This window comes from Pontibacillus chungwhensis BH030062, assembly GCF_000770675.1.
GTDB lineage: Bacteria > Bacillota > Bacilli > Bacillales > BH030062 > Pontibacillus > Pontibacillus chungwhensis.
Genome location: NZ_AVBG01000004.1, coordinates 115,344 through 230,686, shown reverse-complemented (window position 1 = coordinate 230,686; position 115,343 = coordinate 115,344). Strand labels below are relative to the sequence as shown.

The following is a 115,343-nucleotide window of genomic DNA, read 5'->3' as shown; positions in this document are numbered from 1 at the left end:
TGCTCTTGTTGTTTGGTCATGGTTTCTTGCTGCATAAACAGGACATCCTCATGAAATTGTTTTAAGAAAAGGTCTTCTTGTGCTTGAACAAATAAGCGGTCAGATAGTGTAATCGTTAAACTAATGATGATCCCAAAAATACATAAAGAGACCATCATTTCGATTAGTGTAAAGCCTTGCTCGTTCTTATTCATTAAGAGTTGGGGTAACAGTCCCATCTGTATTTAGAGTAAGTGTTTCTCCTCCAGGGCAAGTTTCTTGCTCTAAATACCCTTCTGTTACGAGCGTAGCGAGGTCAGTTGGCATGCTCTTTTTTTCGATTTTATAAGCTTGTACTTGTGTTTCTGCTAGCTTGACCATAGCCTCGCACCCTTTAGCTTCCACCATGGAGTTATTTGAGGCTAGGTTTGGTATGGTGACAAGCAGAAGGGTTGCAATGATCATAAGCACAATTAACATTTCAATTAAGGTAAATCCTTTTTGGTTGTTCATAGAGTACATCCTTTCTACATATTTTTCATCCATTCAAAGATGGGCATCATAATGGATGAGTATATAAACAAAATGCTAAAACCAAGCAATAGGAACATGACGGGCTGAATGAAAGACAGAAATTTACCTGCTTTTTGTTCAATCTCGTCTATTGTCCATTCGGAATAGACGAGTAAATCATCAGAAAGTTTTCCTTCGTTTTGACTTTGGTGGACTAGTGTTGCGAGGTCTTCCTTTAGAAAAGAACATTTTCTTATGCCGGATGCTAAAGTAGTACCGGCTTCTAGTTCTTCGTAAAGGTATTTAGCTTGTAAGTGGAGGATCGGAAAGTGATGAGAAGTTGATAAAAGAGAGAGGCTCTTTTGAACAGAAACACCTGATTGGAGCAAGCATCCGAAGTGGTAAGTGAACAAAAATGTTGTCTGCATTGTGATGAACCCTCTTATTAAAGGTATTCGTTCATATAGAGAGGCTAATTGTTGAGAGGTGAAACGATTTTTTGTAGAAATCCATACTACAATCATGGCTCCTGTTATAGGTAGGGACCAAAGTAGGATGCTTGAAACAATATCTAACCCTTTAATGAGTTGGGTGACCTTTGTAGATTCATAATTCATAGAAGCATACAGTTGCAAAAAAGTTGGCAAAAGAAACTGCTTGGTGAACATGATGATTCCGATAAATAAGCAAAATAAAACAAGTGGATAGCGGATAAGGGTAACGAACTTTTTTTGATACGTTTGTTGTTTATGAAGGAGGTTACTTCCTTTGATTAAGGCGTCTTCAATTCGATTATCCATTTTAGAAACATGTAAGAAAGAAACAACATACTTAGAGAATCCTAACGCCTCAAGTGTGTCTTCAAGAGATTCTCCATCTAATAAATGATACTTTAACTGCTTAATGGTTGGCTTTAAGTTTGAATCGAAGGATAAAATCTCGAGAGCGTTTTGAAGCGAATATCCTCTGGTAAGGAGATGGGAAAGACGTTGTAAAAACCGAACTTGTATCTTTGTAGGAATGGACGAAGCGCGATATACCAAGAATTGCTTAGGAAAGTTACGTAATGAACCCAAGGGCATAGGCTTTCCTCCTTAAATTAGCAAATGAAGGGTACGATGGTGATTTGTAAGGGGAGTGCCCAGCCAGCGCTGCTTGTAATTCATGTCCCTCTAACATTTCAAGAATGGCGGTTCGCTTTTGTTTAAGGGGATTTGGGCAAACAATGGGAAGTAACTGTTGAGAGGCAATCGCGATTAACGTTTGTTCGAGATCCGTTTTAGATATTCCCATCTCGAGTAAGCGATAAATCGTTCCATAAGCATTTTTGGCGTGAAGGGTAGAGAGCACCAAATGGCCTGTATGCGCGGCGTGAAAGGCAAATTGAGCGGTCTTTTCATCCCTGATCTCGCCGAGCATCAAGATATCTGGGTCATGCCGAAGGGCCGCCTTAAGACCGGCGTAATAATCCATACCTGCTTTCTCATTTACTTGTACTTGGAGAATATCATGGAGCCTTTGTTCAATAGGATCTTCTAATGTAATGGTTTGGTATGACTGTTCTTTTAATAATGTTTGGAGCAGAGCATAAAGTGTGGTGGTTTTACCGCTTCCGGTAGGGCCAGTAAAGAGAATAATCCCGGTATGTCGGCCGATCCACTTTCTGAGTTGAGTCGTTTGAGATGGGAATAAGAAAAGGGATTCAAGTGGAAGGTCTTCTTTCTGAGGGAGAATACGAATGGCGAGGCTTTCGGTTTCTTCAAGAGGCAAGGTTGAAAGGCGTAAATCAAACGAGTGGGTTCCGCTCACATACTGAGACTTCCCGTCTTGTGGCGTTAGGGTTTCTCCAATGTCCATACCTGATGTGAACTTAAAGTAAGAAAGAAGCGGTGTGTACTGCTGGCGTGTGAGGGAGGAAGAAAAGGTGCGGTAGCCATCGATTCGAAAGTAAATATGAACCGAATCACCTTCTGGACAAAAGTGAATATCAGAGGAACGTTGTGTGGTGGCTTTAGATAAAATGTCTTCAGACTGCTGGGTGACAAAATTCAATCCATGAAACACCTCCTATAGTGGTTTGGTTAAGGTTTCGACAAGTTAAGGGGAATTCCTTCTTTTTTCCTAATTATTTTTTTTAGATCTGTTAATGTCAACATTAATGGTGGAACGAATTGCAAGGTTGCCACATACTGCATGTTTTCGTTTCACCAAATATGGCAGAGGTGGTTCGGGAAATTGCGAGACTCCTGTGGCAGTAGGAGCCTCCCCAAAAGAAAGGTGAAGTTCGACTAAGGTCGTCACGTCCTGTGACTACGTCGAACAACCCCACGTCGTGTGGGGCCGCGGAAAGCGAGTGATTTCACGAACCACCTTACGCTCGATTAAAGCAAACGGAAACATTCTCTCAATTTCAAGACACGATGGGACGATGAACCTGTCCCCGTGGCTCTCATGGCTCTTGCTGTGATAAGATGAATAAAACGGCAAAAGGAGTGGATGATTTTGGATCGAGAAGTTTTGCATGAACGAGTGTATGCACTAAAGTTTGCATTGGAGCAAGGTGGCGTTGATCTTGGGGATGCTCAACATGAAATCTTAAAAGACCTTATGCAAGTGAAAACAGAGAAAGACGGCATGGTTGACCCTGATTCTGTGTCTCCAAGACTAATGACATTGATTCAGGCCACGTTAGACCAGCCTCTACACTAAGGAGGTACGGGATTGAAAAACATCTATTTGATTGGATTTATGGGAAGTGGTAAATCCAGCGTCGGAAAACAATTGGCTGAACGACTTCAAAAGCCTTTTATTGATTTAGATCAGTTCATTGAGGAAAAGAATGAAAAAAGCATACCAGATATTTTTGCTGAAGGTGGAGAAGCGTCGTTCCGTGAGTATGAAGCAGAAGCGTTAAACTCAGTGAAAAATAAAGGTGCTGTTATAGCTACTGGTGGAGGAATCATTGAAACGACTGGTAATCAGGTTGTAATGGAGAGTTCTGGTAAAATTATATATTTACATACTGATTTCGATTCGATTATAGAACGTCTTCAAGATGATCCGAATCGACCGCTTTGGAATCAAGATCATAAAAAAAGGCATGCTTTGTTTGAAAAGCGACTGCCTACTTATAAAGAATGGGCTGATGTGACGGTTAACACGACTGATCGGACTGTGGATGAAATAGTTGTTCAAGTAGTCGACGTTATAAAATAAGCGATCTCTGGACATACTACTCATGTACACCTAATGTGAGGTGAGGATCTATGTCTGGAAATGACTATGTGAAATTTATGACGCAAGAAATTGTGAAGTATATGGATCTACCTGAAGATGAACGAAAGAAACGAAAAGAACAAAAGAAACAGCAGGAAGCTATAAGTTCTAGATGGTTTGGTATGTTGCCTTTTGCTTTGAAGTTTATGTTCAAAAAGCATGTGAAATAAGAACCATTCCATACTGTAAGTCGTATGCTCTTTAGAGATCATACGACTTTTTTGTGGTTTGAAGATCTCCCACCTTTAAGTGAAGGGAGTTGAAATTCCATCTTAATAAGCGCTCGAACATAAGTAAAGAAAAGCAGCGTCTATCTATCTAGACGCTGCTTGTTTAAGCTTTTAGATGGTCTGCAATCATTTTAGAAGAGGTGGACTGGCTGATATATATCATTCCGGAATTAATGACATCCACTTCAATTTTGGGTTCGTACCGTTGTTGAAGTGCACTTTTTTCTCTTTCAAGTCTTTCCACAGCCTCGGCTTTTAGCTCAACAGCTTCTTCATCTTCATCATCTTCAGTTTGAACATCGTTTTTATAAAAGTGCTCTAATAATTGTTTTTCTTCTTCTAGCAACCGTAATGCATCTTCGCCCCAAGAAAGGTCCTGCTTCGCAACGTTTCCACGTAAATAAGCTTCAATCCGTTTTAATGCACTTGGCAGCTTAATAATGGGTGTTAGAGTAAAGCAGTAATCTGGAATTTTAGGGGAAAGGGAAATAGAGCCTAAGCGGTCCATAAATTGCGGGATCATACTTCCGTTAATCAACTGAAGCCCTAATGAGACAATCTCCTGTCGTTTTTGTGTCCCTTTAAAATTGATTGAAACATTCAAGATAAGCCAAGGGGTAAGACTTGTTTGTTGATTCGTTTCCACTTGTTCATATTGCCTTGTGATTTGACCTTTTTTTCGTAGCATCTGAAACATCTGGTGAACGCGAGGGGAGCCGAAGTGTAACCATTCGCCCTTCTCTTCACGACGGTTTGGGTTGGTAATAAAGGTTACTTGCATAGGAATTCCTTTGCCGTTGACCCTTTTGACGTAATTCCAATAAAACGGTCGGTTCATCAGTACCTCATCTTGCTCTTCTGTTAACTGAACTTTCATAACGCCATCACGGTCTTCTAAAATCGAGCATTCATTAGCTGTGAAGTAGCGGTGCAAGAAACTATGAAGCGCCTGTTGTTCCATCCATTTCTACCTCCTGATCTTGTTCCATCGCGTACGAAATAACGGAAGATAAGTTATTAAGCTTTACTTTCATTTCCCCATCTGAAGCAGACTCTGTAAAAATCGATTGTATTTCATCTTCTAAATTATCAAGCTCAAGTTTTTGCAAGATGGCATCTAAATTCCCGACGACCCTTTGGAAAAGGTGGATTTTCTCATAAAGAAGGGAAAGGACGTGTTCTTCAATCGTGTCTCGAATGGCAAAGTTGTAAATGTTAACGTCTTCTTTCTGACCAAACCGGTGAATACGCCCGATGCGTTGTTCGAGGCGCATTGGATTCCAAGGTAAGTCATAGTTAATCATATTGTTACAGAACTGCAAGTTAATTCCTTCCCCACCAGCTTCTGTAGCAATTAGAACCTGGGCGTGGTTTTGGAAAAGTTGCTTCATCCAATCCTTCTTACTTCGCTTGAAGCCACCCCTAAATGGAACGGATGTAATGCCGTGCTGTTGCAAATACCACTGTAGATAATATTGAGAAGCTCGATATTCTGTGAAAATAATGAATTTTTGATCCGTCTTCGAGATTAAGTCAACCACTTTTTGCGCTTTAGCGTGATGAGGCATTTTCTCGATATACCCAATCATCTCTTGTAGTTGTTCAGCTCTTGAAGGATGAATCTCCTCATTCTTCAACATACTCTCAATAGAAAGGAAACACGCTTCGCGGCTCGAACATAATTCTCGCAAAAGGACGATGTTGGAAAAAGCCATCCCGCCGCTTGTAACTTCAGATAGCTTTTCGTAAGCATTCTTTTCTTCTTCTGTGAAGTCTATGTAGACGGTTTCTACATTTCGCTTTGTCCAGTCCACACCTGTTTCATCGCGTCGGTTACGGACCATCACTTTTTTGACTAATTCTTTTAGATGTTCATCATTTGAGAGCTGGTTTCGGTTTCTTCCAAAGCGTTTTGTAAAGTCTTCATAGTTTCCTAAGTGACCTGGTTTTAAAATGGATACTAAATTAAAAATATCAACCAAGTGGTTCTGCACCGGAGTAGCCGTAAGAAGAAGGCAATACTTTTTCTTTAGTGATCTTACGAAGGCGTAGTTTTTTGTTTTATGATTTTTTAATTTGTGAGCCTCATCAATGATAATGAGGTCGTATTCTGTTTCTAAGAGTTTTTCTCGGTGAGGAGGTCGCTTAGCTGTATCAATAGAGGATACGACAACATCATAGTCCCATATAGCAGACTTCCTTTGAGCTGCTGCAGGGATATAGAACTTCTGATTCATCTCTTGTACCCACTGATTGACGAGAGAGGCAGGGGCTAGTATGAGTACTTTTTTGACAAGTCCGCGAATCATGTATTCTTTTAATATTAATCCTGCTTCTATCGTTTTACCAAGTCCCACTTCGTCTGCTAGGATTGCTCGTCCGTTCATCTCTTCAACCACTTGTTCAGCACAATTTAATTGGTGAGGAAGAAAATCGACATGGGGCAAGTACTTGGGCGATTGTAACCCCTTAAACTCAGGGGTGGCAACGTGCTTTGATGTCTCATAAGCCATCTGGAACAATTCCCATGAAGCAAAAGGGCCTTCTGACTGTATGTTCGTTGCTACTATTGGATCAATAGAAGTATCGATCTGTATAGATGGATTCATGCGTAAACCTACCTTTACAAGCAATAAATTTTTGTGCACAGTGCAAAAACCGTGTGATATAATGACAGTGAATTTGTAAACTAGTGTTTACTATTCCGTAACGTTTATGAATTAGTATGAACCATTTATGAAAATATTATGATCGCGAATGATTACAAGAGGAGAGACCGCAGAAACTTGGCGGCGCCGAAGGAGCAAACAGTGATGTGAATCTCTCAGGCAAAAAGACTCTTGTAGGACGCACCTCTGGAGAGTGCCTGCGTAGGGCCACCCAAGAAGAAAGCAGCAAAAAAACTGCGAAACTTTCTGGTTAACGGACAGGGAATGACACGTAAATAGTGGCTTCTCTGTTTTTTTATGTTGAATTTTCAGAAAAATAGCGCAAGTTCGAACGATTATGTACATAGGGGGATATTAAAAATGGCTGATTTAAAACGTACACCTCTTCACCCTCATTACGGGGACTGGGGAGCAAAAACAGTTGACTTTGGAGGATGGGATCTTCCTGTTCAATTTACATCTATTAAAGAAGAACATCATGCAACACGTAATAGCGCAGGTTTATTTGATGTCTCTCATATGGGAGAAATTTTAGTAGAGGGACCAGAAAGTGAAGCTTATCTGCAAAAGATGCTCACGAATGATGTGACTAAATTAATACCTAACCGGGCGCAATACACATTTCTTTGTTATGAAGACGGTGGGACGGTTGATGATCTGATTGTCTATAAATTGCAGGAGCAGTCTTATTTGCTTGTGGTGAATGCAGCGAATACAGACAAGGATTTCAATTGGCTAAAGGAAAATTTAACAGAAAACGCAACGCTTCATAACGTCTCCGACCAGTATGTCCAACTTGCTATTCAAGGACCGAAGGCTGAAGCAGTTTTACAACGTTTAACGGATCAAGATCTTTCTGAAATCAAATTCTTCCGATTCTTGCAAGATGTCTCCTTTAGTGGAGTTGAACATGCAGCGCTTGTTTCTCGTACTGGTTATACAGGAGAAGATGGATTTGAGATTTATATTCATCCTGATGCTGGGGGAGCTCTTTGGAGAGCCATTCTTGCTGAAGGCGAAAAGGACGGGGTACTTCCTGTTGGTCTTGGAGCAAGGGACACGCTTCGTTTTGAAGCAAAGCTTCCTTTATATGGGCAGGAACTGAGTGCAGATATTACGCCGATTGAAGCTGGACTTGGATTTGCTGTCAAAGTGGATAAAGAAGGTGACTTTATTGGCAAGGCTGTTCTTAAGAAGCAAAAAGAAGAAGGGACAGACCGAAAACTGGTAGGTCTTGAAATGATCGATAAAGGGATTCCGCGCCACGGTTATAAAGTATTTGATGGCGATAAGGAAATAGGTTTTGTTACCACAGGTACACAGTCTCCGACATTAGAGAAAAATATAGGCCTTGCCGTTGTTCCTAAACAATATACGGAGCCTGATACAGAGCTTGTTGTTCAGGTTCGCAAACGATTCTTAAAAGCAAAAGTAATACCAACACCATTTTATAAGCGCTAAAGATAAGGGAGAGGGAGGTTTTACAATGACATTTCGTTATTTACCTATGACAGATCATGATAAACGTTCTATGTTAGACAGTATTGGTGTTGAATCAACAGATGTTTTATTTAGTGATATCCCTGAAAAAGTTCGGTTTAAAGGAGATTTAAATATAAAACCAGCTGCTAGTGAGCCTGAATTAATGAAAGAACTATCTCAACTAGCAGGGGAGAACATCAATACGAAAGACTATACATCTTTTCTAGGGGCAGGGGTTTATGATCATTACATCCCTTCCATTGTAGATCATGTACTGTCTCGTTCAGAATTCTATACAGCTTACACACCTTATCAGCCAGAAATCTCTCAAGGAGAGCTACAAGCAATCTTTGAATTCCAAACGATGATATCTGAGCTAACAGGGATGGAAGTATCTAACTCTTCTATGTACGACGGGGGCACCTCACTTGCAGAGGCGGTGACATTAAGCGCCGGTCAAACCAAAAAGAAAAAAGTTCTTGTATCTAAAGCCATTCACCCTCACTCATTAGAAGTTATTCATTCTTACGCAATGGGACAAAACATTGAAGTAGTTGAGATCGAAGCAAGAGATGGTTTGACAAACTTATCCATGCTAGCTGACGAGTTAGATGAAGAAACTGCAGGCGTCGTCATTCAATATCCGAACTTCTTCGGACAAATTGAGCCTTTAGAAGACGTACAAGAGATCTTAAAAGATTCAAAAGCAATGTTTATAGTTTCAAGTAATCCTCTAGCTCTCGGGTACCTCACACCACCTGGTGAATTTGGAGCGGATATTGTTGTCGGGGATACTCAAGTGTTCGGTATTCCTGCACAGTTTGGTGGACCGCACTGTGGATATTTTGCTACGACGAAGAAATTAATGAGAAAAGTTCCAGGGCGTCTTGTAGGCCAAACCCAAGATGAAGAAGGGCGAAGGGGATTTGTGCTAACGTTGCAAGCTCGTGAACAACACATCAGAAGGGATAAAGCAACATCTAACATTTGTTCTAACCAGGCTTTAAACGCTCTAGGCACATCTGTAGCCCTTAGTGCGCTTGGAAAGAAAGGCATTAAAGAAATGGCTTATCAAAATATGCAAAAAGCGCGCTATGCTAAGAAACAATTCGAAGAGGCGGGCTTCCAAGTGTTGTATTCAAATGCTTTCTTTAATGAATTTGTTCTGCAAGTTCAAGGGTCTGTAACGACACTTAATGAAAAGCTTCAAGAAAAAGGGATGATTGGTGGTCTTGACCTAGAAAGAATTCATTCTGATTTAGGTGGCCATATGCTTGTAGCCGTGACCGAAATGCGTACAAAGGAAGAGATCGATCGATTTGTGAAGGAATTGGGGGATGTATATGCGTAACGAAGATTTTCCGCTCATCTTTGAACATAGCCAAGAAGGACGCGTAGGGTTTAGTTTGCCTGATTTAGATGTACCAGAGGTAGACTTAAACGTTGAAGTTCCATACGTCAGAAACATCGATGCTAATTTACCAGAAGTGAGTGAACTGCAGATTATGCGTCACTACACCGCTCTCTCCAAACGAAACCATGGTGTAGATTCTGGATTTTATCCGCTAGGGTCATGTACGATGAAATACAACCCTAAAATGAATGAAGATGTAGCTCGTATGCCTGGATTTAGTCACATTCATCCCTTACAAGCTCCAGAATCAGTTCAAGGAGCACTAGGTTTAATGTATGATCTTCAGACATCTCTTGAAGCGATTACAGGTATGGATCAAGTTACGCTGCAACCGGCTGCAGGAGCTCATGGTGAGTGGACAGGACTTATGATGATTCGGGCCTACCACGAAGCGAATGGGGACTATAATCGTACGAAAGTAATTGTCCCTGACTCTGCACATGGAACGAACCCTGCCTCTGCAACGGTAGCAGGTTTTGAAGCGGTAACGGTAAAATCAAATGAAAAAGGACTTGTTGATTTAGAGGACTTAAAACGTGTGGTTGATGAAAACACAGCTGCTCTTATGCTAACCAACCCAAATACGCTTGGTTTGTTCGAAGAGGAAATCTTAGACATGGCCGAGATCATCCATGAAGCAGGCGGTAAACTGTATTATGACGGTGCTAATTTAAATGCCATTCTAGGATACGCTCGTCCAGGAGATATGGGATTTGATGTTGTGCACTTGAACTTACACAAAACATTCACCGGCCCCCATGGTGGTGGTGGCCCTGGTTCTGGTCCAGTTGGAGTGAAGAGTGATTTAGCTCCATATCTGCCAAAGCCAATTGTAACAAAAGTACAAGAACGTTATGTTTTCGATGATAATCGTCCAGACTCAATCGGTCGCGTTAAACCGTATTTTGGAAACTTCGGCATTAATGTCCGTGCTTATACGTACATTCGTACAATGGGAGCTAACGGGTTAAAGCAAGTAAGTGAGTACGCCGTATTGAATGCGAACTATATGATGAGAGAACTTGAGAAAGACTTTGATCTCCCGTTCTCACAGCATTGTAAACACGAGTTTGTACTATCAGGAAAACGTCAGAAGAAACTTGGTGTCAGAACGCTTGATATGGCCAAGCGACTTCTTGATTTCGGCTATCATCCGCCTACGATTTACTTCCCGTTAAATGTGGAAGAAGCGATGATGGTAGAACCAACGGAGACAGAAGCGAAAGAGACGCTAGATGAGTTTATTGGAGCAATGAGACAAATTCATAAGGAAGCAAGTGACAACCCTGAAATTGTTCAAGAAGCCCCTCATACGACGATTGTTGGGCGTATGGATGAAACCACAGCTGCCCGTAAACCTGTTCTACGTTACCAGAAATAAATTAAACAAAGAAAAGACTCCTCAATTTTTGAGGAGTCTTTTCTAGTTTAGGAAATTGTAAATCGTTTTTGCTCTTAACTTGATTTAACTTTTCCATCCCATTTCTTAAATCCGCCCTGAAGCTGATTTAAGTCGCTATAGCCCTTCTTGTGAAGGAGAGAAGCGGCACGCGCAGCGCGCGATCCGTTCTGGCAGTATAAATAAACGGGTTTGTCAGGACGAACTTCTTGTAAGCGTTGCTTCAATTGAGTAACGGGTATATTACGGGCCCCTAAAATGTGGCCTGATTTAAATTCGTTTGGTTCACGCACATCAATTAATTGAGCTTTACGGTAACCTTGTCTGAATTGTTCAGAGGTTAATGTTTTCAAATAACGACGTTGAGCCATATACTTAATGACACCATAGCCGATAATAACAACAAGTAAGCCAAGTAGTATCCATAATCCGGTCATTAATCTTCCCCCTATAGTTCTATCTTCTTTCTCTATTATAGATTGCTTTATAGCAAGATTCAAAGTTTTTTTCTAAAGCTAGAAAGCGTAGTGCATTTTAGAATTTCACACTGTCAGTATAACGTGTATGTCAAGCTCTTACTGGATGAAGTTTTGGTGGGGACTACTATCTATATGAACAGCCAATAGAACCTTAAATGACTCAAATGAAGAGTAATGAATAATGAGAGTGAAAAGATATTGGGTTCATAGGAGGAAAATCATATCGCTTTAATGATTCGACATTTCTCATAATAACTAAGGTTTTGAAGATGAAGGGCAGTGCTAAGGAGATGAGGGATAAATTTTGTAAGTGATCATCCTATATATAGGGAGGCAGTAAACAGGTGGAGAAGGGCAATCTCGAAAAAAATACGTTCCATCTATAAATTCAACTTTTCTCTTTATATTTCTTCTATTTGCTTCAAATCTTGGCGAATTTTGCGATTGACAAAATTTCTACCTCTTGTTCAAAAAACACAATATATGGGTGGGTTTGAAATGTCGAACACAATATATTGTTTGGTTGATCATTTTTGTGGTATGTTATATGTATTAGTTGAACGACGGGCTTTTAAGAGTTATCATCAAGATTATGTCGAGTTCAACCGACACTTTTTATGGTAGAGGAGAGGTATGCTCATGCAAACCGCGAATGAAACAATGAATCAAATCAACATAGAACAACTTAATAAAGACATCGGTTTATTCTCTCAGGTACATCCGGTAACTGAGGATATGAACATCACACATGCTGGTGTATCCCGTTTGGTGATGCTAGACCGTTATGCTTTTAAAGATACTGAGAAAGTTACGCTTACTAAAGGGGACTTTGTCGTACTCACGGTTAAAGACGACCCTAAATTCCCAGCTAGGGGATTGGGGTATATCGTCTCAATCGATTGGCAGCAGGCTAAAGCTGAAGTGAAAGTAGAGCCAGAATTCAGAAGCGTACTTGATAAGCCAGAAGAAGTGGAAACAGGCATTATAAATCGTAAACTAGACGTTATTGATAAGCCTCTTGAGGTCTTCTATGAGCAGATCGCTAAGCGTAACGCAACTGGACTAGCTGCTGTTGAAACTGATGAAACGAAAAGACAAGAATCGTTCCAGCAGTTTTACAATGAACTATCTAACCTAAACTTCATCCCAGCAGGCCGTGTTTTATACGGAGCCGGTTCTGAAACGGATGTAACGTACTTCAACTGTTACGTCATGCCATTTATTCAAGACTCCCGTGAAGGCATTTCCGATCACCGCAAGCAGGTTATGGAGATTATGAGTCGTGGTGGCGGTGTTGGAACAAATGGTTCAACACTACGTCCTCGTAACGCACTTGCAAGAGGCGTAAACGGGAAATCATCAGGTTCTGTTTCTTGGTTAGATGATATTGCAAAACTGACCCACCTTGTCGAACAGGGCGGATCAAGACGTGGTAAATCAGCATAAGTGCCTCGTCTATAAATAAACCTCGTGAATTGCTGGGAACTCTTAATAAGTGTAGTAACTTGTAAACCACAACGTAACTGGAAACGGTAAGCGTGAAGGTTAGAAAATTATAAGTTATATAAGACAATCAGCAGCCAAGCTCCTACACTAATGATATGGAGAAGGTTCAACGACCATCGAAAGTACACCGATTGTGGAAACGAGTAGAGTAGGGATCAAGCGATTCCGAAGCGCGAGGGCACTTGAAACAGTGTAAGATATGGTCTGAACTCTAAGGTGACTTAGAGAGTTGATGTAGCGAATCAACGTAACGAATTGGCTCAAATGATTATGTTAGCAGACTGGCATCCTGATATTGTGGAGTTCATCATCTCGAAGATGCAAAACCCACGTATCCTTCGCTTCTTGATTGAGAATGTAGATGATGAAGTCATCAAACAACAAGCGAAAGCCAAATTGAAATTTACTCCTCTATCCGCAACAGAGCGTGACATGTATCAAAGTATCGTTAATTATAAAAACGTTGAAGGAAGAGGTGGCTTTACAGATGCAGCCATCGCTGATGCACAAGAAAAACTAGATCTCGGTGGAAATTATGATGTACACAACTCTGAGTTCCTGACAGGTGCGAATATTTCGGTTTGTTTAACAAACGACTTCATGGACGCTGTTGAGAATGATGAAATGTATGATCTTCGCTTCCCTGATGTTGAGAGTTATACAGAAGAAGAAATGAAAGCTTACAATAAAGAATGGCATGAATCTGGTGACGTTCGCGAATGGGCGGATAAGGGATATAAAGTACGTACGTATCGCCGTATGAAAGCGAAAGACCTATGGAACTTAATTAATATCTGTGCTACCTATTCAGCAGAACCAGGCATCTTCTTTATTGACAATGCCAACGATAAAACAAACGCAACAAGTTATGGACACAAGGTAGTAGCGACGAATCCTTGTGGAGAACAACCTCTTGCACCATATTCTGTCTGTAACCTTGCAGCCGTTAACCTTGCTTCTGTAGCCGATAAGGAAGCGAAAGTGGTAGACTTTGAAAAGTTAAAAAACACGGTTCAAACAGGCGTGCGCATGCAAGACAACGTGATCGATGCTACTCCTTATTTCCTTGAAGAAAACAAGAAGCAGGCTCTAGGTGAGCGCCGTATAGGCCTTGGAGTAATGGGACTGCACGATTTATTAATCTACACAGAAACAGCTTACGGCTCTGAAGAAGGGAATAAAGTAGTGGACGAGATCTTTGAAACGATCGCCACAACTGCTTATCGCACTTCCATTGAACTCGCGAAAGAAAAAGGAAGTTTCCCGTTCTTAGAAGGGCAAACAGAAGAAGAAACAAAAGAGCTTCGTATGAAGTTCATTAATACCGGATACATGCAAGGCATGCCTGAAGACATTCGCCAAGGTATATTAGAGTACGGAATCCGTAACTCACACCTCTTAACGGTAGCTCCAACAGGATCTACAGGTACCATGGTAGGCGTTTCTACAGGACTTGAACCATACTTCTCCTTCTCTTATTACCGAAGCGGCCGCCTAGGTAAGTTTATTGAAGTGAAAGCTGAGATCTTAGAGCAGTATCTGCGTGAACACCCTGAACAAGATCCAAACAATTTACCTGATTGGTTCGTAACAGCAATGGAATTAGAACCAGAAGCGCATGCTGACGTACAATGTGTCATTCAACGATGGGTGGATAGTTCGATCTCGAAAACAGTGAATGCACCTAAAGGTTATTCTGTTGAGCAAGTAGAACAAGTCTATCAGCGCCTATACCGTGGTGGAGCAAAAGGTGGAACGGTTTATGTAGACGGAAGCCGTGACGCTCAGGTTCTTACGCTTAAAGCAGAGGATAACTCATTTGAGGAACAACAAGAACTATTTGAAGATGACCGTAAAGTCGTTTTAATGGATACTGTTCATGAACTAGATAAGACTGATGTAACCATCGGTTCTGAAGTCGGCAACACATGCCCAGTTTGTCGAGAAGGTAAAATTCAAGACGCTGGTGGCTGTAACACATGTACAAACTGTGGCGCTCAGCTGAAGTGTGGACTATAAGTAAGAAATATCAAAAAGCGCGTGAGAGTATCCAACTCTCACGCGTTTTTTATCTAGATCTCTGTTAATGAGGGGAGTTGAGGTATTTTAGCTAGAAGGGACCGTTATGTTTGATGAGTGCTTGGGCTTGCTCGGGGCCGGGCTTTGCCGGGTGAGGAGGCTCACCAGCTCCCCACAGGAAAGCGAGTGGTTTCCAGGCCCACCTTACACTCGATTAAAGCAAACGGAAACATTCTCTAAGTTTGGAGTCTTCAAAACTCCTGCCCTATTCTTGAACAATTATTTGTAATAACAACATTAAACAAAGTCATTTAAGATACATTCATTACCAGCAATACCTCACAAGAGTTGGTGATACTAAGGCATAAAGGAGTGAACTGTATGAAACCATTTATGCCGAAACTTGTATATGTGGAACCACGAGCGATGGAGTATAAGTTAGCACAAGATCTCTATCAGAAGTTCAAGGATCAAGGGATTGAGATAAGGGAAACGACTTCCCATAATCAAGTACGTGGAATACCAGGAGACAATGATTTAAGGCAGTATGCTAATGCTAAAAATACGTTTGTCCTAGGTGTTAGAAAGACACTAAAATTTGATACATCAAAACCTTCAGCTGAATATGCCATTCCGTTAGCCACAGGTTGTATGGGGCACTGTCATTACTGTTATTTACAAACCACTCTTGGCAAAAAGCCCTATATAAGAACGTACGTTAACTTAGAAGAGATCTTTGATCAGGCTCATCAATACATCTTAGAGCGTGATGAACCAACCCGATTTGAAGCAGCGTGTACGTCCGATATTGTAGGGATCGATCACCTGACTCACTCGTTAAAGAAGACGATTGAATTTATGGGGGATCAGAAAAAGGGGCGTCTTCGTTTTGTAACGAAATATCACCATGTAGACCACTTGTTGGATGCTGAGCACAACGGTCATACACGCTTTCGTTTCAGCATTAATGCAGATTACGTTATAAAAAACTTTGAACCAGGGACATCACCCTTGGATAAAAGGCTAGAAGCTGCGAGGAAGGTAGCTGATGCAGGGTATCCGCTAGGGTTTATTGTAGCCCCAATCTATTTATATGATGATACGTGGAAAGAAGGATATCACAAAATGTTTGCACATCTCCATGAACAGTTGAAAGGATCTTCAGTGGATGAGGAAGATTTAACATTTGAACTCATTCAGCATCGTTTCACAAAGCCAGCTAAACGCGTCATCCTCCAGCGTTATCCAAAGTCTAAGCTTGAAATGGATGAAGAAGAGCGAAAATATAAATGGGGACGGTACGGGATTGGCAAATACGTCTATCCAACCGAAACTCAAGAGGATATAAAAAAGACGATGGAAGCCTACATCAACGAGTATTTTCCAAATAGTAAGATCAGTTATTTCACTTAAGACAATCTTGTCATGGAAAGGAATCTAGTGTATCATTTTTAACAGTAGGCTGAGGCAGAATTGGAGGATTTTTATGCCAACACCAAGTATGGAAGATTATATTGAACAAATATATATGCTAATAGAGGATAAAGGCTATGCACGAGTTTCAGATATCGCTGAAAATCTTCAAGTCCATCCATCATCTGTTACGAAAATGGTACAAAAGCTAGACCGAGATCAGTATCTGAACTACGAAAAATATAGAGGACTTGTGTTAACCTCTAAAGGGAAAAAAGTTGGCAAACGGCTAGTGTACCGTCACGAGTTATTAGAGCAATTCTTACAAATTATCGGCGTTAATAAAGAAAACATATACGAAGATGTAGAGGGAATTGAACACCATATGAGTTGGAATTCCATAGATCGTATCGGTGATCTTGTTCAATTCTTTGAAGAAAATCCAAAATGTATCGAACAATTACGACTCGTTCAACAACTAAATGAGGAACAAGCGAAAGAAGACTAAACACCTGACTATTCAGGTGTTTTTTTTATGACTTATTAGTCTGCTTATTAGATTTGCACAAGACTGTTCAAGCAGGCGTCGTAATGTCGTAAAACGTTCATGACGTGCTCAAAGCCAATAAGGGCTGTCATAAAGCCTGGAAGGAATGACTAAAAAAAACTTAGGTATGACAAAGTTGAACGAGCAGTGACGTAAAAGGTCATCTGCATGTTGAAAGCCGGTTCACGATGACCGAAAAGAACCATGATACGACTAAAAACGTGGGAGAAGTGACGCTACCAATCTTCAAAATGTCAAAAGCGACAAACAGGGCTCAAATCTTAAGCGGGATTTCATTACCACCTATATGAGATCCACCCATGTCACAAATGAGTGCGTTTATGCTACTGTTTCTGGTCTAGGACACGCTCTTTCAGATTATAGATAATCATAAAGGGGGAAGGAGGGGCGTCTTATGAAAATTGATGGCGTTTTCTCAGGTGGGGGTGTAAAAGCTATTGCTTTTATAGGTGCGATTGAAGTTGTTGAACAGAAAGGGTATCAATTTGAACGAGTAGCGGGGACATCTGCTGGTGCTATTATGGCTTCGTTTCTTGCAGCTGGTTATAAAAGTAAGCAAATTCATCACTTATTCCGGGAGCTGCACCTCAAGAAATTATTAGATCCTCCTAAGATAGGAACTTGGTTTCCTTTTTCCAATTGGCTCTTTTTATATTTTCGAATGGGTTTATATAAAGGGAAGAAACTTGAAGAATGGATTTATGAAGTGCTGGGAAAAAAAGGGGTGTATACGTTTCGAGATCTTCCAGAAGGGTCTTTGAAAGTGATTGCCTCAGACTTAACCTTAGGAAGAATTGTAGTTATTCCGGATGATTTAGAAAGAGTGTACGGAATTTCTCCTAATGAATTTACTGTAGCGAAAGCAGTGCGAATGAGTGCAGGGCTTCCTTATTTTTTTATACCTGAACCGATGTTCGGAAAAGATCATAAAAAAAGTCTTATTGTGGATGGAGGGCTTTTAAGTAATTTTCCGATATGGGTGTTTACCTCGAATTTAGAGAGACGGAAGAGGCCAATTCTTGGTATGAAACTGAGTAATGGGAATGATCAACTTCCTGCTCGTAAGATTAAAAACGCTATAGAGATGTTTCAAGCGTTGTTTGTAACCATGAAACAAGCACATGATGCGCGATATATTCATAAAGCGGATGCAGTAGATATCATCTTTATTCCTGTTGAAGATGTAGAGACGACAGATTTTGATTTAAGTGAGGCTTCTATTAACAAGCTAATTTCTCTTGGAGAAAAACATGCAGCGACTTTCTTACGAAATTGGAGTGGATAAGAAAAAATCGAGCTTCTATTAGAAGGAAGCTCGATTTTTCTTTTTACTTTTATTACCCTCGATCACACGAAGGTGAGGGGCTTCTTTTCTTTGCTTTTGTTTCTTGCTAGCTACTTTTGATTTAATAGTAGAAGGTTTCATTTTTTTCGCGATGGTAGAAGAGGTCGTCGGTTGTTTGTATTTCTGTTTCGATTGTCGGGCTGCCTTTCGGTACTGCTTCATTTCATTTGAAGTCCCACCATTACGCCTTGAGAAAATAAAGTAAACAATTCCGATGATGACTGCTGCAAATAAGACTGTGACGAGAATATCCATTAAAAAGCTAGTTGTATCCGTAAATAATCGAACACCTATGCCAATTAAAGCTAACGCCATAATAAAATAAGTAAGAGGTTTAATAATTTTGTGAGCCAACTTTTTTTCCTCCCTTCAGCATTCCATCTTAATTATGAGATGACCTTACTACCTTGTATACCACTTTTAGAAGCGTTTTTATCATTCTCTAGAACTTTTTTAAAAGAATGAATCGCAACGTCAACTTGATCATCTTTAGGTTCTTTTGTTGTTAACAGCTGTAACCATAAACCAGGGTACCCAAGAACTTTAAGTCCAGGAACGTTTCGTACTTTGTTTGTTAGCTGCAATACTTCAAATGATACGCCGATGACAAATGGTAATAAAAGAATGCGGTTTACCATGCGCCACCACATTGGTTCTGTAGCTATGAATGGTAGTAGATAAAACAGAATCCCTATAAATACCGTGAACAATATGAAACTAGATCCACATCGATAGTGAAGGCGGGATTGATTTTGGACGTTTTCGATAGTTAACTCTTTCCCGTTTTCGTAAGCATTAATCACCTTATGCTCAGCTCCATGATATTCGAAGACTCGCTTAATCATAGGAGTGAGGGAGATAAGATAAATATATGCGAGTAGAAAGATAAATTTGATTAACCCTTCTAATAGAACTTGTCCGGTTTTGCCAGGGATAGCGAAACGGAATAACTCAGCTACTAGCGCAGGAGTTAAAGTGAAAATCAATTTTCCAAATAAGAATGATAAGACACCTACAGCTCCAACTCCAAGTACCATTGCCAGTTTAGAAGAATCCTCTTCCTTCTGAATGGTCTCATCGTCTTTTGGATCTACATCGTAACGTTCACTAGAGAAGTTTAAGTGTTTCGTTCCATTCGCACTTGCTTGAACTAACGCAACAAGACCTCGGATAAATGGAATTTTCTTTAAACGCTTCTCTATTTTAGATTCTTTCCGTTCTAGCTCAAAATATTCAATTGATTCGTCTTTTCGGCGAATAGCCGTGACATAACTCGTTTGACCAGCAAACATAACGCCTTCCATAACGGCTTGACCTCCGTAAGCTGGTTTAGTTTTTTCGCTCATTGCCACACCATCCTCTTGATGATCTATTTCCTTCATTTTACTAGAAAATAGCGCTCACCTCTAGTCTTCTTAAATAAAAGCATGGAAATATTCAATTTTGGTCATGCTAAGCTGTGAGGTGATTGAGATGTCTGAACAAGAACATAAAGAACAAGAACAACAAAATCAGGAAGAAAAGCAAAATCCTGAATTAGAGCAAAACCAAAAAGAACAGCCCATGTCTGTGATTAGCAAGGCCTTAGTTACAGGTTTCGTGGGTGGAGTATTATGGAGTTTTGTTGGTACAATTGCATACTTCTTTAATTTCTCTTCAGTTTCAGCAGGAAGCTTTGTAATTCGCTCTTTTGTACAAAATGAATGGAGCAGCAAGTGGCTAGGGGAACTAATCGCCATATTAGCTGTAGGTCTCGTATCGCTTTTAATCGCTATCCTCTATTTTGGTCTACTCAAAAACACGAAAGGACTCTGGCCATCAATGGCATTTGGTGTAGGGCTTTGGTTTATTGTGTTTTTTTTATTCCAGCCTATCTTTTCAGCAGTCCCGCAGATTGGTGAATTAGATAGTGATACGATTGTAACTAGCTTATGCTTATTTATTTTATATGGAACGTTTATTGGGTATTCCATTTCTTATGATTATCAGCAAAACAACCAACCCAGCTAAATCGCTCCCAATTGTTGCAGCGTCTATGTTATCCTAAAAAGAGTCGGAATATTTCCCTTAATTAATCAGGAAGGGAGATCACTAGATGAAAAAAATTCTTTTATTAAATGGACCGAATTTAAACCTATTAGGAAAAAGGGAGCCAGGAGTGTATGGGAAAGGTACACTTCAAGACATCGAAACATCCATTAAAGATATGGTAGAGGCAAATGGATGGGCGTTTGAAGCTTTCCAGTCAAATCAGGAAGGGGAACTGATCGACAAGATTCATAAGTTCATCGGTCAAGATGTAGGGATTATCTTTAACCCCGGAGCTTATACGCACACAAGCATAGCACTTAGAGATGCTATTGCAGGAGTTGACCTCCCTGTAATTGAAGTACATATATCAAATGTTCATAAACGGGAGGAATTTCGTCACACATCTCTGCTTGCCCCTGTATGCTATGGCCAGATTGTAGGTCTTGGTTCATTCGGTTACAAGCTAGCAGCGCAAACATTTATAGAACAATTTTAGGGGGAGGATTACACATGGATACACTAAAACGCTTAAGAAGTAGCATAGAAGAACAAGGGTTAGACGGTTTGCTCATTACGAGTGATCGAAATCGTCGTTATGTGACTGGGTTTACAGGAACTTCTGGGGTGGTACTCGTTACACCGAATGAAGCGATGTTTATTACGGACTTTCGTTATACAGAACAAGCAGCTGAAGAAACGACTGGGTTCGCGATTGTGGAGCATAAGGCGCCCATTCATGAAGAAGTAGCGAAGCAAGCGAAAGAGCTTGGTGTAAGTAAGCTTGGTTTTGAAAAACAGCACATGACTTATAGCGTGTTTGAACAATATCAATCTGTAGTAGAAGCGGAATTTGTCCCGACATCAAGTATCGTAGAAAAATTACGCTTGATTAAGACTGATGATGAGATTAAGATATTAAAGGAAGCAACTAAGATAGCAGATGCAGCATTTGAGCATATCCTGTCCTACATAAAGCCAGGAGTTAAAGAAATCGACGTATCCAATGAACTAGAGTTCTTTATGCGCAGACAAGGCGCGACTTCTTCTTCATTTGATATTATTGTAGCCTCAGGTTATCGATCTGCTTTACCACACGGTGTGGCTTCTGAGAAAGAGATTCAATCCGGCGAATTAGTCACGTTAGATTTTGGTGCTCTATATAAAGGATATTGTTCTGATATTACACGAACAGTTGCTGTTGGTGAGATTAGTGATGAGCTGAAGAAGATTTATGATACAGTTTTACAAGCGCAACTGCGTGGAATGGATGGAATTAAAGCCGGCATTACTGGTAAAGAAGCCGACGATTTAACTCGTGATTATATTAAAGAACAAGGGTATGGACAATACTTCGGCCATTCTACCGGTCACGGAATTGGACTAGATGTTCACGAAGGTCCTGGTTTATCATTCCGAAACGACAAGCAAAAGCTTGAGCCAGGAATGGTTGTAACAGTAGAGCCTGGCATTTATGTTCCAAATGTGGGTGGCTGTAGAATTGAAGATGATACAGTTGTAACCGAAACAGGTAATGAGCGTTTATCTCATTCTACAAAAGAGTTAATTACGCTTTAAGCTTATTTAGGGAGGAAATTCAATTATGATTTCAGTTAACGATTTTAAGACAGGTCTTACAGTTGAAGTAGATAATGGGATCTGGCAAGTGATAGACTTCCAACACGTAAAACCAGGTAAGGGAGCAGCATTCGTGCGCTCTAAACTTCGTAACTTACGTACTGGAGCGATCCAAGAGAAAACGTTCCGCGCAGGTGAGAAAGTACAAAAAGCACACATCGAAAACCGTAAAATGCAATACCTTTACTCTGCGGATAATGTTCATACATTTATGGACACTGATACGTACGACCAAGTTGAACTTCAAACGAAACAAATTGAGAACGAGTTGAACTACCTGAAAGAAAACATGGAGATTCAAGTTCGTTTCTATCAAGGCGAAACAATCGGTGTTGAATTACCGAAAAACGTTGACCTACAGGTTACAGAAACAGAACCTGGTATCAAAGGTGACACAGCAAGCGGTGGTACAAAGCCAGCAACGCTTGAAACAGGCCTAAGTGTACAAGTTCCATTCTTCATTAATGAAGGTGACGTTCTTACAATTAGCACAGATGAGGGGAAATACGTTTCCCGTTCAAATAACTAGGAATTTCTCTGAAGCTCTCTGACACCGTCAGGGAGCTTTTTTTTTGGCTTTGCTCAAGCTCCATTCCTCCGTATAAGGAAACAGCCTATATTAAGGTAAACGCCTAAGGTTCCAGCCCTTAGGCGTTTTTATATTAGATATCTAAGCAGGCTTGCAAAGGCCAGTGCGGAACGTTTCTACTATTTTAAAGTAAAAAACAGAGTTGATAGAGCTCTCTCTCATTTTTCTATCTCTGGTCATAAATCAGGGGGACACGCATAAATTTACAGTAAACAAGTGCAAAGATTGTGAGGGAGATCTATGAAAGAGATTTTGCGACTTTTCCCGTCTTATATTCAATCAGAGCTGCAGCAAATCTCAGAAGATGACTGGGGGCGCCTTCAGGAAATTCGGTTTCGAATTACCAAGCCATTAGAGCTCATCTATGATGATACAAGCACTTTGGTGCCGGCTATTATTCCGAGTGAGCAAGATGGGAACTACTTATTAAATCAACTTGGAGAATATTCGATTTATCGATTAGAGGACGAGCTTCGTGAGGGATATATTACGATCCCTGGGGGCCATCGTGTGGGTTTAGCGGGGAAAGTCAATACGGAAAAAGGGATTGTAAAAGCAATTCGTCATATTGCTTCATTTAATATTCGAATCGCTAAAGAAAAAATAGGGGTCGCTCAATCACTAGTAGAAGATCTCTATGATGGTGAGTACACAAATACTCTTTTGATCGGTCCCCCTCAAACAGGCAAAACGACGCTCCTAAGGGATATGGCTCGGATTATGAGTCAGGGAACAGGTTCGATTCCTTCTAAGAAGGTTGGAATCATAGATGAGCGTTCTGAAATTGCAGGGAGCATTCACGGAGTGCCCCAGCATCATTTGGGGCTGCGAACAGACGTTATGGATGCCTGTCCAAAAGCGGAAGGCATGATGATGATGATCCGTTCTATGTCCCCGGAGATTCTAATTGTAGATGAGATTGGGAGTGAGGCAGATGTAAAGGCGCTTCTAGAAGCATTATATGCAGGCGTTACTGTCATCTCCACGGTCCACGGGGATCGGTTTGATTCTGTGCAAAAGAGGCCATCCCTCACTCCGTTATTTGAACAAGAGGTTTTTGAGAGATTTGTAGTCCTTGAGAAGAAGCGACAACCTGGGTTTGTAAGGACACTTCTCGATCAAAATGGTCAGCTACTCTCATTAAAAAAGAGGGGTGTTTCATATGAAATGGATCGGAGCACTTATCCTGCTGTGCGCTACAACGTGGGGAGGGTTTGAATTTGCAAGAAGGCTCACGGAAAGGCCTAAGCAAATTCGTCAACTGAAGAATGCGTTACAAGTATTAGAGGCTGAGATCCTTTATGGACACTCTCCTGTTATAGAAGCATGCGAGAAAGTGGCGCGGCAGATTCCTGAGCCAATGGCATGGTTTTTCTATGAGTTTAGCGAGCAACTTAAAGAAAGCAGTGCTTCTCTCTATGACGTATGGGAACAACGAATACAGTCGTTCTGGCCCTTGAGTGCCCTTGGCGAGGGAGAGAAGGAAATCATGAAGCAGTTTGGTCAAACTCTAGGGCAGCATGATTTCACGGGCCAGCAGAAACATATCCGTCTTGCTATCTCCCACTTGGAACGAGAATTAAAAGAGGCGGAAGAGCAGCAGTACAAATATAGCAAAATGGTAAAAAGCCTTGGCTTTTTGACAGGTTTATTAATTATTTTGCTTTTCATGTAAAAGTGAAGGGAGTTAAAGACATGATCGGAGAGGCCTATATATTATTCCAGATTGCCGGGGTAGGAATCGTGGTGGCGATGATCCATACCGTTTTAAAACAAATGGGAAAAGAGGACATTGCCCACTGGGCAACTTTAGTGGGGTTTATCATCGTGTTATTTATCGTTATGGATGGCCTGCAAGAATTGTTTCAACAAATAAAATCTGTCTTTTTATTCCAGGGATGAGGCAGGTGAAGACATGGAAATTATCCAGATCGTTTCCTTTGCCCTAGTAGCAAGTGTGCTAACGATCATTGTAAAAGAGCAGAAATCATCTATTGCATTCTTTCTCATTTTATTTACAGGAATTATTATATTTCTCATTCTAATTCGTGAGATCGCAGAGGTATTTACATTACTTGAATACATTGCTCAAAAGGCAAATGTGAACGGCATGTACGTAGAGACGATTTTAAAAATTATCGGGATTGCTTACGTTGCGGAGTTCGGAGCTCAAATTACACGAGATGCTGGACTTGGGTCCGTTGCTTCTAAGATTGAGTTGGCAGGAAAAGTTTTTATTTTAGTGTTAGCTATACCCATTTTGACCGCTGTTATTGAAACGATTTTAGGCTTTCTTCCCGCTTAATTTTTAAGGAGGTGGCTTGTACATCTAATGAAGCTCATACACCAGATGATTATTGTCGTGATACTCGCTTTTAGTATTGTCTTGTTCCTATCAGAGCCCGTACAAGCTCAGACCTCTCCGGCTGAGGAGACAAGCCCAACTATTGATCCAATTACGTTTACAGAGATTCAATCTTATTGGAATCAGGTGGTAGATGAATATGGTGGTTATTTGCCTGGTATTCGGAAGGGCAGCTTCGTCGAATTTATGGAAAATCGCGATTCACTTTCCGTTAAAGATTGGATATTAGGCCTTTTAAAATATCTATTCTATGAATTTCTTATTAATGGAAAGCTATTAGGGACACTTATCTTTTTGACCCTGTTCTGTATGATTCTTCAGTCTTTACAAAACGCCTTTGAAAATCAAACAGTCAGTAAAGTAGCGTATGCAGTCGTTTATCTTGTGCTTATTGTGCTAGCGCTGAACAGTTTTCATTTAGCGGTTTCCTATGCGAAAGATGCAGTTGAAATGATGAGTAGTTTTATGATCGCACTCTTACCTTTAATGCTTGGCTTAATGGCGACATTCGGTAACTTATTATCCGTATCTTTCTTTCATCCTGTTATCGTTTTCCTTATTCATACCAGTGGGTTACTCGTTTCAAATGTTGTGTTGCCGCTATTATTTTTATCAGCTTTATTAATGATTGTAAGTACCATCAATGATCAGTACAAAGTTACTCAGCTCGCTCAACTATTACGTAATACAAGTTTAGGTCTACTTGGAGCGTTTCTTACCATCTTCTTAGGTGTCATTTCCGTTCAGGGTGCTACATCGGCTATACAAGACGGGGTTGCGATGAAAACAGCGAAATTCGTTACAGGAAATTTCGTACCCGTTGTAGGGCGTATGTTTACAGATGCAACGGATACCGTATTGAGCGCTTCACTCTTACTCAAAAATACGGTTGGGATTGTAGGTGTACTCATTATCTTGGCTCTTGCGTTATTTCCAGCTGTAAAGGTATTAGCTGTGGCGCTTATTTATAAGTTGGCTGCTGCAATACTGCAGCCTATCGGTGGTGGTCCTGTCATAGCTTCTATGGAAACAATCAGTAAACATATCCTCTTTGTTTTTGCAGCTCTACTAGTTGTAACGTTTATGTTCTTCCTAGCAATTGTCATATTGGTGGCCGCCAGTAACTTAACGATGATGGTTCGATAGGAGGTGGATCGGTGGCGTTTATTACCGAATGGGTTACTCAAATTATCCTCTTTTTACTGCTGGCACTTGTAACCGACCTTTTACTCCCTGCATCTTCCTTTCGAAAATACATCAAGCTTGTTGTAGGGTTACTTCTTATCCTTGTATTTTTGCAGCCTGTCTTTAAGCTTTTCGATATCGATATGGACAAGTTTTTCACCCAAGAAATGAACCGGTGGAGTGACCAGGTAGAGGTAGAATCTATGAAAAATTCAATTGAAGAGAAGAAAAAAGAAATACAAGCCTCACAACGTGCATATATTTTAGAACAGATGGCTGTCCAGCTAGAAAACGAAGTGAAGGAGGAGCTGATGAATGACCATAACGTAGAGATTCAAAACTTTTCCTTCCAATTTAAAAAAGATGCAGAAGTGAATCTAGAGGGGTTGAAATCGCTCACGGTCACTATGGAAGAAAGCAGTGATCAGAAAGCAGATCCTGATGAGGTTGAGGAAATTGTTATTGACCTTAATCAGCAGCCAGAGAATCAGGAAGATAAAAAATCACTAAATGCAGTTAAGTCTTACTTATCAACGGCATGGGACATTCCTGAAGATCAGCTTATCTTACAGTGGGAAGGAGGGGTTCAATGAAGAAAAATCCGTTAAACAACATCTTTTCATTGCTTAAGCTTAAGACGGAAGATGGAGAAAAGCCTACTAAACTAGCTTATGTCGTTCTGGTTGGTTTGCTAGGGTTACTCATTCTGTTAGTAGGAGACTTCTTCACAGGTGATGACGCTGTTAGTGAAGGCGTTTCGCCTCCTATCCAAACAAAGAGTGTTCAACCTAGTGAACAAGAAACGTTTGGGCAAAAAAAGGACGAGGCAGAAATGTTGATGTCAGATGTGGAGACTTATTACGAGAAGGAGCTAAAAGAGCTCCTCGAGAAAATTCAAGGTGTTTCCGAAGTTGAGGTCATGGTGAATTTAGATTCAACAGAAGCAAAAGTATATGAAAAGAATACAACCATTAGCAAACAACACACCACAGAAACTGATAAGAGTGGTGGGGAACGAAAAATTGAAGATTTTACTGAAGATGAGCAAATTGTGGTTACAAGACAAGGCGATCAAGAAGCTCCTTTACTGATCAGGACCGATAAACCTTCCGTTAGAGGGGTCGGGGTGGTAGCCAAGGGCGCTGATCACATGAAAGTGAAAGAATGGATTGTTGAAACAGTTTCACGAACATTAGATGTTCCTACACATCGCATTTCGGTAATGCCGAAAAAATAAGGAGGAATGAAAGAATGATGTTAAAAAAGCAAACGGTATGGTTACTAACGATGTTGAGTTTGATGATTGTGTTAAGTGTGTATTATATGACCTCCCCACCAGAAGGTGAGCTTGCTTACATGGGTGATGAAGAAAATGCCGATCAACAAACAGCAGGAACACCAAGTGAGGGTGATGCAACAGCTCAAGAAGGTGAAGCAGGAACAGAGGGTGAAGGAACTGCAACATCAAGCCTTTCTTCAGATCAATATTTCTCTTCCATGCAATTAGATATTATGGATACCCGTTCAAAGAAAATTGAAGAATTAGAGAACATTATGGCTTCTAGTGAAGTATCCGCTGAAGAAGTAAACGATGCTAAAAATGAAATTGATAAGATTCGTGAGCTAAGTACAAAAGAATCGGTTACTCAACAATCGATTGCAGCAAAGGCGGACTATCCAGATGTATTTGTTCGAGCAGAAGACGACAAAGTATTAGTAAAGGTTAAAGCAGAAGAAATGTCCAAACAAGATGTCAGTCAAATTCACCAAATTGTATATGATGAATTTGGACCAGTACCAGTAGTGGTTGAATACATTCCTAACGAGAAGTAAGCGGTCAGCTTTCGCACTCCTATGCGTGCGAAAGCTGATTTTTTTATTCTTAAATTTTTATTTAAAGTAGAGGAAAACCCCTTTCTAATCGAGAAAAGAGTTAGTAAGCGCTTTCTAGTAGGTTGAAGTTTTACTACTCTTTGTCGTAAAATATTAAGAGGTGTTATTAGTACCAGTTAATAATATGCATTTCAAATATAGAAGGGGTGCGCAAAAATATGTTAAAAGTACAAGAAATCCGTGAACTCATTAAATTAATCGATGAATCATCAATCGATGAGTTTACATATGAAAGCAATGGAACAACCGTATCAATGAAGAAGAATACAGGAGAGGTAATCGAGCGCCCGGCAGCACCAGCTCAACCAGCTGTGGCCCAGCAGCCAGCACAGCCTGCGCCAGAACCACAGCAAACTCCAGCAGCTCAGGAGCCAAAACCTGAACCTCAAGAAGAAACAAAAGTAGATTATGATCATGAGATCGTTTCTCCTATGGTAGGAACGTTCTATGAAGCATCTTCACCAGACGCTGATGCTTTCGTTAAAAACGGAGACGTTGTAACAAAGGACTCTGTTGTGTGTATCGTAGAGGCGATGAAGCTCTTTAACGAGATTGAAGCTGAAGTAAATGGTAAAATAGTAGAAGTACTCGTTGAAAATGGTCAGCTTGTTGAATATGGCCAACCATTATTCCGAGTGAAATCCGAATAAGGGGATGGAACTGTGATCAAGAAAATCTTAATCGCGAACCGTGGAGAGATCGCCGTTCGGATTATTCGAGCTTGTAAAGAGATGGACATTGAAACAGTGGCCGTCTATTCTGAAGCGGACAAAGAATCTCTACACGTTCAACTAGCAGATGAAGCGTATTGTATTGGACCAACTTTAAGTAGTGAGAGCTACTTGAACTTCACAAATATTATGAGCGTAGCGACTTTAACAGAATCAGATGCGATTCACCCGGGCTACGGATTTTTATCCGAAAACCCTGATTTCGCTGAGATCTGTGATGAATGCAATATCACATTCATTGGTCCAAGCGCTCAAGCCATTCGTAAAATGGGTACAAAAGACGTTGCCCGTGAAACGATGAAAGAAGCAGGCGTACCAGTTGTACCCGGGTCAGATGGCTTGATTCGTGATGAAGAACATGGCCTTCAGGTTGCTGAACAAATCGGATATCCGGTCATCATTAAAGCAACAGCTGGTGGCGGCGGAAAAGGAATCCGTGTCGCTCGAAATGAAGAAGATCTGAAGAAAGGCATCCGCGTCACACAAAACGAAGCGGAAAAAGCCTTCGGGAATCCAGGTGTCTATTTAGAGAAATTTATTGAAGATTTCCGTCACGTGGAAATTCAGATTATGGCTGATAATCATGGAAACGTCATTCACCTTGGTGAGCGTGATTGTTCTGTTCAACGTCGCTTACAAAAATTAATTGAAGAAACACCTTCCCCAGCACTAGGTCCAGACCTTCGTGCTGAAATGGGAGAAGCAGCAATTAAAGCAGCTTTAGCCGTTAATTATTCTGGTGCGGGTACTGTAGAATTTATCTTCGACCAGAAGAACAACAGCTTTTACTTTATGGAAATGAACACTCGTATTCAGGTAGAGCACCCTGTTACTGAAATGGTTACAGGTGTTGACTTGATTAAGGAAATGATTCGAGTAGGGAACAATGAATCGCTCCAATTCACTCAGGATCAGATTGAATTCGAGGGTCATTCCATTGAATGTCGTATTAATGCGGAGAACCCGTTCAAAAACTTCATGCCATCACCAGGTCGAATTGAAATGTATCTTCCTCCAGGTGGTTTCGGTGTCCGTGTTGACTCCGCAGCGTATCCAGGTTGGATGATTCCTCCTTATTATGATTCAATGATTGCGAAGTTGATCACTTACGGTAACACACGCGAAGAAGCGATGGATCGTATGAAGCGTGCCCTTGATGAGTTTGTGATTGAAGGTGTTCATACTACGATTCCATTCCATCGTCGCATGATGGAACACGAAGTCTTCCGCGGAGGAGATTTTAATACGAAATTCCTTGAAACTTATACTATAATGGAAGAGGAATAACACAAAGGAGTGACCAGAATGAGTGAAAATCATTTATTAAATGTTGGAGATGACTCCAGCTTAGGTAAAGTGGAAATTGCTCCAGAGGTTATTGAAGTCATTGCCGGTATCGCAGCATCAGAAGTTGAAGGCGTTGCATCCATGCGAGGTAACTTCGCAAGTGGTGTAGCTGAACGACTTGGCGGAAAGAAAAATCACGGAAAAGGGATTAAGGTAGAATTATCCGACGAAGGTATCGTAATCGATATTTATGTTGTAATGGACTTTGGAATCTCTATTCCGCAAACCGCCCAAAAGATTCAAGACAGCACACGCCAGGCACTTAAAAATATGACAGCCCTCGAAATTAAAGAAATTAACGTTCACATCGTTGGCATCCAAATGGAACCAACGAAAGAAGAAGAGGAACAAGAAGAAGAAGAAATCCCAGGCGTATAAGCGGGATTCTATGAACCACAAAGGAGACAGAGTCTTCTTTGTGGTTTTTTTGTTTGAGAGCAAGTTCTGGGAGGAGCAGTTACTAAAGAAGGAATAGAAGTAACTAAAGAGAGAATGAAGTTCTTAAAAAGCCAGTGGATTTACCAAACTGGCTAGCGAAGTTACGAATGGGAAAGGAGTAGTTACGAAAAAGGGGAGAGCAGTTACCAAAGAAGGGATAGAAGTAACTAAAGAGAGAATGAAGTTCTTAAAAAGCCAGTGGATTTACCAAACTGGCTAGCGAAGTTACGAATGGGAAAGGAGTAGTTACGAAAAAGGGGAGAGCAGTTACCAAAGAAGGGATAGAAGTAACTAAAGAGAGAATGAAGTTCTTAAAAAGCCAGTGGATTTACCAAACTGGCTAGCGAAGTTACGAATGGGAAAGGAGTAGTTACGAAAAAGGGGAGAGCAGTTACCAAAGAAGGGATAGAAGTAACTAAAGAGAGAATGAAGTTCTTAAAAAGCCAGTGGATTTACCAAACTGGCTAGCGAAGTTACGAATGGGAAAGGAGTAGTTACTAAAAAAGCCAGAGCAGTTACCAAAAAAGGCGTAGAAGTAACTAAAGAAAGAATGAAGTTCTTAAAAACCAACCGAACTTACCAAACTGTGTAGCGGAATTCTCCACATAGCATCTCCTCAGATAAACAATAAAAAATTTTTAGAAGGAAAAGACTAAATAAAAGGAAATCAGGTCGTTCAGCCGAATTATGTAGACAAGGAACTTGTAATTTAAAAGTCATGTAAGGGAGAGTGAGAAATGATTGTTAAGCAAAGAACCATTCCTCTAATAATTAGACAAGAGGAAGTGTTAGAAAGAAGATTGCCCAAGAGCCATCCCAAACGGCCATCCATTACAAAAAGTCTTAAAATGAGAAAGGCTGGATTTTGGGGGGAGCAAGAGTTAGATTACCCACTAAGCTTCTTGCCTCAAGATCAATATCGTATTTTCCATGATGTGAGGTTGATTGAGGCGAATAAAGCCTTTCAAATCGATACTTTGATTTTGACAGCCAACCTGGCAATCATATTGGAAGTGAAGAATATATCAGGTATAATCAAATTTGATTCAACTTTTGATCAGCTCATACGAAAGTTAGAAGGGCGAGAAGAGCGTTTACCTAATCCTCTAGCTCAAATAGGAAGGCAACGAAGGCAATTAGCTAATTGGTTTTCTTCAAATAATTTTCTTATGCCTATTAAATGCTTCGTTGTCATGACCCATCCCTCTTGTGTACTAAAAGCTTCTGAAATAAACCCTCATCAACACACAATCACTCATGTAGAAAACCTCCAAGAGAAGATTATTAAATTAAAAGCAGAAAATATTTCTGAAAATACGTTACCTTCGAATATCAACAATATTATATTTAAACTCTAACACCCCTTTAGGCCCTATAGATGTTTTAAATAAGTATGGGATTCATTATGAGGATCTAAATAAAGGAGTAGAATGTCCAAGGTGCTTCATGTCTCCGATGAAGTGGATGAGAAGAAGATGGAGGTGTTCTAGTTGTTACTTTTTCTCCTCAGATGCTCATTTAAGAACCATATCAGACTATTTTTTACTCGGGTATAAGACAATTAATAATGCTGCGTTCAGAGAACTCATCCAACATAATGACCAAGCAGTATCTAAATACTTCCTCAGCAAAATGAACCTCCAAACTTCCGGACACAAAAGATCTCTCCTTTATCACTCCCCGCACACCCTATAACACCCACGGTTACCTCTCTATAGTTTTGGGTATGCTGTTCCTATAAAATCCCCCGAACGCCGGAAAGATTATGATAGTGCTTTTAATCGCTGCCGTTCTATTATTTATAGCATTTATGATTATTACGTGTTATCATTCTTAACGGAAAGAAACATAAAGGAGAATGAATGATGAATCGTCATACAGCAAGAGAAAAGGCATTTCAGGCGCTTTTTCAAATGGACATAAATGAAATGGATGCAAACGAAGCGATTGAAAACATTTTAGAGGAAGAAGATGGACAAGTTCATGACGCTTTTCTAGATCAACTTGTTTTTGGTGTGAAAGAAAACCAAGCTGCGATCGATGAGCAGATCTCAGGCCATCTTGAAAAGTGGTCATTTAATCGCATTGCATCTGTTGAGAAAACAATTATGCGTATTGCCGTTTATGAGATGAAATATCAAGAGGATATTCCTGAAAAAGTCTCCATTAATGAAGCAATTGAGCTAGCTAAAACATTTGGCGATGACAAGTCAGGTAGTTTCGTGAACGGTGTATTAAAGAAAATGATTGACTAAATGTGAGAGGGTGGATTCCATGTCAGCAGAAATTATTTATGGACGAGAATTAGCAGAGGATATTAGAGAGCGAATGACGAAGGAGGTAGCCGATCTCCGTGAACTAGGAGTAGTTCCGGGGCTAGCTGTCGTCATTGTTGGAAACGATCCCGCATCTTTATCCTACGTAAGAGGTAAAGACAAAGCTTCAAAAAAAGTTGGCCTTGAGTCAAATCTAATTGAGCTTCCTGAAGAGGTTTCACAAGAAGAATTGTTAGATTTGGTGGATCGTCTTAATCACGATTCTAATGTGCATGGAATTCTTGTACAGCTACCTTTACCAGATCACATTAATGAAGATGAGGTCATTGAAGCCATTTCTCCAAGTAAAGACGTTGATGGATTCCATCCTGTAAGCATTGGTCGCATGATGGCAGGCAAAGAAACCTTCTTACCTTGTACACCACTTGGCATTTTAACGATGTTCAAAGAAAAAGAAATCAGCTTAGAAGGAAAGCATGTAGTCGTACTTGGTCGTAGCCGTATTGTGGGTAAACCTATTGGGCAGATGCTACTTAATGAAAATGCGACCGTTACATATTGTCATTCTCGTACGAAAAACCTCAAAGATTTCACTCAAAATGCAGATATTCTTATTGTGGCTGTAGGTAAGCCCGGCTTTATATCAGGAGATGACATTAAAGATGGTGCTGTAGTAATCGATGTAGGTGTAAACCGGATCGAAGATGGAAGTCTTACTGGTGATGTTGATTTTGAATCAGCGCTAGAAAAAGCATCTTACATTACACCAGTACCACGTGGTGTAGGGCCTATGACGATTACAATGTTGCTTCACAATACAATACAAGCAGCAAAACAGCTTAATCAGATTCCTCAAAGGAGTTCTTAACCGTGCAAGACAATTATTTGACGGTGTCCGCCTTAACTAAATACATTAAGCGTAAATTCGAAACGGACCCCCATTTAACCGATATCTGGTTAAAGGGGGAGATTTCTAACTTTAAGCACCACAGCCGTGGCCACATGTATTTAACCATAAAGGATAACAAATCTAGGGTAAATGCAGTGATGTTTGCTGGAAACAATCGGCGCTTGAAGTTTAAGCCTGAAGATGGGATGAATGTCTTAATCAAAGGGGAAATCGGTGTATATGAACCCCATGGGCAGTATCAGTTATATATCCAACATATGGAGCCTGACGGTTTAGGTGCTCTTTATCTTGCTTATGAAGAGTTAAAGAAAAAGTTGTCTACAGAAGGTCTTTTCGAAGATTCCAGAAAGTTATCTCTCCCGCCCTATCCTGAGTCCATAGCAGTCATTACTTCCCCTACAGGTGCTGCAGTTCGTGATATCTTAACCACTATTAAAAGACGTTATCCACTTGTAAATGTAACGGTATTCCCTGTACTCGTGCAGGGTAAAAACGCTGCTACGTCTATTTCCCAGGCAATTAGAAAAGTAAATGAACTCGGTAGTTTTGACGTTATCATTGCTGGGCGAGGTGGAGGTTCAATTGAAGAATTGTGGGCTTTTAATGAGGAGATTGTTGCAAGAGCTATTGCCGACTCAACTGTTCCTATAATATCAGCTGTCGGACACGAAACGGACTATACAATCAGTGACTTTGTAGCTGATCACAGAGCCCCTACACCCACAGGAGCAGCGGAGATAGCCGTTCCTTCTCAGACAGAGGTGCTAGAGCGCATTCATTCCATGCAAAACAGACTAACAAGAGCGTTGCATGTACAACATCGTCAAGGCGTTGAACGTCTGAATCGATTGCAGAAGTCATATGCATTCCGATATCCGGAACAACTCATGAGACAAAAGGAACAAGATTTAGATCGTCTCTCTGAGCGGTTGAAGAAGTCATCTTCCTTAACTCAGGAACAAAAGAAGCGAGAATTTGAAGTTGTAATGAATCGTTTGCGTCAGCAACATCCAGAGCGCTCTTTAGACGGAGCTAAACAAACTTTTATGCAATTAACAAAACGTATGAATCGAGCGATGGATCAAGAAAAACGGTTGAAAGTTAATAGGTACACACAAGTGTTAAACAAACTATCCTTGCTAAATCCACTAGAAATCATGAAAAGAGGCTATGCTATCCCTTTTGATCAAGAGGGTAGTGTTGTGAAGACAGTTTCAGATGTCCAACCAGGAGATCCCATACAAGTTAAAGTGCGCGATGGTGTTTTAGATTGCCAAGTTTGGGGTATGGAAAAGGAGGAAGAACATGAGTGAAAAAGACCAAGTGCAACAAGAAGAAATGAGTTTTGAAGAAGCTATGAAGCAGCTTGAGCAAATCGTGGAGAAGTTAGAAGAGGGAGATGTCCCGCTAGAGCAAGCTATCACTTACTATCAGGATGGCATGAAGCTCTCTAAGGTTTGTAATGACAAACTCAATAATGTTGAAAAGCAGATGCAACAAATTATGAACGATCAGGGTGAATTTGAGTCTTTCTCAGTTGAGGAGGAAGAATAAGGTGAATCAAACGTTAGGATCCTTCTTAGAAGACAAACGTTCAATGTTGAACCAGCAAATGGAACAACAAATATACTCTATGCAAATCCCTGAAACGTTAAGAGAATCCATTATGTACTCCATCGAAGCTGGTGGGAAGAGAATTAGGCCTGTTTTATTATTAGCTGCAAATGAAGCTTTTGGTGGAGAGGAAAATCGAGCTATTGCTCCTGCTTGTGCGGTTGAAATGGTTCATACGTATTCTCTCATTCATGATGATTTACCAGCGATGGACGATGATGATGTAAGAAGAGGGAAGCCCACAAATCATGTTCAATTTGATGAAGCAACAGCCATATTAGCGGGCGATGGTTTACTCACGGCTGCTTTTCATGTTGTGACATCCAATGACCACCTTTCTGATCGCGAGAAAGTGTTTTTAACACGTGAACTGTCTAAAGCAAGTGGGGCTGAGGGAATGGTCGCAGGTCAAATGCTTGATATGGAAGCGGAAGGCCAGACGCTTACTCTTGAAGGCCTTGAAGCCATTCATCGTCATAAAACGGGTGAATTAATTCGTTTCTCAGCTGTAGCTGGTGCATTTATTGGTGGTGCCAATCCGTCTCAGTTACATCATATCGAAACATATTCAAAATATATCGGTTTACTTTTCCAAGTCCAAGACGATATTTTAGATGTGGTTGGAGAAGAAGGTGAAATCGGGAAGCCCGTTGGAAGTGATGTGTCAAACAATAAAAGTACATATCCACAATTGTTAGGCTTAGAAGGTGCCATAGAGCATAAGAACCAATATGCTGAACGAGCAAGAATGGCTCTGAAAGAAGCAGGCGTCGAAAGCACCCTCTTGGAAGACCTGATTGACTTCATCAGCGATAGAAAGAATTAATTGTCAGCACATGTGGATTGAGAGATTTTAACGAGTGTGATATATTAGTATTACAAACAGGATGGTGCAGTATTCTAGTCGGCCCTCCGTTCCTGAAGGCGGGCCTAAAAATCCGCCAAAGGGCACATCGATGAAGTTCCTTGTGTTGGCTTGAGGCGCCCAGCCTTGGGTCGATGCTGGGAGTTAAGGTTGCGGGGCGATCCACAATGGCATGTGGGCGTTGACCCTGCTTCCGCGGAGGCCCATATTTGTAGGAGGCTGTTCTCAAACGTCTGCTATGAAATGGGGTATGAACCTGTGAGATTGTTTTGGGAAGAACGGTCCACAGCGTAGCCTGCCTTGAGTGGCTCTGAGGGGATTATGGCTTTTGAGCGAGAGATAGATGGCCACTATTCGATCGCTTACCCGACCATATGAAATCAGCGCTGCAAAAGAGGCTAAGGAACGGCTAAAGGCTGCTGAGGAAATCTCCTAGACTGTTCCATGACACCTAAAAGGGATTATAGTGCGGACTAAGTGGCAATCCAGTCTAGTAACCGGTGACGGTGCTAAGGCGAGTTTAAAGGGGAACCGCCGATGTGGCAACACATGGTATTCGCTTGGGAAAACCTACTGGACCTAAGCCGCAGTTTTTATCTTTTAGGTGACCATCCTGACTTTCATACATATACAATGAATGAACTTAAAATATAGAGGTTAATCCATGAAGACACAACTAAAAAATTCTTTAAAATTTAGCTTGGGGATCGCCGTTATCACTTTTGTGTTAGCGGCTATTTTTACAGTTATCTCTAATTATATATTAGATGACGTTTACTATCTGTTAGGGATCATTATCGTTTTCGTTATTGTATCAATTGGGGTATTCTTTGATATGCTAGGCATAGCGGCAACAGCTGCAGACGAAGTCCCTTTTCACGCAATGGCAGCTGAAAAAGTAAACGGTTCCAAAGAGGCGATTATTATTGTTCGAAACGCTGATCGTTTTGCCAGCTTTTGTAATGATGTAATCGGAGATATTGCTGGGGTTATAAGTGGTACAGCTGCAACGATGGTTGTTTTGCGTCTAACGTTTATCCTTGGTCATTCAGAAGACTCAACTACCAATTTGGTCATCTCAGTGATTTTTACAAGCATTGTTGCGGCAGTGACAGTTGGAGGCAAGGCGCTTGGTAAGTACTTTGCGATCCATGCTTCAACCGATATTATTTTCTTTGCGGCGCGGGTCATTTCACTTGTGGAAAGAAAATTAAATATTACCATTTTACCAAGAGGTAAAAAATCCTCTAGAAAATCATGATGAAGGCGAGTGATCCCGAATGGATCTTAATACTATCAAGGACCCATCCTTCTTAAAAGAATATTCGAATGAAGATCTTGAAAAATTAGCGGCTTCAGTACGCAATTTTTTAATTGAAAAACTATCTGTTACCGGAGGTCATTTAGGTGCAAACTTAGGTGTTGTAGAGCTAACTCTTGCCCTGCATAAACTGTATGACAGTCCTAAAGATAAAATCCTGTTTGACGTTGGTCATCAGTCCTATATTCATAAAATCCTTACAGGTCGTACAGACCAATTTGATACATTACGTCAATATCAAGGGTTATGCGGTTTTCCAAAACGCTGTGAAAGTGAGCATGATGTTTGGGAAACAGGGCATAGCTCTACTTCTCTTTCAGCGGCAATGGGGATGGCTATTGCTCGTGATTTAAAGGGAGAAGATCATTCTATCCTCCCAATTATTGGTGATGGAGCACTTACTGGTGGAATGGCACTTGAAGCTTTAAACCATATCGGTGATGAGAAGAAAAATGTAACCGTAATTCTAAATGATAATGAAATGTCCATTGCTCAGAATGTTGGTGCGCTTCACAATGTGCTTGGTCGCATGAGAAGTGCTCGTAAATATCACTGGGTGAAAGACGAAATGGAATGGGTATTGAAGCGCATTCCGGCAGTTGGTGGAAAGCTTGCTAATGCAGCAGAGCGTTTGAAAGATAGCATGAAATACTTCATGCTCCCTGGAATGTTCTTTGAAGAACTTGGATTCACTTATTATGGGCCAGTTGACGGCCATAGCTTTGAGGATCTTATGGAGAATTTACAGTATGCTAAAAAGACAGAAGGCCCCGTAATTGTGCACGTTATGACTCAGAAGGGGAAAGGTTATCACCCTGCCGAGAATGATCAGAAGGATAAGTGGCACGGGGTTGGACCATATAAGATTGAATCAGGGGAAAAGATCAAACCTACAGATGCTCCTCCAGCATGGAGTGAAGTGATTAGTGAGGCCCTTCGCAAGAAAGCGCGAACAGATCACCGTATAGCAGCGATCACCCCAGCCATGATTCTTGGATCGAAATTAGAGAAATTTGGGGAAGAGTTTCCTGATCGTTTATTCGATGTAGGAATTGCAGAACAGCACGCTACCACGGTATCAGCTGGTTTAGCGACACAAGGCATGAAGCCATTTCTTTCCATATATTCTACATTCATGCAACGTGGTTATGACCAATTAGTACATGATGTATGTCGTCAGAACTTAAATGTAACATTCGGTATAGATCGTGCAGGATTGGTAGGAGCAGATGGCGAGACACATCAGGGCGTATTTGATATCGCTTTTTTACGTCACCTTCCAAATATGACGATTATGATGCCGAAAGATGAGAATGAAGGACAACATATGGTTAACACAGCCTTTGAATATAACGATGGGCCTATTGCTCTCCGCTATCCTAGAGGTAATGGACTTGGTGTGGAAATGGACGAGCAACTCAAGACACTACCGATTGGATCTTGGGAAGTACTGCAAGAAGGTGCTGATGTAGCGATCCTTACATTTGGAACAACTATTCCAATGGCTTTAAAAGCAAGTGAAGTACTAAAGAAACAAGGTGTTTCTGTAAAAGTTGTAAACGCCCGGTTTATTAAGCCAATGGATGAAGCTATGTTACATGATTTAATGAAGCAATCGATGCCACTTCTAACTATTGAAGAAGCTGTTTTAAAAGGTGGCTTTGGTAGTGGTGTTTTAGAGTTTGCAGAAGAAAACCAATATTATAATCAGGTAATCCATCGTATGGGAGTTCCGGATCGTTTCATTGAGCACGGTAGTGTGAAAGAGCTCTATAAAGAAATCGGACTTACATCAGACAATATTGTATCTAAGATTAAAAAAATACTACCAGAACAACAGCAAAGGGCTTGAAGCAATGAGCAAAAAAGTTAGACTTGATACACTTCTTGTAGAACGAGGTTTAGTCGAAACAAGAGAGAAAGCAAAGCGTACAATTATGGCAGGCTTAGTGTTCTCTGAAACAATAAAGTTGGATAAACCTGGAGTGAAAGTGGATGAATCCATTTCGATTCAGGTAAAAGGAAAAGCCATTCCTTATGTTAGTAGGGGAGGGCTTAAGCTAGAAAAGGCTTTGCAAAACTTTAATCTTACTGTGAAAGATAAAATCCTTATAGATATTGGTTCATCTACTGGTGGCTTTACGGATTGTGCCCTGCAAAATGGAGCAACACAAAGTTATGCTATTGATGTAGGGTATAATCAGTTGGCCTGGTCCTTACGTAATGATGAGCGGGTTGAGGTAATGGAGCGTACAAACTTTCGCTACGTGACACCGGAGGATTTAACAAAGGGGATCCCGAACTTTGCTTCAATTGACGTATCTTTTATCTCACTTAAATTGATTTTACCTGTTCTTGGGACTTTAATTGAGAGTGATGGAGATGTAGTTGCTCTCATCAAGCCTCAGTTTGAGGCAGGTAGAGAGCAAGTTGGAAAAAAAGGCATCGTACGTGATCCTAAGGTTCATAAAATGGTACTCTCAGACATGTTGCAGTTTTCAGCTGAAACAGGTTACATCGTAGAAGAAGTTACCTATTCTCCGATTACAGGGGGAGATGGTAACATTGAGTTTTTAGCTCACTTACGATGGAAGGGTAATAATGAGGGTAGAATTCAACCGAATGTTGATGTAGAACAGATTGTACGTGAAGCCCACGATGCCCATTAATTTGTGAATAGATTAAACGAATGGGGCTACGTTTTGTGGTCCCATTTTTTAAACGTTTTAAAGGTGCTCTAATGATTATTTATACCACGTATGAATTGGAGATTGATCCTTCCTGAAACAGGGAAAGAAGAGAGGGAGATAAAATGAATAAGGGGCAACGACATATAAAGATCAGGGAACTAATTGCTGAGAATGATATAGAAACACAAGATGATCTCGTTGATCGTTTAAAGAGCTTGGGGTATAACGTGACTCAAGCAACCGTATCAAGAGATATCAAAGAATTACACTTAGTAAAAGTGCCTATGGTTGATGGACGTTATAAATATAGTTTGCCTGCTGATCAGCGCTTTAATCCGTTGGAGAAATTAAAGAGACTGATGATTGATGCGTTTGTACGTATTGATACTGCAGGTCACTTTATAGTGATGAAGACATTACCAGGTAATGCAAATGCGGTAGGAGCGCTTGTTGACAACTTGGATTGGGATGAGATTTTAGGAACAATCTGTGGAGATGATACATGTCTAATTATCTGCCGCTCGGAAGAAGAATCTAAACAGATTCGAGATCGTTTTCTTGATATGCTTTAATCATTTTGGAAAAGTTGAGGTGCTAGCTTGTGTTAGCTGAATTATCCATTAAAGATTTTGCTATAATTGATGAAGTTTCCGTTCAATTTAGAGAAGGTTTAACCGTCTTGACTGGAGAGACAGGCGCAGGGAAGTCCATCATTATTGATGCGATCCAGTTGCTTACGGGTGGGCGTGGATCAGCAGAATTTGTGCGTTACGGAACAAAGAAGGCAGAAATTGAAGGTTTATTCTATGTTGATCATGATCGTCATCAAGCTTTCCAAAAGGCAGAAATGTTTGGTGTAGATATAGCAGACGACGGAATGCTTGTATTAAATCGAACCATCAGTGCCAACGGGAAGAGCATCTGTCGTGTGAACGGGAAGCTTGTAACGCTGGCTATTTTGCGTGAATTTGGTCAAACCCTAATTGATATACATACACAGCACGAGACCCAATCCCTTATGGATGTGGATCGACATATAGAATTACTGGATTTATTTGATCGTAATCAAATAGGTCAAGCAAAATCCGACTACTTAGACTTATACAAAGAATTTGACGCTTTAAAAAAACGGTATAAGGAATTGAGTGAAAACGAACAAGAAATGGCGCAACGTCTTGATCTCCTAGAGTTTCAATACAATGAATTAGATCAGGCTAATTTAAAACCAGGAGAAGACGATGAACTTGAGGAACAGCGTAATAAGTTAATGAACCATGAGAAGATATATAAGGGACTTCATGATGGATACAATGCTTTATATGGCGAACAAAAAGCGATGGATTGGTTGTCTCTTGCTTTATCCTCTCTTGAGAATGCCCGAGATTATGATGATGAAATTGCGAAAAAGGCTGAAGAATTAGCGAACCACTATTACATGGTGGAAGAGTTAGCGCATGGAGTGCGCAATCAGCTTGATGGTTTGGAATTTAGTGAAGAAGAGCTTGATTCAATTGAATCAAGATTAAACGAAATTAACCGCCTTAAGAAAAAGTATGGTCAAAGTGTAAATGATATTTTAGAATACGCTGCTTCAGTAGAAGAGGAAATTGATCAAATTAAAAATAAAGATACCCACGTTTCAAAATTGGAACAATCTATCCATGAAAAAGCTGAAGACGTTGCTCTAGAAGCAAAACAACTGCATGAAGTACGTAAAGAAGCTTCCATCCAGTTAACGAATGCAATTCACGAAGAGTTGAAAGATCTATACCTCGAAAAAGCGGCTTTTGGAGTGGATTTTTCGAGCTCTGAAGGATCTGCTCAGGACCCAGTTATAGATGGGAAATCAGTTAAAATTGGACCGAATGGATATGATCTCGTTAAGTTTATGATTACGACTAACCCAGGTGAACCTTTGAAAGATATTCATAAGGTGGCCAGTGGCGGGGAATTATCTCGTATTATGCTTGCTCTAAAGCGTATATTTTCGAAGCACCAGGGTGTTACTAGTGTGATTTTTGATGAGGTTGATACTGGTGTGAGCGGTCGTGTAGCGCAGTCGATTGCTGAGAAGATACACGGCATTTCAGCTGCATCACAAGTGTTATGTATTTCTCATTTGCCTCAAGTTGCAGCGATGGCAGACACGCACTTGTATATACGTAAAGAGGTTGAAAATGACCGGACAACAACAGTAGTTGAAGAATTAGATATGACGAATAAAGTAGAAGAACTGAGCCGCATGATAAGTGGAGCAGAAATGACGGAAACTACAAAAGATCACGCTACCGAGTTGCTTGATCTTGCTGACAAATTTAAAAAGCAACATGCATAAAACTGTCGATTCGGCAGTTTTTCTTTTTTATTTTTTCGCGAATAATAAACAAAAGCATCATACGTATAACTTAAGTGGATTTGTCGAATTCTATACATATAACTGTAATGAAATGCAGGAAAGAATGCCTTGTTTTTCTCATGTTTGCAGGGTTTAAAACGGAGCCTTGAAGGCCACATTATAAGTACAGAAATAAAATGAAAAGCAATGGGTTGGGAGCAAGGAGAGTGAACTATTTGAAGGTAACTGAAATTTTTCGCAAGACACTTGGTATCCTGCTCCTTGTCGCTATTGTTAGCGTACCGTTTTTCAAACCTGTTCAAACGTATTTTTCGATCCCCGATCAGGTAACCATCTTTAAGGATCAACATCCAGGAACCATTCCAACACTTGCATCAGCACAAACAAAAATTAAAGCAGGCGATACTGTTGTCAGTCAAGATGGTAACGCGCTAATTGGAAATGAAGTCGGCGAAAGTTCTGTCCTTTATGAAGTGTCAGGGCTACCGATTAAGAAAGTAAATGTGAATGTTCTGGATGATTTCAAAGTGATCCCTGGTGGTCAGTCAATTGGTGTAAAATTACACACTCTTGGAGTGTTAATTGTAGGTCATCATTTAGTGGAGACTTCATCAGGTAAAGTTTCTCCCGGAGAAGATGCCAATGTAAAAGTAGGAGATATCTTACTTAAAATAAATGGTAAAGACATTAAGCAAATGAGCGATGTTGCTCCATTTGTTAAAAAAGCCGGAGAAGAAAAAGAAGCGTTAAAGCTTACGATGAAACGAAACGATGAGACATTCGAAACCAATTTGACACCTAAATATGATCAAAAAGATTCTAAATACCGTATAGGTTTGTATATAAGGGATTCAGCTGCAGGAATAGGGACGATGACGTTTTACCATCCAGATTCGAAAAAGTATGGCGCTTTAGGTCATGTGATTTCAGATATGGATACAAGAAAGCCAATTGAAATTCACGAAGGAACTATTGTACGTTCCAATGTTACCTCTATAGATAAAGGAAGCAACGGGGTACCAGGAGAAAAGCATGCACGATTCTCTGCTAAAGAAAATCGGATTGGGTCTATTACAAGAAATAGTCCTTTTGGGATATTTGGTGAATTAGACAAGCAGGTGGACAATGGTTTGCGCGACAAACCGATGCCAATCGCTTTATCACATCAAGTAAAAGAAGGTCCAGCTAAGATCTTAACGGTCTTAGAAGGAGAAAAAGTAGAAGAATTTGATGTTGAAATTGTAAGTACTGTACCTCAAAAGTTTCCTGCAACGAAAGGGATGATTGTTAAGATTACGGATCCTAAGTTGCTTAAGGTTACCGGAGGTATTGTGCAAGGAATGAGTGGTAGCCCTATTATTCAAGATGGAAAAGTAGTTGGAGCTGTAACCCACGTATTTGTGAACGATCCGACATCAGGTTACGGGGTGCATATTGAATGGATGCTCCACGAAGCCGGAATCGATATTTATAAATCTAAACCAAAAGAAAAAGCGAGTTAAAGACAGGGAACGATTATATCCTGTCTTTTTTTTTCTGAAATTACATATAAGAGGCTTTTTTGCAGTGATTTCATCAAAAGAACAGCTATTCACTATGAATTATGTGGAAGTTGTATACTTATTTCATATATCAGTAAGCATTGCCATTTTAAGGGACGGTGTTATAATTAAGTATAAAGATAATTCGACAAATGGAAACCATCTCTGCTAAGAATGCGGAATTATATCGAATAGGGGAGTATATTGAAGGAAATTAAAGAAAATCGAAAAAAAGATTATATTTCTCATGAGAAAAAGAGGATATTTCCAGCTAGTGTCGAAATTTTACTGTAGGAAAAGCGGGAGCAATAGAAATTGAGGAGGAAATTTCGTGGAAAAAATTAAAGTTTGCTTAGCTGATGACAACAGGGAACTCTTGAATATGCTGGAAGACTATTTTGATGAACAGTCTGATATTGAGGTCATTGGTACAGCTTATAATGGCCAAGAATGTTTAGAGATGCTAGAGGATATGGATCCTGATGTTCTCGTTTTAGATATTATTATGCCTCACGTTGATGGTTTAGCTGTTCTTCGCCGGATGAAAGAATTAGGGAAACAGAAACTTCCTAATGTAATTATGCTAACAGCATTTGGCCAAGAAGAGACAACTAAAAAAGCCGTTGATTTAGGTGCTTCTTACTTTATCTTGAAACCATTTGATCTAGACAATCTTCGTGACCACATACGCCAAGTGTATGGTCTTGCGCCGAATTTTGAAAGTTCTGGTCGCTCTGGTCGTGAAAGAAAGCCAGAGAAGAAATTAAATCTTGACGCTAGTATAACCAATATTATTCATGAGATTGGTGTACCTGCCCACATTAAGGGATATATGTATTTACGTGAGGCCATTTCCATGGTGTATAACGATATCGAATTACTTGGATCCATTACGAAAGTACTCTACCCGGATATTGCAAAAAAGTATAATACGACAGCATCTCGTGTAGAGCGCGCTATTCGTCACGCCATTGAAGTTGCATGGAGCCGTGGTAACATTGATTCCATTTCCTCCTTATTCGGCTACACAGTTTCCATGACGAAAGCAAAACCTACAAACAGTGAATTTATTGCGATGGTTGCCGATAAATTACGTTTAGAGCATATGGCAGTTTAGGTTGCAGTCTTTATTATAATTTTTATATGGTATATTAAGCGTCTCTTCTCCTTTTGAGAAGAGCGTTTTTATTTTGTTTTTTGTTCTTTGAGAGTTATTACATAGGCGACGCGTATTACATTTGCTTTAACCCTTTACAGCATTATTGCGATAATAAATTAAAAAAATATGAAAATAATCTTACGTCTTCCTTATATTCGTGATAAGATTAAAAATTATATAAAAATTTAAGCTCTATTCACGATTATGGTTTATGTAAGGTAAGAATGACGTATGATTTTACTTCTCTATAATGATCACGTTGCAAGACGGTCATTCAATACATAAAAGTGTTCACTAGAGCCAAAAAGAAAAAGAAGTGGTGAAGCGAAATGAAAGTAGCAAAATTTGGAGGTAGTTCTGTCTCAAGTGCAGAACAGTTAAAAAAAGTAGCATCAATTATTACATCAGACCCACAACGAAAATGTATTGTTGTTTCAGCTCCAGGGAAACGCCATTCAGAAGATACTAAAGTCACTGACCTTCTTATCCAATTAGGTGAAAGAAGTTATAACGGTGATGAGTATGAAACCGTTCTTTCTTTAGTTTTAGATCGTTTTGGTGAGATTTTAACAGACCTTGGTTTGTCTAAGTCATTATTAAATGAGGTAGAAGATCAACTACGCTCAATAGTATCAGGGGAAACTGTATATACTCACCGTATGGATGCTTTAAAAGCAATGGGTGAGGACACCTTAGCGAAAGTACTTAGCCAATATTTAACAACTCTGGGGTATGACTCTTCTTACGTTCATCCGAAAGAAGCTGGTATTATTGTAAGTAATGAACCAGGACGTGCCCAGGTATTAGACGAGAGTTATAAGCGGTTGTATGAACTAAGGAAACGTGATGAAATTTTAGTTATTCCAGGCTTCTTTGGATATACGAAAGATGATCAATTAATGGCCTTCCCGCGTGGAGGTTCAGATATAACGGGTTCTATTGTTGCTGCCGGAGTGAAGGCATCTTTATATGAAAACTTTACGGATGTGGATTCGGTTTATTGTGTAAACCCAACCATTGTACCGAACCCAAAAGAAATTGTAGAATTAACGTATAAAGAGATGCGTGAACTTTCTTATGCTGGATTTTCTGTGTTTCATGATGAAGCTCTTATTCCAGCATTTAAAGCTCGTATACCTGTAAGCATAAAGAATACGAATTACCCTGATCGTAAGGGGACGATGATTTCTGCTGAACGCTCGACCACTAAAGGGCAACCGGTTGTAGGAATTGCTAGTGATGAAGGGTTCTTAAGTTTATATGTAAGTAAGTATTTAATGAACCGTGAGAAGGGATTCGGGCGTCATCTACTTCAAATTTTGGAAGAAGAAGATATTTCCTTTGAACATGCGCCATCTGGAATAGATGATATGTCTGTCATTATGCGTAGTGATCAATTAACTCCTGAGAAAGAAGCGGTTATTGTAAAACGGATTGAAGATGAACTAAGTGTGGATACCGTTACAATAGAACGGAATCTTGCGATGATCATGATTGTAGGAGAAGGAATGGATAGTACCATCGGTGTTTCTAGTAAAGCTGCTCGTGCTTTCGCTTCAGCATCTGTAAACATAGAAATGATTAATCAGGGATCATCTGAAGTTTCAATGATGTTTGGCATTAAGGCTGATCGTCTTAATGATGCAGTTCAATCCTTATATCAAGCATTCTTTGTAGAGGGTTAATAAGAGTGGATGTAGCCTCTAAAAGGATATAAATAGCAAAACAAAAAGAGCTTGGGAATCCAAGCTCTTTTTTATGCAGGTGGAATATTAAAATAAAATGAGTGTTAGCTTTGTATCCAATGGATAGCATCTTCAACAGTCTTGATACCGTAAGAGTGAATATCATGAAGAATTTGTTGGAAGAGTTCGGCTGTCATAATAGCGTCATTTAAGGCGTGATGTCTTTCGAGTTGTGTAATTCCAAAAGATGCAATCATGGAATCAAGCTGGTATTTATGATTTGGATACATTTTCTTCACCAATTTTTGAGCATCAATGGAGGGTGGAGTGTCAATAGGGAGCTTCCACCTTTTTAGTAAAGTTTGCAGGAATTTCATATCGAAAGCTGCTGGGTAGGCGACAAGAATAGTGTCTTTACTAAATTCCATAAAATCATCATAAGCTTCGAGAAACGTTTGGCCTCTTTGGAGATCCTTGCGAGTCATGCCAGTGAGATTAAGGGTGCGCTGGTGTACGGGTCGTATTGGCCGAACGTATTGATGGAATCGTTTGTAGGAAACGTGGTTAGTCCCTTGTATTCGAATCGCTCCTATTGAGATAATTTCATGTCCTAATTCAGGAAGTAATCCGGTGGTTTCCAAGTCAAATATAGTAAATGGGGCTTCCTGTATATTCATCTTTAGTAAATCTTCGTTGTGTTCTTGGGTAGAGAGTTTTTCGTGTAACTCATGATATTTATTAGTCTTTAAGTAAGGTCTTAATTTATATGCGTACATATGCCTCTCAAAAAAGATGTATTTTAATATCTCTAAATCAATCGGTAGCACGTTAAACCACCCGATTTCGGTTGTAACTTAACTCAAGTACTTGTTGAAGGCGTTTGGCAATTAGGAGAGATTCACGCAATATTTTCTTCTCCTCTTTAGATAAAGACATTACACTAATATCGTTGTTCAGCGTTTCTTGGAGCTGAATTTGTTGTAAATTTCGTTTTAAACGGAAACTCAGTAATCGATGCAAAGCCAGTTTTGCATTCTCTGTGTCCCTTGGGTGGAATCGTTCGTGTTTACGAAGGGTATCCAATCGTTTGATTGTATTAACGTCATCAATTCCATATTTAATCGTGTAAATACGGACGGCATTTACAATCTGCATAATAGCACCTTTTTTTAAATTCAATACTTTAGAGCGTCCTGTTCCATGTATGCGGCCGAACGGCTGAACAGGAACACGAAATCGTAAAGTATCCTTCATAAGGAGTTGTTGCAACGTTAAAGAACGTTTGATTTTTTGTGTGACAAATTCTCTGAGGTCATATGCGAGAGAAAAATCCCCAACAATTGGTCTGAAATCCATAAATATGGTGAAGTCTCTGATTTCTTCAGCGTCCATTTTATCTAACCATTCCTGTATAGAAGTATGCCATTGTTGTAATGATTTACGCCATTTTTGTTCCTTGGCCATAATCCCACCACTGCATAAAGGAAATCCGCAGGTTTCTAGCATATAGTTCACTTTTTCCGTGAAGATTTTGAAGAAGGTATCGATTTCGTCCTTATTTTCAAGGTGTTCATAATCATCTAAAATCATTCCATTGTCCTGGTCTGTGCTGAAAGCTTGCTCTTTTCTTCCTTCGCTCCCCATAACGATAAAACAATAGTTAATTGGAGGAGTGCCATATCCTTCCTCAACCATGTCTTCTTCAGCTAAGTGTAAGATTTGTTTATGCAATTCATCATTGTAGCTTGAGATTAGTTCGCAAATATCATAAGCGAACATGTTGTCATCTAGCAATTGAGCTACGAACTGTTGAAAGGCTCTGTTATACCGTGGTGATAAGCTAGTCAGCTCTTCTAGTGAATTTGCTTTCCCGATCTGATAGCGTAAATCAAAGTAGATAGAGTTTTGCATTTTTAAGAATGATGTTTGCCTTAACAATCCAACCACTTGCTGTTTGTGTAGTACGGGGATAATTGCAGCAGGATTATGCTTTAAGTAAGATAATGCGTCGTAAATAAAGTCTTGATCGTTAACGGCATAGGGCTCTTCATTTAGGTATTCTTCAATTCGTCCATTAAAATCTTGCTGCAAATAGGCGAGGATTAAGTCTTGATAATTAAAAACGCCAATCAATTCTTGGTCATCCCCGCAAACAATAAGTCCTCCTGCTTTTTCATCTTTCATCTTTTTAACTGCTTCTGTGACAGAAGCATTATGATGGATTGTAGTAGGTGTTTCAGAATAAGACACAACACGTTGCTTAAATAAATCACGATCGTAGCTTGAGTCATCCAACTCGCTCGTTTTATATTTAACTTCATGGTATAGGCTCTTCATTAGATTGCTTATACCTTCTAACACAATGTTTGAGAAGGCCTGGTTCTCAGACATAATTTCAACAAATCGCTCACGTTTGAAACGAATAGCTTTTGTTTCTTCGAGTGCTTGTACAGAAAATTTCATTTCTCCACTTGTTAGCATTATCATAATTCCAACAAGATCCCCGGGGTAGTAATAACGGATGGAAAGCTGTTTGCCGTTTGAGCGGTGAAGGATGTTTTTCGCTAAGCCGTTAAGAACAAAGTAGATATCACTTTCTTCCTCTTTCTCGTCTTCGTGAAAGATAAATTGATTTTTCTTATATGATTTTACAGTAGCATCAGTGAAAACACGGTCATACTGTGATTCCGTGAGCATTGTAAAAGGATATTGTTGTTTAAATACTTCAACATATTTCTCCAATCTATTCCCTCCATAATAAATTTTTCCCTCATTAGAGTATACCAAATTGTTAACATCTTGTAGAATATCACGTGTTATGTGAGGAAAGTTAACATACCTTCGTTGCATTAAAGGTGTGCGACGTGTAGAATAGATGTCATCTCCTTAGGTTGAATACTTAAGTTTTCAGCCTGAGTGAGTGGGTCCATTAAAAAAAGACCCCCAACTACTGGGTGGTCTTCATAGGTTGTTGCTGTTCTTTAGACTTTAAAGCGCCCTTTAGTCTTTCCGGATTTCTTATCACGGTAAAGAATGAATCCTCCAATGAAGGCTAGTCCCCCCAAGAATAAGAGGAGCCCGAAAGCGAATTGAATCCATACCTGGAATAAAAGAGGTTGTACGATTCCGAATAAGCTATCACGCATTAGTTTGAACCCTAAAACAGCTAGTGCTCCAGGGACAAATAAAATCAACATTGCCATAAAACGAGCCATTTGTTTGTTCTCCCCTTTTTGCTCTTCCAATTGTAGTATATCAAAGAAAATTAGGTCTTCCTAGTCTCGTTACGCTTGCTAAAATGTGCACATTCACCTAATATAAAAGTATGCAAATAATTGCAAGGTGTGGATGCGGATGAAGAGAGTTTTAGTAGTAGGTGCTGGTAAAGGGGGAACGGCTCTTTTGACCCTTTTAGGCAGCACGGAGATGATGGAAATTGTTGCTGTCGTTGATACAGAAGAGATGGCGCCGGGTATGCAATTGGCCAGAAATAAGAATATACCAACAGGTACAGATTGGAAAGAATATTTGGATCAGGGTATTGATATTGTCATTGAAGCAACAGGAGATGAAGAGGTATTTGAAGAGTTGCTTCAGGCGAGATCGAAGAAAACGGTCGTAATTCCTGGTTCTGTTGCTTACATAACATCAGAACTGCTAGAAGAGAAAAACGAATTATTGTCAGAGCTGAAGAGGCAGACTCAGAAACAAGAACTAATTCTGAGTGCTATTCACGACGGCATGATTGTTATTGATCGTTCGGAGACTGTAACATTTATGAATAGGAGTGCAGAGCGGATCCTCGGAACGACTAGAAAAGAAGCGATGGACAAGCCTATACAAGAAATCATTCCAACCTCAAGATTGTCGCACATTTTGCGTGTTCGTCGTAAAGAGGTTAACCAAAAACTTGAGCTCGAAAATGGGCGTAAGATTATCACAACAAGAATACCTATTATCGGATCTCATCAAGAAGTTTTAGGTGCTTTCGCGGTATTTAATGATATTACAGAAGTTGTTGATTTGGCTGAAGAAGTTACAGATTTAAAAGAAGTTAAGACGATGTTAGAAGCCATTATACAATCTTCTGAAGAAGCAATTTCTGTGGTAGATGAAAATGGGATGGGGATTATGATTAACCCGGCTTATACACGGATCACGGGATTGTCTGAAAAAGATATTGTAGGAAAGCCCGCGACGGCTGATATATCTGAAGGAGAAAGTATGCACATGCGTGTCCTTCAGACGAGGCGTGCTGTTCGTGGTGTCCGTATGAGTGTCGGTCCATCGAATAAAGAAGTTCTCGTAAATGTTGCTCCTGTTATTGTGGATGGAAAGTTAAAAGGAAGTGTTGGTGTTCTTCATGACGTTTCGGAAATTCGTTCATTAACAAGTGAGCTTAGAAAAGCCCGGCAAATTATACGTAGTCTTGAAGCTAAATATACCTTTGATGATATTATTGGAGATTCGCCGGAAATGACCCTTGCGCTTGAACAAGCGAAGGTAGGGGCTAAAACCCCTGCAACGGTGTTGTTGAGGGGGGAGTCTGGTACGGGCAAAGAGTTGTTTGCTCATGCCATTCATAATGAAAGTAACCGTCGGCATAATAAATTTATTCGTGTGAATTGTGCGGCGATAGCAGAATCCATACTCGAAAGTGAGTTGTTTGGCTACGAAGAAGGTGCTTTCTCGGGCGCTAAACGCGGAGGTAAGCGTGGTTACTTCGAAGAAGCTAATCATGGGAGTATATTCCTTGATGAAATTGGTGAGTTGTCCTTGCCTATGCAAGCCAAGTTGTTGAGGGTCCTTCAGGAAAATGAGATCGTCCGTGTAGGTGGTACAAAGCCGATCTCTATTGATGTTCGAGTGATTGCGGCTACCAACGTGAAGATGGAAAAAGCTATTATGGATAAGAGTTTTAGGGAGGATTTATATTACCGTCTTAATCGATTGCCCATATTCATTCCACCACTTCGAGAAAGAAATGTTGATATATCCTCTTTGGTTTACCATTTAATTCATAAAATCAACCAAGATTACGGCCGTAATGTAAATGATATTTCGGGAGATGCTTTGCGTTATTTAGAACAATATAATTGGCCTGGTAATGTTCGCGAGCTTGAGAATATTATTGGGAGAGCTATGATTTACATGAATATGAATGAAGAGGAAGTGAAGCTATCTCACTTACCTGAGCTTTTTGAACACCCTAAAAACCCTGTGCGAAAAACAGATCCTTCAACAGAATGGGAAGGGCAAACGTTGCAACAATCGCTTGAAGATTTCGAGAAAAAAGTTATAAAAGATGCATTTCGGTCTTGTGGAGGTAATAAAACCAAGACAGCTAAGGCTCTGGGAGTCTCTATCCGAAACTTGTATTATAAGCTTGATAAATTCGGTATTGATAAAAACAGCATGCAAGATCTTTCGTAGTGCGCAAGGTATTGCACGTTTTTGTGTTATCAAAAAAGCGTTTTCAAAGCACTGAAGTTGGCATGGTTTTTGCATAAGTAGTAATGTGAGAGTTATGGGAAGGTGATTGTTTATGAAGTTGCAAGACATACTCGGAAAAGTTGATCAAAAATCAAAAAAAAGAGTAGCTGTTGCCCAAGCGGCTGATAGGGAAGTAGTAACGGCAGTAAAACATGCATTAGAATATGATCTTGCCAATTTCTTTCTTGTGGGTGACGAAAGTGAAATTCAACAGATAGCTGAAGTTGTTGGATTAGACCTTTCTGATGAAAGGATAGAATTAAAGCACGTCCCAGATCAGACTTTAACGGCAACTGAAGCAGTTAAATCTGTGTCAGAGGGCTACTCAGACGTGGTCATGAAGGGTCAAATTGATACAAAAATAGTATTGAAAGCCGTCCTTAACAAAGAGTATGGCTTAAGAGCAGGGAAGGTATTATCCCACGTTGCGGTTTTTGAAGTACCAAATCGTGACAAATTTGTTCTTTTAACTGACTCAGGAATGAATATAACGCCAACACTAGAAGAGAAAGCTCAAATCATATCAAACGCTGTACATGTAGCTAAAGGTATTGGTATTCAAATGCCTAAAGTAGCACCACTTGCCGCAGTGGAGGTTGTAAACCCAACTATGCCTGCCACTGTTGACGCTGCAGCCTTAACTCAAATGCAAAAAAGAGGGCAAATTAAAGATTGTATTGTAGATGGGCCCCTAGCTTTTGATAATGCGGTGTCATTCGAAGCGGCGGGTCAAAAAGGTATTCAGTCAGATGTAGCAGGTCAAGCAGATATTTTACTCGTCCCTGCTATTGAAGTCGCCAATGCTTTGTATAAATCATTTGTCTACTTCGCTGGAGCGAAAGTGGCCGGGGTCATTAGCGGGGCTAAAGCACCAATTGTCCTCACGTCACGTTCAGATACAGCTGAAAGTAAATTATATTCATTAGCGCTTGCACTACTAACTTCTGAAGAAAAATAGAGGGGGAAATGAACTATGGAAATTTTTAAGTATATGAAAGAATACGACTACGAGCAACTAGTATTTTGTCAAGATGAAGCATCAGGACTAAAGGCGATTATAGCTATTCACGATACTACACTAGGGCCTGCCCTTGGTGGTACACGTATGTGGTCATATGATACGGAAGAAGAAGCGATTGAAGATGCTCTTCGCTTAGCGAAAGGGATGACGTACAAGAGCGCTGCAGCAGGCTTAGGCCTTGGTGGTGGTAAAGCGGTTATTATCGGAGACGCTAAAAAAGATAAAAATGAAGAAATGTTCCGTGCCTTTGGTCGTTATATTCAAGGGTTAAATGGCCGTTATATTACAGCAGAAGATGTCGGCACAACTGTACATGATATGGATACAATCCACGAGGAAACAGACTATGTTACTGGAATCTCTCCTGCATTCGGTTCTTCCGGTGACCCATCTCCTGTAACAGCATACGGAATTTATCGTGGTATGCAAGCAGCTGCAATGGAAGCTTATGGATCTCCATCTCTTGAAGGAAAAGTCATTGCTGTTCAAGGTGTTGGGAACGTATCGTATAACCTTTGTAAGCACCTACACGAAGCAGGTGCGCAGCTAATCGTAACGGATATCAACAAAGAATCTGTTGCTCGCGCAGTTGAAGATTTCGGAGCAAAAGCTGTAGAGCCGGATGAAATCTACAGTGTTGACTGTGACATTTACTCTCCTTGTGCGCTTGGAGCAACAATCAATGACGATACGATTCCTCAATTGAAAGCAAAAGTGATTGCAGGTGCAGCCAATAACCAGTTGAAAGAAGAGCGTCACGGAGATCAAATTCACGAAATGGGCATTGTCTATGCACCGGACTATGTAATTAACGCTGGTGGGGTTATTAACGTAGCAGATGAGTTATACGGATATAACCAAGAACGTGCCATGAAGAAAGTAGAAGGTCTTTACGACAATGTTATGGAAGTTTTCAATATTGCACGTCGCGATAACATTCCAACATACAAAGCAGCTGACCGAATGGCTGAAGAGCGTATTGAAAAACGTCGTAGAACACAAAGCAAATTCTTACAGAACGGTCACAATATATTAAGCCGTCGTTAATGAAATGAAGTATGGAGTGGAGGGGAAACATCTTGCAACAATCGTATCGCGTTCTAGTCATCAATCCAGGGTCAACATCAACAAAGATCGGAGTATTTAATGATGACCAGTGTATTTTTGAAGAAACGATTCGTCATACATCTGAAGAAACCTCTCAATTCCCACGCATCATCGATCAATTTGAATTTCGAAAGAAAACCATACTCGATGCCCTTCACCATGAGGGCATCAGTAGTTCAAAATTAGATGCTGTATGTGGAAGAGGAGGCCTGCTTCGACCGATCGAAGGAGGTACGTATAAAGTTAATGAAGAAATGTTAGATGATTTAAAAATGGGCTATAACGGAGAGCACGCTTCAAATCTTGGTGGGATTATCGCCCACGAGATTGCAGAGAGTTTAAATATACCTGCTTTTATTGTCGATCCAGTTGTAGTAGATGAAATGGCAGAAGTTGCGCGAATTTCAGGAGTTCCTGAGATTCCTAGAAAGAGTATCTTTCATGCTTTAAACCAAAAAGCTGTTGCACGTCGCGTAGCATCTGAACTGAATCAACCATATGAAGAGCTTAATATCATTGTGACTCACATGGGTGGTGGAATTACAGTTGGCGCCCATGAGCGTGGAAGAGTTATCGATGTGAACAATGGTTTGCATGGTGACGGGCCTTTCTCACCCGAACGAGCGGGTACCGTTCCGGCTGGTGACCTTGTATCCTTATGTTTCTCTGGCGAGTACTATCGCGAAGAAGTCATGAAGAAACTAGTAGGACAAGGTGGTATTATGGCTTATCTCGAAACAAACGATGCTCGTGATGTAGAGAAGCGTATTGAAGAAGGAGACGAAAAGGCTCGTCAAATTTTTGATGCAATGGCTTATCAGGTAGCCAAGGAGATCGGTTCAATGAGTGCGGTTTTAGGCGGGAAAGTTGATGCAATTGCGTTAACTGGAGGCCTTGCCTATGGGAAATCATTTGTTTCTATGATTACTGAACGTGTGAACTGGATTGCTGACTGCTTAATCTATCCTGGAGAAAATGAATTGCAGGCTCTCAATGAAGGGACACTTCGTGTGTTACGCCAAGAAGAGCAACCGAAACACTACCCAAACCCAATTGGATGAAAGGGGAGATTTCATTGGCTAATGAATATGATTTAGTTGTACTTGGAGGAGGAACAGGTGGTTATGTAGCTGCTGTTCGTGCTTCTCAGCTAGGGTTAAAAACAGCTATTGTTGAAAGTGGGAAATTAGGAGGCACTTGTCTTCATAAAGGCTGTATTCCTTCAAAAGCATTGCTTCGAAGTGCGGAAGTGTTCGAACAAACGAAGAAAGCGGATACATTTGGGATTGAGACAGAACCTCCTACTCTTAATTTCTTTAAAGTACAAGAACGTAAACAATCCATTATTGATACGTTACATACAGGGGTACAAGGGTTAATGAAAAAAGGGAAAATTGACGTTTACGAAGGATTTGGTCGCATTTTAGGTCCAAGCATCTTCTCTCCTTCTGCAGGAACCATCTCTGTTGAAATGAATAATGGAGATGAAAACCAAATGCTCATACCGAAAAACGTCTTGATTGCAACAGGCTCTAGCCCTCGGACATTACCAGGACTTGAAGTGGATGAAGATTATGTTATGACATCTGATGAAGCTTTAAGTATGAAAGAACTTCCAGAATCGATTGTCATTGTTGGCGGAGGCGTCATTGGAATTGAATGGGCTTCCATGCTAACTGATTTTGGTGTGCAAGTTACGGTACTAGAGTATACCGATCGTATTCTACCTACTGAAGATAAAGACATCTCAAAAGAAATGACTCGTCTTATGAAGAAGAAGGGTGTAAAGATCGTGACAGGTGCTAAAGTTCTTGGTGAAACATTAAAGAAAGAAGCGGGCGTAGAGATCCAAGCTGAACATAAAGGTGAAACTAAGACTTATTCTGCTGATCGTATGCTTGTATCTGTAGGACGCTCTCCGAATGTGAATAATATTGGTCTTGAAAACACCGACATAGTTGTTGAAAACGGATCCATTCAAACAAACAAATTCTATCAGACAAAGGAATCACACATCTATGCGATAGGGGATGTTATTGGTGGTATGCAGTTAGCACATGTTGCTTCACATGAAGGCATCACAGCAGTTGAGCATATGGCAGACCAAGACCCTATGCCTTTGAATATGGAGCAAGTTCCATCTTGTATCTATTCCAACCCAGAAGCAGCTAGTGTTGGGTTAACAGAGGATCAAGCGAAGGATAAGGGTTACAACGTAAAAGTCGGCAAGTTTCCTTTTAAAGCTGTTGGGAAAGCACTTGTGTACGGAAATTCAGATGGATTTGTAAAAATCGTAGCCGACGAGGAAACAGATGATCTTCTTGGTGTTCATATGATTGGTCCTCATGTCACAGATATGATCTCAGAGGCTGGTCTTGCCAAAGTATTAGATGCAACACCTTGGGAAGTTGCTCATAGTATTCACCCGCATCCTACCCTTTCTGAGGTGATGGGGGAAGCGGCTTTAGCCGTTGACGGAAAACAAATTCACGGATAATGAGGAGGAATTTTTGTGACTGAGAATCGTCACCAAAAACTAGGCCTTTCAGATGAAGAAGTATTAGATATGTATCGTACGATGCTCCTTGCTCGACGCATCGATGAAAGAATGTGGTTGTTAAATCGTTCAGGAAAAATCCCGTTTGTTATTTCTTGTCAGGGACAAGAAGCCGCACAGGTGGGAGCCTCTTATGCATTAGATCGAGAACAAGACTATGTAGCTCCGTATTATCGCGATATGGGTGTTGTTTTATCTTTTGGTATGACAGCTAAAGATTTAATGTTATCTGGATTCGCAAAAGCAGAAGATCCAAACTCTGGCGGTCGTCAAATGCCTGGTCACTTCGGGCAAAAGAGTAATCGCATTATAACAGGTTCTTCTCCGGTGACAACACAGGTTCCTCATGCTGTAGGATTTGCACTTGCAGCTAAAATGGAAAAGAAAAACTTTGTTTCCTTAGTAACTTTAGGGGAAGGTTCATCCAACCAAGGTGACTTCCATGAAGGCCTTAACTTTGCAGGAGTTCATAAGTTACCGGTTATTGTAATGGTAGAGAACAATAAATATGCTATCTCGGTACCATTAGAAAAGCAGTTAGCTTGTGAGAAGGTATCCGATCGTGCCGTTGGGTATGGCATGCCTGGATATACTGTAGACGGGAATGATCCCCTTGCAGTATATGAAGCGGTAAAAGGCGCTGCTGATCGTGCGCGTAGTGGAGAAGGCCCAACGCTTATTGAAACCGTATCTTACCGTTTGACTCCACACTCAAGTGATGATGATGATCGTACGTACCGTGAGCGTGAAGAAGTAGAAGAAGCAAAGAAGAAAGACGCTCTTGTCACATTCAAAGCATACTTACAAGAAGTAGGTGTGTTAACAGAAGAGAAAGATAAAGAGTTAGAAGAAGAAATGAAATCTCTCATCAATGAAGCTACTGATTACGCAGAGGAAGCACCATATGCTGAAGCTGAGAGCGCATTGAAATACGTTTACGCTGAGGACGAGTAAGGAGGGGGAACGAATATGCCAGTAATGTCTTATATTCAAGCAGTTACACAAGCGTTACATGAAGAAATGGAACGCGACGAGAAAGTATTTGTGTTAGGAGAAGATGTAGGGAAACGCGGAGGCGTATTCCGTGCTACGGACGGTCTTTACGATAAGTTTGGAGAAGCACGCGTAATTGATACACCTCTCGCAGAGTCTGCAATCGCTGGTGTCGGAATTGGTGCAGCTATGTATGGGATGCGTCCTGTCGCTGAAATGCAGTTCGCTGATTTCATTATGCCTGCTGTTAACCAAATTATCTCAGAGGCAGCAAAAACACGCTATCGCTCAAATAATGATTGGAATGTACCAATGACGATTCGCGCTCCTTATGGAGGCGGTGTTCATGGAGCGCTTTACCATTCCCAGTCTGTTGAAGCAGTATTTGCAAACCAACCTGGTTTAAAAATTGTCATGCCATCCACACCGTATGATGTAAAAGGACTATTGAAAGCAGCTATTCGAGATGATGATCCAGTTCTATTTTTTGAACATAAACGAGCGTATCGTTTAATTAAAGGTGAAGTTCCTGAAGATGATTACACACTACCGATAGGAAAAGCTGATGTGAAACGAGAAGGTTCAGATATCACTGTCATCACATATGGTCTATGTGTACATTTTGCCCTTCAAGCCGCAGAGAAATTGGCTGAAGAAGGAATCGATGCTCATATTTTAGATCTTCGTACGGTTTATCCGTTAGATCAGGAAGCCATTATCGAAGCAGCGAAGAAGACCGGGAAAGTGCTTCTTATTACAGAAGATAATAAAGAAGGAAGCATTATCGGTGAGGTATCTGCTATTGTATCAGAGAATTGCTTGTTTGATCTTGATGCGCCGGTAAAACGTCTGGCTGGTCCGGATGTTCCGTCCATGCCATACTCACCGCCAATGGAAAAGTATTTCATGATGAATCCGGATAAAGTTGAAAAAGCAATGCGTGATCTTGCTGAATTCTAGGAATGAAGGAGGGGCTAGCAGTTGGCTAAAGAAAAGATTAACATGCCTCAGCTCGGGGAGAGTGTCACAGAGGGGACGATTAGTTCATGGCTCGTTTCCGTTGGAGACACAGTAGAGAAGTATGATCCAATAGCTGAAGTCATGACGGATAAAGTAAATGCAGAAGTACCATCTTCTTTTAGTGGCAAAATTGTCGAGCTCGTTGCAGAAGAAGGAGAAACGATTGAAGTAGGGAACTTAATCTGCTATATCGAAACAGAGGGTTCTAGCGAGGCAACGGAGGAAGCAAGTGCTTCTGAAAAACCAGAGACACCAGTTGAAAAAGATGGTGTAGGATCATCTGATGATGAAGATCAGCCGATGAAAAAGCGTTATTCTCCGGCCGTCATGCGAATGGCGCAAGAAAATGATATTGATCTGAATCAAGTTCAAGGCTCAGGTCGCGGTGGACGTATTACTCGAAAAGATATTGAAAAAATCATTGCTTCAGGTGACCTTCCAAAAGCAGATGAGGCGCCTAAGCCAAAAGAGCAAGTTCAAGAAACTCAACCTGCAAAAGAAACGAAAGAAGTTCCAGCACCACAAGCTGCTAAACAAACTAGTGGTCCTCAACCAACAGCCAATGAAGGGGATATTGAGATTCCGGTTACTGGTGTACGTAAGGCGATCGCTCAAAATATGGTGAAATCAAAAACTGAAATCCCTCATGCATGGATGATGGTGGAAGTGGATGTAACGAACCTTGTAGAGTATCGAAACTCTGTCAAAGAAGATTTCAAGCAAAAAGAAGGCTTTAGCCTTACTTTCTTCTCATTCTTCGTAAAGGCAGTAGCTCAGGCACTGAAGGAATATCCTCAGCTAAACAGCACATGGGCAGGCGATAAGATCATCCAACGCAAAGCGATTAACCTAAATATCGCTGTAGCGAAAGAAAATGAACTGTTTGTTCCTGTAATTAAAGATGCGGATGATAAAAGCATAAAAGGACTTGCAAAGGACATCACAGACCTTGCTACAAAAGCTCGTAACGGCAAATTAACCAATGATGACATGCAAGGTGGTACCTTCACAGTGAATAACACAGGTTCATTTGGATCCGTGCAGTCTATGGGAGTTATTAATCACCCGCAGGCAGCCATTCTTCAAGTGGAATCGATTGTGAAGAAGCCAGTCTATATGAACGGTATGTTCGCAGCGCGTGATATGGTCAACCTATGCTTGTCTCTAGACCACCGTGTTCTAGATGGTCTAGTAGCTGGTAATTTCCTTGCTCGCGTGAAAGAGATCCTAGAAACCATGACAAAAGAGAACACTTCTGTGTACTAAATAGTAAACCCTCTGAGTGTTAAACTCAGAGGGTTTTTTTTGGTTCTGTAAATGTTTAGGGTTGTTATTGGTTTTAAAACGATTGTTCAAGACTCGAAGTTAAGAAAATGTCTCCGTATGCTTTAATTGAGTATAAGGTGGGCCTGGAAACCACTCGCTTCCCAGCTCCCCGCAGGAAAGCGAGTTGTCCCCGAGCAAGCCCAACCACTCATCAAACATAACGGCCCCTTCCTGATAAAATATCTCAACTTAGAGTTTTTCCATATCAAGGATCTTATATGGGACTATTAAAATTCACACTATAAAGCCTATTCTTCAAGGAATATAAAGTAAACTTTACTTTTTCAACAAAGCCCTACTCAAAGGAAAGATTCCAAGACTCTGCACTATGAGAGAGATCAGAACGACTGAAAAGGAAAGTGACAAGAGGATGTCCGTTCCTTCAGCGCTGCTTTCTGCTTGTAATGTAAGAATAAGGACAACAGACATGGTCCCTTTAATACCTGACCAACTTATAAGAGCAATCTCTCTACCACTAAGTTCTCTCCGCCAGGCAGGAAATAGTTTAATTGTTCCAATCATAACGATATAACGGATGAGAAGAGAGGCTAAAAAGATTAGTATAGATAAATACCAATAGTCAAAGACCAAATAACCAGAAGCCTCAATCCCTATAAGTAAGAATACGAGCGAAAGAATGGTAGGTTCTACAATATCCCAAAAACCATCTAAAGATTCTCGGTAGTGATCTTCCTTATTTGTGTGTCCGAACTCCCAGCTCAACATAATCCCTGCGCTTACTGTAGCTAGAACACCTGATACACCGATGTGCTCAGCGATAAGAAAAATGCCGTAAGCTAATATAATACTGAGCATAACCTGGTATTCTTTGTGGTGAGTGAAGTGAACGGCTTTACTGACAGCCCAGCCACAAAAGATTCCAAGAACTATTCCGCCAAGAGAAACAAGAAGAAATTCATTTATAAAAGATGTAAGCGAAAGGTTCTTGTCATGAATGAACATGCCAGATAAGAATGTGAATAAGACGACACTCGTTCCATCATTAATCATAGATTCTCCCTCAACAACATCGGCAATCTTTGGATTATCAGCAGATTGCTTCAAAATGGATACAACTGAAACTGGATCCGTAGGCGTGAGGATAGAAGCCACAATCATAGCACCAAGGAAGGTAATAGGTACAACGATCCCACCAATAAAAAAGGTAATCACACCAAATAAAATGGCAGTAAAAAGTAAACCGATTGTACTTAATACAGCGATTAGTCCTGCGTGCTCCTTAAGAGATTTGGGCGAATAGCGGTAAGCAGAGATGAAGAGCAAAGCAGGTAGAAATATATCGTAGAGAATTGTTTCTGTTAGGTCGACAGAATTGAAAAAGGGTATGAAAGAAAGTCCAATACCAATGATCACTAAAACCGGCGGAACAGGAATGTTTTCTTGTTTTTTATCTAAACTAAAAACGAGATAACCTACAAATAATAAAAGAATTAATTGGGTTGGATTCATAAGTACACCTCCTGATTTACGCATTTCCCCCATCCCGAAATTTTAAATCCTTCAAGATGGGTAAAATCTTCTAGTTTACGCTAGTTCTATAGGGGAATGGGTAAAAGTCGAATCCTTTACGTAGGAGAAGTGAACAATGAGCCAGTTTTTAACTTTTGGATTATTTATTGTATCAGCTATTTTAGCTTATTTTGTAGCCAGTAGATTAGCAATGTTTGGGGACGGGTTAAGTGAGAAGAATAAAACCTCCTCCTCATTTATGGGGATTCTGATTGGGGCAGCTATTTCCCTTCCTGAACTAACAGCAAGTGTCACAGCCATTTCGATCGACAGTCCTGATCTAGCAATAGGGAACTTGCTAGGGAGTAATCTATTTAATTTATTAGCGTTGGCAATATTAGATATCATTTACCGTAAAACACAAATTATGGGCAAAGCCGATGTAGGTAGTAAGCTCTATAGTTACCTTGTTATACTGATGACATTAATTGTAGTAGCAGGGTTAATGATTGATGTGCCAGCTCAGATTTATCATATTGGCCTTTTCTCAATCATCCTAGTACTCGTGTACATTATTGGAGTACGTTGGGTTAATCGGAAAACAGAAGAAAAGGTGAAACGTAGAAGTCGGAAAAATGAGAAGTATGCAGATTATACGTATAAGCAAATTGTATTACGCTTCACATTGTGTGCAGTAGCGATTATGATTGTTGGGTCCGTATTAACGATAACGGCTGATGAGATCGCTTCTATTACAGGTTTAGGCTCTTCTTTCGTAGGGTCCTTTTTAGTGGGCGCGAGCACTTCCTTACCAGATGCTGTCAGTGTTATTACAGCCTTAAAGTTGAGGAACTATAGTATGGGGGTTAGCTCATTGCTTGGCAGTAACGCATTTAATATTATGCTGCTGTCCTTTACAGATGCTATTTACTTAAAAAATAATCTGTTAGCCCATGCGAGCCCTTCTAATATTGTCACTAGTGTTTCTTCCATTATCGTTGTTTTTGTTATTCTATACAGTATTACACGAAAGAAAGAGCGCTCAACCCTCCTTTATGTCATACCACCTTTATTAATCGTATGTTTATATATTGTAGCGACGCTAGCTGTTTATCAGATGAAATAACAAAAGGTCTACTCATGTTGAGTAGACCTTTTTTATGGCTTAAATGGCAATTTTCTGCCCACATCCTGATAATGTTCTACCAAAACGGATACGTCCACATTGAAGTTAGCCTTAGTAAAGAACTGATTCCAATCGTCTTTAATCTTGTACCATTCTTTTGTATAGTTTATTCGGAAAGGTTCCATGAGTTCATAATAATCAACTTTGTGCTCTTTCTGAGCTTTCTCGATAGAGTTAACAACTATTGATTGTATTCTTTCTTCTATTGCTTTTTCTTGTTTTTCTACATATTCCTGGTTGAATTGGTCTGAATCATAGCTCCAGTCTTCACCCAGCTTGCCTTGAAAGGATAAGTGGATATCATAAGTCAGTATGTCATTTTGATAATTTGGGGTAACCTTACTACTCATTTTTTTGATTTCGAAAGTGAAAGGGTGTTGTTGACCTTCATCCACACCAAATACCTCAATGACTCCTCCTTGGGATCGTTCGTTTATCCAATTAAACGCTCTTGTTTCGTCTTTTGATAGAACACCAACCACTTTTTTTGAATCGGCATTAACAATGACTCCTCCATTAATATATATCGCGTTTTCTTTAAGGGAAGCGAATGGTATGATAAAACTTTTCTGATGTGAGAAGTATTTAGATATATCACCTAGGGATATAGTTGGAGCCATTTCAGCAGTCTTCGTAGTGTAATTATGAGTGATCTTGTCTAAGTATATGGAAGGGACTTTATCTTCTTCTGGTGCAATGTTGAATAAAGTTTCAGCCTCTTCCTCTGAAATGAATACTTGAACACTTCTTCTAATTTCATGGTCTCTGTTAAAAAAATAGGTCAACTTCAAAAGGTCTGTGGTTTCTGCGAGCTCTTTACTAATAACAACAGTTTTCAAATGGTAATAGTAAGGGGGGCGGCTAACGAACTTAGATTGCTCTCGAATGGTTTGCAAAATGGATGGCGCTGTGACTGTTTCGTTAACGTAGGGCTTACTACCTGAAGTACCGCTCTTAACTTGTGAAGAAATAGACTGAGGCAACACGTATTGGTTTGTTACAGTGAGCATGTGGGATTGAGCTGAATCTTCAGGCTTATCGATAGCCACTCCGGTAATAATACCAAGCTCCTCAATCTCTCGGTGATCCCAGCAACCTGTAAGTACGAATACAGCGACAATCAAAATACAAATGGCCCTCATTGCCTTTGCCCCCTTACAAGAGAGACTAATAAAAGGGTGAGTGGAATAGCAATTCCAATAACTATCATGCTATAACCAACCCAAACCCCCATCGTAAACATCTCGTTAATGTTCTTTGGCGTCATCGCTATGATGTAAATAAGCGGAATGATTGAAAAGACGGCTGTCTCTTTCTTTACTTTAAAGATGGTCTTAATCCCGAGAGCAGCCAAATAAAAGACAACTGCTAACGTGGTAAATATCGATAAAATCCAAAGAGGTATAAAAAACGTTTCAAACCGCTCAAAAAAGAAGTTCCGTATCTCAATCGACTTGGCCAACTCCATTAGTGGATAGACTAGAGTCATTGTTTCTCCAACGCCCATAATCCCTCCTACCATAATGACAATAATGGCATATAGTAATGTTGGAATAGCTACTCCATAAACAGCTGCTTTCTTAACGCGTTGTGGATTTCTCATATGCGCCTGAATAAATAAAATAATTTCAATACCGACAAAGGATAAGATCGTAGCACTCATCCCCTTCATAATAGGAGTGAATCCTTCAAAGAATGGTCGGATGTGATTTATTTCAAATTGGTTGGCGCTTAAAATCATAATTAGTAAAGTGAAGGTAATAATAGCTGGGAAATACAGCTCAAATAATCGGAAAATGGCTGAATACCCACCAAGGACCAAATAGACAGTCGTCCCTATAAAGATCAGCATAGTGAAGGATACTGGCGTACGGTCTAAAATGAACATTTGAATAAGTTCAGCCATAGCCCGGGTCTCAAACGCAGCGAAAGTTATATAGTAAGCAGTAGTAATGAGGGTTAAAAATCCACCGATCCATGACCCTACAATTAAGCGATTATATTGGAAATAGGACAACCCTGGATAACGATTGTTCAGAGTGATTAACAAGAACATTACCCCAATTGCTAAGCCACCTGTTAGAAGAACGCTCACCCATCCAGAAGCAATACCTGCAGCTGTGAATACTTCTCGGGGGAGGGTAATCATGCCAACTCCGAGAACGGTCAGACTAATACCGATGGTAACTTGATTTTGAGTGAGTCTGGTTGTATCCAAAGCTGACTTCATTTCTTGTTCCTCCCTTAATTTTTTGAGCGCATTCGTTTTTCATCTTGTGGATTGAGCATATCCGGTCTTGATTTAAGACGTTTAGTTTGGGTACGTATAAACATGTCCTTCCACCCTTTAGGGCTGTAAGGAACAAGCGGTTCTAGATAGTACACGCCAAAACTTTTTAAGCGGACAAGGTGAACAGATAACAAGATAAGAGCAATGACGATCCCGTACAACCCTAGTAGTGCAGCTGATATCATAAAAGGGAATCGCAAAATGCGCAAAGAAACCCCTACATAATACTGAGGTAAAGCAAAGGAAGAGATTGCTGTTAGTGCTACAACGATAACCATCATTGGGCTTACGAGGCCTGCTGACACAGCTGACTCCCCAATGACAAGACCTCCAACAATTCCAACGGCCTGACCTACCGGATTGGGTAAACGAATACCTGCTTCTCTTAGGATCTCAATAGTGACTTCCATTAAAAGTGCTTCAACAATTGATGGAAATGGAACACCTTCTCGACTTCCCGCCAAGGAAATAACTAGGTCAGTAGGAATAAGCCCCTGGTGGTACGAGATTAAAGCTACATAAATAGACGGTAGGCATAAAGCGATTAGCGCTGCTCCGATTCGTAATATACGAATAAGAGAAGAGTAGACCCACCGCTCATAGTAGTCTTCAGCACTCTGATAAAACGAATTAATGGTAAGTGGTGCAATCAGCACAAAGGGGGTGTGGTCCACTATAATAGCAACTCTCCCTTCTGCCAGAGAACCTGCAACAGTGTCCGGTCTTTCTGTTACTTGAACCTGAGGAAAGGGGGACAGAGAATTTTCTTCAATTAATTGCTCGATAACACCCGACTCTTGGACGCTATCGATGTCGATTTTACTTAGCCTGTTTTTTACTTCCTGAACAATTTTAGGATTTGTTAAACCATTTATAGACATAACAACAACATCAGTCTTAGAACGCTCCCCAACTTTGAAGTAGTCTAACTGTAAGTCGGGGTCCTTCAAACGTTTACGGACGAGACCAATATTAAGGAGGAGGGTTTCCACGAATCCATCTCTTGGACCTCGTACAACAGATTCTGATGATGGAGCTTGTATACTGCGCTGAGGCATCTTCCTGGAATTAAGAATAATCCCGTCTTTAAATGTATTAGAAAGAATGAGTGCATTCCCTTGTAATAAATGAGAAGTACACTGATGAAGAGTGTCGACGATAGAAGATTCACTAATCGTCAGCACATCTTTCCGCAGGGTTTCAGGAGTTAAGTCGGATAGGTACGTGGTTTCACTTAAGCTTCTGATCGCTCTAAGCTGTTCATGTACAACCGCAGTATCTGTTAATTCCTCAATAAATAAAAAAGCCCCGGTATACGTATATGGGTCGGAAGTGAATTTTACAATTTTGAGGTCGAAGCTGTTCCCGAGAAGGGCTTTTAGTGTTTGAATGTCATCCTGGAGCTTCCCTGTAAGTCTTTCTTGTTGAAGGGGAGGAGTCTCAATATGTTTGGGTGTATGTTCTAATTTTTTTTGTGCATGTTGAAAGAGTAATCGATTCAGAAACTTTTTCATAGAAGACTCCTTTTACTCTTTTTGTAGCCAAAGGACAAATTGCCTGATCCCAAATGGAACCGCCCAGGCGAATAAAGCTCCTACTAAAACGGGAATACTTGGTAAATGATCAACAATGATTTTCATCTTTATCACCTATTGTTTATTATGAGATATTTTGGTGATAGATTATGCATTCATTTATAAACTCATCGTTTAAAAAGGAGAGAAACAAATGGATATTGTTATGGATTCCGTGAAGGTAATTGGGAGGATCGTTACCATCTTGCCTTTAATGCTAGCTATTGGGCTATTTATGGGGAAACGTTCTATTGGAGAACTCCCTGTTATTGATTTTCTGACCGTACTTGTACTTGGTTCTGTTGTAGGAGCGGATATTGCTGATCCAAACATTCACCATATACATACGGTAGTTGCTATAATTGTCATCGCAATACTTCAAAAAGCGATCGTCTTGTTAAAGCTGAAGCAGCAAACGATTGGGAAATGGTTAACGTTTGAGCCTACGATCGTGATTTATAAAGGTGAATGGAAACGCTCCAACTTGAAACGCATTCAATACTCTGTTGATAATGTATTACAAATGCTCAGGGAACAAGGTGTTTTTCATACGACGGATGTTGAAATGGCGGTAGTGGAACCTAATGGACGCTTGTCGGTAAAACGAAGGCCTGATGTTGAACCAGTAGTACGTGCAGATTTACATATTCACAAACCAGGAAATAACTATGAGATTCCCATTATTTTAGATGGGATCATTCAAAAGGATGTATTGAGGAGAATGGGGAAGGAAGAGAGCTGGGTAAGAGAACAGATGAATCATCAAGATATCCCGGATGAAAGTCGAGTTTTCTATGGAGCCCTTACCTCAACAGGAGTTTGTACATTTTCCTTAAAAGAAGCAACGATAGATAATCTTCCTCCGATTGAACATTAACGTTTGAAAATTAAAAAAGGTGAACCTCCAGATGGGTTCACCTTTTTTCATAAGAATAACACAATAAATAGTTGTAAATAGATTTGTACCATAAAATAAAATGCAATGGCATATTTGTAATTAAATAGCAGACCATTCTTAATAATACTCAATCGATTGACGGAACTTAATATAATCGACGGAAGAATAAGTGGCGAGAGCATAATGGATATGACACTTCCGGATGTTATTCCAAGCACCACAATTTCCGGAGGATACGGTAAGTCGACACCTTGTAAAATTCCTGATACAAGGACAATAACAGTTAGAGGACCGAGTCCAATAAATCCAAGGGTAATGACTACAAACGGCAGTACCCATAAGAAGTTTAGGAAAGGTACGGCATCTGTTAGGTAGAAGATCCCATCAACAATGTATTTCCCATACCCGGATTGATTAACAGAGTTAATAAGAAAACCTGCTGCGAGAAGAATAGAGAACTGCTGACCTTTATTAGGAATATCCTTACGTATATAAGTCTTCGCATTTGTAATAATAGAAGACAGCTTAGTGCGTATAAGGAAATATAGAAGGACCCAAAATACAATCACAATAGGGATAATAAGTAGTAGTTCTGCAGACCATAACGCATTTAGTAGGAAAATTGAACCGAATAGAGATATAAATAATAATGCAAATTCATAAACATCTCGATTTCCCTTCGTTTCATCTTTCTTCACTTCTGCTATCTTCCTCAATTCTTCCTGAATTCCTTCAGTTAGGTCTACGCCATAATGGCGTTCTTGGTAATAAGAGAAGAGAACAGATAACATAATGCCCGCAAGCGAAATGACAAACCCTTGTAAAATGGATAAAGACAAGGAAGCTCCTAAAGCATCAACAGCAAAGATGAAGCTTGGAATACTTACTACCCACATTGTTGTAAGGGAGAAAGCTCGTAACATGGCAGTCCCTTTATAATTTTCCCAAGCCTCTCCTTTTTGATTGCTTAGGAAATCATTTACCATACCGTACACCATTGGGATAGACCCAAATAGAAGGAAATAAGAAATGATTTGGGTGATGACCATCATTCCAAAGTAAAATTTCCGACTCGTGTTAAGGAGATTCTGGGCGAAGTTAATGACAGATTCAATATAAGGCTTTTCTTCTAAAACCCAACTAATCATAGGTACAATGAGCAATAGCGCGATAAGGCCACTCATGACACCGAATCCTGATACAATTCCGTCTATGAGAGAGGTCCCGGCTGTAAAGTGAATAATTAGTGCGATAACAATTAGGAGTAGTGAAATCGATGCCTGCTTAACAGGCAAGAAGAAATACCCCAACAAAAACGCGACCAGTCCAAATATAGATAAAACGGTGGATGAGGTCTCGCTTCCTGCGAAATAAACAAAAAAATGCATAATAGCATATAAGCTAATAAAGAGGGTATAGCCTCTTTTAGCAAAACGGATCATGATGAAAGCTCCAATCTTATCTCTGAAGTTCTAGCGTAGCTTTCATATCGTAACACAAGGTACACAAATTATCCCCTTAAGTGCATTATAAAGGCTTTCACAATCCATTGTGCTTCAGATTTAGTGCATTAAAGAAGAACAGCGTGCCAGACACCCTGCACTGCTTTAGTGCATTGAATGGTGTCAGGCACGCTGTTGGTCTTTAAAGGGATAAAGCTTCACATATAGAGGTTGGCAAGGAAGATGCCTAGTGCTTCTTGATAGATTTCTTCGAACTGGGTAAGGGGAAGAGGGCTTATGCCTTTGCCAAGTTCAATGGTATAGCCTGGTCTTTGGTATTCTTGAATATACCAGTCCCTGTAACCTGCGAAGCTGTCTACTTCCCGAATTGGACGGTACCCACTTACACGTGCAAATTCATTTACGATAACTTCAGCTTCAGGAGGCTCTAAGTTTTCAAATCCCCAAAAAATTACCTCGCCTTGTGTATGGAAGGTAAGAATACGAGCAAAATCCCGTGCGTAGGTTAATTCAGCCATCGCAATGGACTCCGGCTCTGATAATGGGAAAGGCCCTGGATAATTAAATGGAGCGGGTTGTTGTTCTTTACGTTCTGCTTCTATTTCCCATTTCGCAGGGTAGTTATTATTTAAATCCACACCTTTAATATTGGCCTTCCAAGAGGAAAAGTCGGTACTTCCTTCATTAATTTCTAAGACGTTAGTTCGGTAGGGTTCTTCTTCAGGTAATCCTTCAATAACTAAATCTACTCCATCAGGATCAACCATCGGAACGGTAGACAATAGAACCAGGTCATAGAATGGAAGCATGCTAATTCCTCGTATTTGACCTTGGTTGGTTAAAGCCACTAGGAATTCATTAAGGAAGCGCATAATAATAGGTGTCGTTATCCACTCGTTTGCATGAAATGATCCATTCATATGAAGACGCTTAGAACCTCTGCCAATTCTTAGTTCTGGCAGCGTTTTTCCCATAACCGAATTCCCTATTGATTCATTGATCATAAATGGATAAATGGCAGTGAGTTGTCTAATGTCATCGATCATCTTTTCATAGGTGTAATTCTCTTTTCCGTTTACAACTCGCCATGTAACTCGAACGGGTACCTGAATAAGTTGCCCGATTTGTAGTGTGTTTGGGTTGATGTTTGGATTGGTTACTAAGATTGCATCAACAGGGAGACCTCTTTGGTTTGCAATTGACCATAACGAATCACCTGCAGTAATACGTACATTAGTGGTGACAAATCCGGGGATTTGAACGGACTGACCTATAAAAAGCTGATTAGGGTTACTATTACGGTTAGAATCCACGATCAGCTGGAACGGAAGACCAAACAATTGACTGTAGTACCAAAGTGAATCACCTTGACGTACAGTTACATCCATTCTGAAAACCTCCTTAGGCGAGCATCATTATAGTATATGAAGGTATAGCAGCTATAAGAATCGTGAGTTATTTGGAAGGGATGTGGAAAACGCTCTCGAACTATAAAAGGTGAGGAGGGATTTTTTGAATACACCTTTAACTGAATCGTGCAGAGATGTCTTTAGAGCTTTTAAGGAACAAGCCGCGAACATGAATCTTGATTACATGAAGCAGGTTCTTTCAGAGAATTTGCAGGCGTGGGAAATTCGGGAAACAGAGGTGGAGACGTTTGGATATGCTGGAGCAGTTGAAGGCTGGAGTCAAGCGTTTGAACACTTTAGAGGTCGAGATATGGAGTGGGTGTACACAGAAGAGAAAGTTATACCAACAGCAGAAGATAAGTTTGTTGCCGTATTTTGGATTTCCCTTATTATTGAAGGTAAAAGAACAACAACTGCACACTTGTATTGCACAACTTTTGCGAAAGAGGAAGAAGAATGGAAAATTGTGCGTGAATACATAGAGGCAGATCAGCCCAACCCATTGTTACAAACAGGATAGAAAATTAACCGATTAAAACTCTATACATTCCAATTAAAAGCGCCAAGCAGAGCTTGGCGCTTTTTCTATATTCTTTATACAAGCACTTGTACACGCCTTACACTGATCATGCTTTAAACCAAGGAGGAGGGAGAATGCTCGATAAGAGAAAGAACGAACTTTAATTAATTAAAATTTTCAGATAAATATGTTGACAGTTATCTATTTTAACTGTATGTTTGTTGTAAATAGTATTACAGAAGTTTTTGTTAACGATAAAAATTCGTCATATAATCAAATGTAAATATTTGATTTTTTATTAAAGTTAAATTGTAAGCGCTTTATTAAATTCGTTTTCCATTTATGCTATGTGTGCTTAACAGGGTGAAGGAAGTGCTTTTAGCTATCTGTAACGAAAAAAGGAGGATCTTAAATGACGACAATGACAGCTTTTGAACGTCTCTCGGATGAAGAAAAGCATAATCACTTCATGCAGAGGATTGAAGCGGGTGAGAAGATTGAAGCAGAAGATTGGATGCCGGAAGAATACCGCATGACACTAATTAAATTGATTTCTATGCATGGCATTAGTGAGATCATGGGCGCTTTGCCTGAGAAAGAATGGGTGCCAAAGGCTCCAACATTAAGAAGGAAGCTAGGAATTATGGCCAAAGTACAAGACGAAATGGGACACGGACAGCTTCTTTTGCGTGTGGCGGAGGACCTAATGAAACCGTATGGTAAAAATCGTGAAGACATCATGCAGGACCTTTTCTCCGGACGCCTAAAGTTCCATAATGTTTTCCATATGCCAGCTCCTACTTGGGGAGATGCTGGGTTAATTGGCTGGCTTGTAGATGGTGCAGCGATTATTACTCAAACAAATATGTTGAAAGCGTCTTATGGACCATATGCAAGGGCTTTACAACGAATTTGTGCAGAAGAAGTCTTCCATGCTCAACACGGAGAAGCCATTATTATGGCATTAGCTGAAGGAACAGATGAACAAAAGGCGCTCATTCAGGATTCTTTAAACCGCTGGTGGGATTCATTACTTATGTTCTTCGGTCCAGCAGCAGCTGATACGACAGGGTCATCTAAACAAGATACAACCATTAAATACAAGATTCGTACGAAGACAAATGAACAGCTAAGACAAGACTTTTTCACAAAATACATCCCGCGTGTTTTATCACTTGGACTGGAATTGCCAGATCCAACTATGCGATACGACGAGGAGCAAGGTCTATGGATTTATAAGCAGCCAGACTGGAATGAGTTTAAAGAAATTGTGCGTAATAATGGACCTAAATCAAAAGAACGCCTTCGCTTACGTCAACTTTCTTATGAGAATAACGCATGGGTGCGAGAGGCGTTAAGCCCATCAAACGAAGCTATATAAGGAGGGAAAGTAGTGGAGGATAAAGGAAGAGAATTTTATCAGGAATTTGAAGTGTTCAGTAAACGTACATTTAAATCACCGTTTCAACACCAGTTTAGTTTGCTCGCACCAAACCATGAACTAGCCGTAGTCATGGCACAAGAAAACTTTATGCGTAGGGAACCTGTGGTGGATATTTGGGTAGTGAAGCGATCTGATATTCGTATGTTTAATCAAGAAGAACGTGAAGCCTTGCAGCGCTTGGATAATAAGGAATATCGAAACACAAAAGGATATGGGTATTTAAAGAAAAAATGGCGTGATAAAGAACAAGGAATGTTAGATGAGAAAGAGATATTGTCATGGGGAGGGGACGACAAGTGATGAAGACACCAGAGGACGTAAGGGCACAAGGACACGAAGAGGCTTTGAGAGAGCTTTTACTTCAGTTGGCTGATGATGATTTTATCGTGGCTTACAGAGGATCAGAATGGCTTGGTCTTGCCCCCCACATTGAAGAAGATGTTGCTTTTTCTTCTATTAGTCAGGATACGATGGGACACGCAACGATGTATTATCAACTATTAGAAGACCTAGGCTTGGGATTGGCGAATGATCTAGCTCACGCAAGAAAGTCTGATGAGCGAAGAAATGCCATTTTACTAGAAGAGGTAAACGGCCCCGGACACTATTTGGAAGAACCCCGATATGATTGGGCATTTGCTGTGGTTCGTCACTACTTTTATACACAAGCTAAAAAGATTCGAATTGATTCCTTGCAAGCGTCATCCTACGAACCGCTTTCTCATGTTGCTATTAAAGTGAACACGGAGCTTTACTACCATTTAATGCACTGGAAAACGTGGTTTAAACAGCTCGTGATGATTCCTGGAGAGTCCAAAGAGCGCATGCTTAGTGCAGTATCACGCGCGATGGAAGATGTAGATGGTATTCTTTCGCTTGGACCTCACGAAAAAAAGATGGCAGAAGCAGGGTTTATTGAAGGAGAAGAGCTTCTGAAAAAACGGTGGCTACATGAGATTGGAGCCATGCTTGATGAGTGTGGAATCCAAGTACCATTAGAACCGTTAATGAAACGTGGAAATGGGCGAGCGTTAGAACATACTGAAGATCTAACCGATGCGATCGACACGCTAAGTGCAGTGTACCGACAAGACCCTGCAGCAATCTGGTAAAACGCATCCTTAGGAGGGGAAGTCTATGACACTTGTATTGAACACCGTAGAAGAGGCGTTAGAAAATGTGAAAGACCCAGAGATTGATTCTGTCAGTATTATCGATTTAGGAATGGTGGAGCACGTGGAGGTAGAAGAAGGCAAGGCTTATGTGGCTTTATTACCAACCTTTATGGGATGTCCTGCGCTTGAAATCATCGAGAAAAACGTCAAGAATGAGCTCCTTACAATTGAAGGGGTTCAATCAGTAGAGGTGAAGTTCATTTATAGCCCGCCTTGGACATCAGATCGAATTACACCTCAAGGAAGAGAGCGTTTGAAGGATTTCGGTATTGCTCCTCCTCCTACACAGATGGAAGCGACTGGAGAATGGCACGTAGATTGTCCATATTGTGGTTCAACTTATACAACTATGGATAATATCTTTGGTCCAACAGCTTGTAGAAGCATATTGTACTGCAAATCCTGTAAAAATCCATTTGAAGCGATGAAGCCAGTCTCAACAATGTAAGGATTGATAACGATTCTAGTATTCTATGAATCTAATCTATTAAAACTTAAAGGAGATGGAACCAATGGTGAAAATGATCGCGTTGTACAAACACCCAGAAGACAAGGAAGCGTTTGACGAGCATTACTGGAATACGCATAGCCCGATTACGGCTAAAATTCCTGGACTTCGTGATATGAAAGTGACGAAGATCGTAGGAAGTCCGATGGGTGGAGAAGGTAAGTACTACCTGATGTGTGAGATGTACTATGACAGCCATGAGGCTTTAAAGACAGCAATGAAGACCGATGAAGCTAAAGCTTCTGGTAAGGATATTATGGGATTTGCAGGCGAGCTTGTCACGATGATGATTGGTGAGGAAGTAGATGCATAATCTGCGATTCGTTGAAGCGACGGTGGTGGATGGGGTAGGACTTATTGAATTAAACCGTCCTGAAGTTCTGAACGCGATCAATCGTCAGGTGGTAAGCGAATTGGTAGAGCTAATGACTGCTTTCGATCGAGATCCAGAGGTCGGTGTGATGGTCATTACAGGAAAGGGAAGAGCTTTTGCCGCTGGTGCTGACATTCATGAAATGGCCGGGGATTCTCCTATAGACCTTGAACTACTTGATCAGTTTGCTGATTGGGACCGTCTTCTATCGATTAAGAAACCGGTTATAGGTGCTGTGAATGGGTTTGCTCTTGGAGGTGGTTTTGAATTAGCTCTTGCATGTGATCTTTTATTTACGACTGAAACGGCTCAATTCGGCTTCCCAGAAGTGAACCTTGGCGTTATGCCAGGTGCAGGGGGGACGCAGCAATTAACGAAAATTATGGGGAAACGAAAGGCACTTGAATGGCTTCTGACTGGAGAGAAGATGTCTGCTCAAGAAGCCCTTCACTTTGGGGTTGTAAACCGTCTTATTGCACCGGAACTCCTCCTCGAAGAAACAATGAAATATGCTAAGAAGGTTGCCAAACAGCCTGCATTAGCTGTAAGGCTCATTAAAGAAGCAGTAGATAAAGCTGTTGACTATCCTCTTGATGAGGGTATGAAGTTCGAAAGGAAAAACTTCTACTTGCTATTTTCATCAGAAGACCAAAAAGAGGGCATGAGTGCTTTTATGGAAAAACGAAGCCCACAATTTAAAGGGAAGTAGAGGTGGTAATATGGGCGATACCATTTTGTATGAAGTGTTAAATGGCGTAGCAACGATCACCTTGAACAGACCAGATAAATTAAATGCTTTTACTCATGAGCTAAATCATGATGTTCGTAAAGCGGTGAAAGAGGCCTCAACGGATGAAGGTGTTCGAGCCATCGTCATCACAGGTGCCGGTCGTGCTTTCTGTTCCGGACAGGATCTAAGCGGCGTGGATGAATCCATAGACCATGGTGAAGTCCTCCGGAACAGCTACGGCCCAATGGTTAAAGAAATTGATCGTTGTGAGAAGCCGATTGTTGCAGCTGTTAACGGTGTAGCCGCTGGGGCTGGATTTAGTCTTGCAATCGCGTGTGATTTTCGCTTGGCTTCAGAGAATGCTAGCTTTCTAGAAGCATTCATTCATGTAGGGCTTATTCCGGACGCGGCGAACCTATACAACCTGCCTAAAATTGTAGGTCATGCGAAAGCGCTAGAGCTTGCGATATTAGGTGAAAAAATCTCAGCTGACGAGGCTAAAGAGCTCAATCTTGTAACTAAGGTCATTCCTGCAGCAGAGTGGGATCATCAAGTAAGGGCGTTTGCTGAACGACTTGCCTCTATGCCTACAAAAGCAATTGGTCTTATCAAACGGAATATGAAAGCCGGCTGGCAGATGGATCTCCATGACTATCTTGAGAAAGAAGCTTATGGACAACGAATTGCTGGATTAACAAAAGACCACCAGGAAGGTGTTCAAGCATTTTTGAATAAGAGAAAGCCTGAATTTCAAGGACAATAATAAGAAGGAGTGGATAGAATGGCAACTGCACAAGAAACGAAAATGGAACAATTAGCAATGAAGCGTGATCACTACTCAATGATTATTAACGGTGCGCGGGTTGAATCAACATCAGGGGAAACATTTACTACATACAACCCAGCTACAGGTGAACCACTTGCGACAGTAGCAAAAGCCACAACAGAAGATGCAGAGCGCGCAGTTGAAGCAGCTCGTAACGCATTTGACTACGGCAAGTGGAAGAAATTCCCGGTTGGTAAGCGTTCTCGCACTTTGAACAAAATTGCAGGCATCATGCGTTCACGATTTAACGAACTTGTTGAGCTTGAAGTTTTAAACAGTGGGAAAACACTTGCCGCTGCTCAAGGTCAGGTTATGCAAGCCATCGAAGACTTTGAATTTTATGCAGGTGCGATTGTAGGTCATAAAGGGGAAGTGAATCCAGTACCTGGTCAATTTCATAACTACACAGAGAAAGAGCCGGTAGGTGTCTGTGCTCAAATTATTCCGTGGAACTATCCAATGATGATGGCTGCGTGGAAAATCGCTCCAGCTATTGCGGCAGGATGTAGTGTAATTGTGAAACCAGCATCTCTTACCCCTCTAACAGCACTTGTGATGGCTGAGATCTGTACAGAAGCAGGTGTACCAGAAGGCGTTGTTAACGTTGTTCCTGGTTCTGGTTCAGAGATTGGAAATTATCTTGTTGAACATAAAGGTGTTGATAAAGTCGCATTTACGGGGTCAACTCCAATTGGAAAGAACATTATGGGGAAAGCGTCTGAGACTCTTAAACGTGTCACACTTGAACTTGGTGGGAAGTCACCTAACATTGTTTTTAACGATGCAGACCTAGATGCTGCTGTTGACGGATCTTTATTTGGAATTTTCTATAACACAGGTCAATCATGTGAAGCTCGTTCTCGTATGTACGTTCACGAAGACATTTACGATGAGTTTATGGAGAAATTCGTTGCTAAAACAAAGCGCCTTGCACTAGGTGATCCGATGGATAAAGGAACGCACATTGGTTCGATCATTAACCGTGATCAAGTCGAAATAATCGATGGATATGTTCAGTCAGCTAAAGAAGATGGAGCGACCATCCTGGCTGGTGGCCAGGAAGCGAAAGTAGACGGATTTGAAAATGGTCACTGGTATGAGCCAACCGTGATTGCTGATGTTACCCACGATATGAAAGTAGTTCAAGAAGAAATTTTCGGACCAGTTGTGGTCGTGATGAAATTTAGTGATGAAAAAGAGGTTGTTAAGTTAGCAAATGATAGCGAGTATGGTTTAGGATCTGCCATCTGGACGAAAGACCATGGCAAGGCAACACGTGTTGCGAATGGCATTAAAGCCGGTATTGTAATGGTGAATTGCCCATTCTCTGCCTTCCCAGGAACTCCATTTGGAGGCTATAAGCAGTCTGGATTTGGCCGAGAATTGAGCACCGAAACGCTTGACCTTTATACGGAAACGAAGAGCATTCTTTCCTACTACGGCAACCGTCCGTTAAATCCACTCGGTGTAGAATAAGGCTAAAGAATGCGAGCGCGAAAAAGAAGCGCCTCGCATTCTTTTCTTTTCACCAAAAAGGTAAGTACAAACTAATAAGAGGAGGTCTACATAATGGTTAAATCAATAGTCGTTGTCGGGTCAGGTGTTATGGGGCGTGGGATTGCGTATGTGAGCGCTTGTGGAGGTTTTGAAACGACGCTTGTTGATATACAAGAGGAGCAAATAACAGCTGCCAAGTCCGAGTTAGATTCTATATTTGATAAAGGGGTAAAGCGAGGCAAATTGTCGGTCGAAGCATGTAACGAAGCTCAAGCACATCTTCATTTTTCTACATCCCTAAAAGAAGCGGCTTCAGGAGCGGACCTTTTAATTGAAGCTGTGCCTGAGAAAGCAGAGATTAAGAGAAATGTCTTTGAAACGGCAGACGCATATTCTCCTAAAAGTTGTTACTTTGCCACGAATACAAGCACCATGAGTCCAACTGAAATTGCTTCATATACAAAAAGACCATCACAAGTCATTGCGATGCATTTCTTTAATCCGGTTCATAAGATGCCTCTTGTTGAAATGATTAGAGGACTAGAAACCTCTGATGAAACAGCAGAAGCAATTCAAAATGTTGCTCATCAGATGGGAAAAGAGACGGTCGTAGTCAACGAATTCCCTGGATTCGTAACAAGTCGGATTAGTGCACTTGTTGGAAATGAAGCTTTTTATATGTTGCAAGAAGGGGTTGGTAGCCCTGAGGAGATCGATAAAGCTATTAAATTAGGACTAAATTATCCGATGGGTCCTTTTGAACTTGGGGACTTAGTTGGTCTTGATGCTCGCTTGAATAATCTGAAGTATTTACACGAGAAATTAGGTGAGAAATATCGCCCGGCTCCTCTCCTTGAACAATATGTCAGTGCAGGACGTCTAGGTCGAAAAACGGGCCGCGGAGTGTATGACTATTCTAAGGATGGTGAACTTGTATGAAGGAAGTTGTCATTGTCGATGCCGTTCGTACTCCGATTGGAAGATATAAAGGTGCTTTAAAGGATATCCGACCTGATGACCTTGGAGCCTTAGTCATCAAAGCTCTTCTTGAACGAAACCCAAATCTTAATGCGAATGAAGTGGAAGAGGTCGTGTTTGGGAATGCAAACGGGGCGGGAGAAGAGAATCGGAACGTAGCACGGATGTCTGCCTTATTGGCTGGAATGCCTGTAGAAGTAGGAGGCACAACGCTCAATCGTTTATGTGGATCTGGTCTTGATGCTGTGAATTACGCTGCCAGGGCGATTATGGTCGGAGAAGGTGACATCTTCATTGCTGGTGGAACAGAGAGTATGACTCGAGCTCCTTATGTGATGGGCAAACCAGAAACGTCCTACGCCCGTGGAAATCGTGAAATGTTTGATACAACCATTGGGTGGCGCTTCGTTAACGACAGATTGGCTGAAGCATATGGGACAGATAGTATGCCAGAGACGGCTGAAAATGTTGCGAAGGAATTTGGTATAACGCGTGAGGCTCAGGATGAGTTTGCTTTCCATAGTCAACAAAAAGCGAAAATTGCTATGGAATCAGGAAGGTTTAGCGAAGAAATCGTTCCTGTAACGTACTTCGATCGAAAAGGGAACGAAATCGTTATCGAAACAGATGAGCACCCTCGTCCAACGACAACACTTGAAAAGTTAAACACACTTAAGCCGCTTTTCTCAAACGGTACGATTACGGCAGGGAATGCTTCAGGAATCAATGACGGAGCATCTGCTTTATTAATGATGAGCGCTGAAAAAGCCAATTCATTAGGACTTACTCCCCTCGTTAAATACCGCGTGTCAGCAACAGCAGGACTCGAACCAAGAATTATGGGTATTGGACCAGTCTTTGCAACTAGAAAAGCCATGGCTCGTGCCGGAGTAACTTCTTCGGATTTTGGATTAGTGGAATTGAATGAAGCCTTTGCTTCCCAATCTCTTGAATGCATGAAACAGCTCGACTTATCATCTGAACGAGTGAATGTAAACGGTGGAGCCATCGCATTCGGTCATCCCCTTGGGGCAAGTGGTGCGAGAATCTTAACAACTCTCATTCACGAGATGAAAAAGCAAGATGTAGAACTTGGGCTAGCTACAATGTGTGTTGGGGTAGGTCAAGGCATTGCTACTATTGTTGAGAACGTTTAAGGAGGAATGACAATTGAAAGGAATTCATTGGGAGATAAAAGATCATATTGCTTATGTAACGTTATCAAGACCTGAAGCATTAAATTGTTTTAACTTCGCTACATTACAAGAACTTGGTGAGGTCGTTGAAACCTTACATGTACATCCGGGTGTACGCTGTGTAATTTTCACAGGAGCAGGTGATAAAGCGTTTAGTGCTGGAGCAGACCTCAAAGAAAGAAAAACCTTAACAGAATCAGAAGTGCGAAGGAATGTAAAGAAGATTGGCGACGTATTTCAAGCCATAGCTGACCTCCCTCAACCCACAATTGCTGCAGTGAATGGATATGCATTTGGAGGAGGTTTTGAGCTCATGCTTGCTTGCGACTTCCGTTATGCCGTTGAGGATACGAAGATGGGGCTCACTGAAACAAGTTGGGGCATCATTCCTGGGGCAGGGGGCACGCAGCGTCTCCCTCGTTTAATCGGAGATATGCGAGCTAAAGAACTAATCTTAACAGCGAAGAAAATCACTTCGCACGAAGCGTATAAGTATGGCCTGCTTATGGAAGTAGTCGAGCGAAAAGATTTATTGGACCGATGTAAGGAATTGGCTTCATTAATGCTTGCTAATGGGCCAGTAGCTGTACAGCAAGCCAAGTATGCCATTAATAAAGGAACAGAGGTTGATCTAGGTACAGGGCTAGCAATTGAATCAAAGGCCTACGAGATTACCATTCCGACAAAAGACCGAGTTGAAGCATTAGAAGCTTTCGGGGAAAAACGTGCTCCTCAATTTACAGGTAGCTAAGTGTGAAAGATCTTAAGAGTCGATCGTCCTCAATTCATGTGCCTTTTTCCACATTCATGATATAATCGTAATAGTTTTCTGAATACGATGAAAAAAGAGAGATAAAGGATGTTACGGGGATGAATACTAGATCAATGATTTTTACCCTTTATGGGGATTATATACGACATTACGGCAATAAAATCTGGATTGGGAGCTTGATTCGTTTGCTAAAAGAGTTTGGTCATAATGAGCAAGCTGTTCGTGCAGCGATCTCTCGTATGAGCAAGCAAGGATGGCTTAAGGCGGAGAAGCAAGGGAATAAAAGCTACTATTCATTGACAGACATAGGTTTAAAACGTATGGAAGAAGCGGGGAACCGTATTTTTAAGCTAAATCGTGAAACGTGGGATGGAAAATGGCGTATGCTTTTTTACACGATTCCAGAAGAAAAGCGTAACCTACGTGACGAACTTCGAAAAGAGCTCGTATGGAGTGGATTTGGTACGATGACCAACAGTCTTTGGATATCACCAAACCAGCTAGACGAAAAAGTCTATTCACTTATAGAAAAGTATGAGATTGAAGAATATGTAGACTTTTTCATTGCTTCTTACGATGGACCTCATGAGAACCAGCGACTCGTAGAGAATAGTTGGGACATTGGGGAAATTAATGAGAAATACAATGAATTTATTGCTCATTACAGTCAGAAATTCATCATTGATAAGAACAAGATAAAAAGTGGAGCCATGAGTGATGCAGAATGTTTTGTGGAGAGAACCAAACTCGTTCACGAATACAGGAAGTTCTTATTTATTGACCCTGGCTTACCAGAAGAGCTCTTACCTGAGAAATGGTATGGAAGTTACGCAGGATCCCTTTTCAGCGATTACTACAAAGAACTTGCAGAACCTGCAAACCGTTTCTTCGAACAAGTATTTAGTGATGGTAATGAAATGACCTTAAAAGATAAAGGATACGACGTTCTATCCCATCCACTTATGCTTGATAAAGAGTAATCGACCTGCAAGACGCACCTTTTTAAAGGTGTGTCTTTTTATATTATAGAGCCGATTAAAGCTGAGGCAGGTCTATTGCTAGAATAGTGCTTGGTCTTGCTGTGGACTACTCGCTTTATGCCCCCGCCTTATGCTCCATTAAAACTAACGGAACTATTCTCTCAGTCCATAATTAATGGCTTATGTAATCAATCAATCGCCCTTCATAAACGAGTTCTAGTCGATCGTTCTCTCTAAAATCTTCTGGTGTAACAAGTGCAGGGAGCTTATCCCATAATTGAATACCAGAGCGGTTCAGTACTTCTGCGACGAACTGAGAACAAAAATAAGAATTGCTGAATTCCACAGGTTCTTTCATAGACACGCCCACAAGACCAAGGATATTATACAAGAATTTGTGGTTATTCCTCTGAAAAACTTCAAGAATTCTTTTCATTTTCTCTTTTTCCCTGTCGGTAACTTTAAGGCGATAAATTACACACAGGGTATTACGATACTTGCTAAATGTTCCGTTTTCAATATCTTCTTTCACAAAACCTCCGTTAAGGGGGTTATTTGGATTCTTTCGGCCGAAACTGTACATATCCTTTAAATGCGGATCAAAAGAAAGAGAAGCATGATTGTAGGGGGCTTTCGTATACTTCTTTATAAGCGAAGTGAAGAGGGTTCCTGTATCAGATAGCATAATATATACATAGTTTAGGTGATTCACTGTATAATTCCCCTTTCTTACATTTCCTTTATTTTCATTATATAGGAAATTGTTTAAAATAGATGTAGTTTGTGTGTTAAGAAGGGAGGATTCTATGATAGAAAAAATTGTGACCCTGTCTGTAGTTTTTATCGGTTTATGCACAGCAACCATAGCTCTTTATGGATTTAAGAAGCAGCAACCTGATAAAGATTTTACAGGTATTTGGTTTCGTGTGAAAACATGGTGGGGGATGTTTGTGATCTTCTGCTTTGCAACGTTATTTAATCCGATTGTTTCTTTATTTTCCATAATGGTCCTTTGCTTTTATTCTTTAAAAGAATACTTTTCCATGATGAAAACAAGGAAATCTGATAGGCGGCTATTCTTATGGTCTTATCTTATGATCCCACTTCAATTCCTTTGGATTTATGTAGGGTGGTATGGCATGTTTATCGTGTTCATTCCCATTTATGTCTTCTTATTCTTACCTGTTCCCCGAATTATAGGGAAGGGAACATTAGGTTTCTTGCGGTCGGTTAGTTTTACTCAATGGGGAATGATGCTTATGGTCTTTGGTTTGAGTCACTTGGCATTTTATTCATCGGCATCGCCCGAATACGGACCAAACCTTGTACTTTATCTAATTGTTCTTACGCAGGTGAACGATGTGGTTCATTCCATTATTTCACTTTACTTTGGAAAACATAAAGTTGTGCCCACTTCTAATCCGAACATATCATGGGAAGGTTTCGCTGGTGCCTTCCTCTTCACAACCATTGCCTCCTATGTCCTCTATCCCTATTTTACTCCCTTTGGCATTGTATACGGTGTCTTGTCTGGGGTGTTAATTAGCGTAACGGGTTACTTTGGTAGTTTAACAGTATCTGTGTTGAAGCGAGATTTGCTTATAGGAGATAAGGAGAAATTTGAGACTCTTCAAGGTAAGTATTTAAGCAGGATTGATAGTTTAACTTACACAGCCCCTGTATTTTTTCATGTTACGAGGTATTTCTTTGACTTTATGTAAAAATGATGGAGACTGATGTTTTTTGACGATGGATAAGCTGAGGTTAGGAGGAAGAGAATGAGATACGCAAAGAAAGTGCCTGAATGGCGCCCTGATATCCATGAATCTTTGGTAGAACAAGGTTGGATTCCCCTTAAGGAACCAAAGAGTTTAAAGATGGCCATTCTTTATTCCGTCCCTTTTATGATTGTGGGAGGTGGGGGTGCCGTGCTGAGCTTATCGATTTCATGGGACGTTACTATTGAACAGTTCGGAATTGATCCTGAGACTGGTGCAATTTCATTTACTATTAATTTGTTATCCATTATCGGCTTTCTATTTATTTTGCTCCTACATGAACTGCTACATTTAATTTTTATTCCCCGCTTTATTACTTCAACTAGCACTTATATTGGCTTGGCGTTTTATGGAGGTTTTGTGACAACGGAAGAAGAGATATCAAAAGGGAGGTATATCCTAATCACATTAGCACCTTATCTTCTTCTATCAATCATTGGACCTGTAGTACTAGGTATAGTGGGGTGGATGCCAGCTATGATAGGGGCGTTTATCTTCTTGAATGGAATGGCATCTTCAGTAGATCTCTTGAATTTTTTACTCATCTCAACACAAGTACCAAATGGCGCACACCTAAAGAGTAATGGTTCTTTTACATATTGGAAACAAAAGGCAGAAGCTTAAAAGCTTCTGCCTTACGCATCTTGTGTTTCTCGTGCTTCTCCATTGTCATTAGAATCATTTTGGATTTCTTTATACCTACGTTTTTGTCTGTATCCATAGGTAATGTTTCGAACGAGTTCATCGTTCTCAAGACCTGCTCCAATTGCGCCTGCTAGAGTTGCCACAGAAGTAGCAAGCCAAGAAAGTTTAACATAATCAATCATTCCTGCCTCGCCTTCTAAACCAGCTTCTGCTGCAAATAATTCAGCGGGTACGAAGACTCGAACAGCTAGGAAGAATAATATAAGAAGCATGGCATAATACAATAGGACAGCTAAGCTTAAAGTAATAACAGTGACGAGATTGTAAACTCTTCTTAAATTGTATTTACTGCGATGAGAAGGTTTTTCCCATAAATTATGGGCTAAGATGATCCAAATAATCATGCTTGATAAAGCTGTTAGCATTAAAGCGATAAAACGAATAGATTGGAAAGCTGCACTAAGTTGCCACAGAGTTGGGAAGATTAAGCCGTATGTACCTGTTGCAAAGGCAACAGCTACAACGCTCTTAAATGAAGGGAAAATCGTCCATGGACGATTGGCATAAACCATACCCATTAATACACGAAGTCTTCCGTTTATTTTAGGAATGACAATAAAGCGGAGGCTGTCTTCTTCATCTTCAGGAACTATTTTACGAATAGGCGAGAAAAGCTTTGGAAGCTTCTTTTTTCTCTGGTGTTCTTGAGACGTATTATAATGGTAATAATGAAGTTCACTAATGGTTTCAAGCACCACTTCCTTAAGCCTTTTTTTCATAGGAACAGACCCAAAAGCAGGTAGTGAAATTTGTGAAATGCCTCGCCCTTTGTTAATGTCAGCTAGCACAATATTACCGTTCTCATAGATCGGTAAGTCTGTTAGGCAAATCGCATAATCCCATTTGTTTTTTTGTTTTCGGATTTCGGTTTCTTCCATGATTTCATTAGCGGTTTCAGCTGCTCCGGTTAGAGGGTCAATAATAACATCAATCTCCCATTCTGAAGACGAGTCGATCTGATCGACTAACAATTCAGGTAAGATCTCAGCTAACTTCTTGGCCATCTTTTCAGGCAATTCTGGGGCTGGTACTAGTCCTACTGCAATGTCACCCACTTCAGATTCACCTCCTTCCCTAGTTTTAAGTTAACAATACGTATTTTCCACTCACACTTTCAATTGAAACTAGTTTTATATAAATATATTATGTTAGAAAAATAATGTAGGAGTTAAGGCTGATAATTTGGAGAGTACTAACAAATTGAAGAGACTTTCATCTCTCGAAGCACAATCTTGGTATTTTGTTATAGAAAAACGTGTAGAAAAATAAATTTTATAAGCATCTATTGACGGAATGGTCTCTCACTGTTAAAGTAGTAATTACTTATTCTTGTTCGGATTTATAATGAAAGAAAAAGTTACTCAAGTAAGTACTTTAGTCTGGAATGAATTTTTGAGAGCAATAATAGTAATACAATGTGGACTAGATCCACGCAGGAGGCAACAAACATGTTACAAGGTACAGTTAAATGGTTCAACGCAGAAAAAGGTTTCGGATTTATTGAAGTAGAAGGTCAAGACGATGTATTCGTTCACTTCTCTGCTATTCAAGAAGAAGGTTTCAAAACTCTAGAAGAAGGCCAAGCAGTTTCTTTCGAAGTTGTTGAAGGCGACCGTGGCCCACAGGCTGCTAACGTTCAAAAATAATTGAACGAATTAGAAAGAAGCTCTCCAATTGGAGAGCTTCTTTTTTTATGTTGGGATGAATGATAAGGTTAAAATTATACCAATCTATAGAGATAAGAATATAAACAATAGGAGGTTGTATGATGAAAGCAGTTCAAGTAACAGGATATGGTGATGTAGACAAACTCGAGGTTGTAGATATAGAACGGCCTTCACCAAAAGCTAACGAGGTGCTTGTTAAAGTTAGAGCTTGTGGGATCAACAATACAGAGATTTGGATGAGGGAAGGGGCCTATGGAACTGGCTCGAAATCAGGTTGGCGTCCAGAAGGAGTGAAGTTTCCAAGAACTCCTGGTTCAGATATTACTGGAGAGATCGTAGAAATTGGAGAAGAAGTAAGCCAGACGATGATGGGGAAATCTGTTGTTCTTTTCCCATTCACTTCAAGTGGAGAAGAAGGGGCTGAACATATTTCAGAAGATATGTCTTTTATCGGTTCGGAATATGATGGTGGATACGCTGAGTTTGTCGTGTGGCCCGCAGACTTATGTTACGACATGCCACTAACAGATTACATAGAGAGTGCCGTATTCTCTGTAAGTGGAATGACAGCTTGGCATATGGTTGAACAAATTCAGCCAGATGCTTCAGAGACCGTATTGGTGACGGGGGCAAACGGTGGAGTTGGCTCATTGAATATACAGATTGCATCACGCGTTTTTGGGGCAAAGGTCATTGCCGTTGTTGGAGACTTGGCTCTTGAAGGTAAGATGAAAGAACTTGGCGCAACACATGTCGTTTCGTATAAGTCAGACAATTTAGCTGAGGAAATACTAGAGGCAAATGGTGGTCCTATTGATTCTGTTCTTGATGTAGTTGGGGATCCATTATTTAATACTTCCCTCCATGTATTAAAAAAAGGCGGGAAGTTTTGTACGTCAGGTTCCGCGGGCGGCCAGAAGACTGAACTTGATCTTAGAACATTATACTTAAAACATCTTACATTTTATGGATCAGTATTAGGGACACGCGAAGAATTTAAGAAAATGCTTCAAGCAATCTCCGAAGGAAAAATCAAACCAGTGCTAGATCGTACGTTCCCGCTTAGTGAAGCAAAAGAAGCTCAAACGTATTTTAAGCAATCGGGGAAAATGGGGAAAATTGTTTTATTACCAAGTGAAGAATAATATAGCGAAAAGAGAGAAGATCCTTTGGATCTTCTCTCTTTTTTACTGAAAACTATTACAATTATGACAATATTATGGCAATATATGTATTGGAGGTGGAGTTATGAAAAACTCGATCATTCAAGGTATCGTAATGATTGTTATTTTGTTGTTTGTGTCTTCTGCACCATTTGTGATTACAACTTCATTAGAAGGTGTAGAAATCGAGTATGCAATGATGCTTGAACTGTTAAAAAGTGTTCCCTCTATAGATTGGCTAGATCGTATAGACGCTGCATTTATAGAACGTATGGTCAGAACGTTTGTCCTCTTACTAGTAGCTATGCTTCTAGGATTAACGTTTGCACTAGTACTTGGATTATTTGTTGCTCGTTTTAAAGTATTCCGACTATTCCGCGGGTTAATTGAAATGATTGCGATTGTACCTGATTTCATTATTATTATCTTTTCAGTTGTACTTGGTGTACAAATCTATCAATGGACAGGTGTTCGTGTGATGAGTTTTATGCCAGATAAGAATACGGCTCATTTTTGGTTTCCTGTCATTGTATTATCGATTGCTCCTGCTCTTTATTTCTTAAAGCTTATACATGTTCGCTTTCTGCACATAAGTGGAGAGGATTATGTTCGAACAGCGGTCTCGAAAGGGTTAGATATCACGACAATTAACCTGCAGTATGTGTATCGAAATATGCAACCCTTTATACATGCTGAATTGACGAAGGGACTATCGCTTACGATTGGAAATTTGTTTATCGTAGAATATTTATTAAATGTGATCGGATTAACCCATTACATATTTGCTGTGAAAGATTTCCAAGCAACGTTACTAGGGCTTTGTGCCTTACTCATTATAGCTTTATTCGTTTTTCTTATTATTAAATTTGTTCTCTTCTTATTTAGAAAGGGTTTAATCTATGAATAGAATACGTCAAATGAATCTACCATTGTATATAGGCTTTTTCCTAGTGTTAGTGTTTATCTTTATTGCCATAGCGGGCCCGAAACTAAGCTTACATCCCTTAGATCATAAAGTAGAAGTAGAATATCAGATAATAGACGGAAAAGGGGTCGTGGTGGCACCGCCTGTTCAGGCGTTTACCGTTCCTCAGTATCCACTTGGAACAGATAAGTATGGATACGACCTGTTAACAAAACTTTTATACGGAGCAAAATATACGATAGGGATTGCTATAGCAACTGCTTTACTTAAAATGGTGCTTGGCACTATGGTCGGCCTTTATGCTGGGTCTTTTAAGTCAGAATGGTCCTTTTGGAAAGCAATCGAGAACTCGATGAGTTACATTCCGGTGTTTTTAATTTTATTTTTTGTGCTTCAACCTATCACAATCAATCCCAGTCTCAAATCTATTGAGCTTATTCTCGTGTTTATCTTGGTGATGACGGTGTTGAGCTTGCCGAGTACGATTGCGTCTGTGCGTAAACAAACCAGGGAAGTTGTTAAGAAAGAATACGTTGAAGTAGCCAGGACTCTCGGTGCTCGTCGTAACAGGCTTATATGGAAGCATATCTTTCCTCAATTGAAAGAAGGGCTACTGATTATGTTTGTTATGGAAATAGTTTTTGTCATGACGGTTATGGGTCAACTTGGAATTTTCCACTTATTTATGGGGGGGACCATTAAGCAAACAAATCCCACCATCTACTTATCTATGACAAACGAGTGGGCGGGCTTAATTGGACAATCTCGTGGTCATATTTTTGGCAACCATTTTATATTGATGGTTCCTCTGGTAGCACTTGTCCTGGCCACAAGTTCATTTGTCTTATTAGCGAGAGGATTGCAAAATCACTTCCAAACCGACTATCAGAAAGCACCATGGATTCCAACTGGCCGCACTTCCCATCAGCCACTACCTAAAATGAAGATGAATTTGGGCAAACGTTTAAAGGTTACACCAGGATTAATCATAGTAGGTGCTTTCCTTTTATTATTTGCGGTAGGTATGGTGTTAGTGTTGGGGGAAATGGTCTGAATAGAGAGGGAATAAACAACTAAATGAACCAAATAGGGGAATTTTTATACGCTGAAGAACACCGAATTGTAACGGATTCGGTGTTCTTTCATTAAACCTGTATAGTTGTTGGATTGTTAAGAATGTGTGTTGCCTCTTTTACTTGTTCTTTCGAAGGTGGCTCTACACCTTCAAGTGGATAAGGGATACCTAAGTTTTCCCATTTATATACACCGAGTTTGTGATAGGGAAGAACTTCGATTTTCCGAACGTTAGAAAGGGTGCCAATAAAGCGAGATAACTCATTTAAATCCTCTTGATTATCATTCCTGGTAGGTACTAGGACATGGCGCACCCATACCGGTACATTCCTGTCAGAAAGGTAAGTAGCAAAGCGTAATATATGTGTGTTCGTCATCCCTGTTAGCTCTTTATGCTTGTCGGGTTTGATTTGTTTTAAGTCAAGTAGGACAAGGTCCGTCATCTCTAACAATTTATCTAGTTTTTTCAAAAAATAAGGGGAGCTATTAAAGCAACCTCCTGATGTATCAAGGGTGGTGTGGACACCAATTGACTTTAGTGCTTTAAATAGCTCTATTAAGAAATTGATCTGGAGGAGTGGTTCACCGCCGCTAACCGTAACTCCTCCGTTTGAAGCTTGGAAAAAGGGGAGAAAGTCTTTCACCTCTGCCACAATCTCTTCTACGGACTTCTCAATTCCTCCGTTCAATGTCCATGTATCAGCATTATGACAGAACTGACAACGTAGCAGGCAACCTTGCATGAAGAGCACATATCGAATACCTGGGCCATCAACTGCACCGCACGTTTCTATAGAATGGATACGTCCTTTCATGAAAATCACCTCCAAATTCTTCGTTTATTTTCCCAATTGGTTGTATTACAAACTCTCATGGAACGTGCGGTTTATGATATCGATTTGTTGCTCGCGTGTCAGTTTAATAAAGTTAACGGCATAACCGGACACTCTTACAGTTAGCTGAGGGTACTGCTCTGGATGATTCATAGCGTCGAGTAGTGTTTCCCTGTCAAATACATTGACGTTAAGGTGGTGACCTTTCTTGATCATATAACCATCAAGAAGTCCAACGAGATTGGCGTAACGGGTTTCTTCCTCTTTACCAAGTGCTTTTGGAACAATCGAAAATGTATTTGAAATGCCATCAAGCGCTTCGTCATATGGTAATTTGGCGACGGAGCTTAAAGACGCGAGGGAGCCTTTTGTGTCTCTGCCATGAAGCGGATTAGCTCCTGGAGCAAAAGGTTCTCCGGCTCTCCGGCCATCCGGTGTGTTGCCTGTTAACTTACCATATACAACATTGGATGTAATCGTTAAGATAGATTGAGTCGGCGTGGAAGCTCGGTACGTTTCATGTTTTCTAATCTTGTTCATAAACCGTTTCACAAGATCCACCGCAATCTGATCGACTCTTTCATCGTTGTTTCCGTATTTTGGATAATCTCCTTCGACCTCGTAGTCTATAACTAAACCATTTGTATCTCTTATTGTTTTTACCTTGGCGTAGCGGATGGCACTTAAGGAATCAGCTACAACTGATAACCCGGCAATACCACAAGCCATTGTGCGTAATATATCCTTATCGTGTAGAGCCATTTCAATACGCTCGTAACTATACTTGTCATGCATGTAATGAATGATATTCAGTGTATTGACGTAAAGTTCTGCAAGCCATTCAAGAGTTTGATCGTATTTCTCCATTACTTCGGTATAGTCTAGATATTCTGAAGTCACTGGAGAATGTGCTGGTCCTACTTGAACTTTCAAAATTTCGTCTACTCCCCCATTAATCGTGTAGAGAAGAGCTTTTGCTAGATTAGCCCGGGCTCCGAAGAATTGCATTTGTTTTCCGATTGCCATAGCTGAAACACAACAAGCAATGCCGTAGTCGTCTCCGTAATACTCACGCATGATGTCATCGTTCTCATATTGAATAGAACTTGTTTTAATAGACATCTTCGAACAGTATCTCTTAAATGCAGAAGGAAGGTTAACTGACCAAAGGATCGTTAAGTTAGGTTCCGGTGCAGGGCCGAGGTTATCGAGCGTGTGCAAGAACCGATACGAACTTTTTGTTACTAAAGGACGACCATCTTCAGTGATACCGCCAATGGACTCAGTAACCCAGGTTGGGTCGCCGCTAAATAGTGAGTTGTATTCCGGTGTACGAGCAAATTTAACGAGTCGAAGCTTCATAACGAAATGATCAACGAGCTCTTGAGCTGTCTCTTCTGTTAGCTTTCCAGACTTTATATCCCGATCTATATAAATGTCAAGAAAAGTAGAGACACGCCCAAGGCTCATAGCCGCACCGTTTTGTTCTTTAATGGCAGCGAGATAACCGAGATAGAGCCACTGGAATGCTTCCTGAGCTGTTTTAGCTGGTTTAGAGATATCATAACCATAAATCTTACCTAATTCTTTCAGCTCTTGGAGAGCTCTTAGCTGTTCTGAAAGCTCTTCTCGTTCCCGAATGATATCTTCAGTCATAGCAACCTGGCTAAAGAAGACTTTATCCTTCTGCTTCTCTTCAATGAGACGATCTACCCCGTAGAGGGCCACTCTGCGATAATCTCCAATAATGCGACCGCGTCCATATGCATCAGGGAGGCCGGTGATAATACCTGCTTTTCGAGCTAGTTTCATCTCAGGCGTATAGGCATCAAATACTCCCTGATTGTGAGTCTTTCGGTACTCAGTGAAGATCTTCTCTACTTCTTCGTCTAGTTTATACCCATATGACTCAGCAGAAGCTGCTGCCATACGAATCCCGCCATAAGGTTGGAGAGAACGCTTAAACGGTTTATCGGTTTGGAAGCCAACAATTTTCTCGAGTTCCTCATTTAAATAGCCAGGTCCGTGTGAAGTAATTGTCGAAACGGTGCGTGTGTCTAAATCAAGTACACCACCCGCATTTCGTTCCTCTTTTGTCAATTTCATCACTTGTTCCCATAGAGCTTGCGTATTTGAGGTAGGTCCTTCTAGGAAGGCCTCATCTTCTTCATAAAGCGTGTAATTTTGTAAGATAAAATCTCTGACATCAATAGTAGATTGCCATTTTCCTTCATTAAAACCGTTCCAAGGTGGACTGCTTGTCGTCATGTCGAGTGTTTTCATCTTCGTTTCCTCCTATTTAGGAAGTAGTAGGATTCAATTTCTATGCTCAATATTTCACAATCTTTCTACACTTTTATTATACTCCGGTAAAATTGAAAAAACAGTCTTTATAAGGAATGTTCTTACAATGTTCAAATTTATCCATTTTCAAGTAAAATAGGTCGGCTTATGATTTGAAATCAGACGATAAATAAGAAAATGCCAAGGGACATACTGTCGAATAGTGTGAATATTCTATATAATAAAACGGTGAGGGGGGATATGTTGGTATATGCTGCTTTAGTCATCTTATTAATCCTGCTGTTAAGCTTAGAAACCATCATTAGAAAAAAGTTTAATATTGAACGAAGATACGTTACAGATACAAAAGGAAAGCACATCGACCGCTGGGGAAGAGGGATGTTGCTTTTAATCGCCATTAGTGTATTGGGTTATGCAATTTTTTCAGATGCTTCAGGAATGAAATGGTATCTGATGGGGATTTATGTGGCTCAATTCGGTTTTCAGGCCATCATGCAATGGATGTTCTTAAAAGGGTCAAAAGAATATGTGATTACGATCGTCTACCTCGCTCTTGGTGTTGTTACCATTTATAACATAGATTTACTATTTAGAGATTTGTTGTAGGGGGAGTGGGATAAGTAATCTAATACATAACGCAAGAAATTATAAGAAAAGAAGATTATGATGAAAAGGTGTAGCGGTTTACGTAGAATGGGATAAAATGGTTGAATAAATAAGGGCGATTTGAAATAATAGTAATAATCAGATAATTATACGGGATTTTATTTCGAAAGGGGATTATAATGCAACTTGTGATTGCTATATTGATGATTGTTGCGCCAGCTTTGTTCCTTGTTAATTGGAAGAAGTCAGGATATGATTGGGGTACAGAAGAGCCACATAACAAATAAATAATGGTCGACAAGAAGAGCCGCATCTATAGAAAAGAAGCGGCTCTTCTTGTATGTCGAGAAGTTCGGATTTTTAATAACTTTTTAATAATTGGTGGAGGGCAGAATTTGATTTTTATACGTAGCCCCCTCATCAATTGCTTCAGTGAACCTCACCTCTACCCCTAAAATAGATTGGTGTGAGCAATTAATGAAAGAACAAAATCGTGATGAATCTGTCGTCGTACTAGCTCAATCAGGCCATTCATTTATCCTTATTGATCAATTTAGAGCACCTGTTCAAATGAAAGTAACCCAGCTCCCTGGTGGGGGAGTAGAAGGAGGAGAAAGCCTTGAAGCTGCAGCTAGAAGAGAGTTTGAGGAAGAAGCAGGGTATCGGTGCGGAGAATTACATTATTTAGGCGAATTGTGGCCGGCACCTTGGATGGCTAATGAAGTTACTCACGTATTTTTTACGAATGAGGTTACTGAGCATATTGGCCAAGCGTTAGAATCGCATGAATCAATTGAGGTAGTACATGTTCCCATCAATGACTGCGTTAAGCGTATACAAACAAATGAGTATAAGGATGCAGAGTTGTGCTATGCGGTGTTACTCGCCTGTTCGAAAAGGCTTGTCCATGAAGTAGAATGCGAAGCATAAGATGAAAAGATTTGGAGCCACTTGAATAAGTTTGTGAAACTTCTTTAGCTATGAACCGTCAAAGTAAGTGGGAGGCGATAGTATGAAACCCTTTCTAGTCGGTTTAATTGTATTTCTTGGATTGGTGACCATGCCAACCCAAGCATTAGCTACCTCATGGGCATATCCTTTTGTTGTGTGGGACAATAGTTTATACATCGTTACTGAAGAAGAGGTCAAAGATGTAGGAGAGAAGATCGGAAAAGTAACCAGGTATTCAGATATGGAACAGTATGGGGGGAACTTCAGTAACGTCTATGAAAAAGGGACACACTACTATGCAATTGAAGGTGTCTCCACAGGTCAAGCCATAGCTGTGAGAGAAGCGAGTGGTACATATGTTAAAGCTGAGTGGGAAAAAGAGTATACGTATGGGTTCTCTTCCCCTGTAGGATGGTTAAGTGTGGTCGCAGCTTTAATCGTTATAGGGATGCTCCTACTATTTTTCATTCGAAGGAGTTCCTATAGGTATTAGGGATCTCTTTATTTCTAGAAAGTGTCGCGGATTACACAGATCCATATGAAAAACCAACATACAATACCCAAGCGCAGTTGTAATCGGTAACAGTTAAGGACTATTTCCAGCTTTCTATGAAGTTGGAAATGGTCTTTTTGTTTTATAGAAGACAGCATTTCAATATAATGGTCTACCTCTTCATTCTAACATCTTCCATTTAAGGGGGCCTTTTTTATGCTTTACATCTTAAGTGAGAATGTATCCCTTTACACCCCCATTATAATAGAGGAATTATTCGAAGATTCTAAAATTGGTGGGGTCGTTGTGGAACATAAATGAAAGGCCGCTCTTAATGAGATAAGAGGAGGAACAGAAGTGAGTGGATTTACAAAGAAGATTACAGCAAGTCTCTTCACAAGCTTGTTAGCTGTAACAGCTTGGAGTGCACCAAACACTCATGCTCAAACAGAATTTCCGGATGTTAATGAAGATGTTACAGGAAATGAGGAGATTCAGTATTTAGAGGATCAAGGAATTATTCAGGGGTATCTGGATGGAACTTTCCGTCCAGGGAACAATGTATCGCGCATGGAAGCAGCGATCATGCTGACCCGGGAATTGGGCTTATCGACTGAGAATCGACCGAATCCTTACTTTGATGACATATCAACAGAACATCCTCATTACAAGTATGTGGCTGCATTAGTGGATGAAGGCATCATTGAAGGTACCGATTCTAATGAATTTCAACCGGACCGGAACATAAAACGAATCGAAATGGCTGCTGTATTAACTAGAGCCTATAACCTAGAGAATGAACCAATCTCTAAAGAATTTGATGACGTGAGTGGGAACCGGAAGTATGTTAGTGAAGTTGTTTCTAATCGAATTTCGGTAGGCTTCCCTGACAATACATTCCGTCCGAGCGCCCCAACGACTCGTGCACAATTCTCAATCTTTTTAGCGCGTACAATGGATAATCAGTTTAAAAAGTATTTGTCTGATGCTAAAGAAGATCCTAATTTTGAAGTGATAAACAATGATGACATTCGTGGAACATACATATGGCATGCTGAAAATGTTATTGAAGAATCAAACGAAATTTTGGAGTTTGCCAAAGAAAATGGTATTAACTTGCTCTATACTCGTTTAGATCGTACACAAGACTTCGCAGTTTACAATGAATTTGTAGAGAAAGCCCATGAAGCTGGTATAGAGGTACATGCTATGGGAGGCCACCCCAATTGGGCTCTTAAAGAAGGACAAGAGCGTCTTAACATGTTTATTGACTATGTTACCAGTTATCAAAAAGTTGTTCCTCCAAGACAACAATTTGATGGAATTCACCTCGACATTGAACCTTATGTCTTACAGAATTGGGATGGGAATCCAGAAGACATATTAAAGACTTGGAAAACGAATATTGAAGTTTTTGTTGACGAAGTGAAGAAGGCTTCTGAGTTAGAAACGAGTGCAGATTTAGCGATATGGCTTGATGACCACAAAACGCCTGGTCAAGAAGACATCTCCTTCAGTAAGTGGTTCATTAGTAAATTAGATCACACAACACTTATGGCTTTTAGAGACTCTGCAGAAGGATCTAATGGTATGATCGATGTATCAAAAAAAGAAATGAAGTTTGCAGAAGAGCTTGGTAAAGAACTTCTCGTATCTGTTGAAATGAAGCAGATTAAAGAAAATAAACACATTTCATTCTACGAAGAAGGTAAACAAGCTATGGAAGAAGAGTTAGATAAAACGAAGAATTATTTTAGCGATAACCCAAGCTATCATGGTAATGCTGTGCATGCTTATGAATATTGGAAAGTAGCGAACGAATAAATTCCTTTAAAGTGGTCCTGTTTCTATTGCCATTCTAAGCTCACTAACTAAATTAGCGTGTGAAAAGACTATTCTTAGCTTCTCATGAAGTTGAGAGTAGTCTTTTTTGAAATGAAAAAGAGAGCGTTTGAGTGGATAATGTATGTAATGAAGGTACAGAATTTGGAAATTATTATAGATTTATTTAAATGTTCTGATATAATAAAAGGAACTAAGATGCGAGGAGTTGATGTGTTATGGCAAATGTACAACTTAAATCTAACCAATCATTACAAAATCATCAATGGAGGGCCCATCAACTCTGATCGCGTCCTCCAAACTAATGGAGGAATTAAATGACCGGAATTATGAATGAAGCTTCATGTGAGTTAAAGCAAGATGAAAGAGTGGGGCGCGTTGCTAAAGCAACGCATGGGCACTACACGTTGTTCACGGAACAAAGAACTCTTGAAGGCCGTCTTTCAGGAGGTCTTTATCATATGGCACAAGGCCAAAGAGAGCTTCCGGCAGTTGGAGACTGGGTTGTGTTTGTTCCATTCGATAATGGTGAGAAAGCACTTATTCAACGTGTGCTCACAAGACGTACTTTATTATCACGTAAAAGAGCTGGAGAAACACATGGAGAACAGATCATTGCAGCGAACATTGATAAAGTTTTTATCGTGACAGCTTTGACGAGCGAATTTAATATCAACCGAATTGAACGATATGTGCTACAAGTTTATGAGAGTGGAGCAGTACCTGTAATTATTTGTACGAAAAAAGATTTGTGTGAAGATCTCGAACATCGATTGGAAGAACTTACACTTGCTGCCCCTGGTGTCGCGGTTTATACGGTGAGTAATCTTACAGGAGAGGGTATTCAAGAGTTAAAGAGTGAGTTGAAGAAAGACGAGACCATTTCTTTAATTGGTTCATCAGGTGTAGGGAAGTCAACGCTTATAAACAGCTTAATGGGTGAGAATATACAGCTTACCCAAGAAGTTCGTTTTGATGATGATCGTGGACGTCATACCACAACGCACCGAGAATTATTTTCTCTACCAAATGGGACGACTGTAATAGACACACCTGGCATGCGGGAATTGCAGCTTTGGGGGAATGAAGATACTGTAGGGAAGACATTCTCTGACATTGAACAGCTCAGTTCCGAGTGTAAGTTTCGGGATTGCAAGCACCGTAGCGAACCTGGTTGTGCTGTTAAACGAGCTATTGAATCAGGGGAGCTTGAGGAAGGACGTCTAAAGAATTATGAGAAATTAAAACGCGAACTTCATCGTCTGGCGCTGAAAGAACAGTACAGTGCCCACCGTGTGAATCGGATGCTTCACGGGCCGAAGTCATATAAAAGATAATTATAAAAAAGTCAGCTTCATTTTAAAATGAAGCTGACTTTTTTTAATAATAAGGTGAGATCATTAAGTAAACTACTACACCTGTAATACTTACATATAGCCACAAAGGCATTGTCCAACGTGCAATTTTACGGTGCTTGTCTACTTTCATAGAAAGTCCACGGAAAAGTGTAAGCAAAGCTAGTGGCACGATAGCAGCAGCCAAAACAATATGAGTGATCAAGATAAAGTAGTAGACATACTGAATGAACCCTTCTCCGCCGAAAGATGTAGAGCTCGCCATAGAGTGATAGGTGAGATACGAAACTAAGAACAGAGCAGTTGACGTAAACGCTGCGAAGATAAAGCGTTTATGCCATTTTACATTTTTGCGGATAATCATAAATAAAGCAGCGACCAAGAAGACCGTTGTAAACGAGTTTAATACAGCATTTACAAGTGGCAATATGGTAATATCAAAGCTTGAACTGCTTTCTATTTTCGGTATAAATAAAAGGGCTACGACAATGGCGTTGATCGCAATGGATAGGCCAACGACCCAAGGTACATAGTTGAAATTTTTCTCAATTTGCAAAACCTCTCAACCTCTCTTAGATAAATCGTTCATTTTCGAGTATAGCGAAAATGACCGAAAGATTCACTATCGAACTGTCTAGAACAGTGACAAATTTGTTAATTTTTTTGGTTGAGAAACTTATTAACTAAATGGGCTATAAGATATATGGGTTCTTTTGGGAGTGATCAACATATCCCTACCTTGCGTGAGAGAATCGCCTATCACTTTCACTCAGAATACTGCCTTTGGAGCATCAATATATGATTCTCATGATAAGGGGAGTTTGAAGATTCCTGAACCACACTAAAAGAATTTCCATCAGGGTCTTTAAAATCAAACATGCTAACCTCTTCAGAGTATTGGATCGGAGAGGTGATTACGTTTCTGTCTACTAATCTCTGATAATCCCCTTCAATGTCATCAGTGGAGAAATTGAAGTAGACGTTTGGCTGAGATCCTTTCCTTGTAAATGCAGTAGACTGAGGTTCTGTTACTTCAATTAAAGCAAGACCGGTATTTCCCCTCGAAAAGACATATCCCGCTCCATGGTCAGAACCATTTTCCCATTCATCTACCTTAAGTAGTCCAAGATTATTTTCATACCATTTCTTTGACCGCTCTATATCCGTCACAGGTATAAAAACGCTATTCATTTGAAACATGGCATTGCCTCCTTTAAAAATTGCATCTTTATAAAACCTTCTCTAGTAAATGCTATTTTTCCTACTTAAAATTTGTGATTTTAGTAATAGGTTTCCCTTAATCTCTGTTATTTACAGTTAAGAAGACGGGATATATCTTGTATAATAAAGATAGTTATACATAGATCTTTAAGTGAAGGAGTTAAGAAAATGGATCCGATTTATTTCTTTGTTATTGCGGTGTTAATTGCTACTGGGGGCATTAGTTTTATTTCAAGAAAAGCTCTTTATGATGTAGCTCAAAATCCGGATAACCTGCAATCAATTCAAACGAAGTTATTTATAGGTGTTGCCGTAGTTGAAGTGATTCCAATAGTGTTAATAGTCTTTGGGTTTATTAATCTTGATCAATCGACGATCGATCCAGTGACTCCACTCATTCTAGTGGCAATCATTACCTTCATTAATGGAGGACATGTGTTCAAAACTTACCTCAGTCTTACGGGGGACGCTGATAAACAAGCGAAAGAAAAGCTCCGTATGCTCTTCATGGTTTGCCTTCCATTGTTAATGGCATTCCCGATCATCGCTGGTGTAGCGACAATGACGACTACAGGAAGTTAAATAAAAAAGCAAAGGTCATTCCCCTTAGGGGGAATGACCTTTGCTTTTTTTGTAAATATATGTTCACTAAATCGTGTGGGGGATATATGACTAGATGTTCTGATACGATTCCAATTCGTGGATTTGTTTGTTTATTTCGCTTTAAAAATTATGGCAAAAAAATGTTATATATTTAAAATGGATAACGTATATCTTCTATCCCTTTTAATTCAGTGTTTATCGAATGGCTACAAGTAATAAAAATTATGTAGAAATATAATTATGAGGTTTTAACCTATTACAGAAGAGGTAAGTGAAAGTATTCCAAAATTTATGGGGAAATGGTATTACGGGAGGGGAAGTAATGAAAAATGTAACAGCTGTATTCTGGTATGCCGTTACAGTATGTGGTCTTTTTGTCTTGTGGGGTGTATTTGCGCCAAGTAATTTAGAGACGGTTTCAAGTCAGGTTACGGCATTTATATCTAAAAGGTTTGGTTGGTATTACCTTTTGCTTTTTGTAGTTATTTTTGCTTTTTGTGTTTATTTAACTTTTTCCAAATTTGGGAAATTAAAGTTGGGTAAAGAATCTGATCAACCTAGCTTTAGTTTGCCTACGTGGTTTGCAATGTTATTTAGTGCAGGAATGGGGATGGGCATGGTCTTTTGGACAACGTCTGAACCTATTTCACATGCATATAAGAGTTCACCTAACGCAGAATTAGGAACGGATTTAGCTATTAAAGAATCGCTCCAGTATTCTTATTTTCATTGGGGAGTCTCTGCTTGGGCCATTTATGGAATTGTTGCGCTTGTGTTGGCTTACTTTAAGTTCCACAAAGGGTATCCAGGTCTAATAAGTGCTACGCTCGTGCCACTTCTAGGGGAAGAGAGGATGAAGGGGATACTAGGTAAATTGATTGATACATTAGCTGTATTTGCGACAGTAGTCGGAGTTGCTGCAACATTAGGATTTGGGTCAGCTCAAATTAATGAAGGACTTTCGTTTTTATTTAGTGTTCCATCTAATTATCGTGTTCAGATGATTATTCTTGGCGTTTCCACGGTCTTATTCATTATTTCTGCTTATTCAGGTATACATAGAGGGATTAAGTATTTAAGTAATATTAATATGGGGCTTGGCTTTGCGCTATTGATCTTATTGTTCATTGTCGGTCCGACATTAACCATTTTGAACATGTTCACAAACTCACTGGGTAACTACCTTACAAATTTCGTCGATATGAGCTTTCGAATCGCTCCCTTAAACGAGGAGAATAGAGGATGGATTAATTCATGGACCATCTTCTATTGGGCTTGGTGGATTTCTTGGTCTCCTTTTGTTGGAATCTTTATTGCACGTATATCGAAGGGAAGAACGTTAAGAGAATTTATGGCTGGTGTATTAATTGTTCCTTCTCTTGTTTGCTTTATTTTCTTTGCTGTATTTGGCGTTTCCGCATTAGAATTAGAACAGAGTGGAGTAGCAGACATATCACAATATGCTCTTGAAACTGCCACGTTTGGGATGTTGCAACACTATCCTTTAGGTACATTGATGTCCTTCATTACGGTGTTTGTAATCGCCATTTTCTTCATTACATCAGCAGACTCAGCTACGTTTGTTTTAGGCATGTTAACCTCGAAAGGTTCATTGGAGCCAACAAGTATGGTGAAAATTGTTTGGGGCGTCATGCTTTCCTTTGTAGCAGGGATCATTGTATATTTTGGTGGGACCCAAGGGTTGCAAAATATTCTAATTATCTCAGCGCTGCCATTCTCAGTTGTTCTTCTGCTTATGTGTGGTTCGTTTTACAAAGCGGCTAGCAATGAATTGAAAAATGAAAAAGAACTGACGAAAAAACATAAGTGGAAGCGAGAAGTTGCTTCTTCTACGTCAGAATAGAGTTAATAGAAAACCCCGTCAGACATAGAGATCAGACGGGGTTTAGTGTTATTTTTTTGAAGCTCTTTCAATCTGTTGTGCAATATTCACTTTCTTTTTGTTCGAAACTTCTTTAAGCTTCTCTTGAACTTTTTCTTTCTTATTTCCTTTACTTAACTTGTGCTTAAGCTTTTCATCTTCTGCATGGAACTTTTTAAGTTTCTTCTCAACTTGCTTAGACTTCTCTGCACTGTCCATAAACATGGTTACCTGTTTTAGTTCATCCGCTGGGATGTTCGTAAAGAGAGTACTAGATTCTTCATCGTAGTAATAGGACTCTTTTGTTCTATTCATTTCGTCTACGCTAGATGCCTCTTTATACAATGTAGCATTTGAACGTACGAAGTGAGGCTCTTCTACATCATGAAGTTTCACTGTATAGGACTGAAGATCAGTATCGTATTGCTCCACTTCTTTATCTTGTGTGAATGTATAAAGGGATGAATTGTGCTTTTGTACGTTGAAGTGGGTCTTGTTAAATTCACCGTCTTTATAATCTTCTGTACTGCCATCATCTTCAATGAATGTATAGTTTGCTTCATCAGCTACATACGTATCAAGAGTTAGATTTTCAAGTGGTTTTTCGCCCGTGTGTTGTTGAACGCTGCGTTCAGGAATGATGGAATCATTCTTCACGTAAAGTGGAATTGTAGATAGATCAGCTTGTTTGGTAATGGTTTGTCCACCTTCGAATTGTTCGCCAGTCCAGTAATCGATCCACGTTTCACCTTTTGGTAGGTAAACTTCCTTAGATGTAGAGCCCTTCTTGACAATAGGAGCAACCATTAGTGATTCACCAAACATAAACTGTTGACTAATGTCGTGTGTGTTCTCATCTTCTTGGAACTGATAAACAAGTGGTTGCTGTACTGGAGTACCATCTTCGCTTGCTTTAATGAACGTGTTATAAAGATAAGGCATTAGCTCATAACGTTTTTCGATATACTTCTTGCTGATATCTTCCACTTGTTGTCCATATTGCCAAGGTTCTTGGCCTGGGATATCTTTTGCTTCTGTATCAAATGCCACCGTACTTCCGTTGTCAGCATGAATACGGGAGAATGGGTTGAACATGCCCATTTGGATCCAACGCGCGAATAGTTCACCAGAAGGACGCTTAGCGAATCCGCCGATATCATTACCCACGAATGGAATACCGGACAGACCAACGTTACTATTCATAGGAGTAGACATCTGTAACGATTCCCATGTACTAGCGTTATCTCCTGTCCATAAAGTGGAATAGCGCTGAGAACCAGCATACATATCTCGTGTTAAGACGAACGGACGTGTATTATCCATGTTCACATCAAATGCTTGATCTGTAGCCTCAGCTTCATAGTGGGCGAACATGTTATGGAATTCAGAGTGATCCATATCTCCGTACTGAACATCAAGTGGCTGCGTCTTCGTTGCTGTATCGAATACAGCTGGTTCGTTCATATCATTCCAAATTCCGTCAACACCTGCGTCCATAATCCTCGCGTGACTCTCTGCCCACCAGTCTTGTACTTCTTCGCGAGCGAAGTCAGGGAATACAGATTCTCCAGGCCATACTTCTCCAACATAAGGACTGCCATCTGGGTTTGTTGCCCAATATCCATTTTCTGTACCTTCATCATACATGTAATATCCAGGATCCTTCTTAATACCTGGGTCACTTACAGCTACAGAACTAACACCTTTGCTTTCTAAATAGTCATTGAAAGCCTTTGGATCCTTCGTGAAATCTTCCCCCCACGTGAAGTTACGGAAACCGTTCATGTGGTCAATGTCTAGGTGAACAGCATCTAATGGAATATCTTTTTCACGATATGTATCGACGATATTCTTAATTTCATCTGCTGTTTTGTATCCCCATTTACTCTGGTGTAAACCAAGAGACCACTTTGGAGGGCGCTGCATAGAACCTGTAAGGTCTGTGTAGCGGTTTACAACATCCTGAATTTCAGGTCCGTAAGCGAAGTAATAAGTTAACTGACCATCATTTGCATAAAAGTAATAGTAATCATCACTTTCACTTGCCATTTCATAATAAGAGCGATGGCTGTTATCAAAGAAGATTCCGTAAGCTTTCTCATCTTTTAGACCGATGAAGAATGGAACGGTAGTATATAAATACTTTGTATCCTTACTATAGTCGTAAGCATCGTTATTCCACATGCCAATACTTTCTCCGCGTTTATTTAACTTTCCGGCTTGTTCACCAAAACCGTAGAAATCTTCATTTTTTCCAGTGTCCTTAAACACATAAGGTTTTCCGTTTTCATAACCTGAACCATATTTCATGCTGTCCTGGTTAATGACGTTACCTTCGTCATCCATAAATTTAACACCAAATGGTTCTTTATTAATGCTTACTGTGATTTCATCAGTTGAAAGGGTGACGGTTGTTTCATCTTCCTCAACATTAAATTCAGGAATATCCCAATCTGTCTTGTTAATAGCGGCTGTTGCTTCGTCTTTTTCCCCTTGTTTTAGGATCGAGACCTTTGCAAGGTCAGCAGCTTTTAAACGAATAAAGGCTTGATAATTGTTTGAAAGGGTGAGTTGAACACCGTTTTCTACTTCTTGTACATCTTGTACTTGCAATTTCTGTTTCTCTGCAGCTTCTTTGTTTAATTCCTTCTCAGGATAAACGTCTGCTACGGCTAATACGTTTGATGGAGTAGCTACAGGAACAAGTAAGCTTGTTGCTAAACTTGCTGTCGCTAATGTTCTAATTGTTCTGGAATTACGCAAAGTTCTTCACCTCTTCTAAAAATTTTAATAAGTTTATATTTCACAACAACTGTACATTTAAGAAGAAGCGCTGGTCAATTATAAATGGAGACCTCATTTTATGGGTATAATAGACTATTTTTCAGGTGTTATATTTGTATATGCAAGCGTTTAGGTTATCTATATGTTATAAAAAATTTAATACAAAAGGATGATGAATTATATTAATTTTATATTAATTAGGGTTACTTTATTATTATGTTGACCGTTGTAAAATAAGTATGAAAGGCATACATATCCAAACTTGTCATTTCGTGAAATGTGTTGTATTTGTGCTTGGTATGGATGCTTAATAGCCATGTGGAGTAATGGCAGAGGGGGATAATGGAACTCCGTTAACAGTGCATTAGGAATAATGGTATGAGTAAATAATCTTTACAGTAACTATGATAGCTCTATCAAAGACGAAAAACATAATTACAAACCAATATAAATTTAATACAAATGTGAGGTGAATGATTTTATATATACAAAAAGGACCTACCAGTAACTAAAGGCCCTTTTCCCTTCTACAGTTTATTGTTCACTTGTCTTTCTATCGTATCGTCCACAACGGTTTCTGCAACTCTTTCTTTAACGAATTGTATAGATTCTGTTTGATCGATTGCTAGTTGAAAGCTATGTTGAACATCAGTGGGATAGAAGTGCCACACGACCCAGGCGGCGATTGAAATGAAAACAAGTACTATAATAATCATTAAAGGTCGCTTGCCCATTTTCTTCTCCTCCTAATTGGATATCATTTCTGTGTTAGGTGTTATATTGTATCCATTCAGAAGAGAACTGTGCGTGGTCATGTTGATAAGTAATCATAATCAGTAGTCATAATTAATGGGTATTATCTTTTCCTGGAAATTCTGTGTACAATATTAATAAATGAAGAAATGAGGGATTTATAGTGGAATTTAGTGATTTTACAGTAGCGCAAATAAGAATTGCACGACCTACAGATCAATTTGAGGAGGTCATTAATTTTTATGAGAAGGGTTTAGGGTTACGCCGATTAACAGAGTTCTCAGGGCATAGGGGGTATCAAGGGATTATTTTAGGTTTACCGAATGCACCGTACCATCTTGAATTTACTAAGCATGACGATGGAAGTCCTTGTCCTGCCCCAACTCAAGATAATCTATTAGTCTTTTATATCCCTTCATCCCATGAAATCAATGTGGTGGTTAATCGTCTGAGCGAGATGGGATATTGTGAAGTCACGCCTGAAAATCCATATTGGGAAGAAAAAGGAACAACGATTGAAGACCCTGACGGATGGCGTGTTGTGCTGATGAATACAAACGGGATTTAATGAGAAGGAATTGACTGTGAAAGAATGCTAGCCGAACCATGTTTGCCTGTTCAGATAACTAATTGGAGAAAGCTTACTTAACCATTTACTTAAGGGGGAACTCACATGAAAAAGATTGAGGTGCAGAAGTTTGGTGGGCCAGAGGTGATGCAAATAGTCGAATGTGACATGCCAAAGGTGGAAGAAGATGAAGTACTAATAAAAGTGATCAAGGCAAGTGTGAATTATGCTGATGTCAAGAAGCGACTTGGGAGTAACAAGAGCGGGGGACTTCCATTTACTCCAGGAATCGATGCAATGGGAGTTGTAGTAGAGAAAGGACATAAGGTTACAAGGGTTGAACCAGGGCAAAGGGTGATTGCTTTTCCTGTTGAAGGTTCGTATGCAGAGTATGTGGTTGCGAAGGAAAGTTTGACATATAACATACCCGATGGACTCGATGATCGAACAGCTGCTGCTTGTCCGACAGTAGGTATTCTATCATATATATTGTTGGCAGATCTTGCGCGGGTTCGTGCGGGTGAACGGGTGCTGATCCATGCCGCAGCGGGTGGGGTGGGGACAACTTCCATTCAATTAGCGAAATGGATGGGTGCGAAGACTGTAATTGGAGTAGTTGGTCATAAGGATAAAGCTGAAGTGGTGACCAAAGCAGGAGCTGATGAGGTTTTACTTTACAATGATTTTCATGAACACATTAATGCTCAATTCGGAGGAGTGGATGTCATATTAGATTCAGTAGCTGGAGAGGTTTCTGAAAAGAGTATGGACTGTCTTGCCAAATATGGACGTCTTGTCCAATTTGGAAATGCTGGGGGGCGTCCAGGAAACTTTAAAACAAGTGACCTTCATAAGAGTTGTCGGTCTGTATTAGGGTTTAGTCTTGGAACCACAAGGCTAAATCGACCTGAGTCTATTAGGCAAGCGGCAAGTGAAGTGCTCACTCTATTAGAAACAAATCAACTATGTTTACATATAAGCAAGGAATACCCCCTGGAAAAAGTTTCAGAAGCCCATGCTTGGTTAGAATCAAGAAAAAGTACAGGTAAGTTGCTTTTAAATATACATTAGAAAGATTTATGCATCAGGGATAATTGCGTAAATAGCGATGTTTTCATGAGCTAGTGTTCGGACGACTTCAGGTATTTGTTGCATCGTAATAGATACTATATAGCCATGTTCTCTCGTCTCAATTTGTCCAATAAAATCAAGTGATTCTAGTGTTGTGTAGGCGGTTTCTAAATCGGCCACTTCAAAATAGACTGGAAACCGTTCACCGCTATAATCTAAAGGACTTCTCTCTGTATTCATAGCCAACCCCACTTTATATATAGTAACTTTATTATACCATATTAGGAGATTTTTTTGATAAGGTTTAAAAATAAATCGAGTTCCTTATTTCTTGAAGTTTTATATTGTTTACCTTCAAACATTATTTGTAACGATTATGGGATTAAAGCGACAGTTGGTAGTAGAGGAGGAGTTCTATGAAGAAGCTATTAATGATTGTGTTCATTTTAGTGTTAATGGGTTGCGGTCTAGAGGCAAAGGATTTAGGAGAGTTTTATGAAGGAGACTTGTCTCATATAACACATGTAGAGATTATGAGTGGAGAAACGGGAGAAATGAGAGTCATAGACGATAAAGAGAGGCTCCAAGTATTCCTTAATGAAGTGAAAAATGTTCAATTTATCCCACAGGAAAATCAAGAAAAGCGGAGTGGTTTTCGCTATTCTATAAACTTGTATAAAGGAAATAAAAAAACATTCGGGTTTTCCGTGAATATGGTTAATGGTCATTACTATGATACAGAACCAAATCTGTTTCCTATTGTAGACAAATGGTTTAAACGAGAGGGAGCAAAAGCAATTAATTGAAAATAGTAAGACTGGTTATTTAGGTGGAATTAGTGTGTTTGTTGTCAAGGTTGAAGGAAGAGAATGAACGTGTGAAAGGCACTCATAAGTGATTCTACTTATGAGTTTTTTGTTTTGGATTGATAAGAATCTCCTAATTCAGAAATAATGATCTTAGAGAATTTTTAGTTTAGCACGTGGTAATTAGGGGAGACCATGAGTGTAAGCATATTTTATCTCATAAACGGTTCATATTTGTGAAGGAGAGCCGATAAATAAAATAAACGGTAGACTAATATATAAAGAGCAAAAGAGGTTTGCAGTTTTAAATAGTTATAGGGGTTGTACTTATCTTGATATAAGAAGCCGTCTATTTTTTGCTATACTGTTAGTACGTATTAAAAGAACGAATGAAAGAAGGGATACCTTGAACCAATACCTGACATCAATTGACAACCCGATTGAAACTGTACGCTATAAAGGTCTTACAGTTAAATTACTTGCAACCGGTGATGGAACGGAAGTCATTCATCACTTGCTAGAAGAGGGAGCAAGATGGTCGATGCAACCACAAGAAGGAGGGACAGCGTCTGAGAGTATCTTTATCGTAAGAGGATCAATGAAAGTGACTATAGAAGGAGAAACAAAAGTAGTATCACCTGGTGATGTCTTGTCCGCTGCACCAGTTCAACATGGATTTATATTCTCAGCACAAGAGCAAACTGAATTTATTTACATATCTTCACAACCTGTTTTTCAGTTTTTTTCTAGCATTGTTAGAGAAAATCAAGAATTGGCTGTTGAAGTGGCTCTTAAAGATGGATATACAGCCGAACACTGCAAACGAATTATGCAAATGTCCATGATGATTGGTGAAAAAATGGATTTATCACCTGATGATATGTGTACCCTTAATTATGCATCCTACCTTCATGATGTTGGCAAGATTAAAATTCCTAAATCCATTTTATTAAAGGAAGGTCCGCTATCAGAAGAAGAATGGAAAGAAATGAAAAGACACTGTACATATGGTAAAGAATTATTAGAGGAAACTGATAGTCCTTATATGAAAGCTTCTGCACAAATTGTAGAACAACATCATGAGCGATATGATGGTAAAGGTTATCCAAATGGCCTTCAAAAAGAACAAATCTCTCCCTTGGCATCCATTGTAAGTGTGGTAGACGCTTTTGACGCCATGACTACAGATCGTCCCTATCGTAAAGCGATGAGTCTAAGTGAAGCGATTGAAGAATTAAAAAGAAACAAAGGAACAATGTTCCACCCTGAAGTTGTAAAAATTTTCATTGATTTAATCCCTGAATGGGGTAAAATGAAACAAGGGGTGTAAAATTATGAAGAAATTGGTAGGTTTTGTGGTAATTTCTGGACTTGCAATTCTTGCTGGCGTTGACCCGCAGGGAGTCCCAATTCCATTATTTAATTAAATGGACAAGCTCTTTATTCATATGAATAGAGAGCTTTTTCATTTTTTAGTAGATAAGTATTCTTCACCTTTTGTATAAGGTTATATAATTGAACGAAACTGTGTAGGGAGGAAGTCAGTTATGCGCCTATTGATAACCTACCTCATCGCCCTTATTGGTAGCTTAATCTTTTATTCATTGAATTTCCCTTTACCCTGGGTGCTTGGTGCGGTCTTTGCGCTACTCCTTTTTAAGATCACAATAAGTCCGGATGTGACTTCTTCTAATCTATTAAAGCAGGTTAGTTTTGTTTTACTAGGGGTTCAGCTTGGATTGGCATTTACCAAGGGGACATTCTCTGAGGTTGGCCCCTATTTTTTTCCTTATTTACTATTCTCAGCGTTAATCATCGTTATAAGCTTGTTTAACGGGTATATGGTATCGAAATGGAGCAAGATTCATACGGATACGTCGATGCTTGCTACTATACCAGGTGGGTTGTCTGCATCTATTGCCTTAAGTGATTCTTTACATAGTAATACCGTTCTTGTCACCATTTTTCATACGATTCGGTTAATGGCTGTGCTCTTCATCATCCCGTTCGTGGCTACTCACTTTCTGTATGAAGGAAAGGGCTTAGCTTCTTTTGCGTTATCTGAACCTGGGGGAGGAGCCTGGTATACAATTATGCTGTATGTGGGCTGTTACTTCTTAGCGGTAAAGCTAAGTAGCAAAGTCCCGGCAGCCTTTGTCATTATACCGATGATTATGGTTGGAGCACTTCAATCAATCGGGTTTGAGATGTTCATCCTTCCCCCTGCTCTTTTCATATTTGCTCAGCTTACCCTCGGAGTAGACCTTGGTCATAAAGTGACGATAAAAGATATTCAAAAAGCAGGGAAGTATTGCTTTGTTTATTTAGGTTTGTCAGTATGGTTAATTCTTCTCTCATTTGGCTTTGGGTATGTATTTAGTAGATGGGTGGGTGTAAGTTTTGCTACGGGTGTTTTGAGTGTTGCACCAGGGGGACTGTTGGAAATGGCTTTAACCGCTCAAAGCGTTGGAGGGGACCCTGCTATTGTAAGTTCTCTTCAAATGATCCGGCTTCTCATTGTTGTTATCATCGTGCCCATTGGACTGAAATGGTTTCTTGAGAAGAGGTCCTACACTAAATGATTACAGGAATTCTACATTGATTATATCCTAATAATTTCAAAAAAGACCTTAAGTAGGAACTTAAGGTCTTATTTTCAATAGATTTAATTTTGCGAAATTTACTGTTAGGTCTTGTTCCTTTTTGTTTAATCTTTCATTATATAAGGAGGGGGTCTTTGAAATTTCCTACAAAGATAAAAAAAGGAATTTCATAGATAAATAGAAGAAAGGGAGTAAGGAATGAATTACAAAAAGATTATGACATCAACGGCATTAGGCGTTACCTTATTACTGAACCCTGTAATGAATGTTGCGGCTCAAACGGGAGTCGTAGATGTGAATACTACATCCACGCTAAATGTCAGAGAGACACCTACTGATGGAACAATTATTGGATCTTTAAAGGATAACAGCGAAGTGCAAATTCTTGAAATAAAAGGAGATTGGGCTAAGATTCAGTTTGAAGATTTAATTGGGTGGTCAAGTATGAATTATATTGATGAAAACGAAGACCTTGGCCAAGTAAGTTTTGATGAGATCTTCAATATCTATCAGACACCCGATACCTCTACTAAAGTCGGAGCAGCTAAACCTACAAGTATGGATGTCCTTGAAAGAAAAGGAGATTGGTATAAAGTAAATACATATCTTGGAATCACTTGGGTCAAGAAAGAAACCACTCAACCCGATTCAACTGCAAAAGTATCGTTCACAGAAATCTTCAACATTTACAAATCTCCTGATAAAAGCACAAAAATGGGAGCAGCCAAACCTACTACAATGGACGTTGTCGAACGAAGAGGGGATTGGTATAAAGTACAAACTTATTTAGGTCCTTCATGGGTTTATAAGAATCAAGATGAACAAGAATATGAAACCATCAGGACTGGAAAGGTTACAGCGGATTACCTTAACGTAAGGACTGAGCCTAAACTAAGTGGTACATTAAAAGACCAAATTACTGAAGGCACAACTGTGTCCATTTTGAAAACAAGTGGTGTATGGTACTATGTCAGCTATGGAGACAAGAAAGGTTGGGTCCATTCTGATTATATCTATAATGAAAGTACACAAGGGTTTGTTACAGCTGATGTCCTAAACATACGTAGTGCTCCTGGTGAGTATGTAAAAGACCAAGTAACTTATGGAACGAAAGTTGCAATTACGAAATATAGCGGAGAGTGGGCTTATGTTTCTTATGACGGAAATGAAGGTTGGGCTCACACTGACTACATAAAAGAGTCATCCAATGGTCAGATCTTAGAGGGGAAAACCATCATCTTAGATCCAGGTCATGGTGGTTATGACAATGGCGCATTAGCGGTCGATGGTCGAACCCAAGAAGAAGATATTAACCTTGAGTATTCTAAGGATTTACAACACAAACTTGAATTGATGGGCGCAACAGTCGTTTTAACTCGAGATTCTGATGTCTACGTTGAATTAGATGATCGGGCTGCTCTATCAGCTAAACACAATGCGGATATCTTTTTATCTATTCATGCAAATAACATTGAGAGCTCTTCTGTGAGCGGGTCAGAGTTATTTTATAATACGACCCCTTGCGATACTTCAGAAGAATGGTGTGATCAAGGTGAACAGAATGATTACCCTGAAAAAAGTGAAGTTTTAGCCACATCAATTTGGTCAGAGATCAAAGGAGTGTTTGGAGCGAGTCCTCGTGGATTAGACGGGACAACACATTATCGTGTAAACAGAATGAACACTGTACCCTCTGTTTTAATTGAAATAGGTTTCCTATCTAATTGGTCCGACCTTTCAGCTATCAAAGATGAGGCTCATAAAGAAGAGTTTGTAAAGAATACAGCTAACGGTGTAGTCAATTATTTTACATCCTATTAAATCAAAAATCACATAAAGAATAATAAAAACGCTCAGGTATGAATATGTATCTGAGCGTTTTGTTCGATTAACTGCATGTTTCTCTATCTCATTAGGCAAAGAATCATAAGAATGCGTTTTTTCGCATCAAGATCCCATTCTGGTTTTCTATGATTTTCGTAGTTTATGAACTTTTCTTCTAAAGCCGAGGTAAGGCATGCCGGTAAAGACGAGTACGATCATAGACACATAGCCTAATACAATGCCAACTTCCCCAAATATATCAGCCATCCAATCCGTATTACTCAATGGATAAAGCATAAAGAGAGCGATCGTAATAAGCAGCGTAGGTAACGCAGCTTTCCCCATGATCCTTTTCTCTGCTTCATATTTCTCAATAATCGTTGACTGATCTGTGAAGATGGGCTGTGTACCTTCTGGGGCACTAAATAAATGGATATAATTCACTGCTGTTGATACGTGATCCCAGCCTGCTTCATCAAAATAAGCAAAATATTCATCGTCTGCATCCTTTCGATAGTCAACAGCATAGACCAGGGGCTTTGCTTCTCCGCGTTTCAATACGTATCCGAATGGAGCGAGTTTCTTAGTAACCCAACCTTTCTTAGATAAAGAGGAAAGCTTTTTCAAATCTTTTTCCTCTGAAAACGCTAACCCTCCGCTCATTACATATTTCGTTCTTTTCATATTATTGTTCTCCTTCCGTACTAAAGACGAGTCTGGCATGGGCAAGCATCCTTTCACGTCGCTTTATATCTTTCTTTAAAAGTTGGACCCCCGCAGCAGTAGCTATATAAGTCTTTCGCTTGCCTGAACCTTCACCATATTGTTCAATCAATCCAGCACTAAGCAATTTTTTGATAGTGGTATACATAGAAGCTGGTCCGATTGACACCTTTCCTTTAGTGAGTTCCTCAACCTTTCGCATGATGAGATACCCATGTCTTGCTTCCTGGAGCGTGAGTAATATGTAGAAAGAAGTATCCGTTAGTTCACCAGCTTGAAATGTCTCGCCTCTTGCCATATAAAAGCTCCCTTACAAAGTCATTTTATATCAATGTTTGATATATCATTAAATGAACTATATCGTTTTGTTAAACAATAGTCAATCATTAATAGGGATTTTTTTGAAATAATAGAGGTAATTAGAAGGTGTTAGCCATAATATCCGAACCACTGTAAAAAGTAAACTCCCAAACTGGTCACAATCATTCCAGTAACCATCGTCCATACGAAAGCCTGTCGCCTCTTCGTTTCAAACCACACGAAAATACCTAACAAAAGGGTAAACATGATACCTAAAAATAAGGATGCTTGTGGATTTGTTGGAGTTATCCAGTCATACCAATTTAAAAAGTCCATCACTTCATCACCTTAAACGTAATATGAGTTTTTATTTAGTTTAACATATAATTCCATTAAACAGGGTGGATTTACCCCTTCCGATTCAAAGGACTATTAACTTATATTTGAGTCTTATAGAGTAATTACCTCTAAAGCTATCAAAATAATCTTATCTTGTTCGATATAAAAAAATAAGTCTAAACATCGAAAGGGACGACAATCTATGAAATACAAATTTCAAGTGGTTCTTGTGTTAAGTGTAATGGTGGGAATCTTGATAGGTGGTACAGTGTTTGGAGAAGGGAATGTAGCTACAAAGGATGAGGTAATATGTGAGAGTTGTTGGGCTTTTTCTTATGTTGATCTAGGGTCTGAAGTGTTTATTAATGGCAAGGAAGAAGGGGATCTGTTGCCCGTTTCTTCATTACTTGCCCAACGAGCTGCAGGGGAGATCTACAATCATTACAGTGTAATCGATGTATCAACATCTGCTCCCAATATAGAGACAGAACCTTCAGTAACTCGCGCGGTGAGTACAGTGGTTTCTATACAAGGAGAACAAGGGGAGGCAGTTGGAACGAGCGTTGAAGGAAGTAATGAACGGTTATTAGACATGATCAAAACTCATTTAGAACGAAAGGGCTTCTCTGTAAACACGAATGTTAATGCTGATATGGGTCAAGAAGTTTCAATTACCTATACAGAAGCACAAGCCAGGGCTTTCTTTTCAGGGGGAGACTTACGTTTACTTGCTTCATTAACAAGCCAAGAACAAACGAGTGAATTTAAGGCGTACTCAAAAGCTATTCAAGATGCTCTAAATGAATATAAGTCACGGAAAAGTGTATGGCTATGGGATAGCAAAGCGGTATCAGACCGCCCCGATGAAACCATTCAGTTCTTGGACAGTCATCACATTAATCATGTTTATCTTCATTATAACCCATTAGTTGAAGATCATTATCCTTACTTTATATCGAGCCTGAATCAAATGGGAGTAACGGTCCATGCTTTAATGGGGGCACCGCACTGGGGGCTCGAAGAAAATATACCTGAAGGAAAACATCGTATGGATCGAGTGATGGCTTACAATAATGAAGTATCAGAAACGGCACAATTTAAAGGAATTCACTTTGACATCGAACCACACGTCTTGGATGAGTGGGATACAGACCGGGAGAATGTTGTCACACAGTGGTCAAACTCATCACAGATATATGTGGATTATGCAAAGGATAACGGCTTTATTGTCGGCAGTGACTTGCCATTTTGGACAGACGGCCCAAGTGTGGCCCCATATGACCCTAACTTCTATAAAAATATGATTGATCGTCAGGATTATGTAACCGTAATGGCATACCGTAATACAGCTCTAGGATCTAATAGCATCACCTCCCTATCAGAAAATGAAGTGTTATACGCTAACTCTTCTAAAGTAGAGATCGGTGTGGAATTAAAGCCCCATTACTTAGACTATGTAAGCTTTGACGACAAAACCTACATAGAAATGGAATATGAATTAGCAGAGGTCAGGCGCTATTTTAAAGGGATGCATGCAAAAGGGTTTGCAGGTACAACTTATCATAGTTATACACAGTGGAAGGATTTAGAAGGAAGGTAATTGCAGGATTGAAATGTAATTTTATGTTAATATATACTTGCAAACTACTCTAGAATAAAATATTCAGATAGACTATCTAATAAAAAGGAGGGAAAAGGGTGGTCAAACAAAGCAACTTCTGGTCCTTTTATCTAACCCTCTCTTGTTTAGTACTCGGGATCTACTCTTTCTATTCAAATGTAAATAATGCCTGGCTAATAGCCCCACCCACATCTATTCTTCTATTTTTAAGTTTGCTAGCCTTTGCTTTATGTGTGATCGGATTTCAAGACAGGAGGACTTGGAAGACTAAAATGAGGAGTTGGGTAACGCTCTTTTTGGCGCTCCTTTTAATGACCTCCATGCTTTTCGTTCTAGCATTTACCTCCCTTTTCTCAAACATAGGTAAGAATGAACATTTAAAAACCATAAGTTCACCCAATCATAACTATACGATCGATTTCTACAGCTTTGATGCAGGTGCAACAGGACCATTTGGAGTAAGAGGAGAATTAGATGGTCCGCTTTGGTTTAAGAAAAGGGTGTATTATGAAGAAGGCGTACATCAAGTAACCCTCCAGTGGGAAAGCGACACGATCTTGAAAATAAACAGCACTACTTTGAACTTAGGTCAGGCGGAAGAAGAGTAGTCTCTACAGAGGTTCTGTTAATCGATTTAAATTTTGTAGTAAATAAGAGAGGTGGCTATGTTGGGATATTTAGTATATTCCTCCTCCCTTTTTGTGCTAATTGTGGTGGTTCTTATACTAATTGTGGTCTACAAAGTCATGATAAAAAAAGAACGTCCCAATAATTATTACACTCCCTTTGATCATATCGCTGGTCAATCAAATGAAGAGTT

Annotated in this window: 113 protein-coding genes, 2 pseudogenes and 2 riboswitches (2 of these 117 cut by a window edge); of the genes and pseudogenes, 85 read left to right on the top strand and 30 right to left on the bottom strand. The window is 40.1% G+C overall.

The features are described from left to right. The 4 genes in view from comGD to comGA are tightly spaced (at most 14 nt apart) and all read right to left on the bottom strand, a layout consistent with a single transcriptional unit that may run on beyond the window. Positions 1–194, bottom strand: partial view of a competence type IV pilus minor pilin ComGD gene (comGD, locus tag N780_RS07870; protein ID WP_198135841.1) — the 5' end (the start) only. Its footprint begins 247 nt before the window's first position; only the first 194 of its 441 coding nucleotides appear in the window; its start codon is at positions 192–194; the stop codon falls past the left edge of the window. Next, on the bottom strand, positions 187–492 hold the full coding sequence (comGC, locus tag N780_RS07865; protein WP_036782104.1) for a competence type IV pilus major pilin ComGC: 306 nt from the start codon (positions 490–492) through the stop codon (positions 187–189). The genes comGD and comGC overlap by 8 nt, the downstream gene beginning before the upstream one ends. A 14-nt stretch (positions 493–506) precedes the next feature. Beyond that, positions 507–1,574 carry a competence type IV pilus assembly protein ComGB gene (comGB, locus tag N780_RS07860; RefSeq protein WP_036782102.1) on the bottom strand — a complete coding sequence of 356 codons (1,068 nt, stop codon included), beginning with the start codon at positions 1,572–1,574 and terminating at the stop codon, positions 507–509. Continuing rightward, the gene (comGA, locus tag N780_RS07855; RefSeq protein WP_036782100.1) at positions 1,552–2,544 is read right to left on the bottom strand and encodes a competence type IV pilus ATPase ComGA; all 993 of its coding nucleotides are present in this window, start codon (positions 2,542–2,544) and stop codon (positions 1,552–1,554) included. Before comGA ends, comGB begins: the two co-directional genes overlap by 23 nt. A gap of 450 nt (positions 2,545–2,994) precedes the next feature. Between comGA and N780_RS07850 the strand changes: the two genes are divergently transcribed. Genes N780_RS07850 through N780_RS07840 form a run of 3 tightly spaced genes read left to right on the top strand, consistent with a single transcriptional unit; the run spans position 2,995 to position 3,938 of the window. Then, on the top strand, positions 2,995–3,201 hold the full coding sequence (locus tag N780_RS07850) for a hypothetical protein (RefSeq protein ID WP_036782098.1): 207 nt from the start codon (positions 2,995–2,997) through the stop codon (positions 3,199–3,201). Between the two features lie 12 nt (positions 3,202–3,213). Further along, complete coding sequence (locus N780_RS07845) at positions 3,214–3,708, top strand: shikimate kinase (protein WP_036782097.1); 495 nt, start codon at positions 3,214–3,216, stop codon at positions 3,706–3,708. Positions 3,709–3,758: 50 nt separating this feature from the next. After that, on the top strand, positions 3,759–3,938 hold the full coding sequence (locus N780_RS07840) for a YqzE family protein (RefSeq protein ID WP_036782096.1): 180 nt from the start codon (positions 3,759–3,761) through the stop codon (positions 3,936–3,938). 163 nt (positions 3,939–4,101) lie between these two features. On the opposite strand, the gene N780_RS07835 is transcribed toward N780_RS07840, so the two are convergent. Together N780_RS07835 and N780_RS07830 are read right to left on the bottom strand one after the other, a co-directional pair. Then, complete coding sequence (locus N780_RS07835) at positions 4,102–4,959, bottom strand: YqhG family protein (protein WP_036782095.1); 858 nt, start codon at positions 4,957–4,959, stop codon at positions 4,102–4,104. Next, positions 4,937–6,607 (bottom strand): DEAD/DEAH box helicase, encoded by a 1,671-nt coding sequence (locus tag N780_RS07830; protein ID WP_036782094.1) that lies wholly within the window; start codon positions 6,605–6,607, stop codon positions 4,937–4,939. Before N780_RS07830 ends, N780_RS07835 begins: the two co-directional genes overlap by 23 nt. 148 nt (positions 6,608–6,755) lie before the next feature. Next, a riboswitch (glycine riboswitch) is annotated at positions 6,756–6,848 on the top strand. 3 nt (positions 6,849–6,851) lie between these two features. Beyond that, positions 6,852–6,930: riboswitch (glycine riboswitch) on the top strand. 97 nt (positions 6,931–7,027) lie between these two features. On the opposite strand from N780_RS07830, the gene gcvT reads away from it, so the two are divergent. Genes gcvT through gcvPB form a run of 3 tightly spaced genes read left to right on the top strand, consistent with a single transcriptional unit; the run spans position 7,028 to position 10,944 of the window. Then, complete coding sequence (gene gcvT, locus N780_RS07825; protein ID WP_036782093.1) at positions 7,028–8,128, top strand: glycine cleavage system aminomethyltransferase GcvT; 1,101 nt, start codon at positions 7,028–7,030, stop codon at positions 8,126–8,128. Between the two features lie 25 nt (positions 8,129–8,153). Continuing rightward, complete coding sequence (gene gcvPA, locus N780_RS07820) at positions 8,154–9,500, top strand: aminomethyl-transferring glycine dehydrogenase subunit GcvPA (protein ID WP_036782092.1); 1,347 nt, start codon at positions 8,154–8,156, stop codon at positions 9,498–9,500. Then, a complete protein-coding gene (gcvPB, locus tag N780_RS07815; RefSeq protein WP_036782091.1) occupies positions 9,493–10,944 on the top strand; it encodes an aminomethyl-transferring glycine dehydrogenase subunit GcvPB in 1,452 nt (483 codons plus the stop codon). Before gcvPA ends, gcvPB begins: the two co-directional genes overlap by 8 nt. Before the next feature lie 74 nt (positions 10,945–11,018). Here the strand turns inward: gcvPB and N780_RS07810 are convergent, their stop codons facing one another. Beyond that, positions 11,019–11,399 carry a rhodanese-like domain-containing protein gene (locus N780_RS07810; RefSeq protein WP_036782089.1) on the bottom strand — a complete coding sequence of 127 codons (381 nt, stop codon included), beginning with the start codon at positions 11,397–11,399 and terminating at the stop codon, positions 11,019–11,021. Between the two features lie 681 nt (positions 11,400–12,080). Here N780_RS07810 and N780_RS07805 point away from each other — a divergent pair. From N780_RS07805 to N780_RS07785, 5 genes and pseudogenes are all read left to right on the top strand, one after another. After that, a pseudogene (locus N780_RS07805) lies at positions 12,081–12,875 on the top strand (ribonucleotide reductase barrel domain-containing protein); the annotation flags it as partial. 330 nt (positions 12,876–13,205) lie between these two features. After that, positions 13,206–14,966: pseudogene (locus tag N780_RS07800) on the top strand (vitamin B12-dependent ribonucleotide reductase); the annotation flags it as partial. A 381-nt stretch (positions 14,967–15,347) separates the two neighbouring features. Next, positions 15,348–16,379, top strand: coding sequence for a spore photoproduct lyase (gene splB, locus N780_RS07795; RefSeq protein WP_036782087.1), 1,032 nt, complete (start codon positions 15,348–15,350; stop codon positions 16,377–16,379). 73 nt (positions 16,380–16,452) lie between these two features. Beyond that, on the top strand, positions 16,453–16,887 hold the full coding sequence (mntR, locus tag N780_RS07790; protein ID WP_036782085.1) for a transcriptional regulator MntR: 435 nt from the start codon (positions 16,453–16,455) through the stop codon (positions 16,885–16,887). A 454-nt stretch (positions 16,888–17,341) separates the two neighbouring features. Further along, positions 17,342–18,232, top strand: coding sequence for a patatin-like phospholipase family protein (locus tag N780_RS07785; RefSeq protein WP_036782082.1), 891 nt, complete (start codon positions 17,342–17,344; stop codon positions 18,230–18,232). Between the two features lie 18 nt (positions 18,233–18,250). Here N780_RS07785 and N780_RS07780 read toward each other — a convergent pair whose 3' ends face one another. Together N780_RS07780 and N780_RS07775 are read right to left on the bottom strand one after the other, a co-directional pair. Then, positions 18,251–18,646: an SA1362 family protein gene (locus N780_RS07780; protein ID WP_036782080.1), complete on the bottom strand. Its 396-nt coding sequence runs from the start codon at positions 18,644–18,646 to the stop codon at positions 18,251–18,253. 32 nt (positions 18,647–18,678) lie between these two features. Beyond that, complete coding sequence (locus N780_RS07775; RefSeq protein WP_036782215.1) at positions 18,679–19,638, bottom strand: DUF1385 domain-containing protein; 960 nt, start codon at positions 19,636–19,638, stop codon at positions 18,679–18,681. A gap of 127 nt (positions 19,639–19,765) precedes the next feature. Here N780_RS07775 and N780_RS07770 point away from each other — a divergent pair, with 127 nt between their 5' ends. The 29 genes from N780_RS07770 to N780_RS07625 all read left to right on the top strand — a co-directional run bounded on the left by N780_RS07770 (position 19,766) and on the right by N780_RS07625 (position 46,923). Further along, on the top strand, positions 19,766–20,302 hold the full coding sequence (locus tag N780_RS07770; RefSeq protein WP_052114950.1) for a YqhR family membrane protein: 537 nt from the start codon (positions 19,766–19,768) through the stop codon (positions 20,300–20,302). A gap of 85 nt (positions 20,303–20,387) precedes the next feature. Next, positions 20,388–20,819: a type II 3-dehydroquinate dehydratase gene (gene aroQ / locus N780_RS07765; protein WP_036782078.1), complete on the top strand. Its 432-nt coding sequence runs from the start codon at positions 20,388–20,390 to the stop codon at positions 20,817–20,819. Between the two features lie 14 nt (positions 20,820–20,833). Further along, positions 20,834–21,898, top strand: coding sequence for a M24 family metallopeptidase (locus tag N780_RS07760; protein ID WP_036782076.1), 1,065 nt, complete (start codon positions 20,834–20,836; stop codon positions 21,896–21,898). 25 nt (positions 21,899–21,923) lie between these two features. Beyond that, positions 21,924–22,487 (top strand): elongation factor P, encoded by a 564-nt coding sequence (efp, locus tag N780_RS07755; protein ID WP_036782073.1) that lies wholly within the window; start codon positions 21,924–21,926, stop codon positions 22,485–22,487. 300 nt (positions 22,488–22,787) lie between these two features. Then, positions 22,788–23,765 (top strand): stage III sporulation protein AA, encoded by a 978-nt coding sequence (gene spoIIIAA, locus N780_RS07750; RefSeq protein ID WP_052114949.1) that lies wholly within the window; start codon positions 22,788–22,790, stop codon positions 23,763–23,765. Continuing rightward, the gene (gene spoIIIAB / locus N780_RS07745; protein WP_036782071.1) at positions 23,710–24,222 is read left to right on the top strand and encodes a stage III sporulation protein SpoIIIAB; all 513 of its coding nucleotides are present in this window, start codon (positions 23,710–23,712) and stop codon (positions 24,220–24,222) included. Before spoIIIAA ends, spoIIIAB begins: the two co-directional genes overlap by 56 nt. A 20-nt stretch (positions 24,223–24,242) precedes the next feature. Further along, positions 24,243–24,449 (top strand): stage III sporulation protein AC, encoded by a 207-nt coding sequence (gene spoIIIAC, locus N780_RS07740; RefSeq protein ID WP_036782069.1) that lies wholly within the window; start codon positions 24,243–24,245, stop codon positions 24,447–24,449. A 13-nt stretch (positions 24,450–24,462) separates the two neighbouring features. After that, positions 24,463–24,852 (top strand): stage III sporulation protein AD, encoded by a 390-nt coding sequence (gene spoIIIAD, locus N780_RS07735; protein ID WP_036782067.1) that lies wholly within the window; start codon positions 24,463–24,465, stop codon positions 24,850–24,852. Between the two features lie 27 nt (positions 24,853–24,879). Then, a complete protein-coding gene (spoIIIAE, locus tag N780_RS07730; RefSeq protein WP_036782065.1) occupies positions 24,880–26,058 on the top strand; it encodes a stage III sporulation protein AE in 1,179 nt (392 codons plus the stop codon). 11 nt (positions 26,059–26,069) lie between these two features. Further along, a complete protein-coding gene (spoIIIAF, locus tag N780_RS07725; RefSeq protein WP_036782063.1) occupies positions 26,070–26,690 on the top strand; it encodes a stage III sporulation protein AF in 621 nt (206 codons plus the stop codon). Beyond that, positions 26,687–27,334, top strand: a complete 648-nt coding sequence (gene spoIIIAG / locus N780_RS07720) for a stage III sporulation protein AG (protein WP_036782062.1) — start codon at positions 26,687–26,689, stop codon at positions 27,332–27,334. Before spoIIIAF ends, spoIIIAG begins: the two co-directional genes overlap by 4 nt. A gap of 14 nt (positions 27,335–27,348) precedes the next feature. Further along, positions 27,349–27,930: a SpoIIIAH-like family protein gene (locus N780_RS07715; protein ID WP_052114948.1), complete on the top strand. Its 582-nt coding sequence runs from the start codon at positions 27,349–27,351 to the stop codon at positions 27,928–27,930. A gap of 218 nt (positions 27,931–28,148) precedes the next feature. Further along, positions 28,149–28,640 (top strand): acetyl-CoA carboxylase biotin carboxyl carrier protein, encoded by a 492-nt coding sequence (gene accB / locus N780_RS07710; protein WP_036782061.1) that lies wholly within the window; start codon positions 28,149–28,151, stop codon positions 28,638–28,640. Between the two features lie 12 nt (positions 28,641–28,652). Then, a complete protein-coding gene (gene accC / locus N780_RS07705; protein WP_036782060.1) occupies positions 28,653–30,008 on the top strand; it encodes an acetyl-CoA carboxylase biotin carboxylase subunit in 1,356 nt (451 codons plus the stop codon). 18 nt (positions 30,009–30,026) lie between these two features. Then, the gene (locus N780_RS07700; protein WP_036782059.1) at positions 30,027–30,446 is read left to right on the top strand and encodes an Asp23/Gls24 family envelope stress response protein; all 420 of its coding nucleotides are present in this window, start codon (positions 30,027–30,029) and stop codon (positions 30,444–30,446) included. A gap of 797 nt (positions 30,447–31,243) precedes the next feature. Then, entirely contained in the window at positions 31,244–31,864 is a 621-nt protein-coding gene (locus tag N780_RS19195; RefSeq protein WP_052114947.1) for a nuclease-related domain-containing protein, read from the top strand. 507 nt (positions 31,865–32,371) lie between these two features. Continuing rightward, positions 32,372–32,761, top strand: a complete 390-nt coding sequence (gene nusB, locus N780_RS07690; RefSeq protein WP_036782058.1) for a transcription antitermination factor NusB — start codon at positions 32,372–32,374, stop codon at positions 32,759–32,761. 19 nt (positions 32,762–32,780) lie between these two features. Further along, positions 32,781–33,650, top strand: a complete 870-nt coding sequence (folD, locus tag N780_RS07685) for a bifunctional methylenetetrahydrofolate dehydrogenase/methenyltetrahydrofolate cyclohydrolase FolD (RefSeq protein WP_036782056.1) — start codon at positions 32,781–32,783, stop codon at positions 33,648–33,650. 2 nt (positions 33,651–33,652) lie between these two features. Further along, positions 33,653–35,005, top strand: coding sequence for an exodeoxyribonuclease VII large subunit (xseA, locus tag N780_RS07680; protein WP_036782054.1), 1,353 nt, complete (start codon positions 33,653–33,655; stop codon positions 35,003–35,005). Beyond that, a complete protein-coding gene (locus N780_RS07675; RefSeq protein WP_036782052.1) occupies positions 34,998–35,246 on the top strand; it encodes an exodeoxyribonuclease VII small subunit in 249 nt (82 codons plus the stop codon). Before xseA ends, N780_RS07675 begins: the two co-directional genes overlap by 8 nt. Position 35,247: 1 nt before the next feature. Next, the gene (locus N780_RS07670; RefSeq protein ID WP_036782050.1) at positions 35,248–36,132 is read left to right on the top strand and encodes a polyprenyl synthetase family protein; all 885 of its coding nucleotides are present in this window, start codon (positions 35,248–35,250) and stop codon (positions 36,130–36,132) included. A gap of 703 nt (positions 36,133–36,835) precedes the next feature. Beyond that, the gene (locus N780_RS07660; RefSeq protein WP_036782046.1) at positions 36,836–37,432 is read left to right on the top strand and encodes a hypothetical protein; all 597 of its coding nucleotides are present in this window, start codon (positions 36,836–36,838) and stop codon (positions 37,430–37,432) included. 19 nt (positions 37,433–37,451) lie between these two features. Further along, a complete protein-coding gene (gene dxs, locus N780_RS07655) occupies positions 37,452–39,344 on the top strand; it encodes a 1-deoxy-D-xylulose-5-phosphate synthase (RefSeq protein ID WP_036782043.1) in 1,893 nt (630 codons plus the stop codon). A gap of 4 nt (positions 39,345–39,348) precedes the next feature. Further along, on the top strand, positions 39,349–40,161 hold the full coding sequence (locus N780_RS07650) for a TlyA family RNA methyltransferase (RefSeq protein WP_036782041.1): 813 nt from the start codon (positions 39,349–39,351) through the stop codon (positions 40,159–40,161). 143 nt (positions 40,162–40,304) lie between these two features. Further along, positions 40,305–40,754: a transcriptional regulator AhrC/ArgR gene (gene ahrC / locus N780_RS07645; protein ID WP_036782039.1), complete on the top strand. Its 450-nt coding sequence runs from the start codon at positions 40,305–40,307 to the stop codon at positions 40,752–40,754. A gap of 29 nt (positions 40,755–40,783) precedes the next feature. Then, entirely contained in the window at positions 40,784–42,517 is a 1,734-nt protein-coding gene (gene recN / locus N780_RS07640) for a DNA repair protein RecN (RefSeq protein WP_036782037.1), read from the top strand. Positions 42,518–42,753: 236 nt separating this feature from the next. Beyond that, positions 42,754–44,040, top strand: a complete 1,287-nt coding sequence (gene spoIVB / locus N780_RS07635; protein ID WP_036782035.1) for a SpoIVB peptidase — start codon at positions 42,754–42,756, stop codon at positions 44,038–44,040. Between the two features lie 370 nt (positions 44,041–44,410). Continuing rightward, positions 44,411–45,196, top strand: a complete 786-nt coding sequence (spo0A, locus tag N780_RS07630; protein WP_036782033.1) for a sporulation transcription factor Spo0A — start codon at positions 44,411–44,413, stop codon at positions 45,194–45,196. Positions 45,197–45,567: 371 nt separating this feature from the next. Next, positions 45,568–46,923 carry an aspartate kinase gene (locus N780_RS07625; protein WP_036782031.1) on the top strand — a complete coding sequence of 452 codons (1,356 nt, stop codon included), beginning with the start codon at positions 45,568–45,570 and terminating at the stop codon, positions 46,921–46,923. A 104-nt stretch (positions 46,924–47,027) separates the two neighbouring features. On the opposite strand, the gene N780_RS07620 is transcribed toward N780_RS07625, so the two are convergent. The 3 genes from N780_RS07620 to N780_RS07610 all read right to left on the bottom strand — a co-directional run bounded on the left by N780_RS07620 (position 47,028) and on the right by N780_RS07610 (position 50,138). Then, a complete protein-coding gene (locus N780_RS07620) occupies positions 47,028–47,750 on the bottom strand; it encodes a 3'-5' exonuclease (RefSeq protein WP_036782029.1) in 723 nt (240 codons plus the stop codon). Position 47,751: 1 nt separating this feature from the next. After that, entirely contained in the window at positions 47,752–49,665 is a 1,914-nt protein-coding gene (locus N780_RS07615) for a DUF294 nucleotidyltransferase-like domain-containing protein (protein WP_036782207.1), read from the bottom strand. A gap of 239 nt (positions 49,666–49,904) precedes the next feature. Next, positions 49,905–50,138 carry a DUF2627 family protein gene (locus N780_RS07610; protein WP_036782027.1) on the bottom strand — a complete coding sequence of 78 codons (234 nt, stop codon included), beginning with the start codon at positions 50,136–50,138 and terminating at the stop codon, positions 49,905–49,907. A 139-nt stretch (positions 50,139–50,277) separates the two neighbouring features. Here N780_RS07610 and N780_RS07605 point away from each other — a divergent pair, with 139 nt between their 5' ends. The 8 genes from N780_RS07605 (at position 50,278) to N780_RS07570 (ending at position 60,380) form a co-directional block, all read left to right on the top strand. Continuing rightward, on the top strand, positions 50,278–52,356 hold the full coding sequence (locus N780_RS07605; RefSeq protein ID WP_036782025.1) for a sigma-54 interaction domain-containing protein: 2,079 nt from the start codon (positions 50,278–50,280) through the stop codon (positions 52,354–52,356). A gap of 112 nt (positions 52,357–52,468) precedes the next feature. Next, positions 52,469–53,374, top strand: coding sequence for a phosphate butyryltransferase (yqiS, locus tag N780_RS07600; protein WP_036782023.1), 906 nt, complete (start codon positions 52,469–52,471; stop codon positions 53,372–53,374). A gap of 15 nt (positions 53,375–53,389) precedes the next feature. Further along, on the top strand, positions 53,390–54,484 hold the full coding sequence (gene bcd / locus N780_RS07595) for a branched-chain amino acid dehydrogenase (RefSeq protein ID WP_036782021.1): 1,095 nt from the start codon (positions 53,390–53,392) through the stop codon (positions 54,482–54,484). Between the two features lie 11 nt (positions 54,485–54,495). After that, the gene (gene buk / locus N780_RS07590) at positions 54,496–55,605 is read left to right on the top strand and encodes a butyrate kinase (protein ID WP_198135840.1); all 1,110 of its coding nucleotides are present in this window, start codon (positions 54,496–54,498) and stop codon (positions 55,603–55,605) included. Between the two features lie 14 nt (positions 55,606–55,619). Further along, on the top strand, positions 55,620–57,041 hold the full coding sequence (gene lpdA / locus N780_RS07585; RefSeq protein ID WP_036782020.1) for a dihydrolipoyl dehydrogenase: 1,422 nt from the start codon (positions 55,620–55,622) through the stop codon (positions 57,039–57,041). A 69-nt stretch (positions 57,042–57,110) separates the two neighbouring features. After that, entirely contained in the window at positions 57,111–58,055 is a 945-nt protein-coding gene (locus N780_RS07580; RefSeq protein ID WP_084599454.1) for a thiamine pyrophosphate-dependent dehydrogenase E1 component subunit alpha, read from the top strand. Between the two features lie 15 nt (positions 58,056–58,070). Continuing rightward, positions 58,071–59,054, top strand: a complete 984-nt coding sequence (locus N780_RS07575) for an alpha-ketoacid dehydrogenase subunit beta (RefSeq protein WP_036782016.1) — start codon at positions 58,071–58,073, stop codon at positions 59,052–59,054. A gap of 21 nt (positions 59,055–59,075) precedes the next feature. Next, positions 59,076–60,380 (top strand): dihydrolipoamide acetyltransferase family protein, encoded by a 1,305-nt coding sequence (locus tag N780_RS07570; RefSeq protein ID WP_036782014.1) that lies wholly within the window; start codon positions 59,076–59,078, stop codon positions 60,378–60,380. A 336-nt stretch (positions 60,381–60,716) separates the two neighbouring features. On the opposite strand, the gene N780_RS07565 is transcribed toward N780_RS07570, so the two are convergent. After that, entirely contained in the window at positions 60,717–61,910 is a 1,194-nt protein-coding gene (locus N780_RS07565; RefSeq protein WP_036782013.1) for a cation:proton antiporter, read from the bottom strand. A gap of 136 nt (positions 61,911–62,046) precedes the next feature. On the opposite strand from N780_RS07565, the gene N780_RS07560 reads away from it, so the two are divergent. Beyond that, entirely contained in the window at positions 62,047–63,036 is a 990-nt protein-coding gene (locus N780_RS07560) for a sodium:calcium antiporter (RefSeq protein WP_036782012.1), read from the top strand. Between the two features lie 32 nt (positions 63,037–63,068). On the opposite strand, the gene N780_RS07555 is transcribed toward N780_RS07560, so the two are convergent. From N780_RS07555 to N780_RS07545, 3 genes are read right to left on the bottom strand one after another with little or no spacing between them, the layout of a single operon-like run. Further along, entirely contained in the window at positions 63,069–64,238 is a 1,170-nt protein-coding gene (locus tag N780_RS07555; protein WP_036782011.1) for a Ger(x)C family spore germination protein, read from the bottom strand. Then, entirely contained in the window at positions 64,235–65,326 is a 1,092-nt protein-coding gene (locus N780_RS07550) for a GerAB/ArcD/ProY family transporter (RefSeq protein ID WP_036782009.1), read from the bottom strand. Before N780_RS07550 ends, N780_RS07555 begins: the two co-directional genes overlap by 4 nt. A gap of 14 nt (positions 65,327–65,340) precedes the next feature. Then, a complete protein-coding gene (locus tag N780_RS07545; protein ID WP_084599440.1) occupies positions 65,341–66,900 on the bottom strand; it encodes a spore germination protein in 1,560 nt (519 codons plus the stop codon). Between the two features lie 214 nt (positions 66,901–67,114). On the opposite strand from N780_RS07545, the gene N780_RS07540 reads away from it, so the two are divergent. Next, positions 67,115–67,837, top strand: coding sequence for a DUF421 domain-containing protein (locus tag N780_RS07540; RefSeq protein ID WP_036782007.1), 723 nt, complete (start codon positions 67,115–67,117; stop codon positions 67,835–67,837). 47 nt (positions 67,838–67,884) lie between these two features. On the opposite strand, the gene N780_RS07535 is transcribed toward N780_RS07540, so the two are convergent. Then, positions 67,885–69,300 carry a hypothetical protein gene (locus tag N780_RS07535; protein WP_036782005.1) on the bottom strand — a complete coding sequence of 472 codons (1,416 nt, stop codon included), beginning with the start codon at positions 69,298–69,300 and terminating at the stop codon, positions 67,885–67,887. Positions 69,301–69,518: 218 nt separating this feature from the next. After that, complete coding sequence (locus N780_RS07530) at positions 69,519–70,709, bottom strand: M14 family metallopeptidase (RefSeq protein WP_036782003.1); 1,191 nt, start codon at positions 70,707–70,709, stop codon at positions 69,519–69,521. A gap of 124 nt (positions 70,710–70,833) precedes the next feature. Here N780_RS07530 and N780_RS07525 point away from each other — a divergent pair, with 124 nt between their 5' ends. The 13 genes from N780_RS07525 to paaX all read left to right on the top strand — a co-directional run bounded on the left by N780_RS07525 (position 70,834) and on the right by paaX (position 81,729). Next, positions 70,834–71,250: a hypothetical protein gene (locus N780_RS07525; RefSeq protein WP_036782001.1), complete on the top strand. Its 417-nt coding sequence runs from the start codon at positions 70,834–70,836 to the stop codon at positions 71,248–71,250. Positions 71,251–71,671: 421 nt separating this feature from the next. Beyond that, complete coding sequence (gene paaA, locus N780_RS07520; protein ID WP_438942502.1) at positions 71,672–72,631, top strand: 1,2-phenylacetyl-CoA epoxidase subunit PaaA; 960 nt, start codon at positions 71,672–71,674, stop codon at positions 72,629–72,631. 12 nt (positions 72,632–72,643) lie between these two features. After that, the gene (paaB, locus tag N780_RS07515; RefSeq protein WP_036781997.1) at positions 72,644–72,994 is read left to right on the top strand and encodes a 1,2-phenylacetyl-CoA epoxidase subunit PaaB; all 351 of its coding nucleotides are present in this window, start codon (positions 72,644–72,646) and stop codon (positions 72,992–72,994) included. Further along, entirely contained in the window at positions 72,994–73,806 is an 813-nt protein-coding gene (gene paaC, locus N780_RS07510) for a 1,2-phenylacetyl-CoA epoxidase subunit PaaC (protein WP_036781996.1), read from the top strand. Before paaB ends, paaC begins: the two co-directional genes overlap by 1 nt. Before the next feature lie 25 nt (positions 73,807–73,831). Continuing rightward, positions 73,832–74,317, top strand: a complete 486-nt coding sequence (gene paaD, locus N780_RS07505) for a 1,2-phenylacetyl-CoA epoxidase subunit PaaD (protein WP_036781994.1) — start codon at positions 73,832–73,834, stop codon at positions 74,315–74,317. A gap of 64 nt (positions 74,318–74,381) precedes the next feature. Continuing rightward, complete coding sequence (locus N780_RS07500; RefSeq protein WP_036781992.1) at positions 74,382–74,690, top strand: EthD family reductase; 309 nt, start codon at positions 74,382–74,384, stop codon at positions 74,688–74,690. Continuing rightward, the gene (locus tag N780_RS07495; RefSeq protein ID WP_036781989.1) at positions 74,683–75,459 is read left to right on the top strand and encodes an enoyl-CoA hydratase-related protein; all 777 of its coding nucleotides are present in this window, start codon (positions 74,683–74,685) and stop codon (positions 75,457–75,459) included. The genes N780_RS07500 and N780_RS07495 overlap by 8 nt, the downstream gene beginning before the upstream one ends. A 10-nt stretch (positions 75,460–75,469) precedes the next feature. Continuing rightward, the gene (locus N780_RS07490) at positions 75,470–76,243 is read left to right on the top strand and encodes an enoyl-CoA hydratase-related protein (protein ID WP_036781987.1); all 774 of its coding nucleotides are present in this window, start codon (positions 75,470–75,472) and stop codon (positions 76,241–76,243) included. 18 nt (positions 76,244–76,261) lie between these two features. After that, the gene (locus tag N780_RS07485; protein ID WP_036781985.1) at positions 76,262–77,782 is read left to right on the top strand and encodes an aldehyde dehydrogenase family protein; all 1,521 of its coding nucleotides are present in this window, start codon (positions 76,262–76,264) and stop codon (positions 77,780–77,782) included. Between the two features lie 93 nt (positions 77,783–77,875). Beyond that, on the top strand, positions 77,876–78,742 hold the full coding sequence (locus tag N780_RS07480) for a 3-hydroxyacyl-CoA dehydrogenase (protein WP_036781983.1): 867 nt from the start codon (positions 77,876–77,878) through the stop codon (positions 78,740–78,742). Continuing rightward, a complete protein-coding gene (locus tag N780_RS07475) occupies positions 78,739–79,938 on the top strand; it encodes an acetyl-CoA C-acyltransferase (protein WP_036781981.1) in 1,200 nt (399 codons plus the stop codon). Before N780_RS07480 ends, N780_RS07475 begins: the two co-directional genes overlap by 4 nt. A 13-nt stretch (positions 79,939–79,951) precedes the next feature. Continuing rightward, positions 79,952–80,728: an enoyl-CoA hydratase-related protein gene (locus tag N780_RS07470; protein ID WP_036781979.1), complete on the top strand. Its 777-nt coding sequence runs from the start codon at positions 79,952–79,954 to the stop codon at positions 80,726–80,728. A gap of 119 nt (positions 80,729–80,847) precedes the next feature. Then, positions 80,848–81,729, top strand: coding sequence for a phenylacetic acid degradation operon negative regulatory protein PaaX (gene paaX, locus N780_RS07465; protein WP_036781977.1), 882 nt, complete (start codon positions 80,848–80,850; stop codon positions 81,727–81,729). 172 nt (positions 81,730–81,901) lie between these two features. Here paaX and N780_RS07460 read toward each other — a convergent pair whose 3' ends face one another. After that, complete coding sequence (locus N780_RS07460; protein ID WP_036782201.1) at positions 81,902–82,414, bottom strand: C40 family peptidase; 513 nt, start codon at positions 82,412–82,414, stop codon at positions 81,902–81,904. Positions 82,415–82,535: 121 nt separating this feature from the next. Here N780_RS07460 and N780_RS07455 point away from each other — a divergent pair, with 121 nt between their 5' ends. After that, the gene (locus tag N780_RS07455; RefSeq protein ID WP_036781975.1) at positions 82,536–83,450 is read left to right on the top strand and encodes a phosphatidate cytidylyltransferase; all 915 of its coding nucleotides are present in this window, start codon (positions 82,536–82,538) and stop codon (positions 83,448–83,450) included. Positions 83,451–83,507: 57 nt separating this feature from the next. Then, positions 83,508–84,131, top strand: coding sequence for a DUF3267 domain-containing protein (locus tag N780_RS07450; protein WP_036781973.1), 624 nt, complete (start codon positions 83,508–83,510; stop codon positions 84,129–84,131). A gap of 11 nt (positions 84,132–84,142) precedes the next feature. Here N780_RS07450 and N780_RS07445 read toward each other — a convergent pair whose 3' ends face one another. After that, the gene (locus N780_RS07445; RefSeq protein WP_052114946.1) at positions 84,143–85,267 is read right to left on the bottom strand and encodes a hypothetical protein; all 1,125 of its coding nucleotides are present in this window, start codon (positions 85,265–85,267) and stop codon (positions 84,143–84,145) included. A 393-nt stretch (positions 85,268–85,660) separates the two neighbouring features. Between N780_RS07445 and N780_RS07440 the strand changes: the two genes are divergently transcribed. From N780_RS07440 to N780_RS07425, 4 genes are all read left to right on the top strand, one after another. Then, on the top strand, positions 85,661–85,858 hold the full coding sequence (locus N780_RS07440) for a cold-shock protein (protein ID WP_036781972.1): 198 nt from the start codon (positions 85,661–85,663) through the stop codon (positions 85,856–85,858). A 122-nt stretch (positions 85,859–85,980) separates the two neighbouring features. Beyond that, positions 85,981–87,024 carry a zinc-binding dehydrogenase gene (locus N780_RS07435; RefSeq protein WP_036781970.1) on the top strand — a complete coding sequence of 348 codons (1,044 nt, stop codon included), beginning with the start codon at positions 85,981–85,983 and terminating at the stop codon, positions 87,022–87,024. Positions 87,025–87,127: 103 nt separating this feature from the next. Then, positions 87,128–87,949: an ABC transporter permease subunit gene (locus N780_RS07430; RefSeq protein ID WP_052114945.1), complete on the top strand. Its 822-nt coding sequence runs from the start codon at positions 87,128–87,130 to the stop codon at positions 87,947–87,949. Continuing rightward, complete coding sequence (locus tag N780_RS07425) at positions 87,942–89,021, top strand: ABC transporter permease (protein ID WP_052114944.1); 1,080 nt, start codon at positions 87,942–87,944, stop codon at positions 89,019–89,021. The genes N780_RS07430 and N780_RS07425 overlap by 8 nt, the downstream gene beginning before the upstream one ends. 91 nt (positions 89,022–89,112) lie before the next feature. On the opposite strand, the gene pflA is transcribed toward N780_RS07425, so the two are convergent. Then, a complete protein-coding gene (pflA, locus tag N780_RS07420) occupies positions 89,113–89,856 on the bottom strand; it encodes a pyruvate formate-lyase-activating protein (RefSeq protein ID WP_036781968.1) in 744 nt (247 codons plus the stop codon). Between the two features lie 45 nt (positions 89,857–89,901). Next, positions 89,902–92,157 carry a formate C-acetyltransferase gene (gene pflB, locus N780_RS07415; RefSeq protein ID WP_036781966.1) on the bottom strand — a complete coding sequence of 752 codons (2,256 nt, stop codon included), beginning with the start codon at positions 92,155–92,157 and terminating at the stop codon, positions 89,902–89,904. Positions 92,158–92,418: 261 nt separating this feature from the next. On the opposite strand from pflB, the gene N780_RS07410 reads away from it, so the two are divergent. From N780_RS07410 to rsgA, 5 genes are all read left to right on the top strand, one after another. Continuing rightward, positions 92,419–92,784 carry a DUF4181 domain-containing protein gene (locus N780_RS07410; protein WP_198135839.1) on the top strand — a complete coding sequence of 122 codons (366 nt, stop codon included), beginning with the start codon at positions 92,419–92,421 and terminating at the stop codon, positions 92,782–92,784. A 477-nt stretch (positions 92,785–93,261) separates the two neighbouring features. Beyond that, positions 93,262–93,714, top strand: a complete 453-nt coding sequence (locus N780_RS07405) for an NUDIX hydrolase (RefSeq protein WP_036781962.1) — start codon at positions 93,262–93,264, stop codon at positions 93,712–93,714. Positions 93,715–93,796: 82 nt separating this feature from the next. Next, complete coding sequence (locus N780_RS07400; protein ID WP_036781960.1) at positions 93,797–94,228, top strand: hypothetical protein; 432 nt, start codon at positions 93,797–93,799, stop codon at positions 94,226–94,228. Between the two features lie 357 nt (positions 94,229–94,585). Beyond that, positions 94,586–96,052: an S-layer homology domain-containing protein gene (locus N780_RS19190; protein WP_052114943.1), complete on the top strand. Its 1,467-nt coding sequence runs from the start codon at positions 94,586–94,588 to the stop codon at positions 96,050–96,052. A gap of 335 nt (positions 96,053–96,387) precedes the next feature. Beyond that, positions 96,388–97,407 (top strand): ribosome small subunit-dependent GTPase A, encoded by a 1,020-nt coding sequence (gene rsgA, locus N780_RS07385; protein ID WP_036781956.1) that lies wholly within the window; start codon positions 96,388–96,390, stop codon positions 97,405–97,407. Between the two features lie 43 nt (positions 97,408–97,450). Here rsgA and N780_RS07380 read toward each other — a convergent pair whose 3' ends face one another. Together N780_RS07380 and N780_RS07375 are read right to left on the bottom strand one after the other, a co-directional pair. Then, a complete protein-coding gene (locus N780_RS07380) occupies positions 97,451–97,981 on the bottom strand; it encodes a DUF420 domain-containing protein (protein ID WP_036781955.1) in 531 nt (176 codons plus the stop codon). Between the two features lie 209 nt (positions 97,982–98,190). Beyond that, complete coding sequence (locus tag N780_RS07375) at positions 98,191–98,625, bottom strand: VOC family protein (protein WP_036781954.1); 435 nt, start codon at positions 98,623–98,625, stop codon at positions 98,191–98,193. A 189-nt stretch (positions 98,626–98,814) separates the two neighbouring features. Between N780_RS07375 and N780_RS07370 the strand changes: the two genes are divergently transcribed. Together N780_RS07370 and N780_RS07365 are read left to right on the top strand one after the other, a co-directional pair. Next, a complete protein-coding gene (locus tag N780_RS07370) occupies positions 98,815–99,228 on the top strand; it encodes an ATP synthase subunit C-like protein (protein WP_036781953.1) in 414 nt (137 codons plus the stop codon). A gap of 343 nt (positions 99,229–99,571) precedes the next feature. Further along, complete coding sequence (locus N780_RS07365; protein ID WP_036781952.1) at positions 99,572–101,113, top strand: BCCT family transporter; 1,542 nt, start codon at positions 99,572–99,574, stop codon at positions 101,111–101,113. A gap of 48 nt (positions 101,114–101,161) precedes the next feature. Here N780_RS07365 and N780_RS07360 read toward each other — a convergent pair whose 3' ends face one another. Beyond that, positions 101,162–103,894, bottom strand: a complete 2,733-nt coding sequence (locus N780_RS07360) for a glycoside hydrolase family 31 protein (protein WP_084599436.1) — start codon at positions 103,892–103,894, stop codon at positions 101,162–101,164. Positions 103,895–104,442: 548 nt separating this feature from the next. Continuing rightward, a complete protein-coding gene (locus tag N780_RS07355) occupies positions 104,443–104,649 on the bottom strand; it encodes a hypothetical protein (RefSeq protein WP_036781950.1) in 207 nt (68 codons plus the stop codon). A gap of 179 nt (positions 104,650–104,828) precedes the next feature. On the opposite strand from N780_RS07355, the gene N780_RS07350 reads away from it, so the two are divergent. Together N780_RS07350 and N780_RS07345 are read left to right on the top strand one after the other, a co-directional pair. Next, entirely contained in the window at positions 104,829–105,236 is a 408-nt protein-coding gene (locus N780_RS07350) for a VOC family protein (protein ID WP_036781948.1), read from the top strand. Positions 105,237–105,341: 105 nt separating this feature from the next. Continuing rightward, a complete protein-coding gene (locus N780_RS07345) occupies positions 105,342–106,307 on the top strand; it encodes a quinone oxidoreductase family protein (protein ID WP_036781946.1) in 966 nt (321 codons plus the stop codon). A 6-nt stretch (positions 106,308–106,313) separates the two neighbouring features. Here the strand turns inward: N780_RS07345 and N780_RS07340 are convergent, their stop codons facing one another. Continuing rightward, positions 106,314–106,547 (bottom strand): hypothetical protein, encoded by a 234-nt coding sequence (locus N780_RS07340; RefSeq protein WP_036781944.1) that lies wholly within the window; start codon positions 106,545–106,547, stop codon positions 106,314–106,316. Between the two features lie 176 nt (positions 106,548–106,723). Here N780_RS07340 and N780_RS07335 point away from each other — a divergent pair, with 176 nt between their 5' ends. The 4 genes from N780_RS07335 (at position 106,724) to N780_RS07320 (ending at position 111,537) form a co-directional block, all read left to right on the top strand. Next, a complete protein-coding gene (locus N780_RS07335) occupies positions 106,724–107,113 on the top strand; it encodes a hypothetical protein (RefSeq protein ID WP_036781942.1) in 390 nt (129 codons plus the stop codon). A gap of 406 nt (positions 107,114–107,519) precedes the next feature. After that, on the top strand, positions 107,520–108,443 hold the full coding sequence (locus N780_RS07330) for an HD domain-containing phosphohydrolase (RefSeq protein ID WP_036781940.1): 924 nt from the start codon (positions 107,520–107,522) through the stop codon (positions 108,441–108,443). Between the two features lie 217 nt (positions 108,444–108,660). Beyond that, positions 108,661–109,695: an AbrB family transcriptional regulator gene (locus N780_RS07325; RefSeq protein ID WP_036781937.1), complete on the top strand. Its 1,035-nt coding sequence runs from the start codon at positions 108,661–108,663 to the stop codon at positions 109,693–109,695. Positions 109,696–109,914: 219 nt separating this feature from the next. Further along, a complete protein-coding gene (locus N780_RS07320) occupies positions 109,915–111,537 on the top strand; it encodes an N-acetylmuramoyl-L-alanine amidase family protein (protein ID WP_036781935.1) in 1,623 nt (540 codons plus the stop codon). 147 nt (positions 111,538–111,684) lie between these two features. Here N780_RS07320 and N780_RS07315 read toward each other — a convergent pair whose 3' ends face one another. The 3 genes from N780_RS07315 to N780_RS07305 form a co-directional block, all read right to left on the bottom strand. Beyond that, positions 111,685–112,224 (bottom strand): DUF2812 domain-containing protein, encoded by a 540-nt coding sequence (locus tag N780_RS07315; RefSeq protein WP_036781933.1) that lies wholly within the window; start codon positions 112,222–112,224, stop codon positions 111,685–111,687. A 1-nt stretch (position 112,225) separates the two neighbouring features. Continuing rightward, positions 112,226–112,561 (bottom strand): PadR family transcriptional regulator, encoded by a 336-nt coding sequence (locus tag N780_RS07310; RefSeq protein WP_036781931.1) that lies wholly within the window; start codon positions 112,559–112,561, stop codon positions 112,226–112,228. Positions 112,562–112,692: 131 nt separating this feature from the next. Beyond that, positions 112,693–112,899: a hypothetical protein gene (locus tag N780_RS07305; RefSeq protein WP_036781928.1), complete on the bottom strand. Its 207-nt coding sequence runs from the start codon at positions 112,897–112,899 to the stop codon at positions 112,693–112,695. A gap of 205 nt (positions 112,900–113,104) precedes the next feature. On the opposite strand from N780_RS07305, the gene N780_RS07300 reads away from it, so the two are divergent. From N780_RS07300 to N780_RS07290, 3 genes are all read left to right on the top strand, one after another. Then, the gene (locus N780_RS07300; protein WP_036781926.1) at positions 113,105–114,502 is read left to right on the top strand and encodes a poly-gamma-glutamate hydrolase family protein; all 1,398 of its coding nucleotides are present in this window, start codon (positions 113,105–113,107) and stop codon (positions 114,500–114,502) included. A gap of 98 nt (positions 114,503–114,600) precedes the next feature. Beyond that, the gene (locus N780_RS07295) at positions 114,601–115,131 is read left to right on the top strand and encodes a DUF5412 family protein (RefSeq protein ID WP_036781924.1); all 531 of its coding nucleotides are present in this window, start codon (positions 114,601–114,603) and stop codon (positions 115,129–115,131) included. Positions 115,132–115,188: 57 nt separating this feature from the next. After that, a protein-coding gene (locus N780_RS07290; RefSeq protein WP_036781922.1) for a DUF3951 domain-containing protein crosses the window boundary here: on the top strand, positions 115,189–115,343 show its 5' portion. It continues 67 nt past the right edge of the window; only the first 155 of its 222 coding nucleotides appear in the window; it begins with the start codon at positions 115,189–115,191; its stop codon lies off the right edge, out of view.

What these genes read in the sequence shown, in the direction of transcription:
- N780_RS07300 (WP_036781926.1), top strand. Translation starts at nt 113,105, where the DNA reads ATGAAATACAAATTTCAAGTGGTTCTTGTGTTAAGTGTAATGGTGGGA.
- buk (WP_198135840.1), top strand. Translation starts at nt 54,496, where the DNA reads ATGGAGTGGAGGGGAAACATCTTGCAACAATCGTATCGCGTTCTAGTC.
- N780_RS07605 (WP_036782025.1), top strand. Translation starts at nt 50,278, where the DNA reads ATGAAGAGAGTTTTAGTAGTAGGTGCTGGTAAAGGGGGAACGGCTCTT.
- nusB (WP_036782058.1), top strand. Translation starts at nt 32,372, where the DNA reads ATGAATCGTCATACAGCAAGAGAAAAGGCATTTCAGGCGCTTTTTCAA.
- N780_RS07365 (WP_036781952.1), top strand. Translation starts at nt 99,572, where the DNA reads ATGAAAAATGTAACAGCTGTATTCTGGTATGCCGTTACAGTATGTGGT.
- N780_RS07580 (WP_084599454.1), top strand. Translation starts at nt 57,111, where the DNA reads ATGTATCGTACGATGCTCCTTGCTCGACGCATCGATGAAAGAATGTGG.
- N780_RS07540 (WP_036782007.1), top strand. Translation starts at nt 67,115, where the DNA reads ATGGATATTGTTATGGATTCCGTGAAGGTAATTGGGAGGATCGTTACC.
- N780_RS07340 (WP_036781944.1), bottom strand. Translation starts at nt 106,547, where the DNA reads ATGAATACAGAGAGAAGTCCTTTAGATTATAGCGGTGAACGGTTTCCA.
- N780_RS07610 (WP_036782027.1), bottom strand. Translation starts at nt 50,138, where the DNA reads ATGGCTCGTTTTATGGCAATGTTGATTTTATTTGTCCCTGGAGCACTA.
- N780_RS07490 (WP_036781987.1), top strand. Translation starts at nt 75,470, where the DNA reads ATGGGCGATACCATTTTGTATGAAGTGTTAAATGGCGTAGCAACGATC.
- spoIIIAD (WP_036782067.1), top strand. Translation starts at nt 24,463, where the DNA reads ATGGAAATTATCCAGATCGTTTCCTTTGCCCTAGTAGCAAGTGTGCTA.
- N780_RS07410 (WP_198135839.1), top strand. Translation starts at nt 92,419, where the DNA reads ATGTTGGTATATGCTGCTTTAGTCATCTTATTAATCCTGCTGTTAAGC.
- N780_RS07715 (WP_052114948.1), top strand. Translation starts at nt 27,349, where the DNA reads ATGATGTTAAAAAAGCAAACGGTATGGTTACTAACGATGTTGAGTTTG.
- comGC (WP_036782104.1), bottom strand. Translation starts at nt 492, where the DNA reads ATGAACAACCAAAAAGGATTTACCTTAATTGAAATGTTAATTGTGCTT.
- N780_RS07335 (WP_036781942.1), top strand. Translation starts at nt 106,724, where the DNA reads ATGAAGAAGCTATTAATGATTGTGTTCATTTTAGTGTTAATGGGTTGC.
- N780_RS07660 (WP_036782046.1), top strand. Translation starts at nt 36,836, where the DNA reads ATGAAGACACAACTAAAAAATTCTTTAAAATTTAGCTTGGGGATCGCC.
- N780_RS07460 (WP_036782201.1), bottom strand. Translation starts at nt 82,414, where the DNA reads ATGCTATCTGATACAGGAACCCTCTTCACTTCGCTTATAAAGAAGTAT.
- N780_RS07565 (WP_036782013.1), bottom strand. Translation starts at nt 61,910, where the DNA reads ATGAATCCAACCCAATTAATTCTTTTATTATTTGTAGGTTATCTCGTT.
- N780_RS07775 (WP_036782215.1), bottom strand. Translation starts at nt 19,638, where the DNA reads ATGAGCGAAAAAACTAAACCAGCTTACGGAGGTCAAGCCGTTATGGAA.
- bcd (WP_036782021.1), top strand. Translation starts at nt 53,390, where the DNA reads ATGGAAATTTTTAAGTATATGAAAGAATACGACTACGAGCAACTAGTA.
- accB (WP_036782061.1), top strand. Translation starts at nt 28,149, where the DNA reads ATGTTAAAAGTACAAGAAATCCGTGAACTCATTAAATTAATCGATGAA.
- spoIIIAC (WP_036782069.1), top strand. Translation starts at nt 24,243, where the DNA reads ATGATCGGAGAGGCCTATATATTATTCCAGATTGCCGGGGTAGGAATC.
- N780_RS07495 (WP_036781989.1), top strand. Translation starts at nt 74,683, where the DNA reads ATGCATAATCTGCGATTCGTTGAAGCGACGGTGGTGGATGGGGTAGGA.
- N780_RS07480 (WP_036781983.1), top strand. Translation starts at nt 77,876, where the DNA reads ATGGTTAAATCAATAGTCGTTGTCGGGTCAGGTGTTATGGGGCGTGGG.
- N780_RS07485 (WP_036781985.1), top strand. Translation starts at nt 76,262, where the DNA reads ATGGCAACTGCACAAGAAACGAAAATGGAACAATTAGCAATGAAGCGT.
- spoIIIAG (WP_036782062.1), top strand. Translation starts at nt 26,687, where the DNA reads ATGAAGAAAAATCCGTTAAACAACATCTTTTCATTGCTTAAGCTTAAG.
- gcvPA (WP_036782092.1), top strand. Translation starts at nt 8,154, where the DNA reads ATGACATTTCGTTATTTACCTATGACAGATCATGATAAACGTTCTATG.
- N780_RS07345 (WP_036781946.1), top strand. Translation starts at nt 105,342, where the DNA reads ATGAAAAAGATTGAGGTGCAGAAGTTTGGTGGGCCAGAGGTGATGCAA.
- N780_RS07310 (WP_036781931.1), bottom strand. Translation starts at nt 112,561, where the DNA reads ATGGCAAGAGGCGAGACATTTCAAGCTGGTGAACTAACGGATACTTCT.
- gcvT (WP_036782093.1), top strand. Translation starts at nt 7,028, where the DNA reads ATGGCTGATTTAAAACGTACACCTCTTCACCCTCATTACGGGGACTGG.
- N780_RS07355 (WP_036781950.1), bottom strand. Translation starts at nt 104,649, where the DNA reads ATGGGCAAGCGACCTTTAATGATTATTATAGTACTTGTTTTCATTTCA.
- N780_RS07835 (WP_036782095.1), bottom strand. Translation starts at nt 4,959, where the DNA reads ATGGAACAACAGGCGCTTCATAGTTTCTTGCACCGCTACTTCACAGCT.
- N780_RS07555 (WP_036782011.1), bottom strand. Translation starts at nt 64,238, where the DNA reads ATGAGGGCCATTTGTATTTTGATTGTCGCTGTATTCGTACTTACAGGT.
- N780_RS07305 (WP_036781928.1), bottom strand. Translation starts at nt 112,899, where the DNA reads ATGGACTTTTTAAATTGGTATGACTGGATAACTCCAACAAATCCACAA.
- N780_RS07550 (WP_036782009.1), bottom strand. Translation starts at nt 65,326, where the DNA reads ATGAAGTCAGCTTTGGATACAACCAGACTCACTCAAAATCAAGTTACC.
- N780_RS07435 (WP_036781970.1), top strand. Translation starts at nt 85,981, where the DNA reads ATGAAAGCAGTTCAAGTAACAGGATATGGTGATGTAGACAAACTCGAG.
- paaX (WP_036781977.1), top strand. Translation starts at nt 80,848, where the DNA reads ATGAATACTAGATCAATGATTTTTACCCTTTATGGGGATTATATACGA.
- N780_RS19195 (WP_052114947.1), top strand. Translation starts at nt 31,244, where the DNA reads ATGATTGTTAAGCAAAGAACCATTCCTCTAATAATTAGACAAGAGGAA.
- spoIIIAA (WP_052114949.1), top strand. Translation starts at nt 22,788, where the DNA reads ATGAAAGAGATTTTGCGACTTTTCCCGTCTTATATTCAATCAGAGCTG.
- N780_RS07325 (WP_036781937.1), top strand. Translation starts at nt 108,661, where the DNA reads ATGCGCCTATTGATAACCTACCTCATCGCCCTTATTGGTAGCTTAATC.
- N780_RS07500 (WP_036781992.1), top strand. Translation starts at nt 74,382, where the DNA reads ATGGTGAAAATGATCGCGTTGTACAAACACCCAGAAGACAAGGAAGCG.
- N780_RS07560 (WP_036782012.1), top strand. Translation starts at nt 62,047, where the DNA reads ATGAGCCAGTTTTTAACTTTTGGATTATTTATTGTATCAGCTATTTTA.
- spoIIIAE (WP_036782065.1), top strand. Translation starts at nt 24,880, where the DNA reads ATGAAGCTCATACACCAGATGATTATTGTCGTGATACTCGCTTTTAGT.
- splB (WP_036782087.1), top strand. Translation starts at nt 15,348, where the DNA reads ATGAAACCATTTATGCCGAAACTTGTATATGTGGAACCACGAGCGATG.
- N780_RS07425 (WP_052114944.1), top strand. Translation starts at nt 87,942, where the DNA reads ATGAATAGAATACGTCAAATGAATCTACCATTGTATATAGGCTTTTTC.
- N780_RS07315 (WP_036781933.1), bottom strand. Translation starts at nt 112,224, where the DNA reads ATGAAAAGAACGAAATATGTAATGAGCGGAGGGTTAGCGTTTTCAGAG.
- N780_RS07370 (WP_036781953.1), top strand. Translation starts at nt 98,815, where the DNA reads ATGGATCCGATTTATTTCTTTGTTATTGCGGTGTTAATTGCTACTGGG.
- N780_RS07455 (WP_036781975.1), top strand. Translation starts at nt 82,536, where the DNA reads ATGATAGAAAAAATTGTGACCCTGTCTGTAGTTTTTATCGGTTTATGC.
- N780_RS07840 (WP_036782096.1), top strand. Translation starts at nt 3,759, where the DNA reads ATGTCTGGAAATGACTATGTGAAATTTATGACGCAAGAAATTGTGAAG.
- N780_RS07450 (WP_036781973.1), top strand. Translation starts at nt 83,508, where the DNA reads ATGAGATACGCAAAGAAAGTGCCTGAATGGCGCCCTGATATCCATGAA.
- N780_RS07405 (WP_036781962.1), top strand. Translation starts at nt 93,262, where the DNA reads ATGAAAGAACAAAATCGTGATGAATCTGTCGTCGTACTAGCTCAATCA.
- N780_RS07810 (WP_036782089.1), bottom strand. Translation starts at nt 11,399, where the DNA reads ATGACCGGATTATGGATACTACTTGGCTTACTTGTTGTTATTATCGGC.
- spoIIIAB (WP_036782071.1), top strand. Translation starts at nt 23,710, where the DNA reads ATGAAATGGATCGGAGCACTTATCCTGCTGTGCGCTACAACGTGGGGA.
- pflA (WP_036781968.1), bottom strand. Translation starts at nt 89,856, where the DNA reads ATGAAAGGACGTATCCATTCTATAGAAACGTGCGGTGCAGTTGATGGC.
- N780_RS07545 (WP_084599440.1), bottom strand. Translation starts at nt 66,900, where the DNA reads ATGAAAAAGTTTCTGAATCGATTACTCTTTCAACATGCACAAAAAAAA.
- folD (WP_036782056.1), top strand. Translation starts at nt 32,781, where the DNA reads ATGTCAGCAGAAATTATTTATGGACGAGAATTAGCAGAGGATATTAGA.
- N780_RS07440 (WP_036781972.1), top strand. Translation starts at nt 85,661, where the DNA reads ATGTTACAAGGTACAGTTAAATGGTTCAACGCAGAAAAAGGTTTCGGA.
- efp (WP_036782073.1), top strand. Translation starts at nt 21,924, where the DNA reads ATGATTTCAGTTAACGATTTTAAGACAGGTCTTACAGTTGAAGTAGAT.
- pflB (WP_036781966.1), bottom strand. Translation starts at nt 92,157, where the DNA reads ATGAAAACACTCGACATGACGACAAGCAGTCCACCTTGGAACGGTTTT.
- paaA (WP_438942502.1), top strand. Translation starts at nt 71,672, where the DNA reads ATGACAGCTTTTGAACGTCTCTCGGATGAAGAAAAGCATAATCACTTC.
- N780_RS07760 (WP_036782076.1), top strand. Translation starts at nt 20,834, where the DNA reads ATGGATACACTAAAACGCTTAAGAAGTAGCATAGAAGAACAAGGGTTA.
- N780_RS07530 (WP_036782003.1), bottom strand. Translation starts at nt 70,709, where the DNA reads ATGGATGTAACTGTACGTCAAGGTGATTCACTTTGGTACTACAGTCAA.
- N780_RS07430 (WP_052114945.1), top strand. Translation starts at nt 87,128, where the DNA reads ATGAAAAACTCGATCATTCAAGGTATCGTAATGATTGTTATTTTGTTG.
- N780_RS07830 (WP_036782094.1), bottom strand. Translation starts at nt 6,607, where the DNA reads ATGAATCCATCTATACAGATCGATACTTCTATTGATCCAATAGTAGCA.
- paaC (WP_036781996.1), top strand. Translation starts at nt 72,994, where the DNA reads ATGAAGACACCAGAGGACGTAAGGGCACAAGGACACGAAGAGGCTTTG.
- N780_RS07770 (WP_052114950.1), top strand. Translation starts at nt 19,766, where the DNA reads ATGTCTGAACAAGAACATAAAGAACAAGAACAACAAAATCAGGAAGAA.
- ahrC (WP_036782039.1), top strand. Translation starts at nt 40,305, where the DNA reads ATGAATAAGGGGCAACGACATATAAAGATCAGGGAACTAATTGCTGAG.
- dxs (WP_036782043.1), top strand. Translation starts at nt 37,452, where the DNA reads ATGGATCTTAATACTATCAAGGACCCATCCTTCTTAAAAGAATATTCG.
- N780_RS07400 (WP_036781960.1), top strand. Translation starts at nt 93,797, where the DNA reads ATGAAACCCTTTCTAGTCGGTTTAATTGTATTTCTTGGATTGGTGACC.
- yqiS (WP_036782023.1), top strand. Translation starts at nt 52,469, where the DNA reads ATGAAGTTGCAAGACATACTCGGAAAAGTTGATCAAAAATCAAAAAAA.
- comGB (WP_036782102.1), bottom strand. Translation starts at nt 1,574, where the DNA reads ATGCCCTTGGGTTCATTACGTAACTTTCCTAAGCAATTCTTGGTATAT.
- N780_RS07535 (WP_036782005.1), bottom strand. Translation starts at nt 69,300, where the DNA reads ATGATCCGTTTTGCTAAAAGAGGCTATACCCTCTTTATTAGCTTATAT.
- N780_RS07785 (WP_036782082.1), top strand. Translation starts at nt 17,342, where the DNA reads ATGAAAATTGATGGCGTTTTCTCAGGTGGGGGTGTAAAAGCTATTGCT.
- N780_RS07475 (WP_036781981.1), top strand. Translation starts at nt 78,739, where the DNA reads ATGAAGGAAGTTGTCATTGTCGATGCCGTTCGTACTCCGATTGGAAGA.
- N780_RS07675 (WP_036782052.1), top strand. Translation starts at nt 34,998, where the DNA reads ATGAGTGAAAAAGACCAAGTGCAACAAGAAGAAATGAGTTTTGAAGAA.
- N780_RS07625 (WP_036782031.1), top strand. Translation starts at nt 45,568, where the DNA reads ATGAAAGTAGCAAAATTTGGAGGTAGTTCTGTCTCAAGTGCAGAACAG.
- paaD (WP_036781994.1), top strand. Translation starts at nt 73,832, where the DNA reads ATGACACTTGTATTGAACACCGTAGAAGAGGCGTTAGAAAATGTGAAA.
- N780_RS07375 (WP_036781954.1), bottom strand. Translation starts at nt 98,625, where the DNA reads ATGTTTCAAATGAATAGCGTTTTTATACCTGTGACGGATATAGAGCGG.
- aroQ (WP_036782078.1), top strand. Translation starts at nt 20,388, where the DNA reads ATGAAAAAAATTCTTTTATTAAATGGACCGAATTTAAACCTATTAGGA.
- rsgA (WP_036781956.1), top strand. Translation starts at nt 96,388, where the DNA reads ATGACCGGAATTATGAATGAAGCTTCATGTGAGTTAAAGCAAGATGAA.
- N780_RS07700 (WP_036782059.1), top strand. Translation starts at nt 30,027, where the DNA reads ATGAGTGAAAATCATTTATTAAATGTTGGAGATGACTCCAGCTTAGGT.
- N780_RS07650 (WP_036782041.1), top strand. Translation starts at nt 39,349, where the DNA reads ATGAGCAAAAAAGTTAGACTTGATACACTTCTTGTAGAACGAGGTTTA.
- mntR (WP_036782085.1), top strand. Translation starts at nt 16,453, where the DNA reads ATGCCAACACCAAGTATGGAAGATTATATTGAACAAATATATATGCTA.
- gcvPB (WP_036782091.1), top strand. Translation starts at nt 9,493, where the DNA reads ATGCGTAACGAAGATTTTCCGCTCATCTTTGAACATAGCCAAGAAGGA.
- N780_RS07320 (WP_036781935.1), top strand. Translation starts at nt 109,915, where the DNA reads ATGAATTACAAAAAGATTATGACATCAACGGCATTAGGCGTTACCTTA.
- N780_RS07575 (WP_036782016.1), top strand. Translation starts at nt 58,071, where the DNA reads ATGCCAGTAATGTCTTATATTCAAGCAGTTACACAAGCGTTACATGAA.